The following is a 101574-nucleotide window of genomic DNA, read 5'->3' as shown; positions in this document are numbered from 1 at the left end:
ACCACCGAGTGCACCGCACCCAGCCGCGCCGAGGCGAGCATCGCGATCGCGGCCTCGGGCACCATCGGCATGTAGATCACGACGCGGTCCCCGGGCCCGACGCCCAGCTCGCGCAGCACCCCGGCGAAGACGGCGACCTCGTCGCGCAGCTGGGAGTAGGTGTAGGTGCGCTGCGTGCCGGTCACCGGCGAGTCGTAGATCAACGCAGCCTGCTCGCCCCGGCCGGCGTCGACGTGGCGGTCCAGCGCGTTGTGCGCCACGTTGATCTCCCCGTCGGGGAACCAGCAGTAGAAGGGCGGATCCGAGTCGTCGAGCGCCCGCGTGGGCGCCTGCTCCCACTCCAGGGCCTGCGCTGCCTCCAGCCAGAACCCCTCCCGGTCATCCACGCTCGCCCGATAGAGATCGCCAAACGTTCCCATTCAGCCACTCCTCACGCAGTCGATTCCTCCCCAGCTCCACAGGCTGGGAGGGCATGCGCGACTGGATCGCACATGCCCTCCCGAACGCAGAAGTCCCTGGCCGCCCTGGGCGACACCTCCTGTCACCGGGACCGCTACGGTTGCGGTGACAGCCCGCTGTCCCGGCCTCGTCCTTCGGACGCGAGGAGTCCTAGTGCCCGGCGCAGTCGATCAGGCGAGGCAGAACCCCGCATCGATCTTCATCTCCAGACCTGTGACGTACCGCGCCTCGTCGGAGGCGAGGAAGAGCACCGCATTGCTGACGTCGTTCGAGTCGATCCACGGCGTCGGCATGGGATTCAAGGTCGCGAAGACCGCGGATGCCTCGTCCCGGCTCGGGTTCTCGGCTCCTGGCAGGAACATGGAGTTCGTCGCGGGGTTGTGGATCATCGGGCTGTCGACGATGCTGGGGTTGATCGTGTTCACCCGGATCTTCTCGGGAGCGAGCTCCAGCGCCATCGACCGCATCAGCCCGATCACCCCGGCCTTCGCCGCGACGTAGTGCGGCAGGTAGGCCATCGCGCGGATGCCGAGGGCCGAACTGGTCAGGATGATCGCGCCACCTGCTCCACCTGCTCCACCGGCCCGCAGGTGCGGGACCGCGGCGCGCGCGGTGTAGTAGGCACCGCTCAGACTGACGTCGATCATGTCGCGCCAGGCGCTCTCGGCGAGCTGGTCGGTCGGTCCCGCCGACAGGATCCCCGCGTTGGCCACGACGATGTCCAACCGGCCGAGCTCCCCGACCCCGACGTCGAGCGCGGTGCGCACCGCGCCCGGATCGCGCACGTCGGCCTGGGCGGTGACGACCCGCCGGTCGAGCGCCTCGACCTGCCGGGCGGTCTCCTTCAGGTCCGCCTCGCTCCCCAGGCGGTAGTCCACCGAGTCGATCCCCTGGCAGAGATCGACCGCTATGATGTCCGCGCCCTCCTGCGCCAGACGCAGCGCGTGCGCCCGGCCCTGCCCCCGGGCGGCACCGGTCACGAATGCGACCTTGCCCTGTACCCGACCACTCATGTCGTCCTCCTCCTGGACTGCCGAGAGATCATCCCTGCGCCTCAGACCTTGTTGACGAAACCGGCGTCGACCGTGAGGGTTGTGCCGGTGATGTAGCGGCCCTCGTCCGAGCAGAGGTACAGCACCGCATTGCTGACGTCCTGCACGTCGAGCAGATCGACTGGCATCGGGTTCGCGATGTGCGAGCCCAGGTGGGGGTTGTGCTCCAGGAACGCGGCCATCGAGGCCGCAGTGATCATCGGGGTCTCCACGCCGGTCGGGTGGATGGAGTTGACACGGATGGAGTGCGCCGCGACCTCGTTCGCGTAGGACCGCATCAGCCCGACGAGCGCGTGCTTCGAAGCGACGTAGCCGAGCGCGGCGCGGGAGGTCCCGAGGATCCCCCGCAGGCCCGCCGTGGAGCTGATCAGGACGACCGAGCCTCCCGCCCCGCGCTCGACCATCGCTGGGACCGTCGCCTGCAGGGTGTGGAACACTCCGGTCAGGTTGATGTCGATGGTGTCCTGCCAGGCGGAACGGGGCTCGTCGACGTTGAACAACGCCACCCCCGCGTTCGGGATGACGATGTCGATCGGCCCGATCTCGGCGATCCCCTGTCGGGCCGCCTCGGCGAGGGCGTCTTCATCCCTGACATCGGCCTGGAACGTCGCCGCTCGACGACCGAGGGCCTCGATCTGCTTGGCCGTATCGGCCAGATCGGACTGCGTGCTGAGCGGGTAGGGCGCGGATTCGACCTGCTGACACAGATCGACCGCGATGATGTCCGCCCCCTCCTCGGCCAGGCGTACCGCATGGTTGCGGCCCTGACCTCGAGCGGCGCCGGTGATGAAGGCGACCTTGCCTTCGACTCGTCCCATGAGGTGTTCTCCGTGTTCTCTGCGGCATTGCAAAGCAAGGTCGGCGCACGGCTTGTCGGCCGGTCGCCTTCGGTCTCGGCGCCGGGAGGTCCGAGACCGGGTCGAGTCACTGATGTCGGCGTTCGGGTGAGGCGGTGACGGCACGCCGCGGACCTGGCGGACCGCGGGGGCGCCGGGTGGATCAGGCGTGGGTCAGGAACCGCTCGATCTGCGCGGCGATGGTCTCGGGGTGCTGCTGGTGGGGGCCGTGACCGGCCTGGGGGTACATCGCGAGCTGCGCGTTCGGAAGCTCCCGGAACAGCAGCCACTGGTTCTTCGCCGGGAAGAAGTTGTCCTGGTCCCCGGACACGATCAGCACGGGGTGCTCGATCTCCTTGAGCCGCTCGAAGTGCTTGGTCTCCCCGGTGATGAACGAGACCGCGGCCTTCTGCAGCGCCTCGATGCCCTCAGGGGGGACGATCGGCTCTCGGTCCTTCCGCACGGCGACTCGATCGATGTACGCCTGCGTCTCCTCCTCCCGCCCCTCCGCGAAGAACAGGTAGCGGACGTCCTCGAAGGTGTACTCGGGGTGCAGGGCGATCGGGAAGACGATGTCGGTCGGTGGGTCCATCTCCGAGCTCCCACCCCCGGCGCTGCCGATCAGGACCACCTTCCGCACGAGGTCCGGCTCGGACAGAGCCATCTCTTGGCAGGAGAAACCGCCCATCGAGAAGCCGAGCACATCGACCGTGTCGAGACCCAGCGCCCGGACGAATGCGACCGCGTTGCGCGCCTTGTCCTCGACGTTGTCGGCGAACTCCCCGGTCGACGTCCCGATGCCCGCATCGCTGAACAGGATGACGTCCCGGGTCGCCGCCAGCGCGTCGACGAAGGCCGGGTCCCAGTCGTCGAGGGTTCCCCGGAACCGGTGCAGGAACAGCACCGGCGTGGGGTCGGCGGGCTGGTCGGGACCCAGACGTCGGTACGCGAAGCGCACTCCCCCGGTCTCGACGTACCGGGTCTTCACCTCGTCCGCCCGGAAGGGCCCGCTGACAGAAGAGCTCATGACACACCTCATCGAGTGAAGAACGGAACACAGGGGCGCAGCCCGACGCCGGCCGCGAACACCGCTCGACCGCGCGGGAAAGGCTCCTGATCTGTGCTGTTGGGTTCGGACAGAGCCTAGGCCCAGTGGCTACCGTCATGCAACCAACTACGACTGAATTCCATCATGGAAGCGACTCTTAAGGGGGTCGCTCGGGACACACGACTTCTCAGGACACCCGCGTGCGGCTCTGATCTTCCCTGCGGGCCAGCACGGCGCGCAGTTGGTCACTCGCCGTCGGCCCGGGCAGGAACGTCGTGTGCTCCTCGTCGAGCGGGTGGCCGGTCTTCCGGTCGATGTAGACCGGGTCCATCTCCTCCCCCGTCTCGTCCATCACCAGCCGCACGTTCGGTTGCTCGGGCGGACAGAACTGGCCGCCCCACTGGTAGAGCGCGATCAGGACCGGCCGGAACGCCCGGCCCGCCTCCGTCAGGACATACTCGTCACGCGGCGGCCGCTCGCTGTAGCGGCGCCGCTCCAGGAGCCCGGCGTGCACGAGCGCGCCCAGCCGCCGCGACAGTGAGTTGGGCGATATCCCCAGGCTCCGCTGGAACTCGTCGAACTTCGTGATCCCGTGAGTCGCATCGCGCAGGATGAGGATGCTCCACCACTCGCCGACGCGCTCGAGGGCCAACGCCACCGGGCAGTCCATGTCCTGGAAGCTTTTGCGCTCCATGGAACAGACGATACGTCGTCGTCGAGAATCCGGAGTCGACGCGATGCGCCGGTCAGGCGTTGACGTCCACCACGGTGCGTCCCCGCACCCGGCCCGCCAACACCTGCACCGCCGTCTCGGCCGCCCTCTCGAGCGGGACCGTCGTGGTCATCTCCTCGAGCAGTCCGGTGTCGAGCTGCTCGGCCAGCAGTGCCCACGCCGAGTCCCGCGCGTCGGCCGGAGCATTCACCGAGTCGATCCCCGCCAAGGTCACGCCCCGCAGGATGAACGGGGCCACCGACCCCGGCAGATCGAGCCCCTGCGCCAGCCCGCAGTTGGCGACCGTCCCACCGTAGGAGACCCGTCGCAGGACGTTCACCAAGGTGTGGCTGCCGACGGTGTCCGCTCCGCCCGCCCACCGCTCCGAACCCAACGCACCGGCCGCCGGCTCCGACAGCGTCGCACGATCGATCACCTCGGCCGCGCCGAGCTGACGGAGGTACTTCTCCTCCTCGAGTCTCCCGGTCGAGGCGTGGACCTCGAACCCGAGCGACGCCAGCAGGGCGATCGCCACCGAACCGACCCCACCCGCGGCGCCGGTCACGACGAGCGGCCCCTGCTCCGGGGACACTCCGTTGTACTGCAGAGCTCGCACACTCAGCGCGGCGGTGTAGCCGGCGGTGCCGATCGCCATCGCCTGCCAGGTCGAGAACCGCTCCGGGACGCGGGTGAGCCACCCGTGCGGGACCCGGGCTCGGGTGGCGAACCCGCCGTTGTGCGACGCGGCCAGGCCCCAACCGGTCACGACGACGCGGTCCCCCTCCGCATAGCCGGAGCCCGCCGCCGCCTCCGTCACCGAACCCGCCAGGTCGATGCCTCCGACCACCGGGAACGTCTCGATCACCGGAACGGCACCTGTGACCACCAGGCCGTCCTTGAAGTTCACGGCCGAGAAGTCCACGGCCACCGTGACGTCCCCCTCGCCCAGCTGATCCTCGGGAAGCTCGACGAGCTGTGCTCGCTGCCCGTCGTCGTCCTTGATGATCTGCACCGCTCGTACGGTCATACTACTACCTCCTCGACAGTCACTTCCACGACGATAGTGACAGGCACGAGGCGAATGCGCCCCGGGGTACCGCCGACATCTTCGGACGGCACCGATGGCGCCGCCGCGTGGGCGGTCGAGTACGCGTCATCGGGCCGCGAGGCGACCGCACAAGCGGGCGGAGCGACGCCTGCCCCACGGCAGGCGGCAGCCCAGGCGTCGAGCACGGCACCGTGACCGACTCCAACGGAGTAGCGGCAGCGGGTCTCGCGTTGAAGCTTGATCGGACCTTGATCAGATCACGTGGATGCAGGTGGACTCGTCGGAGGCAGGAACACCGGGAGGTGAGCGGCGTCCTCGAACTCCCCCGACCGCTTGAAGCAGCAGGGTCATTGCTGCTGCTCACACAGGCACGTCCGGCCAGCGGGACTGCCCAGGGCAGTCCCGTTCCTCTCCGACCCTCCAACATGCTGCCAAGATCAATTTCGGTCGCTTGGCGGCGGAGGACGAAATCGGCTGGGATCGGGGTGCGGCGGCCGTGCGTGGTACTCGCGGCAGCGGCGCAAATTCCAAGGTGGGCTCCTCGATCCGCAGCGGCGAGGTGCCGGTAGCCGTTGCCGGTCGCACACCACCTCGGTGGAGGCCACTGGGGCCGAGGGTGAGTGCGGACGAGCGATCGTATCCCTGACGCGATCCTGGCCCAGCTCCGTGCACGCTCGGCCGCTACGTGGCGCGATCTGCGACAACCTCTCGCCGTCTCCGGACGCCACCCTGGCACGCGACGACTGACGAGTGGAGGGCATGTGCAGGTACGGGGAGCGGTTGCGCTGGTGACCGGGGGTGTGTCCGGGCTCGGGCTCGCGACGGCCGAGAAACTGGTGGGCGAAGGAGCGCGGGTCGTGCTGGTCGACCTGCCGTCCTCGCCCGGCTCGGCGGTCGCCGAGAAGCTGGGACCGGAGGCGACGTTCGCCGCGGCGGACGTGCGTGATCCGGCAGCCGTCGGGGCGGCGGTCGACACGGCCCGGGAGCTCGGCCCGTTGCGGGTCGCGGTCAACTACGCCGGCATGGGCGCCCCGGCGCGCACGCTGGGTCGGACCGGGCCCCTGGAACTGGGGCGCTTCGCTCGCGTCGTGGAGATCAACCTGGTCGGTACGTTCAACGTCATCCGGCTGGCCGCGGAGGCGATGGCCGCAACCGAGGCCGAGGACGGCGAGCGGGGAGTCATCGTCAACACCGCGTCCGTCGCGGCCTACGACGGGCAGATCGGGCAGGCCTCCTACTCGGCCTCGAAGGGCGGCGTCGTCGGCATGACCCTGCCGATCGCACGTGATCTGGCCCGCGACCTGATCCGCGTGGTGACGGTGGCGCCGGGCATGTTCGCGACCCCGATCCTGCAGGGGCTGTCGGACGAGGCACGGGCCTCGTTGGAGGCGCAGGTGCCGCACCCGTCGAGGCTCGGTGAGCCGTCGGAGTACGCCGATCTGGTGGCACACATCGTCGCGAACCCCATGCTCAACGGCGAGACGATCCGGCTGGACGGCGCGATCCGGATGGCGCCCCGATGAGCCGCCGCACCGCACTCGTCACCGGGGCCTCCCGCGGCATCGGCGCCCTCATCGCCCAGCGCCTCGCCGCCGACGGCTGGGACCTCACCCTGTCCGCCCGCTCGGCCGGCCCGCTCGAGGCGCTCGGCGGCCGTCTGTCCGCCGAGCACGGCATCACCGCCCGGGCCGTACCCGCCGACATGGCGGCCGAGGACGACGTGGTCGCGCTCGCCGACGCGCACGGCCGGGCCAGTGACCGGCTCGACGCGCTCGTCCTCAACGCGGGCATGGGGTCGATCGGCCCGCTCGCGGAGTTCCCGGCCCGCCGGCTCGACAAGCTCTACACGGTGAACGTGCGGTCGGCCTACGTCCTGACGCAGCGTCTGCTCCCCGTGCTCCGCAAGACCGCCGGCGGCGACGTCGGGACGGCCAAGGTCATCGCGGTGTCCTCCCTCACCGGGGTCGCCGGGGAACCACTGAACTCCGCCTACGGAGCGAGCAAGGCCGCGCTGACCTCGCTCTGCGAGACGCTGAACACCGAGGAGTCCCACGGCGGCGTCACGGCGACGGCGGTGTGCGTACGAGCGCAGCTCCCCGCCTCCGCCATCGCTGAGCGACGAGCTCGGCCTCGGCCAACGCCGAGCGCACCGAGGCCGACCGCCGCCCGACGTGCCGGCGGGCCACAGCGCGCGCGGTCCGTTCGTCCTCACCGCCCCGATCTCCTCCGCCCGACACGCGTCGCCGGGCGCTCGCGAGCACGTTGTCGGCCTGACCCCTGCTCGGCGTGCCGACCCCACGTGCGACCCCGCCGGACCTCGCCGAGTACAACGAGGTGATCGCCTTCTCCGGCACCTACTACGCCGAGCTGCCGCGACTCGGGGCCATCCTCGGCACGTGGCATGATGCCGTCCCCCAACATCGTGGCCGCCGCACTCGCCCGGCGTACCGAGCGGTCGCAGATCCTGGTGCTGGGCAACGCGCTCCACGTCCGCGACGCCCTCGGAGTTCCCGGGCCGCCCGGGGCCCGACCTCGGCCCGGAAATGCGGAATGACCTCCTGGGCCCCTAGGGGAGATGCTCCAGCACCAGCTGACCAGCAGCACCGCAACCGTCTGCGTCGCGGACGCCGCATACGCCGAGCGGATCGTGCAGATCGCCCCCTCGGTCCCCCGGCTGGAGCACCTCTACGTCCGGGGGCGCCCGTCCCCGATCATCGGCCCGGCGTCCCGGGACTTCGCCGTGCTCCTGGCCGCGGACCTCGAGACCGATCCGGACCTCGACGTGGACCACGACAGCACCGCCGGGATCATCTTCACCTCGGGCACCACCGGCCCGTCGAAGGGTGTGCTGCTCAGCCACCATTATCTCGCCGCCTACGGGACGATGTACGCGGACATCAACGGTCTGCGCTCCGACGACGTCCTGCTCAACTTCCTGCCCTTCTTCCACGGCGGAGCGAAGTTCCTCACCATCGCCACCTTGGTCTGCGGCGGCCGGATGCGCCTGCTCCCCCGCCTGAGCATCAGCACCTTCCTCGACGAGGTCACCCACCACGGCGTCACGAACTTCGTGGCCGTTTGGTCTGCGACAACTACGCCACCCACAGGACGCCGGCGATCAAGACCTGGCTGGCCGCGCACCCGCGGTTCCACCTGCACTTCACCCCGACCTCGGCCAGCTGGCTCAACCTCGTGGAACGCTGGTTCGCGGAGTTGACCAACCGCAAACTGCGCCGCTCGGCCCACCGCAGCGTCACGGCCCTCGAAGACGACGTCGACGCCTGGATCGCCGCATGGAACACCGACCCGAGACCGTTCGTGTGGACCAAGACCGCCGACGAGATCTTCGACAGCCTCGCCCACTACTGCACTCGGATCAGTAAAACAACTAACGACTCAGGACACTAGTTGTTCACCTCCGGGTGCATGTCGATCACGCAGCCGTCCGCGAGCTCGACGACATACATCCCAGCGACCGGACGAACCTCGGTCCATCGCCCGGTCTGCGTGGCGAAGAAGCCGGTCAGATCGGCGAAGTACGAGAGGTCGTCCGCGGCCTGGCGCATCACCCCCAGCACGGGCTCGCGCTGCTCCCCCGGCGGTCGGCTGCCCCCTCGTCCGGAGGGCCGTCTGCCGAGCTCCGCCACGGAGCGGAAAGCCGTAGCGAGACGAGCCGGGTGCCCGGACGGTGCGCGACGGGTCCGGGAACGCCGGAGCCGACGAGCAGCAGGTCCCGCGACCGAGGGTCACCCCGGGCTCAGCGAGGTCGAGCCCGCCGGACACCACGAACACCAGGCCGGCGTCCGCCCGGAGGAGGTCCGCAGCGTCGTCCCCGTCGCCGAGCACCGCCGTGGCGATGCCCACGACCGGCAGCAGGTCCCGACCGACCGGCGGGTCCTCGCCCCGGGCCCGGCGGCGGTAGCCTTCACCACCGATGTAGGCTCCGAGCCTGCTGTGGGCACGTTGAGCGGCGCAGTGATTCCGCCGGCGACCCGGATGGCGCTCACCAGATCATCCGGCCGGCGTCGACCGGGATCAACGCGCCGGTGACGAACCGCGCCTCGTCCGAGACCAGCCACGCGACGGCGTCGGCGATGATCGACGGGGGCCGCTCGCGGGTCCCTCCGAGCACGATGCGGGGGCCCTCGCCGAAGACGTAGGGGTAGTACTCGATGGACTTCTCGATGTTCCCACCGTCGCGGATCGGGGTGTCCACCGAGCCAGGGTTCACCGTGTTCACCCGGATCTCGTGCGGGCCCAGTTCGTGAGCCAGCACCTTCATCAGCATCTGCATTCCGCTCTTGGCCGCGCAGTAGGCGACGGCGCCCGGTTGCGGCACAACGGCGTTGACCGAGGAGGTGAACACGACCGAGCCGCCCCGACGCCCCTCGATGATTTTGGGCACGAACGCCTTCTGGACCTTCCAGGCCCCGGTCAGCAACACGTCGAGGCTCTCCTGCCAGGACTCCTCCGGCAGCTCCCAGCTGTTGCGGTCCACGGTCCAGATGCCGTGGTTGACGACCAGCACGTCCACCCGGCCGAACTCGGCCATCGCGGTGTCGGCGAGCGCGGTCAACGCTGGGAGGTCCCGCGCGTCCACCTTCTCGATCAGACACCGGCGGTCCAGCGCCTCGACCTGCGCGGCGGTCTCCTCGAGCTCCGCCATCGTGGCCGCGGGGGCCCGCGTGTAGGTGAACCCGTCGCAGATGTCGAAGGCGACGATGTTCGCGCCCTCCTGGGCCAGCCGCACCGCGTGGGCGCGGCCCTGGCCGCGGGCGGCGCCGGACACCACAGCGACCTTGCAGTCGAGTCGTCCCACGAGGCGCTCAGCTCCCCTCGGCGGCGCGCTCGGCGCCGATGATCACGAACAGCACGAGCGCGGGCTCGTCGGACCGGTTCTCCCAGGCGTGCCGGGTGCCTCGCTGGACGACGAAGCTGCCGGGCTGCAGCAGGTCCTCCGCCCCGTCGTCGAGCTTGAGGTACAGCTCGCCTTCGACGACGAAGGCGTAGTCGACGGTGTCAGTGGTGTGAAAGGCGGGGTCCTCCGGGTCCGCGGCGTGTGCGTCGAACAGGCCGGGAAACTTCTCCTCCGCGTCCGCCCGCATAGCAGCCAGCACCTCGGGATCGGTCGCCCCTCCCGCCCCGGCACCCGCGGCCTGCCGGGGCGCGAACCGGACGGCGATCACGCGCGTCCCCCCGGGCTGCGGGAAGAAGGGCGTGTGCACCGGCGGCAGGTCGCCCCCAACCTGGGGCGTGCCGTCCGGGGTGCCCCAGACCAGCCAGTACGTGGCGCCGGGGTAGAGCTGGGCCTCGGTCGGCGGGACGATGCCGGTGTCGGTGAAGATCGACCGGCCCTTCCCGTCGTGGCCGGCCACGTGCCGGCGCATCTGCTCGATCATCGTCACTCCTCGACTGGCGGCGCTTCGGCGCGCCGCGGGATGGCGGAAAGGATCACCCCGCGGTCGCCGAACCCCTGGCGTCCATGGCCTCCGCGAAGAAGGGCTGGTGCGACAGCATCCCGCCGTCCACCGTGATCGTCTGGGCCGTGATGTAGCGCGCGGCGGGCGAGCCGAGGAAGCACACCAGCTCGGCGATGTCGTCCGGTGCGCCCGCGTAGGGCAGCAGCACGTGGCGCAGCAGCTTCGCGAGGCCGTCGCCGTCGGCGTGCAGGGCGGCGGACTGAGCGGTCTGGATCAGTCCCGGGCGGATCGCGTTGCAGCGCACGCCCTGCTTGCCGTAGGCCGTGGCGACGTAGCGGGTGAGCGCTTCGACGCCCGCCTTCGAGGCACCATAGGCCGCGAGGTCGAGCGCGCCGCCGACCGCGCGGGTGGACGACATGTTGACGATCGACCCGCCGCCGCCCGCGATCAGGTGGGGGACGGCGTACTTGCACCCCAGCATCACGCCGCGCAGGTTGAGCTCGAGGATCCGGTCCCAGTGGTCCGGCTCGATCTCCGCTGCCGCGGTGTCGCCCGCGTAGAGGTGCGTTCCCGCGGCGTTGTTGTGCACGATGTCCAGCCGGCCCCACTTGGCGACCGTGTCGGCGAACAGCGCTTCGAACGAGGCCGGCTCCCGCGCGTCGAACTGCGCGTAGCGGGCGGTGCCGCCCGCGGCCCGGATCACGTCGGAGACCCGCTCGCCCGCATCCACGGAGATGTCCGCGACGACCACGCGGGCCCCTCGCCCGGCCAGCATCTCGGCGGTGCGCGACCCGATTCCGCCACCCGCTCCCGTCACCACCGCGACGAGGCCCTGCACGACGCTCACCCATAGCCTCCTCGATGAAGCCACCTGTTTGTAGCCGAAACTGGCGCCAACCTTTCAGCCAGTCGAGCGCTTGTCAAGAAGCGCGAGCACGGCCCGGAGCTGCACGACCGGGTCCCCACCCGCGAACCGCAGCACGACGTGCCGGGCCCCCGCCTCGACGTAGCGGTCGAGGTGGGCGAGCACGTCCGCCGCAGTTCCCGCGCAATGGTCCTCCAGCGTGCGGATCGCCTCCCACGGCGCCCGGTAGTAATCCTCCTGCGCGGTCTGCAGGCGCTGGCCTGCCCGGGCCGGGTCGGCGTCGACGGCGACCGTCAGATAGACGGCGGGGACGGTGACGGCCGGCCCGCCCGCGCGGACCGTGGCCAACCCGGCGGCGTACTCCTCCGGCGAGCGGCCCACGGGCAGCCAGCCCTCGCCCGCCGCGCCGGCGAGGGCCAGTGCACGCGGACCGCGCACCCCCCACCAGATCGGTGGCCCCCCGGAACGGACCGGTTTCGGGTAGAGGTCGACGTTGCGGAACCGCCAGCGACCGTCCGACTCCACCGGCCCCTCGCCCCAGAGCTCCCGGCACAGCCCGACGATCTCGGCGAGCCTGCTCAGCCGGTCCTCCACGGGCACCCCGAGCGCGGCGAACTCCTTGCGCGCCAGCCCGTACCCCGGCCCCGGCCCGACACCGAGGACCAGCCGTCCCGCCGCGAGCCGGTCGACCGTCGCAACGACCCTGGCCAGCGGCAACGGGTGCCACATCGGCGCCAGCAGCACCGCCGTGCCGAGGGTGACCGTGCGCGTCGCCGTGGCCACCGCGGCGAGCAGCGCGAGCGGGTCGAACCTCGGACGGGCGAACAACGAGTCGCCCACTCAGACCGAGTCGACCCCCGCGCACTCCGCCTCGACCGCCGTCGCGACGACCCGTTCCACCTCGCCGGACGCCGCGTACTCGCGGGTGGGCAGGACCAGACCGAGGGAAAGCCGCGGGGTCACGCCCGGCTCGGCACCAGCGCGGCGGGCACCTCGACGACCTTGCTCGCCAGGTACTCCCCCAGGCCCTTCGCCTGCGGGTCGATCCGTGTGCAGGACGAGACGCCCTCCTCCAGGTAGCCGATCAGGAGGAAGTTCAGAGCGGCGAGGTTCGGCAGTTCGTGGCGCACGATGCGCAGACCGTCGGCCTCCGGCACCAGCTCGGCCAGCCGCTCGGCGGTGAGCTCGCTGCGCAGCCAGGCGTGCACCTCCGGGGTGCGCGCCCACACCCCGAGGTTGGCCACCCCGCCCTTGTCCCCGGACCGGGTCCCCACCAGCTCGCCCAACGGGACCTCGACGGTCGCCCCGGTGGGCACGGCGGGCAGCGACACGGCCACCGGCTCGGGCGGGGTGCCCGGCTCCCAGCCCTCCCAGGCCACCTCCAGCACCTCGCCGTCGACGACCACCCGCGGCTGGATGTGCTTCTTCTCGACCAGGCACGGCCACTGCACGCCGTAGAGGCGCTCCTTCTGCGGCGGGGTGGTCAGGTAGAAGCCCGGAACGTTGTTCGTGCCGAGCTGCACGATCCGGTCGGCGAAGCCCTTGCGGCCCACCTTGGCGCGGTCCGCGTCCCGCGCAGTGATGACGACCCACGCCGAGGCCTGCGACTGGTCACCGCCCACCTCGGCGACCGGGCCGACGACGGTCCACCGGAAGGCGTCGAACTCCTCCGGCGCACCGACGGCCCGCTCGACGGCCCGCTGCAGCCAGGCCAGCTTCTCCGCGACGTGCCGGCCGGTCAGGCCGACGGTGATGCTGTTGCGGTAGCCACCCTCGTAGGTCAGGGAGAGCTTCGTCAGCTCGTTCGGCGCCCGCCCTCGGGTGCCGAACACGGCGACCCGGTCCGTTCCCGCGTCCGCGATGTGGATGGACGCGAGGTCGACGGTGACGTCCGGGTTGAGGTACTCCCGGCCACCGACCTCGTAGAGCAGCTGCGCGGTCACGGTGTTCGTGTCGACCACCCCGCCCGTGCCCGCCGCCTTGGTGACGACGCACCCACCGTCCTCGGCGATCACGGCGATCGGCATGCCCGGCAGTCCCAGGTCCGGGTACTCGTCGAACAGGGCGAAGTTGCCGCCGGTGACCTGACCGCAGCACTCGATGAGGTGCCCGGCCACGACACCGCCCGCCAACCGGTCCCAGTCGTCCCGCGCCCAGCCGAAGCGCCAGGCCGCGGGGCCCACGATCAGCGACGCGTCGGTCATCCGGGGACACACGACGATGTCGGCACCCGCCTGCAGGGCGGCCACGATCGGCCAGGCGCCGAGGTAGGCGTTCGCCGTGAGGATCTCGTGGTCGGCGAGGACGAGGTCGTCCCCGGTGTCGACGTTGCGCAGGGTCGCGTCGGCGCCAAGCAGGGCACCGAGGTCCTCCCGGAGGTCGTCGCCGGTCACCGCGGCGACACCCAAGTCCACCCCCGCTCGCGCACAGGCCTCCCGCACGGCGGTGGCACACCCCTCCGGATCGAGGCCGCCTGCGTTCGTCACCACCTTGACCCCGCCCTCGGCGATGCGCGGGAGGTACCGTTCGAGCTGCTCGACGAAGGCGGCCGCGTATCCCTGGCCGCCGCGGAGCTGGTTCTTGCGCAACACCAGCATCGTCAGCTCGGCGAGGTAGTCACCGGTGAGGACGTCGACCCCGCTGTCGAGCAGCTCGCCCATCCCGTCGGGCCGATCCCCGTGGTACGCGGAGAACTGTCCCACCCGGATAGTATTGGCTGCAATATTGGCGCCCATGCTGCGACTGTCGCACCCGACGCCCCCTCCGTCAAGGCCGGAATTGTCTCCGAGATCGGCTCCACGGTGCTGACAGTCGCGGCCGGGACGTTTAGTCAGGAATCGAATCCGGGGCCGCAGCGAAGCGCCGCACACGGCGGTCGTGGCCGAGATCCGCGCCCACGGCCAGGTCCGCGGCGAGCACTCCGGTCGGACCCGGCTGGTGCTCACCGTGACCGGGAGGCGCACCGGACGCCCCGGGCGGTCCCGATGTCCTACCTGGTCGTGGACGGGCAGCTGGTCGTGGTCGCCTCGCGGGGCGGCGCGGACGAACACCCCCAGTGGTACCTGAACCTGCAGGCGCACCCGGAGGTGACGGTCGAGATGAACGGCCGGCGCTTCGCGGCGACCGCCGGCCGACCAGTGGGGCCGACCGCGCCGCGGTGTTCGCGGCGATCACACGGGTCGTCCCGCACTTCGCGCGCTACCAGGCGCGGACTTCCCGGGAGCTGCCCGTCGTCGAACTGGTCGGCGCCGTCCTCGACGCCGCCGAGCTCGCGACGTCGGTGCCCACGGCGCCTTGCTGCCGGCGGTGCGGCTTCCGTCGAGGGTCAGGGTGATCCGCTGACGAACCCCCAACTCGGGGCCGAGCACGAACACGATCGCCTTGGCGATGTCCACCGGGGTGGCCTTGCGCCTCATGCGTTCGCTGGACCCGGAACCCTTGCGCGGCCCGCGAGACGGCGGCCACCGCAGCGGCGCACCCGTTCCGCGATGTCGCCGCCGATCCCTTGGATCCGCCGGTCACCCAGCATGGTCACGTCTCCTCACCTGCTCCCAGAGCACACCCTTGATCTGGTGGCGCAGCGAAACTGCGGCGATGCGCCAGCCGTCCGGGGTGCGCCGGAACTCGTCCCCGCTACCACCCGAATCCGGTGGTCCCCCGGGCCGTCGAGGCGGCGTCCGCGACGCTGAAGCTGTGCAACGCCCAGTGCCCGACGGCGGTGTCCGCCGTGGGGAACTCGATGTCCTCGTTGTGTCCGTGGTGCACGGTGGCCCGGCCACCGATCCGTCCCGGATCGCCGCCACCACCACGACCGCGCCCTGATGTCGACCGATCTGCGGGTGGTCCAGCAGCACGTCCTCGGTGAACTGCGCACGCAACCTGGCCCAGTCCCGGGTGTCCATGGTGCGCAGGTAGCGGCTCTTGAGCCCCGACACCGCGACGCGATCCTCGAATCCTCCGGCGGTCATCGAGGCCCGAGGCCGTCGACGAAATCCCGGATGGCGGCGGTTACCTCGGCCGGATGGCTGAGGTTCGCCGCGTGCGGGGCGCCGTCGATCACGACGAGACCGCGGCAGTCCGGCACCCCCTCGGCGACAGCGCGGGCCCGCTCGAGCGGTGTGGACACGTCCGCCGACCCGTGGATGACGAGGACCGGCGGAACGATCTCGCCCAGCCGTGGAGTGAAGTCCTCGCGCGCCACGAGGGTGCGCACCGCCTCCCGGTACCCGACCGGATCGGCCTTACGCCACCGTGCCTTCCATGCCTCGTGGTCCACCCCGGGACCGAGGATGATGCCGGCGACGTAGGCGAGGGTCTCCTCGTCCGCGCCGTGCTCCACCCAGTCCTCGGCCAGCCGTGTGAAGCGTGCGGCGCCGTCTCCCGCCAACGTCCCGGCCTGGCTGTCGAGGAACACCAGGCCGCTGAAACGTTCGGGGGCGAGCACGGCCGCCCGCTGGCCGAGCAGCCCGCCCTGGCTCATCCCGACGTGCACCACTCGGTCCAGGCCGAGGTGGTCCAGCAGGGCCAGCAGGTCCCGCGCCGAGTCCCAGAAGTCGAACGGTCCGGACGACCTCGTCTCGCCGTGCCCACGTTCGTCCCACACGACGCAGCGGTGGTCCGCGGCCAACGCCTTCACCTGTGGCGCGAACATCTCCCGGTCCATGAACAGTCCGTGGCTGAACACGATCGCCGGTCCTCCCGAGCCCACGTCGTCATATGCGAGTCGGATGCCGCTGCCGAGCTCGACGACGCTCACGACCGCTCCTGACGAGCCGCCGACCCGAGGTCACAGCACACCGCGAGGTTCGGGCCGACCCCCGACCTGTGAGGCCACGAGTGACACCACGCAGGGTCGCAGGCGACGGGGATCAGCTCCATTGTCGGGTCCTCCAGTGGACGGGCCCCGCGACATGACGACGAGGCAAAGCCGCGTGAGCGAGACATGGAGACTATATTGGAGACGATCTCGCGGCAAGAGACGCTGGGGTTCCGCCGGAGAAGCCGGATCAGCGCAGGATCGGCAGCAGACGGTTGAGCGACACCTGACGGTGGGCGCGCCACAGATCGGCAAGCAGAGCACCGTCGCCGGCGCGGAGGGCATCGAGCATCGCGTCGTGCTCCTCAGCGAGCACGGCGCTGTCGCTGAGCACGCTCACCGACAGAGCCCGGTAGGCGATGGACATCCGCCAGATCCGGCTGATCTCCGCCACCAGCAGGCGCTGACCGGACAGGTCCAGGATCGCCGCGTGGAATCGATCGTTTTCGCGGATCATCCGGTCCACGTCCGCGCCGGCCCTGCGAATCGCCTCGTTGATCGCGACCAGCTCGGCCAGTTCGTCGTCGGTAGGCACCGACAGTTTGCTCAGGACCGCCGTCTCCAGCAAGTCCCTGGCCAAGTACAACTGGTTCATTTCGTCCGCGCTGAACTGCGTGACGAAGTACCCGCGGTTGCGCTCGTAGGCGACCACGCCGTCCGCCTGCAGGATCTGCAGAGCTTCCCGGATCGGGCCGCGGCTGATGCCGATCTGCTGCGCGAGGTCCTCCTGACGGACCTGCTGACCGGGCACGAGCCGGCGCTGCATGACCAGGTCCCGGACGGCGGCCGCCGCGCGCTGCACCGCACCCGCCTCGTCGGTGGCCGGCGCGCTCCCCCTGCTCGCAGTCATGACTGCGATGGTATCCGCAGGTGGTCACGCCATCATGGAAGGCCGCGCGGCCACCGCGGACCGCCTCCGCACGTGGTAGAGCCACGGCCTCGTCGAGCATCGCCTGAACCCCTTCAAGGTATGTCCCGCCTTGCGGCAGGATGCTCTCCCGTTCGACCACCGGGCCTCGCTCGCGATTGCGGTCGAGCGAGTCGGTGGGCGCGGTCAGGGTCGGGGCTCGGAGCAGATCAGCTCGGCTGCAGTGGAGACCCCACCCGAGAAGCCGGCGCCCGCGGGCGGGCCCCATGAGGCAGCCGCCGCCCTGCAGCATCACGACAAACCCGTGCTCCGCGTCGGCGCCGAGGCCCCCGGCCCCGATCGTCCGCACACTCGCGCTCGTGCCCTCGTCCGCCCGCATTCCCTCCGCGATGGGGAGACACGGGCGAGCAGTCGCTCGTAGCCGGCCCGCTTGTCCGCGATCGTCGGCCGCGAGACCGTCGCCATGCTGGTGAACAGGGCGAGCGCCCACGCAAGCGGATCGATCCCCGCAGTCGTCACGACACTGTGAAGGTGTTGAAGTAGCCGGCGGTGAGTCCGCCGTCGACCGGCAGCACCGCGCCGGAGATGTAGCTCGCGGCATCGGAGAGCAGGAACAACACCGCGCTCGCCTGATCCTCCGGGGTGGCCAGCCGCGGCATCGGGATCTTCCCGAGGAAGTTGCGGGCGATGGAGTCGTCGTCGTGGATCGTGCGCAGCAGCGCGGTGTCGACGACCCCGGGGGCGACGACATTCGCCCGCACGCCCCCGGGCCCCCACTCGAGAGCCAACGACTTCACCAGGCCGACGACGCCGTGCTTGGAGGCGACGTAGTGGGTCCGGTCGACGTGGCCGCCGAGGGAGTCGGTGGAACCGATCGCGACGAACGAACCCCGCCCCCGCTCCAGCATCACCGCACCAGTGGCCGCGGCAGTCGTGAACATCCCGACCAGGTTGACGTCGATGACGTCCGCGAACTCGCGGGAGGTCATGGAGACGGCCCGTTTGGGCCGGGAGATCCCGGCCGCGGCGACGACGCCGTGGATCGGGCCGAGCTCCTCCTCCACCCGGGCCACGACCGCGACGATCTCCTTCTCCTCGCAGACATCCACGGGGTACCCCGCGGCGATCGCGCCCCCCGCCTGCAGCTCGTCGATGGTGCGGGCGACTGCGTCCGCGTCGGCGTCGAGAACGGCGACGCAAGCCCCGCCCGCCGCGGCCAACCTCACCGTGGCCCGGCCGATTCCCGAGGCTCCGCCCGTCACCAGCACCGTGCGGCCGTCCAGGCCGAAGTTCACCATCCGTCGTCTCTCCGTCCTCGTGCCGAGCCGGGTGAGCGGCCGCCGGGCGACCGCTGATCGGCGCCAAACCTGGAGCCGATCGTTGGACGCTAGGTGGGGACCCAGAGCCTGTCAACGCGTCGGCTCGGGTGGGACGATTCAGCGAGCGCCCGTCGGCACCCCGAGGTCACGGTGCGGATCGGTCGCCCGGAGCTTCGGCAGCACCTGGTCCACATAGGTGTCCAGCGACCGCTGGGCCACCTCGTGGGGCATGCCGCCGAAGCAGAAGAGGTTCACCACGCCGCCGGCGTCGAGGGCGCGGACCCGCTCGACTGTCTGTTCCACGAGCTCGAACAGCGGCAACGGCCGGGCGTCGACGCCGCGCTGTGCGGGATCCTGGCCGGTGTCCTGGTGCCGGACTTCGGCTGGCGGTCGATCTTCCTGGTCGGGGCCGTGCTGTCGGTGTCCCGGGTGGCCAACGCGGAAGCGACGACGAACGACGTCGTCACGTCGAGGGTGAAGCATCCCGACCGCTCCGCGACCGGGTCCGGAGCGTCATGGGCCGGGCCCGGCTCCGGCCGGTGGTAGAGGACGGTCATCCACTGGGTACCGACCCGTCGCAGCCCGTCGGCGCGATAGGTCTCGGCGAACCGCACGAAACGCCCGGGGCCCACCGCTGTGCGCCGCAGCTCGGAGACGTACTCCACGACGCTCTCGGCGTGCAGGGACTCCCCCACCGTGACCGACCGGTCGTACTCCTGGACGAGGTCGGTCGCGAGAATGCCGGTCAATCCGTCCGCGGCGCGCAGCCGCCCGAGCTCCCCGCCCGCACCGTCCCATCGGCTGGCTGTCGCCGTGGCCGCGTAGCCAGGCATGGTCCACACGGGGAGCATGGCCCGCGGCGCGAACGGGCGGGGGTCCGGACCGCCGACGACGTCGAGCCAGTCCTCGATCCTCGCCTCGGCCACCCCTGCGGGCGAGCGCAGCCGCCCGGCAGGGCCGGTCCGGGAACCCACGAACTCGCGCCAGGGATCGGTGCGGGTTCCAGGGTGGGACGCGCCGTCCATCATCGGGCCACCTCTTCGTCGAGGACTCGGCCGCGCCATCATCGCGAGGACGTCGCGGCCACTCCATCGGACCGAACAGTCCGCTGCCGGCACGGCTGAACCTGCAGCTCAGCGCCGCGATGTCGTCAACGGAACATTGCCCGCCCGGTCAGCCGCTGGCGGCGCGCCCGGGACATCGAGGGCCATGATCACCTCTCGGGATCTGGCTGGTGCCCTCGTCGATGCGGAACAGTCGCGCGTCCCGGAAGGCACCCGGTCACGACGACCACACCCGATCGCCCTGCCTCGGCTCCGTTCTCAAACCGACAGTATGTTTCTAGACCAGGTGAGTTTCGCACCGAGGCGACGGGGCCTGAGTTCCTATGATGGCCGCGTGAACTCGGACGACACGGTGCAGCCCGGCGGGGGAAGGCCGCGACGAGAACGGTTCAAGTCGGCCCGCACTCGGGCCCGCATCCTCGAGGCCGCGGCGACGCTGCTGAGCGAACGCGGCTATGCGGCGACGCGGATCGGGGACGTGGCCGAACTCGCCGAGATGCAGGGCCCCGCGCTGTACTACTACTTCGCCTCCCGGGACGAACTCATCGAGGAGGTCATCGCGACGGGGCAACGCGGTGTGGTGGCGCATGTCACCGCGGCGCTCGACGGCGCGGCCCACGACCCACTGGACCGGATCCTCGCCGCGGTCGCGGCGCACCTCGAGTACGTCCTGACGACGTCGGCCTTCGCCTCGGCGTCGATCCGGAACTTCGCCCAGCTGCCGGAGGAGGTCCAGCAGCGGCAGGTGCGGTTCCGGCAGGCGTACGGCGACATCTGGCGCGCGCTGTTCCGCGAGGCCGAGCGGGTCGGCGATCTTGACCCGGTGCTCGACGTGCACGCCGCCCGGATGCTGGTCATCGGGGCTTTGAACTGGACCTGCGAGTGGTGGGATCCCGGGAAGGGCTCGCTCGACGATCTCGTGTCCGCGGCTCGCCGGTTCGTGCGGGACGCCCTGACCGGGCGGTCGGTGGCGGCGCCGGCGGCGCTCACCGGCGGCGATCGCGGACCCGACGAGCGGGAGGGGGAGACCGAGCGGAAGTCGGTGCGCAGCAGGCGTCGGATACTCGCCGCCGCCGCGCGGGTCCTCAGTGCCCGCGGGTACTCCGGCACCCGCCTGTCCGACGTCGCGGAGGCCGCGGACATGCAGGCGGCCAGCATCTACTACCACTTCGCCTCCCGGGACGAGCTGATCGAGGAGGTCGTCCGGGACGGTGTGCGCCGCACGGATGCGCACGTCCGCGCGGCTCTGGGCGCCATGCCGCCCGACGCCTCGCCGCTGGATCGGCTCGATCAGGCAGTTACCGCTCACCTGTCCTTCTGCCTGAGTTCCCCGGACGTCACGGTGGCCACCATCCGCAACGCCGGCCAACTACCCGCGGACATCGCCCGCAGGCAACGCGAAGCCGAGGCCGAGTACGGCGCGGTGTGGCGCGAGCTGATCGCAGGCGTGGTGAACGCGGGCGGGCCGGCTGCGGCCACGGATCCGCGGATCACCCGGATGCTGATACTCGGGGCGCTCAACCAGACCGCGGAATGGTCCGACCGCGACCGCAGTCCCGAGCCCATCGTGCGGACGGCGCGGGCGATGGTGCGCAACGCGCTGGGCCGGGGGACAGCCGCGGCGGCCCCCTTGGCACCGCTGTTCCGGTCCCCCGCCGCCGGCTGACGTCAGAAGACCTCCGGGATGGGGATGGCCACGTCGCGAAACGTGTCGACGGCCCGAAGCTTGGGCAGAACCTGCTCGGTGTACACGTCGGCGTTGCGCCGCGCCACGTCGGCGGGCATCCCACCGAAGCTCAGCACGTTGACCACGCCGCCGGCGTCCAACGCGCGTACCCGCTCGACCGTCTCCTCGACGAGTGCGTCGGGCGTGCCGCCCATCTGCAGGTCCGCGAGGAACCGGTTGAACTGTGTCAGGCCGTGCTTCTCGATGTTGCGGCGCAGGCCCGCGTAGTACTCGTAGCCGTTGACGTGCTCCAGCCGGGGGTTCGTGAACTCGTAGTGGTCGATGGTGGATCGGGCGTATGCCATGGCGTACTGCTCGTGGAGGTCACGGGCCCGTCCGGCGTCCGGGTCGACGGTGGTGAAGTTGACGAGGACCGGCTGGGGCGGCTCGTGTCCGTTGATCTCACGGAACAGCTCTCGGTAAGCCGCCGTCTCCTCCATCGTGGTCTTCCAGGGCTTCTGGGCGATCAGCATCAGGCCGTACCCCAACGTCGCCATGATCTTCGCCGACTCCGGCGAGACCGCAGACGCGTACGTCCGCCCGCGGAACGTCGTGACCGCGGGCGGGTGCAACTCCGCCCGGGGCTGCCTGTACAGGTCCCCGTCGAACTTGATCGCCCCCGTCTCCAGCGACTCCGAGATCGCCGTTGCGTACTCCACGAAACGCTGACGCGACTCCCCCATCTCCAGCCGGAAGTTGTCGAACTCGATGGAGCCCAGCCCGCGACCCAGGCCCATCACCACCCGGCCACCGGACACCGAGTCCAACCAGGCGATCTCCTCGGCCACCCGGACCGGGTCGTGCCAGGGCAGCACCATCACCATCGTGCCCAACCGGGCCCGCGTGGTGCGCCCGGCCATGTAGGTCAGGAACTGCGCCGGGTTCGGCATCATGTGATACCGCGTGAAGTGGTGCTCGGCCGTCCAGATGGACTCGAACCCGCGCTGCTCCGCCTCATCCGCGAGGGCGAGCTGGTCCCGGAGCACGGCGTGATCGTCGCGCCCCGGTTCCAGCCCCTGGAAGAACACACCCATTCCGACGTGCACGACGACCTCCCCAACCCGTTTCTATGTGGAATTTCTAGCACAGCATCGAAAAGAGGTCGACCCCGCGGTTCAGGACGAGGACTGCGCGGCGAGGTCCACCGCGGCCTGGTCGCCGGCGAAGTCGAACACGGCGTCGGCGCCCCGCCCGCGGGTCAGCTCGAGAACCGCGGCGGTCGTGTCCTCTCCGGCGAGCAGGGCGACATCCGCACCGTGCCGCTCCGCCGAGGCCAGCCGCTCCTTGCGGACGTCCACCGCGACGATGCGCGCCGCCGTCGTCGCCCGCAGGATCTGGACGGCGACGTGGCCGAGCCCGCCGACCCCGACCACGAGCGCGGTCGCGTCCGGTCGGAGGCGGTCGGCGGCGCTGCGGATCGCGTGCATCGGGGTCATCCCGGCGTCTGCCAGCGGCGCGGCGAGGACCGGGTCCAGGTCCCCGATGGGGACGACGTGCCGGGCCGGGACCCGCACGTACTCGGCCATCCCACCGTCGGGCCCGAGGCCCGGACACAGCGGCTGGGCGACCCGTCCCGAGGCTTCGCAGACGTTCTCCTCCCCCGCGACGCAGGAGCGGCAGGTGCCGCAGGACCAGCAGAGGTAGACGACGACCCCCGTCCCCTCCGCCGGCCCGGTGGCCGGGTCGACGGCGGCGCCGGTCTCGACGATCGTGCCTGCGATCTCGTGGCCCAGGGTCAGCGGCGTCGGGAACGGCAGCTCGGGCATGTGTGTGACGTGCACGTCCGAGTGGCAGATCCCCGCGCCGCCGACGCGCAGGAGCACGTCCTCGGGGCCGACTCGCGGCACCGGGACCTCCACGACCTCGACCCGTGTCGGCTCGACCAACCGGACCGCCCTCATCCCGACACCACCTTCCGGTAGGCGTCGACGACCGGGGCGAGCTCGTCCGGGGTCGCGCCGTGCATGAGGACGCCGGTGGCGCCCTGGTCCAGCTGGGCCCGGACGGCGCGGGCGCACTGCTCGGCGGTGCCGTACGCGGCCGTGCCCGTCCACTCGTCGGGCAGGATCGACGCGATGTGCTCTAGCTGGTCCGCCGTGGCGACCTGGTCGATCACCTCCCGCCCGAACGAGGCCACGACCGTGTCGGACCGGAACCGCGCCAGCACGGCCGGGTCCCATCCGTTGGCCTTCACCAGGCCCTCGCCGTAGCCGGGGAGCTGCAAGTAGGTGGCGAGGCGTGCGGTGACCTTCTTCAGCAGCGCGTCCGGCGCCACGTCGCCGCAGACGGTCGCGTAGACCGACCAGATCTCGATCGCGCCCGGATCGCGCCCGGCCTGCTCCGCCGCCCGGCGGATGTCCGCCGCACAGCGTTGGACGGCCTCGTCGGTGAAGAACGTGTGCAGCACGACCTGGTCGAACGCCCGACCGGCGAGCGCGCAGGTCTTCGGCCCCCAGGCCGTGAGCCCGAGCCTGACGTCCTCGTCGAACGAGGCGTCCAGCAGGCGCAGCACGTCGTAGCGGCCCGCGGGCCCGTCGTGCCCGACGATCGTCTCGCCGTGCCAGAGCCGACGCATGAGACCGGCGAAGTCCTCGAGCTGGGCGATGGTCGCGACCGGCAGGCCGAGCATGTCCATCAGCGGCTTGATCCCGCGCCCGAGCCCCAGGGTGAACCGGCCGCCGGTGAGCCGGTGCATGGTGGTGGCGTAGGAGCCGGTGATCACCGGGTGCCGGGTCGAGTGGTTCGTCGCCGCGGTGGCGATCGCGATCGACTCCGAGACCGCTCCGGCGGCGCCGGACAGGCTTGCCGCCTCCTTGACGTTCCAGCGCTCCCCGATGAACGCCGCCCCGAGCCCGATCTCCTCGGCCCGGCGGATCTCGTGCACGAGCTCCCGCGGCGACTCGGCGTGTCCGGCGAGGGTGTAGAACCCCAGCTCGGGGAGCTGCGGCTTGCTGCCGGGGGTGTCCATCAGCCCTCCAACAGCGCGAGTGCACCGCAGTCGTCGATGTGCGCCGCGTGGCGCGCCGCCATCGTGGTGAACATGGCGTCCGCCTCAGGCGAGCGCTCGGTACCGACCGACGCCACGACCGAGATGACGAACCCGGCGAGCGAGTTGACCTTGTACTCCGCGAGGCACTGCTCCCACGGGTAGTCGGAGACACCGCCGCGCACCAGCGCGTCGTGGTAGCCCTGCAGCAGGTCCTGCTCGTGCTCCCGGCGCAGCTCGGTGGTCAGGCTCGCGCCGATGAAGTAGCTCGCGTCGACCGGCCCGGAGGCCAGCGTCACGCTCTGCCAGTCGACGACCGCGACGGGAACCTGTCCACCGCCCGCGTCGAAGAGCAGGTTGTCCAGCCGGAAGTCGCTGTGCCATAGGCATCGCGGCTCGGCGAGGTGCTCCACCCACCGGCTCGCGGCACCCCCGGCGAGGCCCTCGGCCACCGCCCCGGTCGTGTCGTCGACAAGCTCGGCGTACCGCTCGCGGAACACCTGCTGGGCCTGTGGGAGCCCCGCACACATCTGTCGCCAGACCGTGACGCCGCTGGTCAACCATTCGTGGCCGGACAGCGCCGGATCACGCCAGGAGCCGGCGTGCAGCGCGGCCGCCTGCTCGAGAGCCGCGGCGGCCCGCTCGACGTCGCAGCCGGTGAGCTGCGAGGCCTCCGCCGCGGGGGTCAGGTCCTCCAGCAGCAGGCAGAACTCCTGCCCGTCCGCGGAGACGGAGGCGTGGTAGCACTCGGGCGTCCTGACCGGCAGGTCGCCCGCGATCTGTGAGTAGAAGGCCACCTCGCGGCTGTAGCAGCCGAGCGAGGCCGCGAAGGCGCGGCTCGCCTCGTCCACGGCGGGGACCTTGGCGACGATCCGGCGTGACACCTCGCTGCCACCGGTGTGCTCGACGTCCAGGAGGTAGGTGGCGCCGAGCTGACCGGAGCCGATCCGGGTCGCGGACACCGAGGTCACACAGTCGTCGCCCGCGAGCCGGTTCGAGGCGCGTAGGGCGTCGGTCAGCCAGGCCGGGGTGATGTCGTCGGGGCGGGCGACCTGCACGGAGGGGGCGGACATGGTTCTCCTTCGTCGGCGGTGACGGGGGACGGAGGGACTCAGGGTGCGGTGCTCGCGGCCGCCGGCCGGACGGCGAGGTGGCGCTGCAGGAACGCGAGCTGGTGGGCGACGGCCGCCTCGTGCCACGGCCTGCCGGGATAGATGTCGAAATGGTCGCAGGGGTAGTGCCGGACCTCGGACCGCTCCGCGCGTCCGGCCGCCGCCAGGGCGGGGGCAGGCGGGGCGCTCTGGTCGAGATCGGCGATCTGCACCAGCAGCGGCCCGGTGATCCGACGAGCCGCGCGGCCGGGGCGATAGGTGGGCAACCGGAGGAAGGCGCGCGCCGCGACCTCATTGCGCCAGGTCGGGCCGGCGATGGCCGTGTACCCGTCGTAGGCGCCCGGCGCGGTGAGGGCCGAGAGGGTGCCCGGCGCCCCTGCGAGCGGAACGGTGGAGGGAGGCTTCCCGACCGCGGAGCCCACGACGTCCCGCAGGCCGGCGACGGTGGTGCGCAGAGCCCCGGCGACTCCCTCTCGGCGGAGGATGGCCAGCGCCGCGGCGACGCCGTCGGTGAGCGGGGTGAGCGCGATCGTGGCCGCGATCCGCGGGTCCGCGGCGGCGATCTCGAACACGTGGCCGCCCGCGAACGACACCCCCCACACCACGATGCGGTCGGGGTCCACGCCCGCCAGCCCGCGGGCGGTGGCCACGGCGGCGCGGTAGTCGGCAAGCTGCGCAACGACGTCTGCCACCTGCCGGGGCTCCCCCGCGCTGGCACCGAAGCCGCGGTAGTCGAAGGCCAGGACGTCCAGGCCCGCGGCGGCGAGCCGCTCGGCGAAGCCCTCGAGCCCGGTGTCCCGGGTAGCACCGAAGCCGTGCGCCATCACCACGCACGGACAGCCCGAAGGGCCAGCGAAGGCGGGTCCCACGCCGGGGTAGTGCCAGGCCGCGCAGGCCACGCCCTGGGAGTCGAAGGTCAGGTCGCTGCGAGTCACGAGGTCGATCCCGTCGTCGGGCCGTAGAGCGCGGCGGTCCAGACGGCGACCAGCGCGTCGAGGGCGCTGGCGATCCGGGCCGGGCCCGCGCCGGTACGGCTGAGGCGTTCGAAGGTGCGTTCGTTGGCCGCGAGGAGGATCGCGACCAGGTCGGCGGCGGGTGGGCCGGGCGGGGCGAGGCCCGCCGCTCGGTGCGCGTCGACCCGGGTGGCGATCGGCGCGACGAACCGGTCGATCCAGGCGTCCCACAGCTCGCGGACGGCCGGGTCACCGCCACGGGCGTCGAGCATGGCCAGGATGAGTCCCTGGTGGTCCCGCCAGGACTCCCAGGCCGACCGCATGGCCTGTCGCACCCCGTCCGCCGGGTCGCCGGCCGCGTCGAGCAGGCCGACCGCGCCGCCCACCATCTCCGAGAACACGTCACCGAGCAGAGCGGTCACGACCGCGCCTTTGCTGGCGAAGTAGAAGTAGAAGCCGGAGCGGGCGACACCCGCCGCGGAGGCGATGTCCCCCACGGAGATCTCGGCGAGCGACCGCTCCCGGAGCAGGTCCTCGGTGGCGGCCAGGATGAGCAGCCTGCGCTCCTCCCCGACCGGCCGGCGCCTGCGGCGCTCGGGGAGCTGGGGCAAGGGGGTGACCTCACCCATCGGTCACACCGGCTGCGCGACGCGGGCGCGTCCGGCCAGCGCCACCGGGCCCTCGCGCCGCGCCCGCGCGAGGCCGGCCGCCAGCTCCTTCGTGCGCATCTCGTGGTCGTAGACGAAGTAGTCGACCTGCTGAGTGTGCCGCGGCCGGTCGGCGAAGTGGCCCGTGTACCTGCGCTCGTCCTCGGCGATGATCCGCTCCATGTCCGCGAGCGCGGGCGGACGGTACGTACCCGCGAAGTAGGCGGCCAGCAGGCGGGACTGGCACTCGACGAACGGGAACAGCGTCGGCAGCGCCTGGGCGAACCCGACGAAGGCCAGGTCGTCGATCCCCGGCCGGAGGATCCGCTTGTACAGCGACAACCGGTTGTCCGGGGCGCTGAGGAACTCCGGGTCGAAGAACGGGAAGGTGATGTTGTAGCCGGTTGCGTAGATGATCACGTCGAACGTGGCGGAGCTGCCGTCGACGAAGTGCACGCGCCGCCCGTCCAGCCGCTCGACGTTCGGCTTCACCGAGGCGTCCCCGGAGCCGAGACGCAGCAACAGCTCGCTCGACATCGTGGGGTGGGCCTCGAGGAAGTTGTGGTCGGGTCGGGGCAGCCCGTAGTGCTCCGGCTTGCCCGAGATCAGGATGGGCAGCTTACGGACGAGCGCGCGCTGGATCCCGCCGGGGATCTGCGGAATCGTGCGTGCCAGCCGGTCCCCCGGCATCCCGAACATGTACTTCGGGACCACCCAGGCGCCGGAGCGCGTGGACATCACCACCGTGTTGCGGTGCGAGCGCTGGGACAACTCGCTCACGACGTCCGCGGCCGAGTTGCCGATGCCCACCACCAGGATCCGCTTGTCGTGCAGGTCCAACGGATGGCTCGGATCGACGTAGTGGTGCGAGTGGATCGTCTCGCCGGTGAACTCACCGGGGAAGTCCGGGAAGCGCGGGTCCCAGTGGTGTCCATTGGCGACCACGAGGGCGTCGAACGGGCGCTGTTCGCCGTCCTCGGTGCGCAGCAGCCAGCCGCCACCCGGTAGCCGCTGCGCGTGCTCGACCCCGGTGCGGAAGTGGATCCGCTCCAGCAGGCCGAAGGCCTCGGCGTAGTCGTCGAGGTAGGACTTGATGTGGCTGTGGTGCGGGAAGTCCGGGTAGTGCGAGGGCATCGGGAAGTCCTTGAAGGAGAGACGCTCCTTCGAGGTGTCGATGTGCAGCGAGCGGTAGGCACTGGAATGCCCGTTGGGATTGCCGAACGCCCAGTTGCCGCCGATGCGGTCCGAGCTCTCGAAGCACTCGTACGGGACGCCGTAGTCGCCGAGCATCTTGCCGGCGGTGAGTCCGCTGATCCCGGCGCCGATGATCGCGACGCTCGGTGGGGTGTGGGTCATGAAGGCTCCGTGCCTCTTCGCGCGGTGTGTGACCTGCCTGACGAGTTGAAGAGAGATTAGAGAAGCCTTCGACAGGTGTCAACGCAAGTCGACAGGCGTCGATCCACCCGGGGCTCTCGTTGTCGACCGCTTCCGTTTAATCTAGGTTTGATTGTTACCCATCGCTGACATTGAGAGGTACCGATGGACGTTCAAGGACTGCGCTGCCTGGTCACGGGCACGGCCTCGGGGATCGGCGACGCGGTCGCCCGCCGGCTGATCGACGACGGCGCCGAGGTGATCAGCCTCGACCGCAACAAGCCCTCGGCGGACGTCGCGCAGCACGTGGAGGTCGATCTCTCCGACCCGGCCAGCATCGACTCAGCCCTCGCCCAGGTCGACGGCACGTTCGACGCGCTCGCCAACGTCGCCGGGATCCCCGGCACCGCCCCCGCCGACCTGGTCTTCAAGGTGAACTTCCTCGGCATGCGGCATCTGACCGAGGCCAGCCTGGAGCGCTTCAACCCGGGCGGCTCGATCGTCGTCGTGTCGTCCACGGCGGGCTTCCAGTGGGCCCAGCGACTCGAGGCGCTGCGGGAGGTCGTCGCCACCGAGTCGTTCGAGGAGGGTGCGGCGTGGTTCGCCGCCCATCCCCAGCAGGGGAACGCCTACAACTTCTCGAAGGAGGCGGCCACGGTCTACTCGATGGCGATGGGTGGCGCCGTCCGCGAGATGAACGAGCTGCGGATCAACGCCGTTCTCCCGGGGCCCGTCGAGACCCCGATCCTGGCCGACTTCGAGTCCAGCATGGGCAAGGAGACCCTCGACGGTGTCAAGGCGTTCCTCGGCAGGCACGCCGAGCCGGACGACATCGCCCGCGTGATCGTGTTCCTCGCCTCGCGTGACTCCCGGTGGGTCAACGGCACCACCCTCATCGCCGACGGCGGCATCAGCGGTGCCGTCCTCGCCGGGTTGGTGCCCGCACCCGAGATCTGATCCCGCGGCGACACTCCGTCGGGTGACACATCGACCGCGCCTCATCTTCGTGAGGAGAGAGGAATCGGCATGTTCACCCCCCGGAGGGGTCGACGGTCCTGGCCTAGGGGTCCCCGTCCACGTGAACCTGGAGCGGACGGCTCCGGTCGCCTACGACGAGATGCCGGACCTCGTCCGCCGCCACTTCGGCGGCTGAGAGACCCCGTCACGGGGTCCTGGGGGCAGGACTGGGGCCGTGACGGCAGTGGGGCCGGGGTGGTAGGTGCGGGGCGCGCCCACCACCCCGGCGTCGGAAGAGCTGCGGTGAGCACCGACGGATTGCGCCGGGAACGGCGGGGGCGAGCCGAATGGTTGCACCTCGACCGGCCTGCACCGGGCTGTGCGCCGAGATCGTCCCCGCGGGCGAGGTGGTCGCCGCGGTCGGTCGGCTCGCCGAACATCGGCCCGGCGCAGCCCGCTCACGCGGGCCGCGGTGAAAGGGTTGCTCGACCGCCGACCGGGACTCGACCGCGAGGCGGCGCCGCAGGCCGAACTGGACGCCACGCTCGCCCACACAGGGCCGGCCGACTGACGAGAAGGTGGGAACGCCTTCCTCGAACGCCGGTCCGGCTTCCCGGGACGCTGACCGGTCCTCAGGCCGAGCGCTCCCCCGCCTCCGCACGTTCGACGAACCGCAGGACCGTCGAGGCCACCAGAGCGGGATCGTCGGGCATCGGGACGTGCCCCACCCCGGGCAGTCGCACCACCTCGGCTCCCGCCAGTGACTCGAGCATCGGGAGCCCGTAGCGCTCGTACGGCAGCATGCGGTCGTGCTCGCCCCAGGCCAGCAGGACCGGACACGACGGCCGGAAGGGGGCGATCGCCCCGTGCTCCCGGGCACCCCCGAGCAGGGCGGGCAACACCGAGCACCCGAGAAGGTCGTCCACGAGATCGCCGACCTCTGCGGCCGGCAGCCGTTCGGGGTGTTCGGACACGAGCCGCAGGAGCACCCTCCGCAGTGGTGCGACCTCGAGGATCCGGCGGAGCCCGGGGAGTGAGCCGAGCAGACCCGCGGCGCGGAACGTCAGCAGGAGCCGGGTGAGGTCCCGAGGGGTCCGCCACGCTCCCGCCGGTGACAGACCGACCACGGATCGGGCGCGGCCTCGCCGAGCCAGCTCGAGTGCGACCCAGCCGCCCAGCGAGTTGCCCACCACATGCGCCGTCGGGCAGCCGAGCCGGTCCATGGCCTCCTCCACGCCGTCGACCAGCGCGGGGACCACCCGCTCGGGCGCGACCGCGAGCGCGGCGCCGCCGTGGTGCCCGGCCAAGGTGGGGGCCACGACCCGGTGGCGCGCCTCGAGCGAGGGAAGCACGGAGCGCCACGCCCGCCAGGATGATGTGGCCCCGTGCAGGAGGACGAGCGGCGCGCCCGTGCCGCCGACGTGGGTCTGCTCGGTCCTCTCGGTCATCCGGCCTGCCAGGGTGTGCGGTGCCTACCGGCGATCCGTGGGCCGGGACACACCTCCCTCATCGACCGTCCCCGCGCCACCACGGACAACGGCAATGCGCAGCCGAGCCCCAGGACGACGAGAGCGAGCAGGAGCATCCAGCCGCCGGGGACGCCGAGCCGGATCGACACCGCGAACCAGGCACAGGCCACCACGACGCCAAGGACACAGACCCCGAGCATCGCACGCTCCCGGAGGAGCTCCGCCTGCGTTGCCCGCCTGCGCGCCCTCACCGCTTCCTCCGGCCCGCCACGCTGCGGGCCAGCCCGCTCATGCCCTCGGCCCTCCCGCCACGTAGATGACCTGGCCCGACACGAACCCGGACCGCTCGTCGACGAGGAAGGAGACCGTGTGGGCAATGTCCTCCGGCTGCCCGGCCCGGGCGACCGGGACGGCCGCCGCCCGCTTCGCGACGTAGGAGTCCAAGTCCTCGCCGAGGCGTTCGGCGGTGGCCTTGGTCATGTCGCTGGCGATGAACCCCGGCGCGATGCAGTTCGCTGTGACACCGAACCTGCCCAGCTCGATCGCGTGTGTCTTCGTGAAGCCCTGCAGACCCGCCTTGGCCGTGGAGTAGTTCGCCTGCCCGCGGTTGCCCAGCGCGGACGTCGACGACAGGTTGACGATCCGACCCCACTTCGCGTCCACCATGTGCTTCTGTGCAGTCCTGGTCATGAGGAACGACCCCTTCAGGTGCACCCCCATGACGGCGTCCCAGTCGCCCTCGGTCATCTTGAACAGCAGGTTGTCCCGGGTGATCCCGGCGTTGTTCACCAGGACCGTGGGTGGACCCAGCTCCTGCACCACCCGTTCGACGGCGGGCTCGACCGCCGAGGGGTCCGAGACGTCCGCACCCACTCCGATCGCCGTGCCGCCGGCGGCGATGATCGCGTCCGCGCTGGCCTCGGCCGTCGGCTCCGCCAGGTCGATCACCGCGACCCGCAGGCCGTCCTCGGCCAGCCGCCGTGCGGTCGCCGCGCCGAGTCCGCGCGCGGCGCCGGTCAGGATCGCGACCCTGGTCCCGCTCATGTCGTCTCCTCCAGTTCGTCCTCGTACCGCACGCGGCTCTCAGACCGCTGCGACCACGCGTCGGTCGACCAGACCCGCGATCTCGGCCGCGGCCAGTCCGAGTACCTCGGCCAGCACCTGCTCGGTGTCCGCGCCCAGCCGGGGCGGGGCGCCCGCCGCACCGTGCTTGCCGTTCCACCGCAGCGGCGAGCGCCCGGTGATCAGGGAGCCCTGCCCTGGCATGTCAATGTCGGCGAGCACGGGGTGCGCGCCCGTCCGGTGTGCCGTGACGACATCCGTCATCCCCTGGTAGCGGCCCCACAACACGCGCGCGCCCTCCAGCTCGTCCCGCACCTGCTTGACGTCCCGGGCCGCGAACCACGGGCGCAGCACAGCGGCGATGGTCTCCCGCAGCCGGTACCGCTCGGCCTCCAGGTCGAGGTCGGCGTCCAGGGCCTGCTCCAGCGCCGCGAAGACCTCGCGGGTGCCGGTCACCGACGTCAGCGCCGCCCACTGCCCCTCGGTCAGCGCGACCACCATCACCCGCTCGCCGTCCGAGCAGGCGAAGTCCACCCCGAAGCTGCCGTAGACGTGGTTGCCGTGCCGGGGGCGTTCGTGTCCCCGGTCCGCCGCCTCCGCCAACCAGCCGAGGTTGGCCACCCCGGCGAGAGCCACATCGGACAGAGCCAGCTCGACGTAGGCGCCGCGACCGCTGCGGGCACGGTCGTGCAGCGCCGCGAGCACCGCCGTCGAGACGCTGAGCCCGGTGACGAGGTCCCAGGCGGGGAGCACGTGATTGACCGGCGCGCCCCCCTCCTCCGCTCCCGTGATCTGCGGGATGCCGACCTCGGCGTTCACGGTGTAGTCGACCGCGGGGCGGCCGTCCGGGTAACCCTGGACCCGCACGTGCACCAAATCCGGACGGCGCGCGGTGAGGACCTCGTTGGCCATCCACCGCCTGCCCACCACGTTGTCGATCAACACGCCGCGGTCCGGGCCGGGGGCGGCGATCAGCGCGGTGACGATCTCGCGCCCTTCGTCCGAGCGCAGGTCCACCGCCACCGAGCGCTTGCCCTTGTTCAGCGAGGCCCAGTAGAAGCTGTCCCCGTCCGGCGCCAACGGCCAGCGCAGGTGGTCCGAGCCACCGCCGACCGGGTCGATCCGGATGACGTCGGCACCGAGCTGTCCCAGGGTCATGCCACCGGTCGGGCCCGCGACGAAGCTCGCGCACTCGACGACGGTCAGCCCGGCGAGCGGGCGAGCGGCGCTCACGCGACCTTCTCGAACACGGCGGCCAGGCCCTGGCCACCGCCGATGCACATCGTCTCGACGCCGTAGCGGGCGTCCCGACGGACCATCTCGCGGCTCAGGGTGGCCAGGATCCGGCCGCCCGTCGCGCCGACGGGGTGGCCGAGGGAGATCCCGGAACCGTGCACCTTGAGCCGGTCGAAGTCCGAGGGCGTGAACCCCCACTCGCGGGTGCAGGCGAGCACCTGCGCGGCGAACGCCTCGTTCAGCTCCACGAGGTCGATGTCCTTCAGCGCGAGCTCGGCGTTGTCCAGAGCGCGTCCCACCGCCGGGACCGGCCCGATGCCCATGGTCCGGGGCGGCACCCCGCCGACCCCCCACGACACGAGCCGGACGAGGGGGCGCAGCCTCAGCTCGGCCGCCTTCTCCGCGCTGGTGACCACGCAGACCGCCGCGCCGTCGTTCTGGCCCGACGCGTTACCCGCGGTGACCGTGGCCTCGGGGTCGTCCTTGCCGAGCACCGGTCGCAGCCCGCCGAGCCTCTCGACCGACGAGTCCGGGCGGATGTGCTCGTCGGTGTCGACGACGACCTCGCCCTTCCGGGTCCGGACGGTGACCGGCACGATCTCCTCGGCGAACAGCCCCGCCTCGCGCGCGGCGGCCGCGCGCCGGTGGCTGCGCACCGCGTACTCGTCCTGCTCCTCGCGGGGGATCGAGTACTCGCGCCGGAGGTTCTCCGCGGTCTCGAGCATCCCGCCCGGCACGGGGTGGTGGTCCCCGCCTGCGCGCATTCGGCCGGTGGACAGCGAGTCGTGCAGCATCACCCCGGGGCCGGCCTTGGACCCCCAGCGCAGGGACGTCGAGTAGAACGGCGCGTTGCTCATCGACTCCGCCCCGCCCGCGAGCACGACCTGCGAGGCCCCGGCCTGGATCTGCATCGCTGCGTAGATGACGGCCTGCAGCCCGGAACCGCAGCGCCGGTCGATCTGCAGGCCCGACGCGGTGGCCGGGAGACCGGCGTCCAACGCCGCAACCCGACCCAGGGCCGGCGCATCCACGTCGGGTAGCAGTTCCCGAGCAGGACGTCGTCTACGGACTCGGGCGGCAACCCGGTCCACTCGACCAGGGCCGCGATCACGGTGGACGCGAGCCGGTGGGCGGGCACGTCCCGCAACGAGCCGCCGAAGCCTCCCACGGCGGTTCGGAGCGGTTCGCAGATCACGGCGTCGAGCACCGTGGGCCTCCTCGGTGTCGGGCCCGCGGGCGGGCCGGGCGGTGAGCCGCCCGCGGGTGTCGGTCAGAAGAAGCGCCGCAGCAGCTTCATCTTCGTGTCGGTGTAGGGCGGGTACAGGAGGGCCGGGTCCGGCTTCGCGGGCTTGGCCAGCACCGCCTTGCGGTGGCTGAGCGCCTGGAAGCCCCACTCGCCGTGGTAGGCGCCCATCCCGCTGGCGCCCACCCCGCCGAACGGGAGCTGCGGCACCAGGCAGTGGAACGCCAGGTGGTTGATCACGACGCCGCCGGAGCTGGTCTCGGCCAGAACCCGCTCCTTCGTGGCACCGGACCCGGTGAACAGGTACAGGCCCAGCGGCTTGGGCCGGGCATTGACGAACGCGAGCGCCGAGTCGAGCGAGTCGACCGTGAGCACCGGCAGGACGGGGCCGAAGATCTCCTCCCCCATCAGCGCCGATTCCGGGGACGGATCCAGCACGACGGTCGGCTCGATCGCGACGGCCTCGTCGTCCGAGCCGCCGCCGAGCACGACGGACCCGCCGTGGTCGCTCAGCAGGCCGGTCAGCCGCGCGAACTGGCGCGCGTTGACGATGCGCTGGGCGGCCGGCTCGCCGTTCTGGAACTCCTCGACCGTGCGTCGGATGCCGTCGACGAGCCGGTCCCTGACGGCCGCCTCGACGAGCACGTAGTCCGGTGCGATGCAGGTCTGGCCGGAGTTGAGCAGCTTGACCCACGCGATGCGCCGCGCCGCCACCTCCACGTCCGCGTCGGCGGTGACGATGACCGGGCTCTTCCCGCCGAGCTCGAGGACGACCGGCGTGAGGTGGGCCGCCGCAGCCTCCATCACCCGCTTGCCGATCTCCGTCCCGCCGGTGAAGAAGGCCAGGTCGATGCCCTGGGCGAGGACAGCCTGGGTCACCGCGGCATCGCCCTCCAGTACCGCGACCGCCTCCGGATCGAGGTACTGCGGGATCAGTTGGGCGAGCAGGGCCGAGGTTGCCGGGGCGTGCTCCGAGGGCTTCACCACGGCGGTGTTGCCCGCCGCGACGGCAGCGATCAGCGGGCCGATTGTGAGGTAGACCGGGTAGTTCCAGGGACCGATCACCAACACCGTGCCGAGGGGCTCGTACAGGTAGAACGCCTTGCCGGGCAGCATGCTCAGCGGCAACCCGGTCCGCCGCCTGCGCATCCAGCGCTTGAGGTGCTTGCGGGCGTACTCGGCCTCCGCGGTGGTCGAGGCGAAGTCGCCGAGCCAGGCGTAGTGCGCGGGCCTACCCAGGTCCGCCGACAGCGCCGCGGCCAGATCGGGCTCGCGCTCCCGCACGAGCCTGGTGATGCCCTCGAGCTGGCGCAGTCGCCACTGAAGCGACCGGGTCCGCCCCGAGGCGAACGTGCGCCGCAGCCGCGCCACGACACTCGCCGCATCGGTGGCGGCGGCGCTGTCGACCACCACAGGTTCCGGTGTCACTGACGTCATCTCGCCCACCCTTCCGACGGTCTCCTCGCCGAGACCTGGGTTAATCTAGATTAAAACCGTGACGCCCGGCAACCCGGGGGCAGAGGGGCAGGCCGAGCAGCTTCACCGCCGCGACAGCTCCGCCGACAGGCTGCACGAAGGTCAGCAGTGGGGTGCCGCCCTCCATCTGCACCACGTGCACCCGATCAGCCCGACGAACGGGAGGATCAGGCCCACGCGCACACCGCTTCGTCCTGCTCCCCATCACACACGCTCCGTCTAGCCGGCAGCGTTGGTGACCCGTAACAGGAATTGGTGTCGGGGCGGCTTCGGCGCTGAACGTGAGAACGCGAACCGCCCCCAGCCGAGTGGCCAGGGGCGGCGAGCGGTGGTTCTCGGGTGGTCGGCGATCAGCCGACCGGGTTGCTGCCAGGCACAGCCCCGTCGAGGTCGACGATCTCCGCCCAGCGGTCCCCCACCTGCTCGATCGTCGGCACCTCGGCGAACGCGACGCCCTTGCTCTGGAACTGGCGGACGCGGTGCACCTGCCCGCCACCGGCGACGAGGACCGAGCCGGTCTCGGTGCACTCGTCCGCCAACAGGTAGCCGACGACGGGGGCGACGTGGTCCGGCGTCAGCTTGGCCAGCATCTCCGGCGGCGCGATGTCCTCGGTCATCCGCGTGGCCGCCATTGGCGCGATCGCGTTGGCGAGGACGTTGTACTTCCTGCCCTCGATCGCCAGCGTGTTGATCAGGCCGATCAGCCCGCCCTTGGCCGCACCGTAGTTCGCCTGCCCGAAGTTGCCGTAGATCCCCGAGGTCGAGGTCGCGACCACGATGCGTCCGTGCCCCTGCTCGCGGAAGTGCGGCCAGGCGGCGTGAAGGACGTGGAAGCCGCCGTAGAGATGCACCTGCTGGACGGCGTTCCAGTCGTCCGCCGTCATCTTGTGGAACGCCTTGTCCCGCAGGATTCCGGCGTTCGACACGATGCCGTCGATCCGTCCGAAGGCGTCCAGCGCCGAACCGACGACGGCCTTGCCGCCCTCCTCCGTCGCGACGCTGTCGTAGTTCGCGACCGCCTCGCCGCCCGCATCCTTGATCTCCGCGACAACCGCGTCCGCAGCCGCCGATCCGCTGCCGCTCCCGTCCCGGGCGCCCCCGAGGTCGTTGACCACGACCTTGGCCCCGGCGGCGGCCAGCACCAGTGAGTACTGCCGGCCGAGACCGTTGCCGGCCCCGGTCACCGCGATGACGCGCCCCTCGACTCCAGCCATGCTCGTCCGAACTCCCTCTCCGTCGATCTCGATCAGTGACCCGTGAACCTCGGCGCGCGGCGCTCGAGGACGGCGGCAAGGCCCTCGCGGCTGTCCGCGGTGCCGGACAGCTCGGACACCGTCCTGGCCTCCTCCGGCAGCTGAGCCTCGACCCGGTTACCCAGACCCGACCACACCAGCCGCTTCACCGCGCCCAACGCCCGCGGCGCACCCGCGGCGATCGTGCGGGCGACCGCGGTGGCCTCCTCCTGCAGGACCTCGTCCGGGACGACGCGGGTGATCAGCCCGATCTCCAGCGCCTCCGCGGCCGACAGTGTGGGGTTGAGCAGCAGGATCTCCAACGCCTTGCGCAGCCCGACGAGCTGCGGGAGCGTCGCCGACGACCCCGCGTCGGGCGCCATTCCCACGCGCGCGGCACCGGACATGAACTTCGCCGACTCCGCGGCAATCACGATGTCGCTGGCACACACCAGGCCGAGACCACCGCCACCGGCGGCGTAGCCGTGCACGGCGGTGATCACCGGAACCGGCAGGTTGAGCAGCGCCTGGGCGACGTTCTGCAGCCAGGCCGTGGCCTCCCGCAGGTAGTCCGGCAGCGCTTCGCCCTTGCTCGCGAACGTCTTGACGTCCCCACCCGCACAGAAGTTCGGTCCCTCACCGGTCAGCAACAGGGCGCGCAGGCCCGGCTGACCGGTGGCCGTCATGACGCCGTCGTAGAGCGCGCGCAGGAACGGGACGTTCATCCCGTTGCTCGCCTCCGGCCGGTTGAGCCGGAGGTGCCCGACCCCTTCGTCGTTTAGGTTGAGCAGGACCAAGCCGCTCTCGATCAGCTTCACGAACGTTCCCTCCCCGTGAACCGGCCGATGCCCGCGCCGGCACGCTCCCCGCCCAGATGGGCCAGGGTCGACTCGACCTCCATGGCGAGGCCGTCGGTCAGCGAGCCGCGCAGGCCCGCGCGGACGAGATGCTTGATCCTCGCCAGCGCGTCGCGGTCCTTGGCCGCCAGGTTGGCCACGACGTCCTCGACGGCGGTCTCGAACTCCTCCGGCGGTGCCGAGCGGTAGACCAAGCCCCAGTCGGCGGCCCGGGCACCGGTCAACCGGTCCCCGAGCAGGATGTGACCCATGGCTCGGGGTACGCCGAGAATGCGGGGCAGCCGCTGCGAGCCGCCTCCCCCGGGGATCATGCCGAAGTTGGCGTGGTTGTCCGCCAGGACCGCATCGTCCCGGACGATGGCGACGTCCACCGACTGGATCAGCTCGAACCCACCTGCCATCGCGTAGCCCTCGACCGCCGCCACCACCGGAACGGGGAGCTCGGCGATCAGCTCACAGGCACCGACGAACGTCTCGAAGAGCGGCCGCAGCGCCTCGGGGCCCTCCTCGCGCAACCGAGCCACCTCGTGGAAGTCCCCGCCGGTGCAGAAGTCGCCCCCGGCACCCCGGATGACGACGACCTCCGCGGTCTCGGCGGCCTCGGCGAGCCGGTCCCGCAACGCCGCCGCGAGCTCGATCGTGATCGCGTTGCGGGCCCCGGGCCGATTGAGCGTGACATGGGCGACCCGGCCACCGCCCGCCGTCGAGTAGGCCAGCAGCACCGGCTCGGTCACGTGTTGTCCTCCCGCCAGCGGTCCGCCGACGGATCGAGCAGCTTGGCCAGGTGCCCCTCGGGCAGCCAGACCAGTGTCTCCAGCTCCAGCGCGTCCAGGTAACGCACCCGCCCCGTCTTCAGGTCCTCCAGGCGCAGCCGCCTGCTGTTGGCCTCCTCGTCGATGCGCACGGAGACCTCGGCGAACTCGTTGCCCACGATGTCGGGCGGGATGTGCATCAGCTCGGACTCCGTCAACTCGCGGTCAGATCAGGAACGACAGCGTCGCTATCGCCCGGGCGTTGTCGACGAGCGAGACCTTCTTGTAGGACATGGCCAGCTCGCCGTCGACGACGCGGAGCCGGTAGGTGTAGCGGCCCGCCCACAGCTCCTTGCTCCGCTCGCGCGACTCCACCAGCACGAAGTTCGCGCCGACGACGGTGTCCCCGTTCTCCTCGGTGCCGAGTATCTCGACGTTGGAGATCACCCGGCGCAGCCGCGAGTGCGGCACCTGGGAGTGCCTGCGGCCGGTCAGGAACTGCCGGATGCGGGTGGCGATCCGGTTCCGGTTGTCGTGCACGATCGACATCTGGGTCATCCGGTCGGCGTCGTCGTCGTTCGCCGGAACCCAGTACAGGGCGTCCGGGGTCCACAGCGACTCCCAGTCCTCGTACCGGTGCTCGTCCGCGTAGCGCGCCTCGCGGTAGAGGAACTGCTCGACGTCCCGGATGTCGAGCGCGGACCCGCCGGCGGGCTGCTCACGCGCAGGACCGACGGTCTCCCCGTGCGGGCCCTCCGGGCCGGTCGTGGTGGTCGGCGTGATGGTGGGCGCCGGCTCCGTGGTGGATGAGGTCATCGGGACCGCCCCTCCGTCATGAGGTGCTTGTAGTGTTGCCAGAAACCGCGCATGCCCGTCTCGTCCGTGGCCGCGCCGATCGTCAGCCCGCGCTCGTCGACCTCCTCGCGACCGACACCGCGCCGGACGTCGAGCCACTCCGGGCGGAGCTCTGCCACGCCGGCCTGATTGCGCTCGTACATCTCGGTGTCGTCCGCGAGGAGCATCCCCGCGGGCCCGACGGACCCGATGCACTGCTGCAGCATGCGCTTGTTCATCTCGGGAGCGCCCTTGAACTGCACCGCCGTGACGTGCTGGACGGTGAGGTCGGCGGCCAGCGGCTGGATCGTGAAGAGCTGAATCTCCGCGATGAACAGGTTCGGGAAGATCATCACGTGCGGGGCGCCCTCGATGAGGATCTCCTCGGCCGCGCTCCCATAGCGCTCGCGCATCGCCCTGGCGTAGTTCGGCACCTTGTCCTCGGTGGTGCCGAACCAGCCCAGCGGGGCGCCGATCCTGCGGAACTCCGGCCGCAGGTCGTTCTCGCTGTGCCCGTTGCCCAGTGCCCGGGTGACGGCGATGGACTTCTCGCCGTACAGTGCACCGATGCCGCTCTCCGCCACGCTGAAGATCGACGCGTGCACGAACTGCGGGTGGTAGCCGTCCGTCTCGTTCTCGGCGAGCAACTTCCAGTTGGCTCGCGCCTTGTGCTTGAGGAAGCCCGCGGTGATCTCGACCTCGCCCTCGGGCGACAGCCGGACCAGGCGGTCGATCTCCCCCTTGGCCTCGCCGAGGTGCTCCTCGAGCGAGGGTCCGTCCTCAGCGAAGCTGCCGAACACGAACCCCTGGTACACGCCCACGCGCGGCACCCGGCCGAGGCCGAGGGACAGCTTGTTCCGGCCGCCGTAGCCCTGGTGGAACGGGTAGCCGAGCATGTCGCCGTTGTTGCGGTAGGTCCACCCGTGGTAGGGGCAGCGGAACGAGCTGGAGTTTCCCGCGGCCGCCTCGCAGACCAGGTTGCCCCGGTGCGCGCAACGGTTGAGGAGCAGGTGCACCTCGCCGTCGGCGGTCCGGGTCATGATCACGTCCTGCGGACCGATGCTCTTGCGCACGTAGTCGTTGGGCTGGGCCACCTCGCTGACATGGCCCACGTACACCCAGGTGCGGTACCAGATCTGCTCCAGCTCGTCGGCGAAGATCGCCGGTGAGGTGTACAGCGACCCGTGCACCCGCTGGGGCTGGATCAGCTGGTCGTACGGGGCCGCGGGTCCGCGGGCCCCGACCGCGCCGGGGGTGCCGGCGGAAAGGTCGGTCAGCGTCACGGTCGGCTCCTCTCGTCCGCCTGGTGGCACACCTCTGCGGCGACCACTGCTTAATTTCCATTAAATGGTACTTGGGGTCGAGGCCCGGGCAACCGCCCCGGGCGCGATCCCTCAGGCGTACAGCCTGCCGACGCTCTCGATCACACAGGCCGGCTTGTCGGACCCCTCGACCTCGAGCGTAGAGGTCACGATGCTCTCGACGAAGCCCTCGGTCTTGCGGACGTCCGTCAGCGTCGAGCTCAGCCGGACCCGCTTTCCCACCGGAACGGGCGCGGGGAAGCGGACCTTGTTGAGGCCGTAGTTGATGCCCACCTTCACGTTCTCGACCGTGTAGAGCTGCGCCTGCAGCGTGGGCAGCAGCGACAGCGTCAGGAATCCGTGGGCGATCGTCCCTCCGAAGGGACCGGACGCGGCCCGCTCCGGGTCCACGTGGATCCACTGGCGGTCACCGGTGGCCTCGGCGAACCGGTCCACCCGCTCCTGGTCGATCTGCACCCACTCGGTCGGACCGAAGGACTCGCCCTTGGCCTCGGCGAGCTCGTCGACGGACGCGAAGATCCTCGGCGTGGTCATTGTCGTTCTCTCCGTTCAGTCCTCGAGGCGCAGTGCCTCGGTCGGGCAGCTGCGCACGGCCTCCTCGAGCTCCGAGCGCCTGCCCTCGTCCGCCTCGGCCTGCAGCAGCTCGAGGGATCCGTCGTCCTGCACCTCGAAGAACTCGGGTGCGATGGACTCGCACAGACCGAGGCCGGTGCACTTGTCGTAGTCCACGACGACTCGCATGCCTTTCCTCCCTAGAGGTTGAGCGTGCACGGCATGGACTTCACGCCGTCCACGAAGTTGCCCACGAGCTGCACGGGCTCGCCGGCCTGGAGATCGGGGACGCGGTGCAGCAACTGGTCGAAGATTGCGCGCAACTGCGTCTTGGCCAGCACGTTGCCCATGCAGAAGTGCGGGCCTCCACCGCCGAAGCCGACGTGCTGGTTCGGAGTCCGCCGCACGTCGAAGGTCATCGGGTCGTCGAACACACGCTCGTCCCGGTTGCCCGAGGCGTAGTACATGACGACCCAGTCGCCCTCGCGGATCTGCTGTCCGTGCAGCTCGACGTCCCGGACGGCGGTCCGGCGGAACGTCATCACCGGGCTGGCCCAGCGCACGAACTCCTCGATCGCGACACCGATCGTGCCGTCGTAGTCCTCCTGCAGGATCTTGCGCTGGTCCGGGAACAGCGTGAGCGCCTGCATCGTCCGGGAGATGGTGTTGCGGGTGGTGTCGTTCCCCGCGACGGACAGCAGCACGAAGAAGGCGGCGATGTCCTCGTCCGTCAGCTTCTCGCCGTCGACCTCGGCCTGCACGAGGTTCGTCATGAGGTCCTCGCGTGGATTCGCCCGGCGATCCTCCGCCAGGTCGATCCCGATGTTGATCAACGTGATGAGCGAGTCGTTCAGCAGCTCGGCCGGCTCCTTGCCCGCGCGGACGTCCTCGTCCGACCAGGAGACCATGCCGTCCGCGGCGTGCGCCGCGGGCATCCTGTGCTCCACGGACAGCCCGCACATCTCGTAGATGGTCCACATGGGCAGCTTGCGGGACACCACGTCCACGAAGTCGCAGTCCCCGGTGTCGATCAGCTCGTCGACGATCCGCCGGGCCTGGTCCTTGATCTGCTCGTCGATGCGCTTGACCTGCTTGGGAGTGAAGGCGGCGCTGACCAGCTTGCGGAGCTTCGTGTGACGAGGAGCGTCCGTGGCGAGGAACGACGACGCCGCCTCGAGGATGTCGTCCGGGACGTCCTCGATCATCACTCCGCGGCCGGAGCAGAAGTCGGCAGGGTTCTTGCTCACCGCCTGAATGTCGGCGTGGCGGGTGACGGCCCAGAAACCGGACCCGTCCTCCTGAGGGAGCATCGAGCCCTCGGCGGGCCGCTGCCAGCTGACGGGACGCTCGTCCCGCAGGAGGCGCAGTCGCTCCTCCCGCTCGGCGGGGGTCAACGCCCAGAACTCGAGAGATCCCACGGACACCGGGTCGTACTCCGGCCGGGTGTGCACCATTGCTGCTCCCTGACGGCGGTGGACTTCAGGCAGTTTTTAACTTCAATTAAGAGAACATCACGACCGCCGCGCCCTGTCAAGCTCGGGTGAGGCAGCATCGGTAGCTTAATCCGGGATCGAAACTGAGGTTCCGCGAGGATCGCACGCAGAGGAGCGAGATGGATCTGGGACACACCGGCGCCCGCGTCGTCGTCACCGGAGCGGGTGCCAACATCGGGCGCGGTATTGCGCACGTCTTCGCACGCGAGGGGGCCCGGGTGCTCGTCGTGGACATCGACGGCGTGCAGGCGGACGCCGTGGCCCGGGAGGCCTCGGAGCTCGGCGCGAAGGACGCGCTCGCCCTGTCGATCGACCTGACGACCGACGGGGCCGGCCACCACGTCGTCGCGCGCACGCTCGAGGCCTGGGGTGGGATCGACGTGCTCGTCAACAACGCGGGCTGGAGCAGGCCCGGCTGGTTCACGGAGCAGACCGACCGGGCCCTCTGGCACCGGACGGTGGACCTGAACCTCCTGGCCGCCGTCGACTGCACCCAGGCCGCGTTGGTCCCGATGCAGGAGGCCCGGCGCGGAGCGGTCGTGTTCCTGTCGAGCGACGCCGCGTTCGGCGCCGTCCGGCAAGGCATCTACGGCAGTACGAAGGCCGCGCTGATCTCACTCGCCCGCACCGTGGCCCGCGAGAACGGCCGCTACGGCATACGGTCGAACGTGGTCGCGCCGGGCATCGTCCTCCCGCCCGACGACGCCGGAGTCGGCGAGCACAGCGTCTGGGCGGGCGGCAAGGACTCGCTCTACTCCCCCGACCAGGTCGACTCCATCGTGCGAACGCAGGCCTTGCGCAGGCTCACCACGCCCGAGGACATCGGCAACGCCGTGGCCTGGGTCGCCTCCGAGACGGCGGCCCGCCAGGTGACGGGCCAGGTCGTGGCGGTGGGAGGCGGCTCGTCCATGCCCTGACGGGAGGCCTCGCGTTGACGCACTCGACGGCATCTGCCTATTCTTGATTAGAAAAGAGAGGACGGTGCGTAGTGCAGCGAACCGTGACGACCTCCGCCGCCGACCTCGCGCGGCGGCTGTACTCGGCCCTGGCCGAGGGCGACCGGGCGGTGCTCGACGAGATCCTCGCCCCGGACTTCGTCGGCCGATTGGCGGACGGCATGCCCTTCGGGGTCGGCGGCGAGCACGAGGGGCCGGACGCGATGCGCCGCGAGGGCTGGGGCGGCATTGCCCGGCACTTCACGGCACGGGCCGAACCCGCAGCATTCGCGGACCTCGCGGACGGGCGCCTGCTGGTGACCGGCCGCTACACCGGCTTCGGCCGCGCGGGCGGCGGCCCCGTCGACGCTGCGTTCGCGCACGTGCTGACGGTGACCGACGGCCGGATCTCCGCTCTCGAGCAGTACACCGACACGGCGCGGTGGCAGGCCGCGGCGCCCCGGTACAGCACCCTGACCCTCGACGTCGCCGACGGTCTCGCGACGCTCCGGCTCGACCGGCCGAAGCAGAACAACGCCATCGACGCGGCGATGGGCCACGATCTCGCCGTCGCGTCCACCGCGCTCGCGGAGGATCCGACGGTCCGGGCCGTGCTCCTGGCGGGCAACGGGCCGATGTTCACCGCGGGTGGGGACATCGACGTGTTCACCGGCACCCCGGCCGCTGACCTGCCGGACACCCTGCGCCGGATGATCGACGACTACCACTTCGCGTTGGACCGGCTCACCTCCCTGGACGCCCCCGTCGTCGCGGCGGTCCACGGTGCCGCCGCGGGCGGTGGCCTGGGACTGGTCTGCGCGGCGGACATCGTCGTCGCGGCGGAGGACGCCGTGTTCGCCACCGGATACGGCGCCATCGGCATGACTTCGGACGGCGGCAACACGTGGTACCTGCCCCGGCTCATCGGGCTGCGCCGGACCCAGGAGCTGTTCCTCACCAACCGCAGGCTCACCGCCGCCGAGGCCCTGGACTGGGGTCTCGTCACGTCGGTGGTCCCCGCGGACGAGGTCGAGGACACCGCGACGCGCCTCGCCTCACGAGTCGCCGCGGGACCGACCCGCTCCTACGGCGCGGTTCGGCGGTTGCTTAGGCAGAGCTTCGACAGCGGCCTGCGGGACCAGCTCGCCGCCGAAAGGCAGAGCATCGTCGACGCGGCGCGCACCAGCGACACCCTCGAGGGCGTGATCGCCTTCACCGAACACCGCCGGCCCCGGTTCACCGGGAACTGACCGAACCCAGACGAGCAGGAGACCGAAGATGAACCCCTCGTCCATCGTCGCCGACACCGAGGAGCGCGCCGCGCTGCGCGACTCCGTGGCCAAGCTCGTCGGCAAGTACGGCCACGACTACTTCATGCGGAAGGCCAAGGCCCACGAGGAGCCGACCGAGCTCTGGAAGGAGCTCGGGGCCGCCGGCTTCCTCGGCGTCCACCTCTCGGAGGAGTACGGCGGGGGCGGCGGCACGATGTCGGACCTCGCCGTGGTCGTCGAGGAGTCGTCGTCGCAGGGCGTTCCGTTGCTCATGATGGTCATCTCCCCCGCCATCTGCGGGTCGATCATCGACAAGCACGGCAGCCATGAGCTCAAGCAACGCTGGCTGCCCGGCATCGCCGACGGCACGCTGAAGATGGCGTTCGCCATCACCGAGCCGGACGCGGGCTCGAACAGCCACGAGATCACCACCACCTCGCACAAGGACGGGGACGGGTGGCGGATCAGCGGCACCAAGTACTGGACCTCGGGCATCGACGAAGCCGATGCCGTCCTGGTGGTGACCCGCGGTGCCGAGCCCGGCCCGAAGGGCCGCCACCCCCTCTCGCTGTTCGTCGTCCCGACGAACTCGGAGGGACTGACCTGGCAGCACATCCCGGCCGCCCTGCAGCAGCCGGAACACCAGTTCACCGTGTTCTTCGACGACGTCCGGGTCGGCCCCGAAGCCATCATCGGGGACGAGGGCAACGGCCTGCGCCAGGTGTTCGCCGGGCTGAACCCGGAGCGCATCACGGCGGCCTGCATCAGCAACGGGATCGCCCGCTACGCGCTGGACAAGGCGGCGCGGTACGCGAAGGACCGCCAGGTCTGGAAGGTCCCGATCGGTACCCACCAGGGTGTCGCGCACCCGCTGGCCGAGGCCTACATCGGCACGCAGCTGTCGCGGCTGATGGCCTTCCGGGCCGCGGAGCTGTTCGACGAGGGCGCGGACGCGGCCGAGGCCTCGAACATCGCGAAGTTCGCCGCCGCGGACTCGTCGCTGCGAACGCTCGACCAGGCGATGCAGACCCATGGCGGCAACGGCATGGCGCTCGAGTACGGGCTGGCCGACCTGTGGTTCGTGGCCCGGATGCTCAAGACCGCGCCCGTCAGCCGCGAGATGGTGCTCAACTTCGTGGCGCAGCGCAGCCTCGGGCTCCCTGCGTCCTACTGAGCGACCCGACGATGACCGCTCGCCAGGGCCCGGGCCGGTGACGGCCCGGGCCACTGTCGGGGAGAGCGCCAAGTCCGCCCGGACCCGGCAACGCATTCTCGACGCCGCCGCGTCCGTCCTCGCCCGGCAGGGCTACGCCGGGACGAGGCTCGTCGACATCGCGGCCATCGCGGGAGTCCGCGCGCCCGCCGTCTACTACTACTTCGACTCGCGTGAACGGCTCGTCGAGGAGGTCGTCACGGCCGGAATGGTCCGCAACCTCGACCACGTGCGGGCCGCCATCGACGCTCTTCCCGCCGACACGTCCGCGATGGACCGGATCTGCACCGCCGTCGAGGCCCACCTCCACGTCGTGCTCCGCGTGTCGGACTACACCATCGCCGCCGTGCGCAACACCTCGCAGCTGCCGCCGGACCTGCGCGAGCGTCATCTCGCGGAGCAGCAGGGCTACACCGATCTCTGGCGTGCCCTGTTCGAGGCCGCCCGCGAGGTGGGCGAGATCCATCCCGCACTCGATCCTCGGGCCGCGCGCATGCTGGTACTCGGGGCACTGAACTGGGCCTGTGAGTGGTGGGACCCGGAGCAGGGCTCGCTCGGTTCCGTCGTGCGGACGGCCCGGACACTGGTTCGGCGAGGCCTGTCCGGCGCCGCCTGAGCGAGTATCAGCCCGCGAGCTCCCGCGCCTCGGCCAGCAGGACACGATCGACTGCTCCAGGTCGAGCCGGCGAGCCGACCCTCACTCGACCACGACGCTCGGCGGTGCGGAGAGACCTCCATCGACCGCGTCCGATATGGACCGGTACCTCCTGACGGCAATGCTCTGAGACCCGTGGACGGGTTGTGCCGCGGGTCGACCCCAGGCGGAGGGTGGAATCCGGATTAGAAATACTCCGCGCAGCGCGTTGACCCTGCCGTCCGATGCGTCTACTTTTGCTTCAACACGTGAGCGGCATCACTACTGGTCCCGGTCGGTGGGCGGGCCCCGGCTCCGTCATCCCTTCCCCCGGAGGAATCGCATGAGCACCCCCTCGACCGTCGCCAGGAAGACCACCGGGCCTCTGCAGCACAGCGAATGGCTGCCCTCGCCGCACGATCCCCCGGTCCTCGAGGACACCGTCGGCGGCCTGCTGCGCCGTCAGGCGGAGGCGAGGCCGGACGCAGTGGCGCTGGTTGCGACCCGCCACGACGGTGCCGCTGAGCGTTGGACGTACGCACAGCTGCTGAGCGAGGCGAACCGGGTGGCCGGTGGTCTGCTCGAGGTCGCCGGGCCAGGGGACCACGTCGCGATCTGGGCGCCCAACGTGGCCGAGTGGACCGTCGTGCAGTACGGCGCCGCGCTCGCCGGGGTGGTACTGGTGGCGCTCAACCCGGCGCTGCGACCCGGCGAGCTCGAGTACGCCCTGCGGCTCTCCCGGGCCACGGTGCTGATCCACGCCGATCAGGTTCGGGGCCACGACCTCACCGAGATCGTCGCCGAGGTGGTGCCGCGTGTCCCCGCGGTCCGCTCGGTGATCAGCCTCTCGGACCGCGCCCGGCTGTACGGGACCGAGCCGGAGCTCGTGGAGCGCAGCGATCCGGCGGCGCCCGCGATGATGCAGTTCACCTCGGGGACCACCGGGCGCCCGAAGGGGGTGTTGCTGGCCCACCGGTCGCTGGTCAACAACGCCCGGTTCACGATGCTCACCGCCGAGGCCCGGGAGGGCGCGGTGGCCATCGCCCCGTTGCCCACCTTCCACACCGCGGGCTGTGTGATCTCCACGCTCGGTCCTGCGTTCCTCGGTGGCACTATGGTGCTGATCGAGAAGTTCGAGCCCGGCCCGGTGCTCGAGGCCATGCGGCGCGAGGGTGCGTCGATCCTCATGAGCGTGCCGACCGTCCTCGGCGCGGTCCTGCACGCCGCGCAGGCCCAGGGCGGCCAGGCCCCCCAGCTCGAGACGGTGCTCGTCGGCGCCGCCACCGTCCCGGGTTCGATGATCGAGAAGGTCGCGCAGACGTTCGGCGCGCACGTCCACAACCTCTACGGGCAGACCGAGCTGTCGCCGGTGCTGAGCCTGACCCGGCGCTCCGACTCGCGAGAGGACCTCGTGACGAGCGTCGGGCGCCCCCTCCCCCAGGCCGCGGCGCGCATCGTGGATCCGGCGACCGGCCGGATCCAGCCGCTCGGCGAGGTCGGCGAGGTGTGCGCCCGGGGTTACAACCAGATGCTGGAGTACTACGACGACCCCGAGGCGACCGCTGCGACGGTGGACGCCGACGGGTTCGTGCACACCGGCGACCTCGGGTCGATGGACGCCCGCGGCATGATCACCCTGACCGGGCGGTTGAAGGAACTGATCATCCGGGGCGGCGAGAACATCTCGCCCGCCGAGATCGAGATCGCTCTGGCCGAGCACCCCGCGGTGGCCGAGTCGGCGGTCGTCGGACTGCCCGACCCGAAGTGGGGCGAGATCGTTGCCGCCGCGGTCCGCACCCACGAGACACCGACCGCGGGCCTGGAGCAGGAGCTGATCGAGCACTGCCTCGCCCGCCTGACCCCGTTCAAGGTGCCGGTGCGGTGGTTCTTCGTCGACGACCTCCCGCACACTGCCTCGGGAAAGGTGCAGAAGTTCGTCCTGCGGGACAGGCTCTCAGACTGAAGGAGCACGAAGGGACCCCGGGGCGAGACGGGAGGTTCTAGCCGCCGATGCCCCGGGGCCCCTTCAAGTCGGTTCAGCCGAGGATCTCGGCAGCCCGCTTCGACAGCTTGAACTTCTGCACCTTGCCGGTGGGCGTGGTGGGCAGCTCCTCGGCGGTGGTGAGGAGGATGTGCTTGGGCACCTTGAACCGCGCGAGCTTCTCCTTGCACACCGCGATCAGCTCGTCGGTGTCGACGTGCGCGCCCGGCTCCGGCACGATCCAGGCACAGCCCACCTCGCCCCACCGCTCGTCCGGCACTCCGACGGCATAGGCCTGGCTGACCCCCGGGTACTGCGTGAGCAGCTCCTCGACCTCCTTCGGCATCACCAGCTCGCCACCGCTCTTGTAGAGCTCCTTGCTGCGACCCGTGATCTGCACGTAGCCGTCGTCGCCGACACGACCGAGATCCCCGGAGAACACCCAGCCGTCCCGCAGTGCTGCGGCCGTCTCCACGGGCTTGTCCCAGAAGCCCAGCATGTGGGTCGGACCCGTGGAGGTCAGTTCCCCCTCGGCGCCTTGGGGCAGCTCCTCGGAGGTGATCGGGTCCACCGTCCGGTAGCGACAGATGTCGTGACCGTACTCGGCGACGCCGGCGACACCCGCAAGCTTGACCCGACCGACCGTGCCCGAGTGCCGATCCAGCGGGTCCTCCGGCAAGGACATGGTCATCGCCCCGCCGCACTCGGTCATCCCGTAACCGGTGGTGATCTCGGTGATCCCGAGTTCCTCCTGCACCTTCTGCCACAGCCAGACCGGTGCGGGAGCCGCCCCGGAGAGCACGGCGAACACCGACGAGAGATCACGGACCTTGCGGTCCGGGTGCTCGAGCAGTGCCACGGTCATCGTCGGCACACAGAGGATCTCCGTCGCCCGGTGCCGCTCGATCCCCGCGAAGTAGTCCGCAGGCGAGAACGCGGTCCGGGGGATGATCGCCCCGCCGACGAACATGGCGGCGAGCAGGCCCTCGACGTAGCCGAACATGTGGTAGCAGGGCAGGGAGAACAGGATCCGCCTGCCGTCCTCGAACGCCCGGGTCAGCGCGGAGGCGTACCCGGTGCGCTGGACCGCGTCGTGGGTGACCATCACCCCTTTCGGCGAGCCCGTGGTGCCCGAGGTGTAGAGGATGTCCCCGAGGTCGGTGGGGGCCGCCCCGTGCTCGGCGGCGGCACCCGCGTTCTCGACGCCGAGTGCGTCGAGCTCGTCCACCGTGCGCACGCCGTCCCTGACCCGGCCATCGGTGCTGAGTTGGACCACCGCCCGCAGGTGGGGGAGCTGCTCGGTCCCGCCCTGCTCCCAGCCCGGGGCGATCTCGTCCAGCATCGCCAGGTAGTCGAGGCCGGAGAAACCGGTCATCGTGATCAGTACGTTGCACTGCGACTGGCGGAGCACATAGGCGAGCTCGTCCCGCCGGTACAGGTAGTTGAACGGGATCGCCACGGCGCCGGCTCGCGCGATCGCGAACTTGAGCGGAGTGAACTCGAGGTAGTTCGCCATCAGCATCCCGACCCGGTCACCGCGCCGCACGCCGAGCGCGGCGAGCCCGTCCCCGAGGCGGGTCGCCCAGTCCGCCGTGTCGCGGTAGCTGATCGTCCGGTCGTCCGTGATGACCAGCGGACGATCCGGGAACTCGGCCGCGCAGTGGTCCAGCCTGCGGTCCAGGGTCATGGGCTCCCACGCGGGGAAGCGGGCCTCGAGAGCGGCGCGTCTCGCGGCGATCGTGTCCGACATCAGCGTCCTCCTCGACGTCACTTAATCGTGTGTAGATTAGTGACGGGTTTGGCACTCTTCAAGGCCGCAGGCCTGCCCGATTCACCCGATCACGCGCTGCGATGCGGAGCGCCGCCGAGCGTCACCGCGCTCGGCGGCGGCCTTCCTCAGGGCTCGACGGCGATCCCGGCCTCGAGCAGCTTTTCCACGTCCAGTCCGGCTTCGCAGAGCACGTCGCGGGTATCCCGCCCGGGGACGGGCGGCGCGGCGGGTGCGCCCGTCGGATGGGCGGAGAAGCGTGGAGCAGCCCCCGGTTGGAGCAGGCCGTCCGTCTCGGTGACACTCCCCCGCGCCGCGACGTGCGGGTGTGCCGCGGCCTCCCGCAGGCCGACCACCGGAGCCACGCATGCGTCCGTGCCGTCGAAGACCGCCGACCAGTCCGCGCGGGTCCTCGTGGCGAACGCCTCCGCCAGCACCTGCCGCAGCTCCGGCCAGGTCGAGCGGTCGTTCTGCGCCTCCGGCGCCGCACGCGACGGGTCGACCTCCAGCAGCCGCAGCAGCTCGGCGTAGAACTTGGGCTCGATGGCGCCGACCGCCATGTACTGCCCGTCCGCGGTGGCGTAGACGGAGTAGTAGGGCGCCCCGCCGTCGAGCATGTTCTCGCCGCGCCGGTCGGTCCACCGACCCGACCCGAGCAACGAGTGCACGACCGCCAGCAGGTGCGACGCGCCGTCGACGATCGCGGCGTCGACGACCTGCCCGCGCCCGGTCCGCTCCGCCTCCAGCAGTGCCGCGAGGATGCCGGTGACCAGGTACATCGACCCGCCGCCGAAGTCACCAATCAGGTTCAGCGGGATCTGGGGCGGCCCGCCGGCCGGGCCGATGGCCCCGAGCGCGCCGGTCACGGCGATGTAGCCGATGTCGTGTCCGGCGGTGTGCGCCAGGGGACCCTCCTGTCCCCACCCCGTCATGCGCCCGTAGACGAGCTTCGGGTTGCGTGACCACACTGCGTCCGGACCGACCCCGAGGCGCTCGGCCACTCCCGGCCGGTACCCCTCCACCAGCGCGTCCGCCCCTTCTGCCAGGGTGAGTACCGCCTCGACGGCCTCGGGCCTCTTGAGGTCCAGGACGATCGATCGCTTGCCGCGGTTCAGCACGTCTGCCTTGCCCGGGGCCGGCGCGACGCCGGAGCCGGACGGACGGTCGATCCGGATCACCTCGGCCCCCATGTCGGCGAGCAGCATGCACGCGAACGGGCCCGGCCCGATGCCGGCGAGCTCGAGGACGCGCCTGCCTGCGAGCGGGCCGCGGGTGGTCGGGTGCACCATGGACATCAGCTCCCTTTTTCTTATTGAGATTAGGGACTAGGGTAGGGGAATGACAGAGGCGCAGCGCTGGGTCCTGGTCGCGGGCGGTTCCGGCGGCATCGGGTCGGCCATCGGACAGGCGCTGGCCGAGGACGGCTGGGACGTCGTCCTGACCTACCGCTCCAATGCGGACGCGGCCAAGGCGGCGGCGGACCGGGTGGTCGCCGCGGGTCGCGAGGCCGCGGTCGTGCAGCTGGACCTGACGGACGCGGCGGCCACGGCCGAGGCCATCCGGTCCGCCGCACCGGAGACCCTGTCCGGGGTGGTCTACGCGTCGGGGCCACACATCCCCATGAAGTACATCTCGGCGATCTCGCCGGAGCGCTACCGGGAGCAGATCCTCGGCGACACCCTGCCCGCGTACAACCTGCTGCACGCGGCAATCGCACCGCTGCGCGAGACGCGGGGGGCGATGGTCGCCCTGGTCACTCCGGCGATCAGCCGGTACTCGAAGAAGGACATGCTGTCGTCGTCGCCCAAGGCCGCGGTGGCGGCGCTGGTGCGCGGGATCGCCTCGGAGGAGGGACGGTTCGGCGTGCGGGTGAACTGCGTCGGCGTCGGGCTGATCGAGGGCGACGGGATGTGGCAGGAGCTGATCGCCCGCGGCGACTACACCGAGGAGCTGTTGGCCACCGCTCGACGCAACCTGGCACTGCGCCACTTCGGCGAGGTGGCGGACATCGCCGAGGCCGTGCGCTTCCTGATGTCGCCCCGCGCGAAGTGGATCACCGGACAGACCTTGGACGTCGACGGCGGCTACGCGCTCTGAGCGCGCCACCGCGGAGGGAACCCGCCATGACCCGACGCATGTCTGCGCTCCCCACGGGCCGCGGGCCGACCAGCGCGCGGCGCAGCGCCTCGAAGTCGGCGCAGACCCGGGAACGCATCCTCGACGCGGCCGCGGTGGTCCTGAACCGCAACGGCTACGCCGGCACCAGGTTGTCCGACATTGCCGAGATCGCCCAGCTGCAGGCTCCGGCGATCTACTACTACTTCTCTTCGCGGGACGAGGTGATCCAGGAGGTGGTCCAGGTCGGCCTGCGTCGGACGATGAGCCACGTCCGCGAGTCGCTCGCTGCCCTGGGAGAGGACGCCTCCGCGATGGAGCGGATCCTGGCGGCGGTCCGCGCCCACCTGGAGATCGTCCTGCGGGACTCCGAGTACTCGGCCGCGGCGATCCGCAACGCCGCACAACTCCCCCCGGCGATCCGCGAGGTCCAGCTGCTGGACCAACGCCGCTACGGTGCGCTCTGGCGGGACCTGGTGGAGGCCGGCCTGCGGACCGGTGAGATCAGCGTCGAGCTCGACCCCCGGGCCGCGCGCATGCTCGTCATCGGGGCGCTGAACTGGGCGCCGGAATGGTGGCGTGAGGACCGCGGCTCCCTCGAGGACACCATCCGCACCGCAGTGCTCCTCGTGCGGAACGGGCTCGCGTCGACGGCACACTGAGCGACGGACCGGCCGGCCCCTTCTTGCCTCCGTACCGGGACCGGCGCGACGACGCGCTCCGAGCGAAGGACAGGCCTATCCGATGCGACGCACCCTCTACACCGACGACCACGAGCAGTACCGGGCCTCGGTCCGTGAGTTCCTGACCCGCGAGGTGCAGCCTCACCACCTCCGGTGGGAGGACCAGCGGGTGATCGACCGGCACGTCTTCCGTGCCGCCGCGGAACAGGGCATCTACGCCCTGGCCGTCCCCGAGGAGTACGGCGGGTCGGGCGAGCGGGACTACCGCTACCGGATGGTCGTCAACGAGGAGATCGCCCGCGTCGGCGCGACCTCGTTCGGCTTGACGCTGGGCCTGCAGGACGACCTCGTCCTGTCCTACCTGCTCGACCTGACCGACGACGAGCAGAAGAAGCGCTGGCTCACCCCCTTCGCCCGCGGCGAACTGCTCGGCGCGCTCGCCATGACCGAACCGGGCACCGGCAGCGACCTGCAGGGCATCCGGACGTCGGCCACGCGGGACGGCGACGCTCCGGACGCGGACTGGATCCTGAACGGCCAGAAGACCTTCATCTCCAGCGCGCACAGCGCGGACCTCGTCATCGTCGCGGTGCGAACGGATCCCGACGCGGGCTCGCGCGGTTTCAGCCTCCTCGTCGTCGAGCGCGGGATGCGGGGCTTCGAACGCGGCCGCAAGCTCGAGAAGGTCGGTCTTCACGGTCAGGACACGGGCGAGCTCTACTTCACGAATGTCCGCATCCCCGCGTCGAATCTCATCGGCACCGAGGGCCACGGCATGCAGCACCTGATGAGCCACCTGCCCCAGGAACGGCTCGGGATCATCGCCTCGGCCTACGCCTCCGCCCGCGCGGTGTACCGGGAGACCGCACGGTACTGCTTCGAGCGTCGCGCCTTCGGCCGAGCCGTCGGGGACTTCCAGAACACGCGATTCGTCCTGGCCGAGATCGAGACCGAGCTCGACGTCGCCGAAGCCTTCGTCGACAAGTGTGTGTCGGCGTTCAACGCGGGCGGCCTGTCCCCCACCGACGCCGCCAAGGGCAAGTGGTTCCTGTCCGAACTCCAGAAGCGGGTGGTCGACCGCTGTGTGCAGCTGCACGGCGGTTACGGCTACATGCTCGAGTACCCGGTCGCGCGAGCATTCGTGGACAGCCGTATCCAGACCATCTACGGCGGCACGACGGAGATCATGAAGGAGCTCGTCGGGCGGGAGATCGCGGCACGGCACAGGAACTGACTGACCTGACCCCCGTTGACGACCCTCCGCCTTTAATTTATTCTGTATTAAGAAGTCGATCGAAGGAGATGCCGTGACTTCCGTGCAACCCGACAGCTCGTTCGACGCTCTCGTGGTGGGCGCCGGTGCGGGGGGCCTCTTCGCGGCGGCCCGACTCGCCCACGCCGGCTACAGGACGCTGGTCGTCGAGCGACTCGACAAGGTCGGCGGGCGGGCCTCGACCACCGACATCGACGGATTCAAGGTCAACGACGGGGCGATCGTCATCGAGGTCGGTGGCATCACCGAGGAGACGTTCGCCGAGGTCGGTGCAGAGTTCGACGTCCGCACGCCGGAGGTACCGGTGCTCTACCGGGTCGGCAACAAGGACCTCGACGTGACCCGCGGTGGCTGGGGCCTGCTGCTGTCGAAACTCACCCGTCAGGGCGCGAAGCTCGTCAGCGGTATCGGTGCCGCCCGCAAGGACGACGACGCACTCCCCGGCAGCGAGCTCTCCACTGCGGAGTGGGTGGCGAAGTACTCGAGGAACGACGCGGTGCAGGGCGTGTTCCGCAACATGTGCGCCTCGGTCTTCGCGGTGGGTTCGGAGGAGCTTCCCGCCCGGGTCTTCCTCACCTACTTCACCCGCAAGTCCGCGTTCAAGCGCTTCGGCTTCTGCCCGGACGGCACGATCGGCGTGTGGGAGTCCCTGGCTTCCACCGTCACCGCCCGCGGCGGCGAGGTCTGGCTGTCCAGCGAGGTCGAGCGGTTGCACGTCGCGGACGGGAAGGTCACCGGCGCGACGATCCGCCGGGACGGAAGGACCTTGGAGGTCGGCTGTCGGGTGGCGGTCAGCAACACGGGACCGGCGGGCACGGTGTCACTGGTCGGCGAGGAGAACCTGCCGGAGGAGTACCGCGAGCAGGTCCGCATCAAGGACCGGCCGTGCTCGATGCTGGCCGTCAACTTCGCCAGCCAGGACCGGCTGATCGACGTGCCGGGCATGCTGCTGTTCTCCAAGAGCGAGCGGCTCTGCTACGTCGCCAACTTCACCGACTCCTGCCCCGAGATGGCCCCTCCCGGCTGGAACCTCTACGTCGGAGCGTCGGTGCCGAAGCCGAGCGTGGGCCCGTTCGACGAGGAGAAGGAGGTCGAGCTGCTCAAGCAGGACCTGCGCGAGCACGTCCCCGGCTTCGACGCCGCTCGTATCCTGTCGGTCGCGGTGATGAAGGACGGCTGGCCGCCGCAGCGCGCCGTCGCCGGCTACGACCTCCAGTCGGACACGCCGATCGCCAACCTCTGGAACGTCGGGGACGGTGTGAAGGAGTACGCGAACGGCGGGACCACCGCCTGCGCCGAGACCGCCAAGCTCGTCGTCGAGCAGATCAAGGCGGACCACCCGCTCTCCGCGGCCGTCTGACCCCTGATCCCCCGCCGCCGTCGGGCCCGAGCCGGACGGCGGCGGTGTCACGTCTCAGGAAGTTGAGTACCGGCGGACGCCGTTCACCTCGGCCCGTACGCCAGCCGCAGGGAGTCCAGGTAGCTGCGCAGCGGCGCGGGCTCCGGGGCGCGCTCGTACCCGATGGACGGCGTGATGTGGGGTAGCACGTGGTCGCCTGTGAACAGCACCCCCAGCGTCGCGTCGCGGGCGACGATGTGCCCGCGGGTGTGCCCCGGAGTGGCCCGGACCTCGAGCTCGCGGCCGCCCGCCGGAACCTGCTGCCCGTCGTCGAGCCAGATGTCGGGCTCGCCCCACGGAGCGTTGTCCGCCAGGTCCCCCTCCTTCGACCACACCGCCATCTCGGCTGCGAGCTCGGGCGCTCCTGCGACGACGAGCTGGTCCGACTGCGGTCCGCCCACCTCCTGGCGGCGTTTCATCGCCTCCACCGAGTGTTGCTCCCCGCGGCCCAGCAGAACCCGTGTGCCGTGGTCACGGCGGACGACGAGGGCCTGGGTGTAGTGGTCGTGGTGCGAGTGCGTCACGAGGATCGCCGCCACGTCCGCGAGGCCGTGGCCGAGTGCGCGCAGGCCGGCCTCGAGCACGCCACCGTCGGCACCCGCCCACCCCGAGTCGATCAGGACGGGACCCCCGGGACCCTCGATCACGTACACGTTCACCGCCCGCAGTCCGTTGAGGGGCAGCGGCAGCGGGATGCGGTGCACCCCCGGCAGCACCGGGTGCGCACCGGGCTCGGTCCAGTTCTCCGGCTGCTCCGCCAGCTCGACAGTCATGCGGGCTCCTCCTCGGTCGGATCTTTTCATCTACATTCGGCGTCCGGGCCCGCGGACCCGTGTGACCCACACAGTCCTTTTGAATATGGATTCGACACCGTAGGGTCGATGCCGTGACCACGACGACGTACGTCGACGTGCGCTACGGGGTCGACGACGCCGTCGCGCACATCGAGCTGCACCGCCCCGAATCACTGAACGCCTGGACGCCGGACATGGGCCGCGAACTGCTGGATGCGGTGCGCCGCGCCGCCGCGGACGACGACGTTCGGGCCGTCCTGGTCACGGGCGCGGGCCGGGCGTTCTGCGCGGGCGCGGACGTGAAAAGCCCCCGTGAGCTGACCCCGGAGGGCGCTCCCGATCTCTCCACCCGGCTGCGCGAGATCTACAACCCGATCGTCCAGCAGATCCGGGCGACCCCGAAGCCCTACGTCGCTGCCGTGCACGGAGCGTGTGCCGGTCTCGGAGTGTCGCTCGCCCTGGCCTGCGACCTGCTGCTCGCCTCCGACGACGCCTACCTCATGCTGGCGTTCGTGCGGATCGGTGTGATGCCGGACGGCGGTGCGACGGCGTTTCTCACCGAGCGCGTCGGCCTCGCCCGAGCCGCCGAGCTGTGCATGCTCGGCGACAAGCTCCCGGCCGCGAAAGCCGAGCGCTGGGGCCTGGTGAACGCTGTGCATCCCGCTGCCGAGCTCCTCCCGGCGGCCGAGGCTCTGGCTTCCCGGCTCGCGCACGCTCCCACGGTTGCGCTCGGCAGCATGAAGCGCGCTCTCGGCCAGGCTGCTCAGCGCCACCTCGCCGAGCAACTCGAGTTGGAGGCGACCCTGCAGCAGAGCCACGCCACGACCGCCGACTACATCGAGGGGCGCACCGCCTTCGCCGAGAAGCGGGCACCGCAGTATCTCGGGCGCTGACGCGCCTCGCCGGCCCGGCTGGTTCGACCCAGCCGGGCCGCACGTACTAGAGACGCTCGATGATGGTGGCGTTCGCCATGCCCCCCGCCTCGCACATGGTCTGGAGGCCGTAGCGACCACCGGTCGCCTCGAGGTGGTTCAGCAGCGTGACGAGCAGCCGGGTGCCGGATGACCCCAGGGCGTGGCCCAACGCGATCGCCCCGCCGCGCGGGTTCAGCTTCTCGGGGTCGGCACCGAACTCGCGCGCCCACGCCAGCGGGACCGAGGCGAACGCCTCGTTCACCTCGTATACGTCGATGTCGTCCAGGCTCAGCCCGCTGCGAGCGAGGATCTTGTGCGTGGCCGGGATCGGGCCGGTCAGCATGAACAGCGGGTCGTCGCCGACCACGGAGAACGAGTGGAAGCGTGCCCGCGCCCGCAGTCCGAGCTCGTTAGCCCGTCGCTCGCTCATGATCAACACCGCGGACGCACCGTCCGTGAGCGGCGACGAGTTGCCGGGTGTGATCTTCCAGTCGATGTCCGGGAACCGCGCGACCATCTCGTCGGTCCGGAAGGACGCCCGTAGGTTGCCGAGCCCCTCGGCGGTCGTTCCCGGGCGCACCGTCTCGTCGGTGACGAGCTCCGGTGCCTCGGCGACCGGAACGACCTCGGCGTCGAAGCCGCCGTCCGCCCAGGTCTTCGCGGCGCGGCGGTGCGACTCGGCAGCGTAGGCGTCCAGATCCTCCCGCTCCAGCTTCCAGCGCTGGGCGACCAGTTCGGCCGACACGCCCTGGTTCACCAGCCCCTCCGGGTAACGGGCGTCCGCACGCTTGCCCATGCTGCTGGGGCGGGAGCTGCCGATCGGCACGACACTCATGGACTCGATGCCCGCCGCGATCACGATCTCGTGCGATCCCGCCAGGATCGACTGCGCGCCGAACGTCGCGGCCTGCTGACTCGACCCACACTGCCGGTTGAGCGTGGTGCTGGGCACCGACTCCGGGAAGCCCGCCCCGAGGACGGCGTTGCGGCCGATGTTGCCGGACTGCTCCCCCACCTGCTGTGCACAGCCGGTGATGACGTCCTCGACGAGCGCGGGATCGATGCCGGTTCGCTCGACGAGTGCCGCGAGCTGCCCGGCCAGCAGGTCCGACGGGTGCACCGCCGAGAGCCCTCCGCCGGACTTGCCCTTGCCGACCGGCGTTCTCACGGCATCGACGATGACGGCGTTCTCCACAGCGACTCCCCTACGAGCACGGAACTGTTTCTAATTCAGAGTAGAACACGCCGAGGGGCGGCGGGCAAACGCCGCGACGTGCGGCTTCTCATATCCTTGAGATCGTGCCCCGCAAGACGATCGCGCCCACCGACCAGGAGAGTGCCGACTCCAAGTCGGCCCGGACCCGCGCGCGCCTGCTCGACGCGACGGCGAAGGTACTGGCGCGCAAGGGTTTCAGTGGAACACGCCTCTCGGACATCGCCGAGGAGGCACACGTCCAAGCCCCCGCGATCTACTACTACTACCCGTCCCGCGAGGATCTGATCGAGGCGGTCCTCTTCGCCGGGGCGAAGGCGATGCACGAGTTCCTGACCGAGCGGCTCGCCGAGCTCCCGGCGACCACGTCACCGTCGGACAGGCTCGCGGCCGCGGTCGAGGCACACCTGCGGCATGAGCTCGAGCTGTCGGACTACGCGCGGGCGGTGATCCGCAATGCGAACCAGATGCCCGAGCAGTTCAGCCGCCGCGCGCTCGAGACGGTGGCGCAGTACAACGAGATCTGGCGAGGCCTGATCGAGGACCTGGCGGCAGCGGGTCTGCTGCGGTCCGACGTGGAGCCGTCCGTCGGGAGGATGCTGGTACTGGGCGCCTTGAACTGGTCCGTGGAGTGGTTCGACGCAAAGCGCGGATCCCTCGACGAGGTGATCGCCGTGGCGAAGTCGATGGTGCTCCACGCCCTGCGGCCCTGAGGTCTCTCGCCCGGGCCGCAGGAGGGAGAACTACGGCAGCCGGTGCTGAGGCCCGTCGGGGCGGACCCTCGGGATCTCCCTGGTCTCGGCCTCCGACGACGGCCGGCCGTACGGGGCGGCGCCGACGACGATCTGGGGGACGGGCGGTGAGGTCTGCTCCTGCTGGGAGCGGCGGATGGCCTCCTGCGCGGCGGGCGGCAGGGCGTGCATCATCTCCGCCACCCGCTGCTGCCGGCGGGCCACGGCCTTGCGCTCGGGCAGGCCCGCGGTGGCGTCGAGCTGGGGCTTGATCGGGGGCAGCCCGGACAGCTCGTCCACCTCGGCCATCTCCCGGGCCGCCTGGGCGGTGTCCTTCTCCTCCGACATGCCGATCGGGCCCTGCCGGCGGCCGTTGAGGAACTGCGCCACCACCGGGTCCTCGCTGGTGAGCAGCACCTCCCGCGGGCCGAACATCGCCAGGTGCTTGCGGTAGAGCATCCCGATGTTGTCCGGCACCGTCTGCGCGGTGTTGATGTCGTGGGTGACGATCAGGAACGTCGCGTCCGTCTGCGCGTTCAGGTCGATGATCAGCTGGTTCAGGTACGCCGTGCGCACCGGGTCCAGCCCGGAGTCCGGCTCGTCGAACAGGATGATCTCCGGATCGAGCACCAGCGCCCGGGCCAGCCCGGCACGCTTGCGCATGCCGCCGGAGATCTCGCCGGGCAGCTTCTTCTCGTCGCCCTTGAGCCCGACCATGTCCATCTTCTCCGCGACGATGTCGCGGATCTCCGACTCCGGCTTCTTGGTGTGCTCGCGCAGCGGGAAGGCGATGTTGTCGTAGAGGTTCATCGAGCCGAACAGCGCGCCGTCCTGGAACAGCACCCCGAACAGCTTCCGGATCTCGTAGAGCCGGTTCTCGCTGCACCGCACCAGGTCGGTGTCGTGGATGACGATCGAGCCCTTCTCCGGCTTGAGCAGCCCGATCAGCGACTTGAGGAACACCGACTTGCCGGTGCCGGAGGGGCCGAGCAGCACGCTGACCTCACCGGGCGGCAGCGTCAGCGTGACGTCCGACCAGATGTTCGCGCGCCCGAAGGACTTCGTCAGCCCCTCGACCGTGACTTCGACTCCTGGCATTCTTCGCCCCTAGATCGGCTTGAGGTCGGCGACGAGCCAGCGGCCGTCGACACGGTCCATGACGACGCGGACCCGGCTGCCGGATTGGGCGGGCGAGGCCGCCGCGGGCGCCTGGGTGGTCTGGTTGACGAACAACAGGGCCGTCACCTCGTCCGCCGCCTGCGAATCGAGCTCCACGGAACTGCTCGTGACCTCGGCCTTCGTCGTGATCTGCTGGCTCTTCGCAGCGGGCGCGACGACCTGCGTGATCAGGGTGCCGTAGTCCTGCCGGAATCCGTCGGTGAGGTCCGCCCCGAGCCGGTCCAGCATCCCGTCGACCGAGGCCGGCTCGTAGCTGAGCAGCTGCGGCACGGTCCGGACCGCGGTGGCACGGGCGGCGTCCCGGTCCGCAACGGCGGATAAGTCCTTGTGCAGGAGGAAGGCGCCGGTGCTCGCAAGGGCCAGCATGACGAGGGCGACGGCTCCCGCTGCGACGAGGACGGCGCGAGGGCGCCTGCGGAGCAGTGCCCGGTACCCCGACCACAGTCGGGCCGGCTGGGCGGCCGCCACGCGCAGCGGACGGGTCAGGGCCCCGAGCCGTGCGCCGAGCCCGGTGCGGGTCGACGCGGCGTTCCCGCCCTCACCCGTCAGGCCGTCCTCTCCCTCGGCGGCGACATCGGAGACGGTCCTGGTCTCCGTGGCGTCCGTGGTCTCCTTCCGGTCGTCGACGACTCCGTCGAGGAGATCGGTGTCCCGATCGTCGTGTCGAGTGGTCATGGTGTGGTCCCTCCCGCTCACGCGACGAACTCGACGGCCGACGCCAGCCAGCGGCCGTCCACGCGCTGCATGGTCATGGACAGTCGGTAGTCGCGGTTCTCGGGCTGGGTGGCGGCGCTGTTGGTCACCTGCGAGTGCACGGCGGCGAGGACGCGCGCGGTGTCGCCGTCGAGGCTGTCCAGCCCGACGGCGACGACCTGCCCCTCGGTGGAGACCTTTGCCTGCTGGACGATCTGCACGAACGGGTCGCGACGCTGGGCGAACTGATCCCGGAAGTCACCGGTGGAAGCGTCCAGCAGGCGCTGCAGGTCCGCGTCCGCGCTGTCCGCCTTGATGCTCGTCAGGTAGGTGGCGACCTGGCGGGCGGCGTCGGCCGCCGCCTGGCCGTCGGCAGCGTTGCGCTCGCCGTTCCAGGCCGCCACCCCGATCACCAGCGCGGCCACGGTCGCCAGCGCCGCGATGGCACTGACGATCGCTGCCGCGCGTGACCGGCTGCCGCGGGGGGCATTCCGCGGTCCCGCCTCGACCGCGTCGAGCCGAGTGGTGGGGCGGGCGTCGGCCTCGTGGTCGGCGTCGAGCACCGAGGTGCTCCCGTTCAGTTGCCGACCGGACGGAGCAGCAGGCTCTGCCATGTCATGTCCTCCTCGGGTGCGGTGGGGGCTCCGACGTTGCGGAGGTAGTACGGCGTGCCATCGGGGCCGATCGGGCGCCCCGCGAGCGGGTCCGGAGCGGCGGCCCCGCCGCCGAACACGGCAGCGAGTGCCGAGCCGGGCGGGAACGGTGGGTTGTCCGGGGCCACGACCGGCGCCCGGCCGCCGCGACAGTCGGCGACGGTGCCGGCGCGCGTCCCCGGGTTGTCCGCGCAGGGCGTGTTGCGGGCGCCGCGCACAGTGCTCGGGTCCTGGGACGGGAGCCGACAGAAGGCGCTCACCCAGGGGCCGGGCGAGGTGTCCGCAGGGTCGCGCCACTGGTCCGCGGGGACGAAACCCTGTGTGCAGGCGGGCGGGCTGTTCAGAGCGGCGTCGAGATCAACGTTCACCTTGTTGTCGGCCCCGTTCGGCAGGACCGCGGATTGCCCCCCGGCGACGAGTGCGGGATAGGCGACCAGGATCGTCTCCAGATTCGGCGAGTAGGTGTCCAGGACTCCGCCGACCGTGACCAGGTTCGCCAGCAGCACCGGCAGCGGCCCCCGCACGTCGTCGAGCAGGCCGTTCACCTCGTTCGCGAACGGCCGCCCGTTGGCGAGCAGGCCTCGGATGTCCGGGTCGCTCGCCCGGAGCTGGTCGGTCACGCCGGCCAGGTCCGCGGTCAGCGAGCGCAGCTCCGGCGAGATCTCGTTCACCGAGCCCAGCACCGGCTGCAGGTCGTCGAGCAGCTGGGCCGTCGCGGGGTAGTTCGCGTCCGCGGCCCGGACGAAGCGGCCACCATTGTCGATGATGCGCTGCAGGTCTCCTCCGCTGTTGCGGAACGCGGCGTAGGCCTCGTCGACGACCGTGTTCAGGTCGTCGGCGGGCAGCTTCGCGACGACGGCGTTGACCTGGTCGAGCACCGGGCCGATCTGGATCGGAACGGACGTCTGGGCCACGGGGATGACGTCCCCGGCGGCGAGGAACGGGCCCGCCGGGAACTCGGGGACCAGGTCGACGTACTGCTCGCCGACGGCCGAGAGACTGTGCACCTCGGCGCGCACGCTGCGCGGGACGTCGACGTCGGAGTCGATCTGGAGGTGGGCGGCCACGCCGGCGTCGGTCAGCCGCACGGCGGTGACCCGCCCGACGGCACTTCCCCGGTAGTTGACCTCGGCGCCCTCGTAGAGCCGGCCCGCGTCGGTGAACTCGGCGGTCAGGTCGTACTTGCCGATCCCGAGCGCCGCCGGAACCCGCAGGAAGACCGTGCCGAGCACGAGCGCGCCGACGATCGAGGCGACGGTGAGCGCGAGCAGCTGGCCGCGGACGAACCTGGTGAGAATCATCGTCCACCCCCGAGGAGCGAACCGAGCAGACCACCGGGCTGTTGCGGCTCCGGCTGCGGTGCTTCCTCCGCGGCCGGGACTGGTGCCGGCGGGGAGGCCGTGGCCTCGGGCTGTCCGGCTAGCTCTCCCAATGGGTTGCGCAGGGGATCGGCCGCATCCCCCGCCTGCCCCGGCGCGAGGCCGCCGAGCAGGTTCTGCACGCCGAAGAGGCTGCCCTGCAACGGCGTCCCCGTGAGCAGGTCGGCGTCGATCTTGCTCAGCTGCAGGTCGATGGTGAGGCCGAGGTTGCAGTAGTCGCCCCTGCACGCCATCGGGGTGGTGGCGGCCGGGAAGGGGAAGCTGAGCAGCAGGCCCAGCGACCCCACCAGGTGCTCCTGGGTATCGGCGAGCGTCTTCAGCACCGGCTGCAGGTCGCGCAGGTTTGCGGTGAGGTTCCCCCCGCTCTCGTGCACCACCTGCGTCCCGGTGGCGCTCAGTGCCCGCAGGCGGTCGAGTGCCCTGACCAGGTCGGCCTTCTCGTCGTTCAGGACGGCCAGCGCGGGTCCGAGCTGCTCGAGCGCGGCGGAGATGGTGCTGGTCTGCCCGGCGAGCTCACCGGAGAGCCGGTCGAGACCGTCCAGGGCGGTGGTGATGTCGTCACGCTGCGCGTCGAGTCCGGTCACCACGGTGTCCAACTGCGGGAGCAGCCGCCCTACCGCGCCGTCCTCGCCCCCGAGGGCCCGGTCCAGCTCGCGAGTCACCGTACTGAGCTGGTTGAGGCCGCTTCCGTTGAGCACCAACGAGGTGGCCGCGAGGACCTCTTCGGTGGTCGGGTACGCCTTCGTCCTCGCGAGCGGCACGACATCACCCGCGCGCAGCCGTCCGGTGGGAGCGGCGTCGACCGGCGGGCCCATCTCCAGATAGGACGCACCGAGCAGGCTGTTCTGCCCTACCGCGGCGACCGCGTTGGCGGGCAGCTCGACGCCCTCGCCGAGGCTGACCGTCGCGATCGCGTGCCAGTCCCGGGTGCTCAGACCCGTCACCGTGCCGACGGCGATGTCACCCACCTTGACCTGGGCGTTCGGCTTGAGCGTCCCGACGTCCGGCAGCTCCACGTCGACCGTGTAGGCGCTGGAGCCCGTGCCGACACCACCCGGCAGGGGCAACGAGCTCACGCCCTCGAACTGGCAGCCGGTCAGTGCCACCGAGAGGACCACCCCCACCGCGCCGGCGCCCAGTGCCCGCAGGTTCCTCATCGCTCTCCTCCTCGCGGGGCCAACAGCTCCGACAGCCCGCCCTGACCGGTTACCGGCGGAAGGATGTTCGACGGCTGCCCGTCGGCGGGTGCGGCGTCCCGCGGGCTCGCCGGCACGGGCACGCTGCCCTCACGGGTCACCGGGTCGAGCGCGACCGGCGGGTAGTTCATCGTCAGCAGGTCCAGCAGCGGCCCCAGGTAGGTCGCGCACTGCTTGGCGGCCTCCTGTGGGTCGAGGTTGCCCGCTGCGGCGATGCCCGAGCAGACGAACAGGGACGGGTTCTGCAGGTTCGCCACCGACAGCTGGCCGTGCAACGAGGCTGTGTGCGGGTGGTAGGCGTTGTAGAGGTCGACGATCGGGATCGGCGCCGCGTGCAGCACGCCGGCCAGGTCCTCCTGCTGGGCGGCGAGGATGCCGGTCACGCCGGCGAGCCGGTTCACCGAGGTGCCCAGCCGGTCGCGGTTGTCCTCGACGAACCGCCGGACCGTCACGACGGCCCCGCGCAGGTCGGACAACGCGTTGCCGAGCTGGTCCCGGCTGTCCTCCAAGATGGACGAGACGGACGCGAGCCTGCGGCCGAACTCCTCGATCTGCTGGTCGCTGGTGGCCAGGGCCGCCGTGAAGACCTGCAGGTTGTCGACGGTGCCGAAGAGGTCGTCGGAGCCGTTGGCGAGCGTGGTGGTCGCGGCGGCGAGGTTCTTGAGCGTCTCGTTGAGGCCCGCCCCCTGGCCGCCGAGCGTGTCCGCGCCGACCGACAGGGCCCGCGCGAGCGAGCCGTCGGGGTCGTCCGCGACCGGGCCCAGCGCAGTGGACAGCCGCGAGAGCTGGTCCTTGATCTGGTCCCACTCCACCGGCACGGCGGTGCGCTCCAGCGGGATGGTCGCTCCGTCGTCGAGTGTGGCGCCCCCGGTGTAGCGCGGGGCCAGCTGCAGATAGCGGGTCGTCACCAGACTCGGTGCGACGATCGCGGCCTGGGCGTCCGCGGGCACGTCCTGATCCGAGTCCCAGTGGAAGTCGACCTTGACCTGCCCACCCTCGGGGGTGATGGCGTCGATCTTGCCCACCGGAACACCGAGGATCCGGACCTCGTCGCCCGGGTAGAGGCCGGTGGTGGAGGTGAAGTAGGCGGTCGCGTGGCGCTGCCCGCCCACGCTGAGCACCACGACCATCCCCACCACGATGATCGCCACGACCGACGCGGCGAGGACCTTGAGGTCCAGGATGCGGGTCACCGGCCACCTCCCTGCGGCTGTGCGTCGAGCTTGGGCAGGTAGTCCGACAACGGGATGAGATTGCCCGGAATGAGGTTCTGCACGTAGGCGTTGAAGAACGGCCCGTTGCCGACCGCCTCGCCCACGCCCGTCGCGTAGCCGACGGCGCCCTTGAGGATCTTGGCGATGTTGTCCTCGTTCTGCTGGAGGATCTCGAGGGCCTCGTTGAGCCGGTCGAGGGCCGGGCCGATCTGCTCCCGGTTGTCCGCGACGAGCCCGTTCAGCTCGGCAGCGAGCGCCGAGGCGTTGGCCAGCAGCGCGCTGATGTCGCGCTGCCGCTGCTGGAGCTCGCCCAGCAGAAGGTTGCCGTCGGTGATCAGCAGCTTGACCTGGTCGGACCGCTCGGCCAGCACGCCGGTCACCTGCTGGGCGTGTCCGAGCAGCTCGCGCAGCTGGGCGTCCCGGGAGGCGATCGTCTGGGACAGCCTGCCGACGCCATCGACGGCCGTGCGGAGCTGCGGGCCCTTGCCGTCGAGGGTCTCGGAGACGGTGTCCAGTGCCGTGGACAGCCGGTCGACGTCGATGTCCTCTGACTTCGTGGTCAGGGTCGACAGCGCGTCGGGCAGGTCGTAGGGCGCCGCCGTCCGCGTGCGCGGTATCGGGTCAGCGCCGTCCAACTCGCCGTCGCCGGCCGGCGTGAGCTTGAGGAACTTGTCCCCCAGCACGGTGGCGACGGAGACCGCCGCGGACGTCTGTGACCCGAGGACGACCTCGGGGTCGGTGACCCGGAAGTCCACGCGGACGTCCGGGCCGTCGAGCTCGACGGCCGTCACCCGGCCTATGTCGAAGCCGCCCACCTTCACCGGATCGCCTTCCTTGAGGCCGCCGGCCTCGGAGAACAGGGCGCTGTGGCCAGTGCCACCGATGTTCAGCAGAGCGGTGGAGTTCAGCGCGAGGCCCAGCACGACCAGGATGGCGGCCAGGCCGACGGCGCCCACGACCACCGGGTTCTTGTCACGGAAGCGAATCATGGGAGTCGACACCTCGGGGTGTTCTGGCTGGACCCGAAGACGGGCGAGGTGATGGGCTGTCCTTCGGGGCCGGTCACCTTCACCTGGACGCTGCACAAGTAGAAGTTGAAGAATGAGCCGTAGGACCCGACGCGGTCCAGCGACTGGTAGGCGACCGGCAGCTGGGCCAGCACCGCGTTGAGCGAGTCCTTGTTGTCGGTGAGGACCGTGGCCGTACGGCCTACCTCGGCGATGGTGCCCTGGAGCGGCCCGCGCACCTCGCCGAGCAGCCCGGCGAGGTCACCTGCGAAGCCGTTGATCTCGCTGATCGAGGCGCCGATGGTCTCGCGGTCGCCAGCCAGCCCGGACACGAGCTGTTGCAGCTGGTCCAGCGTCTGGCTCAGCTGCTCGTCCCGCCCGTCCACGGTGCCGAGGACCTCGTTGAGGTTGGTCACGACCCGGCCGATGACGGCGTCACGGTCGGCGAGGGTCCCCGTCAGCGAGGCGGTGTGCCGCAGCAACGAGTCGACGGTCCCGCTCTGGCCCTGCAGCGTGCCGATGAGATCCGTCGCGAGGTCGTTGACCTGCTGCGGCTGCAGTCCCTGGAAGAGCGGCTTGAAGCCGTTGAGCAGGACGTCGAGGTCGAGCGCGGGCACGGTCCGCGTCGTGGGGATGACGACCTCGGGGTCCTGCGGAGCGGTGTCCCCCGCCCCGTCGGCCAGCTCCAGGTACCGGTCACCGATGAGGTTCTCGTAGCGCACGAGCACCTTGGTGCCGCCCAGGACGGGCTGGTCCTCCCGGACGTCGAAGCTCACCGCGACCTGGTTGTCCTTCGACATCGCGATGCCGGTGACCTGGCCGACGTCGACTCCGGCGACCTTCACCAGGTCGCCCTGCTGCACACCGCTGACGTCGGTGAAGTCGGCGGTGTAGGTCGAGGTGGAGACGCCCAGGGTCCCCCGCCCCAGCGTGACCCAGAGGAGGCCGCCGAAGAACACGCCGACGAGCAGGAAGGCGATGACCTTGATCAGCTCGCTACGGACCTTCATCGGTCGCCTCCGGCGGCGGTGGCGAGTGGTCCGAAGAGGATCCTCGCGAAGTCCTGTGTGCCGACCCGCAGGTCGTTGCCCGTGTTCGGGTTCGGGTCGGCCCCGGTGTCCGTGCGCAGATGTGGGCTCGGCCGCTCGTCGGGATCGAGGTACAGGAGACCGTGGCAGGCGGGACCGTTGCCGGCCGCGATCTCGGGGAGGTCGTCCGGCGCCGTGTAGGGCGCCTGACCGATGCTCAGCGTGGTGTTCAGCCGCACCTCCCCCGACTCCCCGCCGACGACGGGCTCCAGGAGCTTGCGTGTCTCGTCGAGGCCGGTGACGAAGCAACCGAGACCGGGGTTGTAGCGGTTCAGCAGCGCAGCCGGGCTGCGCAGCAGGTCGAGTGCTGTCACCAGGTGGGCACGATTCTGCGACAGCAGGTCGTTCGCGTTCCCCGCCAGCGCCGTGACGTCGAGGAGGAACCCGTCGAGCTGGTCCGCCTCGTCCACGATGGATCCGCCGGTCACGGTCAGGTTGTCCAGCACGCGTATGAAGTCCGGGCTGATGTCCGCGAACGTCTGCGTGGTGGTGGCGAGGTCCTGGAGGTCGCGCTGCAGGACGGGCAGCTTACGGTTGATCTTCGCCAGGTAGCCGTCCGCCGTGCTCGCGAATCCGGCGATGTCGTCACCTCTGCCGTCGAGCGCCTTCGACAGCTCGCCCAACGTCGCGTTGATCTTGCTGGGGTCGACCGTGCGCAAGACGACGGCGAGGTTGTCGAACACCGTGTTGACCTCGACCGTCACCTGGCGGTTGTCCAGGACGGCGCCGCTGCGCAGGGGAGTCGCGCTCGGGCTGTCCGGCAGCGCGAGCGCGACGTTCTTCGCCCCGAAGATCGTCGCGGGCTGGATCTCGGCGAGCACGTTGGCGGGGATCCGCTCGATCTCGTCCGGGTCGAGACCGAGGACGAGCTCGACACCGTCGCCGTCGGGACGGACGTCGGTGATCGTCCCGACCTGGACACCCCGCAGCGTGACGGAGTTGCCGGCGTCCATGACCAGGCCGGCCCTGTCCGCCTTCAGCGTGACGGGCACCCGGCTGACGAAGACCTGGGCGTAGAAGGCCGCGGCGAGCGCGAAGAGACCGACGAGGACGCCGATCATGGCGACGCCGACGACGCGGGTCCTGAGCGTGTCGTTCACGATCTCCTCACCCGGCCAGGTGGAAGGTGTTGAAGTTGGCGTACAGCGCCATCGCGACAAGGAGATTGACGATCATGACACCGGACAGGGACGAGCGCACCGACCGCCCCACGGCCTCCCCCACACCCGCCGGGCCGCCGTTGGCGGTGTAGCCGTAGTAGGTGTGGATCGACATCACCACGATCACCATCGCCACGACCTGGATGTACGCGAAGAGGATGTCGAGCGGGCTCAGGTAGAGGAAGAAGTAGTGGCTGAAGTTGCCCGCGCCCGTGTCGTAGAAGAAGACCAGGATCAGGTAGTCCGCCAGGAAGCCCGCGAGCGAGCCGAAGACGTAGAGCGGCGTGATGACGATCAGCCCGGCCAGCACGCGGGTGGTGACCAGGTACCGCATCGAGGGCACCGACATGACCTCGAGCGCGTCGATCTCCTCCGAGATCCGCATCGAGCCGATCTGCGAGGTCGTCGCCGCGCCGATCGTCACCGCGAGGGCGACGCCAGCCAGCAGGGGCGTGGACAGTCGCGCCGTGAAGTACGCCGCCAGCAGCGGCGACAGCGAGCCGACACCGATGTTGGACGACGACTCGAAGCCCTGCGCTGCGGCGACGGCGCCCGCGAAGAAGGTGATCGAGCCGACGATGACCGCCGACCCGCCGACCAGGGCGAGCGCGCCCGCCCCCATCCCCATCTCCGCGATGAGGCGCAGCAGCTCCTTCTTGTACCGCCGCAGCGTGGCGGGGACCGAGCCGACGACCTTCCCGTAGAACAGACCCTGCTCACCGAGGGTGTCCAGGACACGCAACGGGCTGCTCGCGACACGCCTCACCGTCACGCCCGCGTTCCGCATTGCCATTCCGTCTCCTACAGGACTGCGAACTGAACGATGGTGATGGTCAGGCTCACCGGGACCAGCACGGTGATCGTGATGACCACCGCCTGGTTGACGGCGTCGCCGACACCCTTGGACCCGCCGGAGACCGTGAGCCCCCGGTAGCACGCGATCAGCGCGGCGATGATCCCGAAGACCAGCGCCTTGATCATGCTGAAAAGCAGTTCGGCCGGCCCGGTGAACAGCGGGACGCTGTCGACGTAGGCGCCCGGGGTCGCCCCCTGCAGGTACACGCTGAAGAAGTAGCCGCCGATCAGCCCGCCGGCCCCGATGATGAAGTTCAGGACCTGCGCCACCACGACCATCGCCAGCATCCGGGGCACGACGAGCCGCTGGATGGGGTCGATGCCCAGGACCATCATCGCGTCGATCTCCTCGCGGATGGTCCGGGCGCCGAGGTCGGCGCAGATCGCGGTGCCACCGGCGCCCGCCACCACGACGACCGTGACGAACGGCCCGATCTGCTGGATGGACGCGATGCCGGCGATGCCGCCCGAGAGGTCGAGGGCTCCGAGGTCCTTCAGCAGCAGGTTGACCTCGAAGATCACGAGCAACGTGAAGCCGAGCATGACCAGCAGCGTCGGCACGATCGAGACGCGGATGATGAACCACATCTGGAGGATCGCCTCGCGCCACTGGAAGGGGCGCCGGAACATCGCCTGGAAGGTGTCCAGGGACATCGCGATCAAGCCGCCGAGCGGCTTCAGCGGTCTCGCGAGCGCCGAGGTCGGTCCCGTCGCCATCGTCGACACACTCTCCTGTCCTGCGGCCTCCGGTGGCCCGCGCTACGTCTTTAACGAGGGTTCGAAGAGCAAGTGACGGACAGAGTGTCCGAAAGTTCAGCGCCGCTCTCGGATCACTCTTTCGGTGGGTGCCACCGGCGGCGACGTCGGCCTGTTCCTGACAGGCGTCACGTCCGGGGGGTTCGCGCGTTGAATCAGTTGAATTCAAGAGTCGAATGTCGAACGAGAGGGGCCTCGGTGCCCGGTCCGGTGGCGAAACCCCTGGCGGAGCGACGCGCCCTCATGGCGGCGCGCCTGGCCCCCGCAGTCCTCGACCTGCTCGGGTCGGGTCTTCGCTACCGAGACCTGAGCGTCGAGCAGATCGCCAATGCCGCGGGCATGGCGCGCTCGACGTTCTACGCCCATTTCGACGACAAGAGCCATCTGCTGGCACTGCTTGCCCGCGACGTCGTCGACGAGGTCGTGGCCGCCGGGACCGACTGGACCGATCTACGCGGAGACGCCACTGAGGCAGACATGCGAGCCGCCTTCGCCGCGATCCTGGACACCTACCGACGGCACCGTGTGATGATGGAAGCGCTCACCGAGGAGTCCTCCCACGACCGTCGGGTCCGCTCGGAGTTCGAGCGCATGTACACGCTAGCGCGACAGCTCATCGCCGAGCACGTGGCGGAGGGCCAGGTCCGGGGGACGGTCGACCCGTGGATAGACGCGGAACCGACCGTCGCCTGGCTGGTCGCCATGTTGGACCGTGGCCTCTACCTGCACGCCCGCCGCGGCGAGCTCACCGACGAGCGGTCCGTGTCGGCGCTCGCAGCCGTCGTCTGGCGCACGCTCTACGCCGGAGCGCCACGCCGGGCACCCGCCCGGAACTGATGAGGGCTCCCCGCCGGTGAGACGGGGAGCCCTCGGGTCAGCGGTCGATCAGGCGGTCACGTATTTCTTCTTCAGGTCGCCCTTGACCAGCTTCCCGGTCTCCGTCCGGGGGAGGTCGTCGACGAACTGGACGCTCCGTGGCGCCTTGAAGTGCGCAATCTTGGACTTCACGAAGGCGATGATCTCCTGTTCCAGCTCGGGCGAGGTCTCCACGCCGGGCCGCGGCTGTACGAAGGCCTTGACCGACTCCCCCATCTCGGGGTCCGGGACACCGATTACCCCGACGTCGAGGATCGCCGGGTGCAGCGCGAGCACGTTCTCGATCTCCTGCGGGTAGATGTTGACCCCGCCCGAGATGATCGTGAAGGACTTGCGGTCGGTCAGGAAGAGGAAGCCTTCCTCGTCGACGTAGCCGATGTCCCCCAACGTCGTCCAGTTCGCGTGCTCGGGATGCTGTGCCTCGCGGGTCTTCTCCGGGTCGTTGTGGTAGAGGAACGGCGTGGTCTCGCGCTCCACGAAGACAGTGCCGACCTCGCCGGTCGCTGCCTCCTTGCCCTCGTCGTCACAGATGTGAAGGGTCCCGACGACCGCGCGTCCGACCGAGCCCGGCTTGGACAGCCAGGTCCTGCTGTCGATCATGGTCATGCCGTTGCCCTCGGTCCCCGCGTAGTACTCGACCAGGATCGGCCCCCACCAGTCGATCATCGCCTGCTTCACGTCGACCGGGCACGGCGCCGCGGCGTGCACGGCGACCCGCAGCGACGCCACGTCATAGCCGGCACGGACGTTCTCGGGCAGCTGGAGCATCCGGACGAACATGGTGGGCACGAACTGCCCGTGGGTGATCCGCTGGTCCTGGATCACCTGCAACGCGGCCTCGGAGTCGTACTTGCGCAGCATGACCACGGTGCCGCCATGGGCCATCACCGCGCCGCTCCAGCGCAGGGGCGCCGCGTGGTAGAGCGGGGCCGGAGTGAGATAGCGGGTGTCCGGACCGATGCCGAAGGCCTGGCCGACGAGCCCGACCAGCGGATCGCCGATCTGGTCCACCTGCACCGGCGGAAGCGGCGGTCGCACGCCCTTGGGGCGACCGGTCGTGCCGGAGGAGTACAACATCGGCGCGCCCTGGGGCTGGTCGTCGAACGGCTCCGCCGAGGCCTGCGCCAACGCGTCCTCGTAGGACGCGTACCCCTCGACCGGACCCCCGAACGCCAGCTTGAGCCGCGCACCCACTCCCGCACGGTCGACCGCCGTGGCGAGTTCGGCCTTGGCCTGCGAGACGACCAGCGCCGCGGCACCCGAGTCGTTGGCGATGTAGGTGACCTCGTCAGGTGCCAGGTTGTGGTTCACGGCCGTGACGTAGAGCCCCGACCGCATTGCGGCCCAGTAGACCTCGAAGGCCCGCAGGTTGTTCTCGGTCAGCAGCGCCACGACGTCGCCGGGGCGCAGACCGGCGTCGTGGAAGACGTGCGCGAGGCGGACCGACCGGTCCTCGAGGTCACCGTAGGTGAGCTCCTCCCCCGTGTCCGCCAAGAGAGCGGCAACCTTCTCCGGGGTCTCGGCGGCGTACTTGCCTGGGTACATGGCTCGGCCTCCACGTCGGTGTGTTGCAGGTCCGGACCGTCGCGCCGGGCAACGGTATTTAATCTGTCTTAAGTTTAGAGGCACGCCGCCGTCGCGTACAAGGTCGGTACGGACCCGCGACGGCCCGTCGGTGACAGGCGGTCTGCCACTGATCACCCACGGCCACGGCATCGTTGACTCGCGGATAGAAAAATGTCAGCCTGACCGGCAGGTCCGAGGCCGACGCGGTCCCGGCCTTCCCCCTTCCACCGGTCACGACAGGGAGAACTCCATGCCCGGCTTCGCCAATGAGGACGAGCTGTTCAAGTACGTCGGAGGCATCTTCGAGAAGGGCTTCGCCGACCCCGAGCTGGGAGAGAAGATGGCGTCGACCGGGATGGTGTTCGAGACCCGATGCACCGAGCCGGACTCCTCCGTCGTCGTCGATCTGGCGAACCACAAGGTCTACAAGGGCGGTGAGGGCGGCCCGACCCCGGACGCCGCACTGATCATGTCGACCGAGACGGCCAACGCCTACTGGCAGGGCAAGGTGAATCTTCCGTTCGCCATGGCCCGCAACAAGATCAAGGTCGAGGGAAACGTGGCCAAGCTGCTCGCGCTCTCGCCGCTCGGCAAGAAGCTCTTCCCCGTCTACGTCGAGGCGCTCAAGGCGGACGGCCGGGAGGACCTGCTCGTCTGACGCGGACGAACGTGGACGACGGAGGGGGTGGCTACCGCGGTGGCCACCCCCTCTGCATGCGTCGACCGAAGCCTCAGAGTCGCTCGATGATGGTGACGTTGGCCTGCCCACCGCCCTCGCACATCGTCTGCAACCCGTAGCGACCGCCCGTCCGCTCGAGCTCGTGCAGCATGGTGGTCATCAGCCGGGCGCCCGTGGCTCCCAGCGGGTGGCCGAGCGCGATGGCGCCGCCGTTGGGATTCACCTTCGCCGGGTCGGCTCCGGTCTCCTTGATCCACGCCTGGACCACGGACGCGAAGGCCTCGTTGATCTCGACCGTGTCGATGTCTCCGATGGAGAGGCCCGTCTTCTTCAGGGCGTACTCCGTCGCCGGGATCGGCGCGGTGAGCATCCAGACCGGGTCCGCCCCGCGGACCGACACGTGGTGGATACGGGCCCGCGGGGTCAACCCATGGGTCTTCACCGCGTTGTCCGAGGCGATGAGCAGGGCGGCGGCCCCGTCGGAGATCTGGCTGGACACCCCGGCGGTGAGCCTGCCGCCCTCGCTCAGGGTCTTCAGGCCTGCCAGCTTCTCCAGTGAGGTGTCCCGCCGGGGCCCCTCGTCCACAGCCACGTCGCCGACCGGGACGATCTCCCGCTGGAAGCGACCCTCGTCGATCGCCCGCAGCGCCCTGTGATGGCTCTCCAGCGCGAAGACCTCCATGTCCTCCCGGGAGAGCTCCCACTTCTCGGCGATCATCTCCGCGCTGCGGAACTGGGTGATCTCCTGGGTCCCGTACCGCTGCACCCACCCCGGGCTCGAGGTCCACGGGTCGGTCGCGCCGTACGGCTCGCCCGCGGCGAACGAGCTCAGGATCGGGTACTGGCTCATATTCTGTACGCCACCGGCCACCACCAGGTCCTGAGTGCCGGACATGACGGCCTGGGCGGCGAAGGACACCGCCTGCTGGCTCGACCCGCACTGCCGATCCACCGTCGTACCCGGCACGGTGTCCGGCAGTCCCGCGACCAGCGCACAGGTCCGCGCGATGTCACCCGCCTGGGCACCGATGGCGTCCAGGCAGCCGTAGATGACGTCGTCGATCGCCGCCGGATCGATGCCCGTCCGGTCCACGAGGTGCCGGATCGGGTACGCGCCGAGATCAGCCGGGTGCACCCCGGACAGTCCGCCCTTGCGGCGCCCGACCGGCGCCCGGACGGCGTCGACGATGTAGGCCTCGCCCATGAGTTCCACTTCCTCGGTGTGTTCGGCGACCGCGGGTCAGCCCGCGGCCTTGGCGGCCGCGGCCGCGTTCCGCTTCTCGGCGAACGCCAGTGCGTCCGCCCAGCTTGTGCGTCGTCCGATCTGGACCCGGTACTTCATCACATCCGCCCGCCGGTCGAGGGTGAGCGCGCCGGTCAGCCGGTCCCCGGTGCGGTAGAGGGCGACGAACTTCTGCTCCTCCACCGAGCCCGACACCACCTTGACCTCGTCGGCGTCGGGCACCCCCACGAACTGGATCCGGCTCGAGTACCAGTCCGACCAGAAGTAGGGGACGGTCTCGTAGGGCTTCGCGGAGGCCGGGTCGATCGCGTTGTGCGCGGCGGCTGCCCCCTGCTCCGCGGCACTCGTCCAGTGCTCGATGCGCATGAGGCCACCGGTCGGGCCGTCGTCGAACAGGGGGTTGCGCCACCGGACCACGTCTCCGGCGGCGTAGACCCCGGGCAGCGAGGTGGCGAGGTACTCGTCCGCCACGACGCCGTTGTCCAGCTTCAGTCCCGAGCCCTCGAGCCACTCGGTCTCCGGGATCGCACCGATACCGACGACGACCAGGTCCGCGGGCAGCACCGTGCCGTCGGCCAGCCGCACCCCGGTGACCCGGTCGGTACCCTCCAGCCCGTCGACCCCGACGCCGCAGCGCAGGTCCGTGCCCTGGGCCGCGTGCAGGGCCGACAACGCGGTGCCCATCTCCTCGCCGATGGCCCGCACGAGGGGTGTCCCCTGAGCCTCGACGATCGTCGCGGGCAGACCGCGTTTGCGTGCGCCGGACGCCACCTCGGACCCGATGAAGCCGGCGCCGACCACGACCGTCCGGGCGCCTGCGTCGAGCGCCGCGCGGACAGCCACGGCGTCGTCCAGGGTGCGCAGCGCGTGCACCCCGCCGAGGCCCTCGGTGCCCGGCAGCATCCGGGCTCGGGCACCGGTCGCGATCACCAGCCGGTCGTAGCCGACGCGCCGGTCGCCGACGACCACCTCGCCGGCATCCGGGTCGACCCCCGACGCGGGCTCCCCCAGGACCAGCTCGATCCCGAGGTCCTCGCGGAGGTGGTCCACCTCGCGGAAGTGCACCGCGGGCACCTCCGCCTCGTCCAGGTACGCCTTGGACAGCGGCGGGCGGTCGTAGGGCAGGTGCTGCTCGGCACCCACGAGGGCGATCGGTCCGCGATGCCCTGCGTGCCGCGCGGCTTCGGCGGCCCTCAGACCTGCGAGGGAGGCCCCCACGATCACGAGACGAAGGTCCTGGGGCGGCGTCATCGGTGGCACCTTCCGTCGGGAACTTTTGAATTGAGAATAAACTTTGCCGGAGGGTGCGTCAACGCGGCGGCGCCGGACGGACGGGGCCGGCACCGCAACGCGGACTACTTGACGACGCAGCCGGCGTCGATCGGCAACGGCACCCCGGTCACGTAGCGCCCCTCGTCGGAGGCCAGGAACAGCAGCGCGTTGCTGACGTCGACCGGCTCCACCCACGGGATCGGCAGGGCGTTCATCGACTGCGACGCCGGCGCGAAGTCCTCGCGGGTCGGGTTCTCCAGGTCTGGCCGAAAGAGCTTCCACGACGCCTCGTTCATGATCATCGGCGTGTCGACCTGCGTCGGGTGCAGGCTGTTCACGCGGATGCGCTGGGGGCCGAGCTCGACGGCGAGGGTCTTCATGAGTCCGACGACACCGTGTTTGGCCGAGACGTAGTGCCCGATGTTCGGGTAGGCCTGCAGGCCGGCCGCCGAGCTCGTCAACACAATGGCGCCGCCGCGGCCGCCGACGAGGATGTGCGGCACCGAGACCTTCACGGTGTGCCACACGCCGGTCAGGTTGATGTCGATCATCTGCTGCCAGGTCTCGTCCGACATCTCATGCGTGAGCTGGGGCGTCCCCCCGATGCCGGCGTTCGCGGACACGATGTCGAGCCTGCCCAGCTCGGCCACGGCCGCGTCGACACCGGCGGTGAGGGCGTCGAGGTTCCGCACGTCGACGTCGAGCGCGATGATCCTGCGGTCGAGCTTCTCGACCTCGGCCACCGTCTCCGCCATCTCCTCGGCGGTACCCGTCCGGTACGGCATGTTCTCGATCTGCGTCGTGACATCGACCGCGATGATGTCGGCGCCCTCCTCCGCGAGGCGGACCGCATGACTGCGCCCCTGTCCGCGTGCCGCTCCCGTGATGAGCGCGACCTTGCTCGCCACCCGTCCTGCCATGCTCCGACGACCTCCACTCCCGACCGGCCACCTGCCGGTCCGCGCTCGACCGGCCGCACCCGCTGGACCCCGACGGATTCGGCCGCGGGCCACCTTCGCGGGCGCCGCACGGTCGGCCTCACGGCGATCCTATGCCGAATCGAACACCGATTAGAATGCCAGTCGCCCCGGAGGGCGATCGACGCCGTCGGCAGGGCGTGTTTTCATTCACATTCGAAATCAGCAGGACTGAAGGGCGGTACGGATGCCACTGGTGCCCGCGACCGACGCCGTCTACCTCTGGGCGGAGTCCGGCACGAGCCCGAGCCACGTCGTCGCCCTCCAGATCTTCCGGCCGGGAGCCGACGCATCCTCGATGCTGCTGGACGATCTCTATGCACGGATGACCGACCCGGCCGGACTCAAACCCTCGTTCCGCCGCAGGCCCTACCGGTCCCTGCGGACGGCCGGACAGTTCGCGTGGGCCGAGGACGAGGACGTCGACCTGACACTCCACATCCGCCGCGTCGGCCTCCCGCATCCCGGGCGGATCCGCGAGTTGCTCGAGTACGTCGCGTCCTTTCACGAGACGCCGCTACCCAGGGATCGTCCGCTGTGGGAGGCACGGCTGGTCGAGGGTCTGACGGACGGCCGGTTCGCGATCTGCACCAAGATGCACCATGCGCAGTTCGACGGGGTGAACATGGGCAGGCACCTGCTCGGCGGCCTGTCACCCGATCCGTCGGCACGTGGCGCCACCGCCCCATGGATCCGACCTCGCGACGCCCAGCCACCGAAGGCGCGCGCCCTCGGCCGGACCCTCGACGTCGCGGCCGTGGTCGGCGAAGTCGCCCGCTCACTGCCGGGCTTCCTGCGCGCGACAGCCGACGTGCTCTCGCCCCGGGGGGCGCCGCCTCCCTTCGCCGCGCCCGCGACCCGCTTCAACGGTCCGGTCTCGGCGGCGCGGCGGTTCGCGGGGGACGCCTGGCCGAAGCAGCGCCTGCGGGACGTCGCCGCCCGGGCGGGGACCACTACGAACGACGTCGCCATCGCCATGTGCGCCGGGGCCTTGCGGACCTACCTGGCCGAGTTGGGCGAACTGCCTGATCGACCCCTGGTCGCGATGGTTCCGGTGGCGTTCGACCCGTACGGGTCGGACGCACGTGACGGCAACGGCTGGGCCGCAGTCCTGTGCGACCTCGCCACCGACACCGACGACCCGCGCGAGCGGCTGAGCCGGGTCCACGCCTGCACCAGCCACAGCAAGCGGGTCATGTCCGGGCTCGACCAGGTGTCGGCCACCGCGGTGGGCGCCATCGCGATGGGCGGTGCGGTGCTGAACCTGCTGCCGGGTGTGCCGGAGCTGCCCCGCCCGCCGTTCAACATCATCATCTCGTCCGTCCCCGCGGTGTCCCGGCGGCTGTACCTGGACGGGTGCGAGCTCACGGACAACTACCCGGTCTCCGTTGTCGTCGACGGGCAGGCGCTCAACATCACGATGGTCTCCTACGTCGACGATCTCGCCTTCGGCATCAGCGGGTGCCGCCGATCGGTCCCACGCCTGCAGCGGCTGCTGGGCCACCTCGAGGACGCACTCGTCGAACTGGAGAAGGAGTTCACCGAGACCCGCTGACTTTCCTGTTCACTTTTTCTCATGCGCGTTCTATTTTCGCTGGGTCCCGTCTCAGCGGCGAGGGGAAGTGGCATGGGCGAGAGGTTCACCGGCAGGATCGCGCTGGTCAGCGGCGCAGGTGCGGGAATAGGCCGAGAGGTCGCCCTCGCGCTCGCCACGGAGGGTGCCCGAGTGGTGGCCGGCGATGTCAACCCGGCGGCGCTCGAGAAGCTGGCGGCAGAGGCGCCGATCGTCACCGTGGCCGGTGACTCCTCCGGCGAGGACACCGCGGACCGTATGGTGGCCGCCGCCCTCGACCTGGGCGGCCGTGTCGACCTGGTGGTGAACAACGCTGGCGTGCACCGCAGCGTGCCCCCTGAGTCCATGTCCCCCGCCGACTGGCGGCGGGTGATCGACATCAATCTGAACGGCTACTTCTACCTCGCTCGTGCGGCGGGTGAGGTGATGATCCGCCAGCGCTGGGGCGTCATCCTCAACATCGCCTCCACCGCGGGCGTCGCGGCCTCGCTGAACAGTGCCGCCTACGTGGCCTCCAAGCACGGCGTGGTCGGGCTGACCAAGGCACTTGCCGTGGACTGGGCGCGCTACGGGATCCGGGTGAACGCCCTCGGCCCCGGCCTGACGTCCACGGACATGGTCCGGGGGTTCGCCGAGTCGGCCCCGGACCTCTACGCCGTGCGCGAACGCCGGGTGCCCCTCGGCCGCGCGGCGGCGCCGAGCGAACAGGCCGCGACCGCCCTGTTCCTGCTGTCGGACGACTCCGCGTACACCACCGGACAGACGCTGGTCGTGGACGGCGGTGGCGCCGCGCTGTACTCCGGCTACGAGGCCCCCGCCCGGGAGCGGTGATGTCGACCGGGACCTCGTATGCCACTGCGGACCTCGACGAGGCCCGCGCCCACGTCAGCCGGACCTTCTCCGAGCACGACCTGCGCCTGGTCGGCGGCGGGCTCGACTTCCGGCTCGATCTCGTGCCGTCGGCGCGCCTGACGGTCGGCCGTATGACCTACGGCGCCGACGCCACCCTGGCCGGCCCCGCCATGCGGACCTGCTACCACGTCAACCTGGCAACCTCCGGGGAGTCCCGGGTCTCCCAGCACGGCCGACGGGAGACGACCGGGGTCGGCGAGGCGGGCGTCGCCTTCCTTCCGGACGGCCCGCTCGAGGTGCAGTGGAGCCCGGACGCCGTGCAGTACGCGCTCAAGTTCCCCAAGGAGTTGCTCGAGTCGCACGCCGCGAAGCTCGCGGGCACGCCCCAAGGGGAACCGATCCACTTCGACCTGACCTTCGACATCTCCTCCCCGGGCGGTCGGGCCCTCGTGGCCACCGCGGCCTTCCTGCACGCGGAGCTCTCCCGGCCCGGCGGCCTGGCCGACATGCCCCTCGCCTGCCATGAGCTCGAGGCGGCACTGATGACGCAGCTGCTGATGGTGGTGCCCAGCCAGTTCACGGGTCGGTTACGCCGCCCGGGCGGCTCGTCGCGGCACCGGCGCATCCGCGCGGCCGTCGCGTACCTCGACGAGCACCCGGAGCGCGAGACGAGCACCGCCGACCTCGCCGAGCTCGCGGGCATCGGCCCGCGCGCCCTGCAGGCCGGGTTCCGGGACCTCGTCGGTATGTCGCCCCGCGCGTACCTGCGGGCCGTCCGGCTCGACCGGGTCCACGAGGAGCTCGCGCGCGGCGGCCGACCGGTGACCGAGGTGGCCGCTTCCTGGGGCTTCTACCAGCCCGGACACTTCGCCCGGAAGTACCGGGAGCGGTTCGGGGAGCTCCCCTCGCGCACCGCTGGGCGCTGACCTTCGTTCCCGGCACGTCCCCCCGCGCTCACGCCATGGTGACGACGGTCTCAGTCCTCCTAGTTTGATCGCGGAGCCGGCGCGAGGCCTGCGTCGACGCACGAGGAGGATACCGATGTCCGATCGACCGACCACCACGACGAGCCCCCCGCTCGTGTTGGAACGCGCGGCGGTCGAGGGCAGCTGTCCGCGATGCGGGGTGACCGAGCTGCGCCGCTATCCCGTCCTCTCGGAGGGCGGCTGGTTCCAGGTGGTGAAGTGCCAGGCGTGCCTGTTCTCGGTGAGCCGGGAGCGCTGGAACCTGCTCGGCCCCATCCAGCTGCTGTCGGACACGGTCTGAGGAGGGCGAGATGATCGCAGTCGACGTGGGCGGCACGTTCACCGACGTGGTGAGCCTGCAGGACGGCGTGGTGCGGACGGCGAAGGTCTCGACGAACGTCGCCGACGTGCACGAGCCGGTGCTGGCCGGCGCCGCGGAACTCGGCGTGGCGGGCTCGTTGGTCTTCAACCACGCCAGCACCCACGGGCTCAACGCCGTGATCACCCGGCGGCTCCCCAAGATCGGCTTCCTCACGACGGAGGGGCACCGCGACATTCTGGACATGGGCCGGGTCTGGCGGCCCGCCCACGCCATCATGGATCCCCGGTGGCGTCGCAGCTTCGGCGACGCCGCCCGCCCACTGGTCCCCCGCTACCTGCGCCGCGGGATCCGGGAGCGGATCACCGCCGACGGCGGCGTGTTGTTCGAGCTCGACGAGGCCCAGGCGCGCTCCGAGCTGGAGGTGCTGCGCCGCTGCGGCGTCACCGGCGTCGCCGTCTGCCTGCTGAACGCCTACGTGAACCGCCGGCACGAGGAGCGGCTGCGCGAGCTGGTGCAGGAGGTGCTCGACGACGTGCCCTGTTCGATCTCCAGCGAGGTCTCGCCGCTGGCGAAGGAGTACGCCCGGGCGTCGACCACCGTCGTCGACACCTTCATGAAGATCATCTACTCGGACTACACGGGGCGCCTGCAGAAGGGTCTGGCCGATCTGGGCTTCACCGGCAGGCTCAACTTCGCCGACTGCGCCGCCACCCTGGTCCCGGCCGAACGGGCGATGGAGCAGCCGTTCCGGATCGTGTTCAGCGGCCCCGCCGCAGGCACCGTCGCGTGTGCCCACTTCGGCGCGATGATCGACGAGCCGAACCTGCTCTGTGCGGACGTCGGCGGCACCTCCTGCGACATCAGCGTCGTGACCGACGGTGCCCCCTTCGTGGAGACGACGTTCGAGCTCGAGCACGACCTCGTGGTGAACGCGCTGGCCAACGACATCTCCAGCATCGGCGCGGGCGGTGGCAGCATCGTCTCGATCGGCCCGTCGGGTGAGATCGAGGTCGGGCCGGCCAGTGCGGGGGCCGACCCGGGTCCGGCCTGCTACGGACGCGGCGGCAGCCAGCCGACCACGACGGACACCTGCCTGATGATCGGCATCATCGACCCGGAGTCGTTCGCCGGGGGCAAGGTCGCGCTCGACCTCGACGCCTCCCGTCGGGCGTTCGAGTCGCTCGACACCGACTTCGACCTCGGCCGTCGGGTTCGCTACGCCTACGAGATGGGTGTGAACAACATCGCCCAGGGCGTGCTCAACGTGGCGATCAAGAACGGGGTGGACCCCCGCGACTACACCCTCGTCGCCTACGGGGCCGCCGGGCCGATGCTCCTTCCTGCGGTGCTCGACACGGTGCAGTGCAAGCAGGTGCTGGTGCCGCCGCACCCCGGGCTGTTCTCGGCGCTGGGCCTGCTCTCCACCGACCAGGTCTTCACCGCGGACCGCAGCCTCTACACCGTGCTCGGACCGGACGCTGCGCCGGCGATCGACGAGATCTACCAGGCCCTCGAGACGCGGCTGTGGGAGCGGCTCGACCCCGGCGCCCAGGTGAGCCTCCACCGCAGCTTCGACGCCCGGCTCGTCGGACAGAGCTGGGAGACTCCGTTCGTCCCCGCTCCGGGGGGCACGATCGACGCCGACGCGATCGGCACCATGATCGGGGCGTTCCACGAGACCTACGAGACCCGCTCGGGCAACCGCTTCGACACGGTCCCGGTGGAGGGCGTGACGTTCCGGGTGCGCGCGGTCGTCGACACGCCGAAGGTCTCCTATCCCGAGCTACCCGAGCGTGCCGCCGGCTCACCGCTGATCCCGACCAAGGTGATCGCCCTCCGCCACCTCGGGGACGGCGCGGACCAGGAGGCGGCGGTCTACGACCGGGAGGCCCTGCGCGCGGGCGACGAGATCTCGGGGCCGGCGGTCGTCGTGGAGAGCCTGTCCACGACCCATGTCGTGGCGGGCCAGCGGATGACCGTCGGTCGCCACGGCGAGCTGCTGATCCGGAAGGGCTGAACGATGACCGAGCACATGCGGCTGCGCGACATGCCCGAGGATGCCTTCGCCGAGACCTACCACTGCGACCGCTTCACCGCGTCGGTGATCACCAACCGGCTCCGGCACGCCGTGGAACACATGTCCACCGGGTTCCTGCGCGAGGCGTTCTCCCCGATCATCCGGGACTGGTACGACTTCGCCTGCACGATCTCCGGGCCGCCGGAGCAGGACTACCCGATGTCGGTGGTCAGCAACAGCCTCGTCGTCTTCCTCGGCACGATGGCCGACGCCGTGCGCAACAGCGTCGAGGAGTACGGGCCGGAGAACCTGCGCCCCGGGGACGTGCTGATCTGCAACGACCCCTACCGGGCCGGCACCCACGTCAACGACGTCTGCTTCATCCACCCCGTATTCGTCGACGACCGCCTGGTGTCCTTCGTGAACCTGCGGGCCCACCAGCTCGACATCGGCGGCACCGTGCCCGGCGGCTTCTCCGGCACCAAGACCAACGTCTACGAGAACGGCCTCGTCATCCCCCCGGTCCTGCTCTACTCGGGGGGCAGGCCGGTCCGGTCGACCTTCAGCCTGATCTTCGACAACTCTCGGTTCGGGGGGCTGTTGCTGCCGGACTTCAAGAGCATCCACCAGCAGCTGCAGCTCGGCGCCCGGCTGGTGCGAGACAACATCGACCGCTACGGGCTCGATGCCTACCTCGGCACCCTGCACTACGCCTGCGACACCTCGGCCGAGCGGATGCAGGACGCGATCGCCCGGATCCCGGACGGCGACTACGAGGGCACGGGGCTCATCGACGCGGACGGGCTCGACGACTCCGTCGACTACTCCGTGCATGTCACCCTGCGCAAACGCGGCCAGGACATCGAGGCGGACCTGTCCGGCACCTCCGCGCAGGCCCGGACCTGCATCAACGCCGGGATGCTGGACTCGAAGACCGCCGTTGCCGTCGGCCTGACGATGCTTCTCGATCCGCACACCCCGTTCACCTCGGGCACGTGGCGGTCCATCGACCTCGTCGCCCCGCCCGGGTCGCTGCTGTCCTCGCTGCCCCCGAGCGGTGGCATCTTCCTGTTCTGGGAGAGCACCGGAGCACTGGTGTCGGCGATCTTCGACGCGCTCAACCCGGTGCTGGGCACGGACGCGGTCGCCGGTGACTACGGGTCCACCAACACCCACAACGCCAATGGTCTGCTCCCTGACGGCACCCCCTGGGCGAACATCGCCCAGTGCGGTGGCGAGCACGGGCCCTGGGGCGCGACGAAGGAAGGCGACGGCGACAGCTATACGGTGCTGTTCACCCTCAACAACCTCGACCCGCCCACCGAGGCCATCGAGCACGACGCTCCGGTCGTGGTGCTCCGCAAGGAGCACGCGATCGACACCGGAGGGCCGGGCACGCACCGCGGCGGCGCGGCGAATCTCAAGGACACCCTCTGGCTGACCGACGCCGAGCACTACAGCTCGCCCTTCCACACGAAGGTCCCCAGCGGCGTCGGGGCGGCGGGTGGCGCGGCCGGCCCGTGCGGCGGGGTGTGGATCTTCCCGCCGGACGGGCGGGACCCGCGCGAAACCGGCCGGCTGATCGGTGTCGACCCCGGTGCGTACGGGGGCAGCGAGCCCGTCGCCGGGGTGCTCGACCCCGCGACGAAGACCCTCGACCCGAGCGCGGGCCGCTACCACTACTTCGCCAGCCGACCGGTGTGGCAGACGAAGGCGGGTGCCGTGTTCCGGTACCTGACCAACGGAGGCGGAGGCTGGGGCGCACCGTTCCGGCGGGACCCGCAGGCCGTGCTCCGCGACGTGCGGGACGAGTACGTCAGTATCGCCGGCGCTGCCCGCGACTACGGCGTCGTGGTGGTCGGCGACCCGCACCACGACCCGGAGGGACTGACCGTCGACGGGGAGGCGACCGCCGCGCTGCGGGCGGGCTAGCGTCCGCACCATGCAGATCGGCCTCTCCACCGGTGACCTCGCCTCCGCCGCCCACGACGCGCGGGCGGCGGAGGCCGCCGGTTTCGACTACCTCGCCTGCGGCGAGCACCTCTTCTTCCACGGCCCCACGCCGAACGCGTTCATCCACCTCGCCGCCGCCGCAGGGGCCACCAGCCGGATCCGGCTGGTCAGCACGATCACCCTCCTACCGCTCTACCCGGCGACACTGGCGGCGAAGCTGGCCTCGGCGCTGGACGTCGCGTCCGGCGGCCGGTTCGAGCTCGGCGTCGGTGCAGGTGGCGAGTTCCCGCCCGAGTTCGAGGCTGCGGGTGTCGACCCGGCCGACCGCTTCCGTCGGCTGGACGAGGGCCTGCGTGTGCTGCGCTCCCTGTTCTCCGGCGGACCGACGACCGTCGAGGGGGAGTTCACGACCGTGCGCGGGCTCGCGCTCCAGCCAGGCCCCGTCCAGTCCGGCGGCCCGCCGATCTGGCTCGGGGGCCGCAAGGAGGGGGCGATGCGCCGCGCAGGCCGGTACGCGGACGTGTGGATGCCGTACATGGTGGATCCGGAGCGGCTGCACCAGACGCTGCAGCGGGTCCGCGAGATGGCGGCCGACCACGACCGGGCACCGTCGGAGGTCGCCGGCGCGGTGTTCCTGTGGACATGCGCGGACCCGGACGGCGCGACCGCGCGGGAACGCGGGATCGCGGCGGTGAGCCGGACGTACGCCCAGGACTTCACGCCGCTCGCCGACCGCTACCTCGCTCTCGGCACCCCCCGCGAGGTGGCGGATCGCTTGCGGGAGTTCGCCGCCGCCGGCGCCGAGCGCATCATCCTGTCGCCCGCCTGCGCCCCGGCCGAGCGCGAGCGGCTGCTGCGCGTGCTGGCCGAGGAGGTGCTGCACGCGGCACGGAGCCGTCCTTGATCGATTCTTGATCGACTTCCGGTACCAGGCGCGGCATCGCCGGGCCCGGTCTCAGCGGCGCAGGTACGGATGCGCCTGGCTCGCGGACCGGGAGGACTCCACCTGCCACGCGGTCGGGAAACGTGGCGCATGGGCACCGACGATCTCGCCGTCGTGGACCCGCGGCTGCGACTGGACGGGATCGACGGACTCCGCGACGCCGACGGGTCCGTGATGCCCACCCTGACTCCGGGCAACACACACCGCCGACGATCATGATCGCGCACCGGCGGCCGATACGATCCTGCACCGCGGGTGACCGCGACGGCGCTAGCGGGCGGCGCCCGCGGGTGAGCCGATCATCGTGGCCAGCCTGCCGAGGACGATCTCCTCCGCGTCGCGGACGATCCGGGAGATCAGCTCGCCGCAGGTCGGGACGTCGCGGATGACGCCCTGCACCATCCCGGCCCACCAGATGCCGGCGTCCAGGTCCCCAGTCTCATAGACCTGAGCCCCGCGCGCCCCCGCGACCAGGTGCCGGATGTCCGGGAACTGCGCCCCCGCCCGCAGCTTCTCGACGACCTCCCGGGAGACCGCATTGTCCGCGACCCGCGCGGTGTTGCGCAGCTCTCGGAAGATGAGCTGGGTGTCCCGCTCCCCCGCTGCGGCTATCCGCTCCTTGACGTTCGAGTGGATCTCCGACTCCACCGTGCACATGAACCGGGTGCCCATGTTGACCCCGTCCGCCCCGAGGGCGAGGGCCGCGGCCAGCCCCCGCCCGTCGGCGATCCCCCCGGAGGCGATGAACGGGATCTCCAGCACGTCCGCTGCCGCGGGCAGCAGCACCAGGCCGGGGATGTCGTCCTCGCCGGGATGGCCTGCGCACTCGAACCCGTCGACCGACAGCGCGTCCACCCCCAGGTCCTGGGCCTTGACCGCGTGCCGCACCGAGGTGCACTTGTGGATCACCTTGATGCCCACGGAGTGGAAGTGCTCCAGGTGCTCCACCGGGTTGGCCCCGGCGGTCTCGACGAACGGCACGCCCTCGTCGATGATCACCTGGCGATACTCCGCGTAGGGCGGCGGGTTGATCGTGGGGAGGATGGTGAGGTTGACCCCGAACCCCTTGTCCGTGAGCTCCCGGGTCCGCCGGATCTCGTCCCGCAGGTCCTCCGGGGTGGGTTGGGTGAGCGCGCTGAGGAAGCCGAGCCCGCCCGCCTCCGCGACCGCGGCGGTCAGCCGCGCGCGGCCGACCCACTGCATTCCACCCTGAACGACAGGGTGCTCGACGCCGAACAGTTTTGTGAACCGGGTATGCACCGGCTCTCCTCTCTCCGTCTCGATGGGCCGCCTCCCCGGGCTCACCTCGTGGCGGCGGTCTCCTCCACCGGTGCCCCCAGGTAGGCGGACACGACTTTGGGGTCCTGCCGCACGTCCGCGGGCAGCCCGTCGGCGATGACGGCCCCGAAGTCGAGCACGACCACCCGGTCACAGATCGACATCACGAACTCGACGTCGTGCTCGATGACCAGGATGCCGATCCCCCACTCGTCCGCCAGCCGACGGACCAGGCGGGCCAGCTCCAGCGACTCCGACTCCGACAGACCCGCCGCACACTCGTCGAGCAGCAGCACGCTCGGCGAGGTCGCGACGGCACGGGCAGCGCCGAGCAACCTGCGCTCACCGTAGGACAGGGCCTGGACGGTGCGGTCGAGGGACGGGCCGAGCCGGAACTCGTGCACCGCCGCCAGGGCCGCTCCACTCAGCGGCGGCGTCCGCGGGAACACCAGGTCCGCTACGTTGGCGAGGGCATCCCGCGGCTCGGACGCCGCCTGGAGGTTCTCCCGCACCGTCAGGTCCTCGAACAGCTCGAGGGACTGGAACGATCGGGTGAGGCCTCGCCGGGCGCGGCCCGTGGCCGACACCCCCGTCACCTCCTCCCCGTCGAGCACGATCCGGCCTGCGGCGGGCCGGGTGAAACCGCTGATGGCGTCGATCAGCGTGGTCTTGCCCGCGCCGTTCGGCCCGATCAGCCCGACGACCTGGCCGGGCTGGATGTCGAGGGAGACGTCGTCGCACGCGACCACCGCGCCGTAGCGGACCGTCAGGTGCTCCACCACGAGCGGCTTCGGGGCGACCCGCCCGACCTCGACACCCTCGATGCCATCGACCGGCTCGGCCGGCTGTGCCTCGGCGGCAGGTTCCGGCGCGGCCTCGGTGCTGCGGCGGCGGAGCCTGGACGCCAGCCAGCGCCCCTGCTCCAGCTGCGCCTTGACCAGCCCGTCCGGTTCCTGGAGCAGCAGCAGGATCAGGATGAGCCCGGAGAGCGCCTGCAGCCAGGACGAGACGCCCTCCCCGAACAGCTCGTCGACCAGCAGGGAGACGACCGAACCCGCCGCGAGCGTCGCACCCACCACCGGGCCGATCAGGAACCCGACGCCGCCGATGACGGCGAGCCCGAGGTAGGTGATGGACAGGTCGTTCGTCAGCTCGGTGAAGACGATCGTCGGTGAGCGGAACAGCAGCATGATCCCGCCGGCCGCGGCGATCGCCGACGCGAGCCCGAACGCGTAGAGCTTTGCCGAGGCGACGTTGATCCCCAGCGACGCCGCGGCGCGCTCGTTGGCGCGGACGGCCACCAGGCGCCTGCCCGCCCGGCCCCTCCGGAGGTTGGCGACCGCGAGGGCACAGACCGTGAAGACGAGGACAGTGACGATGGCGTAGCGCTCGGGAGTGGCGGTGGCGCCGATCTCCAGCCCGAAGAGGGTCGGTGCGCCGACCTCCGCACCGTAGACGCCACCGGTGTACTCGGTGTTGGCGAAGATCATCGCCTCGAGGGCGCCGCCCATCCCGAGGGTGACGATCGCGAGGTTGATGCCCCGGGTGCGGACCGCGGGCAGCGCGAGCACCTGCCCCAACAGCACGCTGCTGAGCACTCCGACAACCGCGGCGGGCACGAACGACCAGCCGAACGAGAGGATGAACCGGCTGGCGACCCACGCGCCGAACGCGGCGACGGCGAACTGGACCAGCGAAATCTGACCCGCGTAGCCGGTCACCACCACCACCGACAGCAGGATGACCGCGATGGCTGCGGTGGTCGTCACCGCGTCGGCCCAGTCGTAGTCCGCGACGAGCAGTAGCCCTACCACCACGACGGACGCGATCACGAGCGGGAGCACCCGCACCCGCCCGGTGCCCAGGGCGGGCTGGCGCTGCAGGAAGTGGTCCCGCATCGGCAGCCCGCGACCTCGGACCACGAGGAACACGACGATGACGACCAGCGGCACGGCCGACGCGAGCCCGAAGGCCCACGTGCCCCACTGCGGCGCGTAGAAGCCGAGCAGGGACTGCGCGACGCCGATCCCCAGCGCACCCGCGAAAGTGACCCAGAAGGAGGTGAAGCCGCCCATGAGCGCTGCGGATACGGTGACGACCAGCAGCGCCGTCATCGCGCCCACGGTGAGGCCTGTGATGGGGACGAGCAGGATCGCAGCTACCGCCGCGAGCACGGAACCGATCGCCCAGTTCACCGCCGCGACGAGGTCCGTCGACCACCCCAGGGAGGCCGCCACCCGGGCGTTCTCCGCGACCGCGGTCGTCGCCACCCCGAAGGTGGTGAACCGATAGACCAGCCACAGCACCACGGTCACCGCCAACCCGCCGACCAGCAGCAGCACCCGGTCCGCGGTAACGGCGATGCCGTCGGACAACGCCCAGACGTCCGTCGGCAGGATATTCTCCGGCCGCTGGACCGACCCGCCGTAGATCTTGGTTCCGAGACCCTGCAGCAGGATCAGCAGGCCGAGGGTGGCAACCACCCGTACGAGCGGCGAGGCCGTGGCAAGGCGGCGCACCACCAGCAGGTGGAACAGCACACCTAGCAGACCCGACGCGAGCAGGGCGCTGAGCAGTGCCGGGACCAACGGCAGCCCCAGCGTCTGCCGGAGCTCGAAGAATGCGAAGGCCCCGACGACCCCGATCCCGCCGTGAGCGAGGTTGAGCACCCCGGACCCTCGGTAGATCAACACCATCCCCTGGGCGGCGAAGGCGTAGAGCGCACCGCTGCCGAGCCCGAGCAGGACGAACTGGACGAACGTCTCCATGCGGGGTCAGCCGCTCTGCGCGAGGTAGGCGGGCAGGACGTCGACGAAGCCGTCCTGGGACTGGACGTAGTGGCCGTCCCGCGCCTCGTACCAGACGAACGAGTTGTTGAACGAGCGGGCGATGGCGGGGTCGGACACCGGCTTGCAGAAGTCGAGCGTCGGCGACATCGAACCGACGTTGACCGAGCAGGCCTGGCCGAGAGCGGTGAGCAGGCTCTCGTTGGTCACCGGTCCACTCACGGTCTTCGCCACGATCTCGAACACCTTGTAGGCCAGGTAGGTGCGCAGCTCGCTGTTGTCGCCCAGCCTGCCCTCGACGCCGGTCAGGTTGCCCGCGGCCTTCATCTGGTTCAGGTAGTCGGTCCAGACCGGGTCCGACCCGGGCGGGAAGTATCCCAGGGACTTGATGCCCTCGGTCTCCTGAGGGAACTTCTTCAGCACGTCCTCGGTCAGCCCGCCGGGGGCAGAGGCGTAGATGCGCCCGCGGAAGTTCTCGGTCACCTGGAGCGACTTCATCGCGGGCAGAGCCTGCTGCGAACTCGACGGAGTGAGCACCATCAACAGGCAGTCGGGGTTGCCCTGGATCCACTGCTGAACGTAGGGGGCCATGTCCGTCGCACCCTCGGGGTACGTCACGGTCCGCACGGGCTGACGCTTGTAGTGCGCCGCGGCCTTCTCGACGTAGGACTGCGTGAAGGGCGCGCTCTGCTCACTGGTGAGCATGGCGATCGTGTTACAGCTGTCGTTCTCCGCAGGCCGGACGCCGTCGGCCATCTGCAGCATCGGCCCGCCGGCCGTAGGGAACGCCATCGGGCTCGTGCTGTCGATCGGCTTGGTCACTGTCCCGCCGATGTACGGGATCTTCGCCTGCTCGAGAATCGGGAAGATCCGGTTGGCCTCGAGGCTGAACCCACCGACCACAGCCGCGACCTTCTCGTCGGCGGCCTTCCGGGCGCAGCGCTCGGCTTCGTTCGGGTCCCCCTTGGTGTTGCAGGGGATGACCTCGACCTTCTGCCCGTTGATCCCGCCTGCCTGGTTGGCCGGCCCCGCGGCGTTCTCCACGATCGTCGGGAGGTGCTCGAAGTCGTAGGTCGCGTTGTCCCAGATGCTGATGGTCATCACCTTCAGGGCGGAGTCGTCCTGGGCCTGACCGGAACCGCACGCCGCCAGGGCCGCCGATGCGGCCAGGGCGAGCGCGGACTGCCGTAGTCCTTTGAGCTTCAACGGTTCTCCTCGTGAGGGGGGCACTCGGACGCCGAGGGCCCGGGGGATTTCAGGACGCCGCCACCTGCGGGCCGGCGAGGTACTCCGATTCGATCTCGTCGATCCGGTCGAGCAGGGCGGCCGCGGTGTCCTGCAGGACCACCCGCCCCTGGCGCAGCACGTAACCGCGGTCGGCGATCCGCAGGGCCTGGCGGACGTGCTGCTCGACGAGCAGCACGCCGCACCCGCGGTCCGCCGCGGCGCGGACGGCGTCGAGCAGCCTGCCGACGATCAGCGGCGCGAGCCCCAGCGAGAGCTCGTCCACCAACAGGACCTCGGGCCGACGGCCGAGCGCCCGCGCGAGGGTCAGCATCTGCTGCTCCCCGCCGGAGAGCAGGCCACCTCGCACCCGCAGGCGCTTGCGCAGGTCGGGGAACAGCTCGAGCGCCGCCTCGACGTCCACCCCGCCGACCCGCAGGTTGTCCTGCGTCGACAGCGAGGGGAACACCGAACGCTCCTCGGGGACGAAGGACAGCCCCTTGCGCGCCCGGACGTGCAGCGGCGCCCCCGTCCGCTCCCCACCCAGCTCGACCTCGCCCGCCATGGCGGGCAGCTCGCCCGCGAGAGTCAGCAGGGTGGTGGTCTTCCCCGCCCCGTTCGGGCCGAGCAGGGCCACGACCTCTCCGGGACGGACCTCGAGGTCGAGGTCGCTGATGGACGGCCTGCCGCCGTAGCCGGCGGTGAGCCCGGTGGCACGCAGTACCGCAGTGCGTACCTGTTCGTCCGTGGTCGTCACTGTCATGCTCCTGAGGTCGTCGTCGGCCCCGTCGGGCGGGTGGTGCACCCGCCTCCCGGACCGGAGGATCAGATGGCCCGGGTCTGCTCGGCCCAGTAGGGGTCGCGCAGCTTCCGCTTGAAGATCTTGCCGGTCTCCTCGCGGGGCAGTTGGTCGTGGAAGGTCACCAGCCGCGGGACCTTGTACCCGCTCATCCGGGACCGGATGTAGTCCTGGATCTCCTCCGCCGTCGCGGTGCGACCGGGTACGAGCTGGACCGCGGCGACGATCGACTCGCCGAAGTCCGGGTCCGGGATGCCGAAGACCGCGCAGTCGTACACCGCGTCGAAGCCGATCAGCGTCGCCTCGATCTCGGCGGGGTAGATGTTGACGCCACCGGAGATGATCATGTCGCGTTTGCGGTCGGTGAGGAAGAGGTATCCGTCGCTGTCCACGTAACCCATGTCCCCGAGCGTCACCAGGGCTCCGCGGGCGACCTCTTGACGCTGCTCGTCGCGGCCCAGGTAGGTGAAGTCGCCCGAGGTCGGGTTGTGGGCGTAGATCTCGCCGACCTCACCGGGTCGAACCGGCTCGCCCGCCTCGTCGACGATCTCGAACCTCAAGCCCGGCAACGGGCGCCCGGCGGTGCCCGGCCGCTGCAGCCACTCCTCGGCGCGGCAGAAGAATGCCACGCCCATCTCGGTGCCGCCGTAGACCTCGTTGATCACCGGTCCCCACCAGTCGATCATCTGTCGCTTGACGTCGATGGGGCACGGACCACCGGTGTGGGTCACCGACCGCAGCGACGAGACGTCGTACCGCGACCGGACCTCCTCCGGCAACCGCAGCAACCGGACGAACATCGTCGGGACCATGGCGATGTCGGTGATCCGGTACTCCTGGATCGCCGCGAGGACGCCCTCGGGGTCGAACCGGGACTGCATGACCAGGATGTCCGCCTCGGCCAGGGCCCGGCGGGCGCTGGAGTCCGGCGAGGAGTGGTAGAGCGGCCCGAGCACGAGGGCGCGGGAACCGGTCGTCATGCCGAAGATCATCCGCTGGCTGTCCATGAACCGGGCGAAGGTCTCGTCGTCCATGGCGTACTTGAAGACGCCCTTCGGCTTTCCCGTGGTGCCGGAGGTGTAGATGATCGCCCCGAGCCCGCCGTTGAACTCGCCATCCCATTCGGGGTGGGCGTCCACGGCCTCGGCCCAGGCGGTGGCACGGGGGATCTCGCGCAGGGCCTGCGCGGTGTCCGGGCAGCTCCGCACGTCCGTGCCCTCCCGGGGAACCACCAGGATCGGCACGTCCGGAAGTACCTCCCGCGCAGCCAACAGGAGGTCGGCGTGGCCGACGATCAGGCGGGGTGCGCTGTCGCCGAGGACGTACTCGAGCTCGTCCGGCTTGTTGTGCCAGTTGAGCGGCACGCTGTAGGCACCGCTGAGGCTCGCCCCGATCGTCGCCTCCAGGAAGGCGAAGTCGTTGCGGAGCAACAGGGCCACGGTCTGCGCCGGCGTGATGCCGTACGAGACGAACGCCGTCGCCGCGCGGGCGCCGCGGGCGCGGACGGAGCCACGCTCGCGCACGCGGCCGTCGATCACGACCGCATCGGTCAGGTTTGCAGGCGTCATCGCCCGCCTCCTCGTCGTCGGGGGTTATCCCGCGGTCGACCCGGGACAGCGGGGACCACGCGTCGAACGGAATCCAGAGTCAAAATGGCGCCTAAGTTGGCGGTAAGTATGGAGGACATCTTGGATCCAATCAAGGCCAGACGACGTCAGCGCCCGCGAAACAGGGGAGCCCTCCGTTCCCGGAACGCGGCGACCCCCTCCTCGTGGTCCGCCGACGCCGACAGGACCGGGACCGAGTCGATCTCCCGCTCCATGGCGGCGGCCAGCGCGGCACGCAGCGACTCGTCGACGGCGCGCTTGGTGTAACCGAAGGACAGCGTCGGCCCCTCGGCCAGCCTGCGGGCGATGCCGTCGACCTCGGCGTCGAACTCCTCGGCGGCGGCCACCCGGTTGACCAGCCCCCACTCCAGCGCATGGTCGGCTGGGACCCGCTCGCCGAGCAGCGCCATCTCCAGCGCGCGGGCCCGTCCGACCGCCGCGGGCAGGAGCGCGGTGATGCCGCCATCCGGCATGAGGCCCACGTCCCGGAAAGCCAGCAGGAAGAACGCCTCCTTCCGGGCCACCAACAGGTCGCAGGCAAGCGCGAACGCCGCCCCGACCCCGACCGCGGGTCCATTGACCGCCGCGACGACCGGCTTGCGCAGCCTGCGCAACGCCGTGACGACCCGGTGCGCCGCGGCGAGCGTCCCGGAGCGGCCGTCCTGATGCTCGATGTCCGCGCCGAGATCCGCCCCCGCGCAGAAGGCCCGTCCCTCCCCCGTCAGCACGACCGCTCTGACGTCGGGATCGGGGTTGGCCGCAAGCAGGTGGTCGACCAGGACGTCGAGCATCGGGGCGGTCACGGCGTTCAGCCGCTGGGGACGCGCGAGGGTCAGCCGCAGCACTCCGTCCTTCAGCTCGGTCGAGACGGTGCTCTCAGAGTTCTCAGGCATGGCTCTCCGTTCCGGTCGGGCCGGTGTCGAGCAGGAGCGAGGCGAGCCGTTCGCGGCTCGCGTCGGCGTCTCCCCACCACAAGGCGGACGCCGTGGCCCGCTTGAAGTAGAGGTGGACGTCCGACTCCCAGGTGTAGCCGATGCCGCCGTGCATCTGCAGGGTGTCGGAAGCGGCCGCCACATACGCGTCCGAGCACCAGGAGCGGGCCATCGCCGCGGCGGCTCCCCGGTCCGGCAGGTCCTCGTCGAAGGCCCGGGCGGCGTACATGACCACCGCGCGAGACGCCTCGACCCCGACGTACATGTCCGCACAAAGATGCTTGAGCGCCTGGAAACGGCCAATCGGGCCGCCGAACTGCTCCCGAGCCTTGAGGTACTCCACGCTGCGTTCGAGGCAGTTCGCGCTGCCCCCGAGCTGTTCGGCCGCGACGGCCACCGCGGCCCGGTCCAGCACCTCGGCGAGGACCGCGGTGCCCTCGCCGACGGCGCCGAGCAGCTCGCCCTCGGCCTCCTGGAGGCGCACCACGGCCAGCCCGCGGGTCTGGTCGAGGGCGGGCAGCGGCTCGGCCGCGACGCCTGCACCCGACCGGACGGCGAACACCGACGGCCCTACGGACGTGGCAGCGACGACGAGCAACAGCTCCGCGATCGAACCGTCCGGCACGTGCGACGCCGTCCCGGTCAGCGACCATCCCGCGGCGGTCCGGCTCGCGGCCACGTCGAGGCGCGACCACTCCCCCTCCGCCGAGGTGCCGACCACGGTCGCGAGCGTCTCCCCCGAGGCGATCCCGGGCAGGTGGCGGTCGCGGGCGGCGTCGTCGGACACCGCGAGCAGGGCGGCGGGCGCCAGCACCGCGCTCGACAGGTACGCGCCCCCGTACAGCGCCCGCCCCTGTTCCTCCAGCACGATCACCTGGTCGGCGAAAGAGGCGCTGAGGCCGCCCCAGCGCTCCGGGACCGCGAGCCCGACGAGCCCGAGGTCCTCGGCGAGGCGCTTCCACACCTCCGGGTCGTGCGGACTCTCCTGCAGCATGCGCTCACGGACCCGGGGCAGGTCCGCTGTGTCGGCGAGGAACCGCCGGACCGTGCTGCGCAGGTCGCGCTGCTCCGCGGTCTCCCGCAGTGGAGTCGCGGTGGCGAACGGGCTGTCCGGCGTCACGGCCACCTCCATGATGCTCATCGGGGCAGGCCGAGCACCCGCTCGGCGATGATGTTGCGCTGGATCTGGGACGTGCCCGCGAAGATCGTGCCGGACCTGGCCGCCAGGAACGAGTCCTGGGTCGTGGTGGTCGGGTAGCCCTCCCCAGCGGGCCGCACGAGGGCCGCGGGCCCTTCCGCGACGAGCTCGGTCTCGGTGGCGTGGCGGTGGAACTCGCTCCAGAAGAGCTTGGTCATCGAGACCATGTCGGCCGAGCCCTCGGGATCGGCCAGCATCCGCTGGGCGAACAGCCGCACGATCGCGGCCTCGGTGTAGGTCTTCGCGACGGCCTGCCGTACGCCGGGCCGGGCGCTCGCCGCTCGGTCGCGCAGCCGGTCCCGCATCCGGGCGTGCTCATGGAGGAACTCGAGCGAAATCGTGGGCAGATTGAAGTCGCGCTCGAAGCCCAGGGTGGTCATGGTGACCCGCCAGCCCTCGTTCAGCCCGCCGATCACGTTGGTGAGCGATGTGCGCGACTCGGTGAGGAACTCCTGCCCGAAGTCCGAGCCGCCGGTCATCTGCACGATCGGACTCAGCTCGACGCCGTTCTCCGGGCCGAAGGGCATCACCACGAACGACAGCCCCTTGTGCTTCGGGGCCGCCGGGTCGGTGCGGCACAGGAGGAACATCATGTTCGCCTCGAGGGCGTGCGAGGTCCACACCTTCTGGCCGGTGATGACCAGCTCGTCGCCCTCGACCACCCCGCGGGTGCGCAGCCCCGCCAGGTCCGAGCCGGCGTCGGGCTCGGAGAACCCCTGGCAGTAGCGGTGCTCACCGGCGATGATCGGCGGCAGCAGCCGGGCCTGCTGCTCCTCGGTGCCGCAGGCGACGATCGTCGGGCCGAGGAGGAACTCGCCCATCCCGCGGTCGATCCGCGGGACCCCGGCCCGGTGCAGCTCCTCCTCGAAGATCGCCTTGTGGACGCGTGTCCAGCCGCGGCCGCCGACCGACTCCGGCCACGACGGGCACACCAGGCCGGCCGCGACGCACCGCTCCTCCCAGAGCCGGTGCTCCGGGGTGTCCCGCGCGGCCTTGTTCGCCGCGATCCAGTTGCCCGCGACCTCGTGGCTGCGCCAGTCGAAGAGCTCCCGCAGGCCGTCCGGTGCGTTGCCCTCGATCCACTCCCGCTGCTCCCGGCGGAACGCGGCGGCCTCGGGCCCGCCGTAGGTCATCGTCGCCATGGTCAGCTGACCTCGAGGACGAACTGCGGAGCGCCGTCGAGCTCGTCGTCCCGAAAGACGACGGTCACCGCCGCACCGACGGCGACCTGCTCCGGCCTCGCGTCGGCGATCCGGGTGAGCAGGCCGGGACCCTCCTCCAGCGCGACGAAGGCCGGGATCGGCGGGCGCTCCTCACGACTCGTCCGCGACACGGTCCAGGAGACGATCCGGCCGCGGCCGGACGCCTCGACGAGGTCGGTCACCGTGCTGTGACAACGCGGGCAGATCGGCCGCGGATAGTGGTGCACCTCGTCGCAGGACCGACAGTGCCCCAGCAGGAGCCTGCCCGCCGGGGAGCGCCACAGGGCCGTGGTGGACGAGGTCTCGGGGAGGGGGATCGTCATGGTCACAGCCTCTCGAGCAGGACGGTCGCACTGGTGTGCCGGGTGCTCAGGTAGCCGCCGGTGCCGTGCACCAGGGCGATGCCGCAGTCGGGCACCTGGACCGCCGGGTGCGCCTCGCCGCGCAGCTGTCGGACCGCCTCGATCATCTTGGTCATCCCGCCGCGGTTGGCCGGGTGGTTGTTGCACAAACCGCCGCCGTCGGTGTTGATCGGCAGGGTGCCGACACCGGCGATGAGGTTGCCGTCCGCGACGAACGCGCCGCCCTTGCCCTTGTCGCAGAACCCGAGGTCCTCGAGCTGCACGACCACCGTGATGGTGAAGCTGTCGTACACCGAGGCGTACCGGACGTCCGCCGGGGTCAGGCGGGCGTCCTCGAACGCTGCCGGGCCCGAGACCGCACCCGCCGAGGTGACGAGGTCCAGCCTGCCGCCGTCGAGGTTCTTGGTGGCCACTCCGCTGCCACGCAGCGTGACCAGCGGCCTGCCGAGCTCCCGGGCGATCTCCGGCCGGGCCAGCACGAGCGCGCCGCCGCCGTCGCTCACCACACAGCAGTCCAGCCGGTGCAGCGGGTCGGCGATCATCGGCGACCCGACGACGTCCTCGACCGTCACGACGTCCCGCAGCATGGCGTTCGGGTTGTGCTGGGCGTGGTGGGAGGCCGCGACCTTCACCCAGGCCAGCTGCTCGGACGTGGTGCCGAACTCATGCATGTGCCGCGTCGCGGACAGCGCGTAGGCCTCGACCGTGCCGAGCGAGTACGGGAACTCGTACGGCACCTCCGGGGACTGCGGATCGGCGAGGTAGGCACCCTCGCCCGCGACCCACGCCTTGGTCCGGGGCTTGCCCGCCAGGGTGACCAGGGCGACGTCGCAGCGGCCGTCCGCGATCGCGCGCGCAGCCTGGGCCGCACCGATGATGTAGGACGAGCCGCCGGTGTCGACCGTGTCGACGTGTCGCGGGCGGATCCCCAGGTACTCCGCCATGGACGCCGGGCCGAGGCCCGGGCTGTCCCCGGAGGTGAAGAACCCGTCGACGTCCCCGAGGCCGAGACCGGCGTCGGCCAGGGCGCCGAGGGCGACGTCCGAGTGCAGTCGCGCGATGGTGTGGTCCGGTGCCTTGCGCATCGGGTGCTCGTAAGCGCCCACGATGAACGAGGTGGGCGTGCTCACGAGCCGGTCACCTCGTGGTCGAAGTACAGGAAGATGATCTCCGCGACCATCGCGGGCTTCGGCGCGCCGTCGATCTCGATCGTCACCTGCGAGGTGACCCGTAACCCGCCGGCCGCCTCGTCGGCGGACAGCACGGTCTCGCGCAGCCGCACCCGGGAGTCGACGGGAACGGGGCTGAGGTAGCGCAGCTTGTTGGAACCGACGTTGACGATTCGCGCGGCGTCCACCGAGTACACCGTGGGCTGCAGCGTGCCCATCAGCGAGAGGGTGAGCATGCCGTGGGCGATCGTGGTGCCGCCCGGGGCCTCGCGTGCCGCCCGCTCGGGGTCGACGTGGATCCACTGGTGGTCACCGGTGGCGTCCGCGAACTTGTCGATGATCTCCTGGGTGATGGTGAACCACTCCCCCGGGCCGAGCTCCTCTCCCTTGGTCTCGGCGAGCTCGCGGGCCGAGCCGAATGCGCGAGGGCTCACGGCTCCCACCGGCCGATCGAACGCAGCCGCTGCTCCGTGCGCCCCGCGATGCCGGGCTCGGTCGGTGTGGCCGTCGACAGGTCGCTGATCTCGTCGTAGCGGTCCGCGATCATCTCCGGGGTGAGCGGCTGCTGCGGGTCGAACTGCACGCCCTCGGTCTCGAAGTAGTGCACTCGGGAGTAGCCGCCCGCCATGGACTGCAGGATCTGCCCGCTGACCGTGCACTCCTCGCTGACCAGGTAGGCCACACCCGGAGAGACGAGCTCGCTGGTGAGGTAGCGGTCGACCGCGGGCGGGTTGAGGCCGTCGGTCATCCGGGTGGCGGCGCCCGGGGAGATCGCGTTGATCCGCACGTTGTTGCGTGCGCCCTCGATGGCCAGGCTGTTCACCAGCCCGACCATGCCCAGCTTGGCGGTCCCGTAGGCGCTCTGCCCGAGGTTGCCGGAGGTGCCTGCGAGGGAGGTGGTCACCACGATGCGCCCGTAGCCCGCCGCATTCATGATCGGCCACGCGGCGTGCGTGCAGTAGACGGTGCCGAGCAGGTGCACCTCCAGCACGGCGCGGAAGTCCGCGAGGTCGACCTTCTTGAAGGTCTTGTCTCGCAGGATGCCGGCGTTGTTGATCAGGATGTCGATGCCGCCGAAGGTGTCGACGGCGGTCTGGATGATCCGGCGGGCCCCCTCCGGGTCGGAGACGCTGTCGTAGTTCGCGACGGCCTCGCCGCCGGCCTCCTTGATCTCCGCGACCACCGTGTCAGCGGGCGAGGCGTCCCCGCCCTCGCCCCGGACACCGCCACCCAGGTCGTTGACCACGACCTTCGCCCCGCGGGAGGCGAGTAGGAGCGCGTGCGAGCGCCCGAGGCCACCTCCCGCACCCGTCACCACCGCGACGCGGCCGGTGAAGTCCATTGGTACACCCTTTCCTCGTTCGGTTCGGGCGATGTCCCCACCACCCGTCGTCCGGTTGTCCGCCGAGCAGTCGCTCCGCGTCGTGAATCCCCGTCAGGGGGAGAGTTCCTGCAGGAACGGCAGCAGGTGGGCGAGCACCGCCCTCGGCGCCTCCTGCTGGATCCAGTGCCCCGCTCCGTCGACGAGGTGCACTCCGCGCACGTCGGTCATGATGGGCAACGGATCCGCGAAGCGGTCCTGATCGCCCACCATGTACCGCGCCGGGTCCGCCGCGCCGCCGATGAACAGGCTCGGCACCTCGACCGTCCGGTCGGCGTAGGGGCGCAGTTGGTCGACGTCCAGCGACTGGGCCCGGTAGCGGTTGAGCGGGCCGCGCAGCCCGCCCTCCTGGAACCGGCTCGCCAGCCAGTGCAGCTCCGTGTCGTCGAACCAGGTGGGGACGCGGATTGGGTCGGGCAGGTCGTCGAGCAGGGTCGTGCGGTCCGCGGGGCCCCGCAGCGGGTTCGGCGTGCCCGGTGCGCGGTCCCCCGCCATCGCGTGCACGAAGCGGCGCAGGAACCGTGCCGGGTCGGCCTCCAGCTCCGCCTCCGCCCGCCCGGGCTCCGCGAAGTACGACATGTAGAAGAAGGCGTCGCCGTAGACCGAGGCGAAGCGCTCGAACGGGTCCGAGGTCGGCGGCCGGGACGCCGGTGCCGACAGCCCGACGACCGCGCGCACCTCGGCGGGGAAGATCAGTGCCGCACCGTATACCTGCGGTGCACCCCAGTCGTGGCCGACGAGCACCGCGGGCGACCCCCCGAACTCGTCGACGACGGCGAGGATGTCCGCGGCCAGCTCACGGATCGTGTAGGCGGAGACCGGCCACGGCTTGTCCGAGCCCCCGTAGCCGCGGACGTCCACCGCGACGGCCCGGTAGCCGGCTTGCGCGAGCGCGGGCAGGACGTACCGCCAGGACCGCCAGCTCTCCGGGAACACGTGCACGAGGACGACGAGCGGGCCCTTCCCCGCAGCGACCACGTGCAGCATGTTGTCCGCGGCACCGCGGACGTGGTGGTGCTCGAGCGGGAAGCCGCCCGTCCCCGGCCGCGTCGATTCCAGCGCGATCATCTCGCTCACGTCAGTCACCTCTCAGGACCGGGCGGAGGGCGTCGAGGACGTCCGCGCTCTCGATGGTGGAGGGGACCGGCTCGTCGAGGCCGTCGGCGATGCCGCGCATGGTCTTGCGCAGGATCTTCCCGCTGCGGGTCTTGGGCAGCGCCGGGACGACGGCGATCTCCTTGAGCGAGGCCACCGCGCCCACCTGGTCCCGCACCATCTGCACCAGCTCGGTGCGCAGCTGGTCGGGATCGGGGTCGACGCCTGCTTTGAGGACCACGAACCCGCGCGGGATCTGGCCCTTCATCTGGTCGGCCACGCCGATGACCGCGCACTCGGCCACGTCCGGGTGGGAGGCGAGGACCTCCTCCATCCCGCCGGTGGACAGCCGGTGCCCGGCGACGTTGATGACGTCGTCGGTGCGGCCCATCACGAACACGTAGCCGTC

Annotated in this window: 96 protein-coding genes and 5 pseudogenes; 28 read left to right on the top strand and 73 right to left on the bottom strand. The window is 70.8% G+C overall.

From position 1 onward, the window contains the following. From AB0B41_RS10810 to AB0B41_RS10785, 6 genes are all read right to left on the bottom strand, one after another. Nucleotides 1-419 (bottom strand): acetyl-coenzyme A synthetase N-terminal domain-containing protein (locus tag AB0B41_RS10810; protein ID WP_358201417.1); only part of this gene is annotated, 419 nt, incomplete at its 3' end. 210 nt (nucleotides 420-629) lie between these two features. Further along, the gene (locus AB0B41_RS10805; RefSeq protein WP_358201414.1) at nucleotides 630-1472 is read right to left on the bottom strand and encodes a mycofactocin-coupled SDR family oxidoreductase; all 843 of its coding nucleotides are present in this window, start codon (nucleotides 1470-1472) and stop codon (nucleotides 630-632) included. 41 nt (nucleotides 1473-1513) lie between these two features. Continuing rightward, nucleotides 1514-2473, bottom strand: a complete 960-nt coding sequence (locus AB0B41_RS10800; RefSeq protein ID WP_358201412.1) for a mycofactocin-coupled SDR family oxidoreductase — start codon at nucleotides 2471-2473, stop codon at nucleotides 1514-1516. Nucleotides 2474-2510: 37 nt separating this feature from the next. After that, nucleotides 2511-3374: an alpha/beta hydrolase gene (locus AB0B41_RS10795; protein WP_358201409.1), complete on the bottom strand. Its 864-nt coding sequence runs from the start codon at nucleotides 3372-3374 to the stop codon at nucleotides 2511-2513. 208 nt (nucleotides 3375-3582) lie between these two features. Continuing rightward, the gene (locus AB0B41_RS10790) at nucleotides 3583-4089 is read right to left on the bottom strand and encodes a helix-turn-helix domain-containing protein (protein ID WP_358201407.1); all 507 of its coding nucleotides are present in this window, start codon (nucleotides 4087-4089) and stop codon (nucleotides 3583-3585) included. Between the two features lie 52 nt (nucleotides 4090-4141). Further along, nucleotides 4142-5134 carry an MDR family oxidoreductase gene (locus tag AB0B41_RS10785; RefSeq protein ID WP_358201405.1) on the bottom strand — a complete coding sequence of 331 codons (993 nt, stop codon included), beginning with the start codon at nucleotides 5132-5134 and terminating at the stop codon, nucleotides 4142-4144. Nucleotides 5135-5916: 782 nt separating this feature from the next. Between AB0B41_RS10785 and AB0B41_RS10780 the strand changes: the two genes are divergently transcribed. From AB0B41_RS10780 to AB0B41_RS10765, 4 genes and pseudogenes are all read left to right on the top strand, one after another. After that, on the top strand, nucleotides 5917-6678 hold the full coding sequence (locus tag AB0B41_RS10780; RefSeq protein ID WP_358201403.1) for an SDR family NAD(P)-dependent oxidoreductase: 762 nt from the start codon (nucleotides 5917-5919) through the stop codon (nucleotides 6676-6678). After that, nucleotides 6675-7493: an SDR family NAD(P)-dependent oxidoreductase gene (locus AB0B41_RS10775; RefSeq protein ID WP_358201400.1), complete on the top strand. Its 819-nt coding sequence runs from the start codon at nucleotides 6675-6677 to the stop codon at nucleotides 7491-7493. Before AB0B41_RS10780 ends, AB0B41_RS10775 begins: the two co-directional genes overlap by 4 nt. A 237-nt stretch (nucleotides 7494-7730) precedes the next feature. Next, nucleotides 7731-8174, top strand: a pseudogene (locus AB0B41_RS10770) (AMP-binding protein); the annotation flags it as partial. Nucleotides 8175-8233: 59 nt separating this feature from the next. Then, nucleotides 8234-8563 (top strand): annotated as a pseudogene (locus AB0B41_RS10765) (transposase); the annotation flags it as partial. Here AB0B41_RS10765 and AB0B41_RS10760 read toward each other — a convergent pair. The 7 genes from AB0B41_RS10760 to AB0B41_RS10730 all read right to left on the bottom strand — a co-directional run bounded on the left by AB0B41_RS10760 (nucleotide 8560) and on the right by AB0B41_RS10730 (nucleotide 14142). Continuing rightward, on the bottom strand, nucleotides 8560-8733 hold the full coding sequence (locus AB0B41_RS10760; protein WP_358201398.1) for a hypothetical protein: 174 nt from the start codon (nucleotides 8731-8733) through the stop codon (nucleotides 8560-8562). The pseudogene AB0B41_RS10765 and the gene AB0B41_RS10760 overlap by 4 nt on opposite strands. A gap of 425 nt (nucleotides 8734-9158) precedes the next feature. Further along, nucleotides 9159-9974: a mycofactocin-coupled SDR family oxidoreductase gene (locus tag AB0B41_RS10755; RefSeq protein ID WP_358201396.1), complete on the bottom strand. Its 816-nt coding sequence runs from the start codon at nucleotides 9972-9974 to the stop codon at nucleotides 9159-9161. Nucleotides 9975-9981: 7 nt separating this feature from the next. After that, on the bottom strand, nucleotides 9982-10554 hold the full coding sequence (locus tag AB0B41_RS10750; RefSeq protein ID WP_358201393.1) for a cupin domain-containing protein: 573 nt from the start codon (nucleotides 10552-10554) through the stop codon (nucleotides 9982-9984). 52 nt (nucleotides 10555-10606) lie between these two features. Further along, complete coding sequence (locus tag AB0B41_RS10745) at nucleotides 10607-11422, bottom strand: SDR family NAD(P)-dependent oxidoreductase (protein WP_358201392.1); 816 nt, start codon at nucleotides 11420-11422, stop codon at nucleotides 10607-10609. A gap of 54 nt (nucleotides 11423-11476) precedes the next feature. Further along, the gene (locus tag AB0B41_RS10740; protein WP_358201389.1) at nucleotides 11477-12280 is read right to left on the bottom strand and encodes an LLM class flavin-dependent oxidoreductase; all 804 of its coding nucleotides are present in this window, start codon (nucleotides 12278-12280) and stop codon (nucleotides 11477-11479) included. Beyond that, nucleotides 12281-12403, bottom strand: a complete 123-nt coding sequence (locus AB0B41_RS10735) for a hypothetical protein (protein ID WP_358201388.1) — start codon at nucleotides 12401-12403, stop codon at nucleotides 12281-12283. It lies immediately after the preceding gene. Next, nucleotides 12400-14142, bottom strand: a complete 1743-nt coding sequence (locus AB0B41_RS10730) for an acyclic terpene utilization AtuA family protein (protein ID WP_358201386.1) — start codon at nucleotides 14140-14142, stop codon at nucleotides 12400-12402. The genes AB0B41_RS10735 and AB0B41_RS10730 overlap by 4 nt, the downstream gene beginning before the upstream one ends. Between AB0B41_RS10730 and AB0B41_RS10725 the strand changes: the two are divergent. Continuing rightward, nucleotides 14119-14565, top strand: a pseudogene (locus tag AB0B41_RS10725) (nitroreductase/quinone reductase family protein); the annotation flags it as partial. The gene AB0B41_RS10730 and the pseudogene AB0B41_RS10725 overlap by 24 nt on opposite strands. A 393-nt stretch (nucleotides 14566-14958) precedes the next feature. Here AB0B41_RS10725 and AB0B41_RS10720 read toward each other — a convergent pair. The 6 genes from AB0B41_RS10720 to AB0B41_RS10695 form a co-directional block, all read right to left on the bottom strand. Continuing rightward, the gene (locus AB0B41_RS10720) at nucleotides 14959-15342 is read right to left on the bottom strand and encodes a nuclear transport factor 2 family protein (protein ID WP_358201422.1); all 384 of its coding nucleotides are present in this window, start codon (nucleotides 15340-15342) and stop codon (nucleotides 14959-14961) included. Nucleotides 15343-15404: 62 nt separating this feature from the next. Further along, nucleotides 15405-16196 carry an alpha/beta hydrolase gene (locus AB0B41_RS10715; protein WP_358201383.1) on the bottom strand — a complete coding sequence of 264 codons (792 nt, stop codon included), beginning with the start codon at nucleotides 16194-16196 and terminating at the stop codon, nucleotides 15405-15407. A 250-nt stretch (nucleotides 16197-16446) separates the two neighbouring features. Beyond that, nucleotides 16447-17106: a GntR family transcriptional regulator gene (locus AB0B41_RS10710; RefSeq protein WP_358201381.1), complete on the bottom strand. Its 660-nt coding sequence runs from the start codon at nucleotides 17104-17106 to the stop codon at nucleotides 16447-16449. A gap of 533 nt (nucleotides 17107-17639) precedes the next feature. Then, nucleotides 17640-18422: an SDR family NAD(P)-dependent oxidoreductase gene (locus AB0B41_RS10705; RefSeq protein ID WP_358201379.1), complete on the bottom strand. Its 783-nt coding sequence runs from the start codon at nucleotides 18420-18422 to the stop codon at nucleotides 17640-17642. Nucleotides 18423-18560: 138 nt separating this feature from the next. Beyond that, on the bottom strand, nucleotides 18561-18746 hold the full coding sequence (locus tag AB0B41_RS10700) for a hypothetical protein (protein WP_358201376.1): 186 nt from the start codon (nucleotides 18744-18746) through the stop codon (nucleotides 18561-18563). After that, nucleotides 18695-19471 carry a hypothetical protein gene (locus tag AB0B41_RS10695; RefSeq protein ID WP_358201374.1) on the bottom strand — a complete coding sequence of 259 codons (777 nt, stop codon included), beginning with the start codon at nucleotides 19469-19471 and terminating at the stop codon, nucleotides 18695-18697. The genes AB0B41_RS10700 and AB0B41_RS10695 overlap by 52 nt, the downstream gene beginning before the upstream one ends. Before the next feature lie 370 nt (nucleotides 19472-19841). On the opposite strand from AB0B41_RS10695, the gene AB0B41_RS10690 reads away from it, so the two are divergent. Next, the gene (locus tag AB0B41_RS10690; protein ID WP_358201372.1) at nucleotides 19842-21173 is read left to right on the top strand and encodes a TetR family transcriptional regulator; all 1332 of its coding nucleotides are present in this window, start codon (nucleotides 19842-19844) and stop codon (nucleotides 21171-21173) included. Between the two features lie 2 nt (nucleotides 21174-21175). Here AB0B41_RS10690 and AB0B41_RS10685 read toward each other — a convergent pair whose 3' ends face one another. From AB0B41_RS10685 to AB0B41_RS10655, 7 genes are all read right to left on the bottom strand, one after another. Continuing rightward, nucleotides 21176-22279 (bottom strand): LLM class flavin-dependent oxidoreductase, encoded by a 1104-nt coding sequence (locus AB0B41_RS10685; RefSeq protein ID WP_358201369.1) that lies wholly within the window; start codon nucleotides 22277-22279, stop codon nucleotides 21176-21178. 69 nt (nucleotides 22280-22348) lie between these two features. Beyond that, nucleotides 22349-23134, bottom strand: coding sequence for an alcohol dehydrogenase catalytic domain-containing protein (locus tag AB0B41_RS10680; RefSeq protein WP_358201367.1), 786 nt, complete (start codon nucleotides 23132-23134; stop codon nucleotides 22349-22351). Beyond that, entirely contained in the window at nucleotides 23131-24201 is a 1071-nt protein-coding gene (locus AB0B41_RS10675; RefSeq protein WP_358201364.1) for a TIGR03857 family LLM class F420-dependent oxidoreductase, read from the bottom strand. The genes AB0B41_RS10680 and AB0B41_RS10675 overlap by 4 nt, the downstream gene beginning before the upstream one ends. Continuing rightward, nucleotides 24201-25292: a phosphotransferase gene (locus AB0B41_RS10670; RefSeq protein WP_358201362.1), complete on the bottom strand. Its 1092-nt coding sequence runs from the start codon at nucleotides 25290-25292 to the stop codon at nucleotides 24201-24203. The genes AB0B41_RS10675 and AB0B41_RS10670 overlap by 1 nt, the downstream gene beginning before the upstream one ends. 38 nt (nucleotides 25293-25330) lie before the next feature. After that, the gene (locus AB0B41_RS10665) at nucleotides 25331-26266 is read right to left on the bottom strand and encodes an alpha/beta hydrolase (protein ID WP_358201360.1); all 936 of its coding nucleotides are present in this window, start codon (nucleotides 26264-26266) and stop codon (nucleotides 25331-25333) included. After that, nucleotides 26263-26913, bottom strand: a complete 651-nt coding sequence (locus AB0B41_RS10660) for a TetR/AcrR family transcriptional regulator (RefSeq protein WP_358201357.1) — start codon at nucleotides 26911-26913, stop codon at nucleotides 26263-26265. The genes AB0B41_RS10665 and AB0B41_RS10660 overlap by 4 nt, the downstream gene beginning before the upstream one ends. A 3-nt stretch (nucleotides 26914-26916) precedes the next feature. Beyond that, a complete protein-coding gene (locus AB0B41_RS10655; protein WP_358201355.1) occupies nucleotides 26917-28287 on the bottom strand; it encodes an NAD(P)-binding domain-containing protein in 1371 nt (456 codons plus the stop codon). A 183-nt stretch (nucleotides 28288-28470) separates the two neighbouring features. Here AB0B41_RS10655 and AB0B41_RS10650 point away from each other — a divergent pair, with 183 nt between their 5' ends. After that, nucleotides 28471-29262, top strand: coding sequence for a coniferyl-alcohol dehydrogenase (locus tag AB0B41_RS10650; protein WP_358201353.1), 792 nt, complete (start codon nucleotides 28471-28473; stop codon nucleotides 29260-29262). Between the two features lie 632 nt (nucleotides 29263-29894). Here the strand turns inward: AB0B41_RS10650 and AB0B41_RS10645 are convergent. The 14 genes and pseudogenes from AB0B41_RS10645 to AB0B41_RS10580 all read right to left on the bottom strand — a co-directional run bounded on the left by AB0B41_RS10645 (nucleotide 29895) and on the right by AB0B41_RS10580 (nucleotide 42751). Continuing rightward, the gene (locus tag AB0B41_RS10645; protein ID WP_358201350.1) at nucleotides 29895-30710 is read right to left on the bottom strand and encodes an alpha/beta fold hydrolase; all 816 of its coding nucleotides are present in this window, start codon (nucleotides 30708-30710) and stop codon (nucleotides 29895-29897) included. 309 nt (nucleotides 30711-31019) lie between these two features. Next, nucleotides 31020-31775, bottom strand: a complete 756-nt coding sequence (fabG, locus tag AB0B41_RS10640) for a 3-oxoacyl-ACP reductase FabG (protein ID WP_358201348.1) — start codon at nucleotides 31773-31775, stop codon at nucleotides 31020-31022. Between the two features lie 39 nt (nucleotides 31776-31814). Next, nucleotides 31815-33026, bottom strand: a complete 1212-nt coding sequence (locus AB0B41_RS10635) for a CoA transferase (protein WP_358201346.1) — start codon at nucleotides 33024-33026, stop codon at nucleotides 31815-31817. After that, nucleotides 33023-34236 (bottom strand): annotated as a pseudogene (locus AB0B41_RS10630) (acetyl-CoA C-acetyltransferase). The gene AB0B41_RS10635 and the pseudogene AB0B41_RS10630 overlap by 4 nt, the downstream one beginning before the upstream one ends. A gap of 63 nt (nucleotides 34237-34299) precedes the next feature. Then, nucleotides 34300-35709: an aldehyde dehydrogenase family protein gene (locus tag AB0B41_RS10625; RefSeq protein ID WP_358201344.1), complete on the bottom strand. Its 1410-nt coding sequence runs from the start codon at nucleotides 35707-35709 to the stop codon at nucleotides 34300-34302. 389 nt (nucleotides 35710-36098) lie between these two features. Beyond that, entirely contained in the window at nucleotides 36099-36962 is an 864-nt protein-coding gene (locus AB0B41_RS10620) for an SDR family oxidoreductase (RefSeq protein WP_358201342.1), read from the bottom strand. Nucleotides 36963-36994: 32 nt separating this feature from the next. Further along, on the bottom strand, nucleotides 36995-37798 hold the full coding sequence (locus AB0B41_RS10615) for an enoyl-CoA hydratase-related protein (protein WP_358201340.1): 804 nt from the start codon (nucleotides 37796-37798) through the stop codon (nucleotides 36995-36997). Beyond that, nucleotides 37795-38571, bottom strand: coding sequence for an enoyl-CoA hydratase/isomerase family protein (locus AB0B41_RS10610; protein ID WP_358201338.1), 777 nt, complete (start codon nucleotides 38569-38571; stop codon nucleotides 37795-37797). The genes AB0B41_RS10615 and AB0B41_RS10610 overlap by 4 nt, the downstream gene beginning before the upstream one ends. Beyond that, nucleotides 38568-38789, bottom strand: coding sequence for a hypothetical protein (locus AB0B41_RS10605; protein WP_358201336.1), 222 nt, complete (start codon nucleotides 38787-38789; stop codon nucleotides 38568-38570). The genes AB0B41_RS10610 and AB0B41_RS10605 overlap by 4 nt, the downstream gene beginning before the upstream one ends. A gap of 25 nt (nucleotides 38790-38814) precedes the next feature. After that, a complete protein-coding gene (locus tag AB0B41_RS10600; protein WP_358201333.1) occupies nucleotides 38815-39405 on the bottom strand; it encodes an aromatic-ring-hydroxylating dioxygenase subunit beta in 591 nt (196 codons plus the stop codon). Beyond that, the gene (locus tag AB0B41_RS10595) at nucleotides 39402-40706 is read right to left on the bottom strand and encodes an aromatic ring-hydroxylating dioxygenase subunit alpha (RefSeq protein WP_358201331.1); all 1305 of its coding nucleotides are present in this window, start codon (nucleotides 40704-40706) and stop codon (nucleotides 39402-39404) included. The genes AB0B41_RS10600 and AB0B41_RS10595 overlap by 4 nt, the downstream gene beginning before the upstream one ends. A 111-nt stretch (nucleotides 40707-40817) precedes the next feature. After that, nucleotides 40818-41279, bottom strand: coding sequence for a MaoC family dehydratase (locus AB0B41_RS10590; RefSeq protein WP_358201329.1), 462 nt, complete (start codon nucleotides 41277-41279; stop codon nucleotides 40818-40820). Nucleotides 41280-41294: 15 nt separating this feature from the next. Then, entirely contained in the window at nucleotides 41295-41486 is a 192-nt protein-coding gene (locus AB0B41_RS10585) for a ferredoxin (RefSeq protein WP_358201327.1), read from the bottom strand. Nucleotides 41487-41497: 11 nt separating this feature from the next. After that, nucleotides 41498-42751, bottom strand: a complete 1254-nt coding sequence (locus AB0B41_RS10580) for a cytochrome P450 (protein WP_358201324.1) — start codon at nucleotides 42749-42751, stop codon at nucleotides 41498-41500. Nucleotides 42752-42909: 158 nt separating this feature from the next. Here AB0B41_RS10580 and AB0B41_RS10575 point away from each other — a divergent pair, with 158 nt between their 5' ends. From AB0B41_RS10575 to AB0B41_RS10555, 5 genes are all read left to right on the top strand, one after another. Beyond that, nucleotides 42910-43707, top strand: a complete 798-nt coding sequence (locus AB0B41_RS10575) for an SDR family oxidoreductase (RefSeq protein ID WP_358201323.1) — start codon at nucleotides 42910-42912, stop codon at nucleotides 43705-43707. A gap of 83 nt (nucleotides 43708-43790) precedes the next feature. Further along, nucleotides 43791-44975, top strand: coding sequence for an enoyl-CoA hydratase-related protein (locus AB0B41_RS10570; RefSeq protein WP_358201321.1), 1185 nt, complete (start codon nucleotides 43791-43793; stop codon nucleotides 44973-44975). 28 nt (nucleotides 44976-45003) lie between these two features. Then, the gene (locus tag AB0B41_RS10565; RefSeq protein ID WP_358201319.1) at nucleotides 45004-46170 is read left to right on the top strand and encodes an acyl-CoA dehydrogenase family protein; all 1167 of its coding nucleotides are present in this window, start codon (nucleotides 45004-45006) and stop codon (nucleotides 46168-46170) included. A gap of 37 nt (nucleotides 46171-46207) precedes the next feature. Continuing rightward, nucleotides 46208-46825: a TetR/AcrR family transcriptional regulator gene (locus AB0B41_RS10560; RefSeq protein ID WP_358201317.1), complete on the top strand. Its 618-nt coding sequence runs from the start codon at nucleotides 46208-46210 to the stop codon at nucleotides 46823-46825. A gap of 361 nt (nucleotides 46826-47186) precedes the next feature. Further along, nucleotides 47187-48806, top strand: coding sequence for an AMP-binding protein (locus AB0B41_RS10555; protein ID WP_358201316.1), 1620 nt, complete (start codon nucleotides 47187-47189; stop codon nucleotides 48804-48806). A 73-nt stretch (nucleotides 48807-48879) separates the two neighbouring features. Here AB0B41_RS10555 and AB0B41_RS10550 read toward each other — a convergent pair whose 3' ends face one another. Beyond that, nucleotides 48880-50574, bottom strand: coding sequence for an AMP-binding protein (locus AB0B41_RS10550; RefSeq protein WP_358201314.1), 1695 nt, complete (start codon nucleotides 50572-50574; stop codon nucleotides 48880-48882). Between the two features lie 146 nt (nucleotides 50575-50720). Then, nucleotides 50721-51881, bottom strand: coding sequence for a CaiB/BaiF CoA-transferase family protein (locus AB0B41_RS10545; protein WP_358201311.1), 1161 nt, complete (start codon nucleotides 51879-51881; stop codon nucleotides 50721-50723). Between the two features lie 49 nt (nucleotides 51882-51930). Here AB0B41_RS10545 and AB0B41_RS10540 point away from each other — a divergent pair, with 49 nt between their 5' ends. From AB0B41_RS10540 to AB0B41_RS10525, 4 genes are all read left to right on the top strand, one after another. Next, nucleotides 51931-52689, top strand: coding sequence for an SDR family oxidoreductase (locus AB0B41_RS10540; RefSeq protein ID WP_358201308.1), 759 nt, complete (start codon nucleotides 51931-51933; stop codon nucleotides 52687-52689). A gap of 38 nt (nucleotides 52690-52727) precedes the next feature. Then, nucleotides 52728-53369: a TetR/AcrR family transcriptional regulator gene (locus AB0B41_RS10535; RefSeq protein WP_358201306.1), complete on the top strand. Its 642-nt coding sequence runs from the start codon at nucleotides 52728-52730 to the stop codon at nucleotides 53367-53369. A gap of 82 nt (nucleotides 53370-53451) precedes the next feature. Beyond that, nucleotides 53452-54624 (top strand): acyl-CoA dehydrogenase family protein, encoded by a 1173-nt coding sequence (locus tag AB0B41_RS10530; RefSeq protein ID WP_358201304.1) that lies wholly within the window; start codon nucleotides 53452-53454, stop codon nucleotides 54622-54624. A gap of 73 nt (nucleotides 54625-54697) precedes the next feature. Then, nucleotides 54698-56023, top strand: coding sequence for an FAD-dependent oxidoreductase (locus tag AB0B41_RS10525; RefSeq protein ID WP_358201301.1), 1326 nt, complete (start codon nucleotides 54698-54700; stop codon nucleotides 56021-56023). 83 nt (nucleotides 56024-56106) lie between these two features. Here the strand turns inward: AB0B41_RS10525 and AB0B41_RS10520 are convergent, their stop codons facing one another. After that, a complete protein-coding gene (locus AB0B41_RS10520; protein ID WP_358201299.1) occupies nucleotides 56107-56835 on the bottom strand; it encodes an MBL fold metallo-hydrolase in 729 nt (242 codons plus the stop codon). Between the two features lie 113 nt (nucleotides 56836-56948). Here AB0B41_RS10520 and AB0B41_RS10515 point away from each other — a divergent pair, with 113 nt between their 5' ends. Further along, nucleotides 56949-57749 carry an enoyl-CoA hydratase-related protein gene (locus AB0B41_RS10515; RefSeq protein WP_358201297.1) on the top strand — a complete coding sequence of 267 codons (801 nt, stop codon included), beginning with the start codon at nucleotides 56949-56951 and terminating at the stop codon, nucleotides 57747-57749. Between the two features lie 46 nt (nucleotides 57750-57795). Here AB0B41_RS10515 and AB0B41_RS10510 read toward each other — a convergent pair whose 3' ends face one another. Continuing rightward, nucleotides 57796-58965 (bottom strand): thiolase family protein, encoded by a 1170-nt coding sequence (locus tag AB0B41_RS10510; protein ID WP_358201294.1) that lies wholly within the window; start codon nucleotides 58963-58965, stop codon nucleotides 57796-57798. A 104-nt stretch (nucleotides 58966-59069) separates the two neighbouring features. On the opposite strand from AB0B41_RS10510, the gene AB0B41_RS10505 reads away from it, so the two are divergent. Continuing rightward, the gene (locus AB0B41_RS10505; RefSeq protein WP_358201292.1) at nucleotides 59070-59696 is read left to right on the top strand and encodes a TetR/AcrR family transcriptional regulator; all 627 of its coding nucleotides are present in this window, start codon (nucleotides 59070-59072) and stop codon (nucleotides 59694-59696) included. A 30-nt stretch (nucleotides 59697-59726) separates the two neighbouring features. Here AB0B41_RS10505 and AB0B41_RS10500 read toward each other — a convergent pair whose 3' ends face one another. The 11 genes from AB0B41_RS10500 to AB0B41_RS10450 are packed head-to-tail and all read right to left on the bottom strand — an operon-like array spanning nucleotide 59727 to nucleotide 70855. Further along, nucleotides 59727-60812 carry an ATP-binding cassette domain-containing protein gene (locus tag AB0B41_RS10500; protein ID WP_358201290.1) on the bottom strand — a complete coding sequence of 362 codons (1086 nt, stop codon included), beginning with the start codon at nucleotides 60810-60812 and terminating at the stop codon, nucleotides 59727-59729. 9 nt (nucleotides 60813-60821) lie between these two features. Beyond that, nucleotides 60822-61568: a hypothetical protein gene (locus AB0B41_RS10495; RefSeq protein ID WP_358201288.1), complete on the bottom strand. Its 747-nt coding sequence runs from the start codon at nucleotides 61566-61568 to the stop codon at nucleotides 60822-60824. 17 nt (nucleotides 61569-61585) lie between these two features. Then, the gene (locus AB0B41_RS10490) at nucleotides 61586-62200 is read right to left on the bottom strand and encodes a hypothetical protein (protein ID WP_358201286.1); all 615 of its coding nucleotides are present in this window, start codon (nucleotides 62198-62200) and stop codon (nucleotides 61586-61588) included. Further along, nucleotides 62164-63540: an MlaD family protein gene (locus AB0B41_RS10485; protein WP_358201283.1), complete on the bottom strand. Its 1377-nt coding sequence runs from the start codon at nucleotides 63538-63540 to the stop codon at nucleotides 62164-62166. Before AB0B41_RS10485 ends, AB0B41_RS10490 begins: the two co-directional genes overlap by 37 nt. Further along, nucleotides 63537-64775 carry an MCE family protein gene (locus tag AB0B41_RS10480; RefSeq protein WP_358201281.1) on the bottom strand — a complete coding sequence of 413 codons (1239 nt, stop codon included), beginning with the start codon at nucleotides 64773-64775 and terminating at the stop codon, nucleotides 63537-63539. Before AB0B41_RS10480 ends, AB0B41_RS10485 begins: the two co-directional genes overlap by 4 nt. Then, nucleotides 64772-66007: an MCE family protein gene (locus AB0B41_RS10475; RefSeq protein ID WP_358201279.1), complete on the bottom strand. Its 1236-nt coding sequence runs from the start codon at nucleotides 66005-66007 to the stop codon at nucleotides 64772-64774. The genes AB0B41_RS10480 and AB0B41_RS10475 overlap by 4 nt, the downstream gene beginning before the upstream one ends. Further along, nucleotides 66004-67017, bottom strand: coding sequence for an MCE family protein (locus AB0B41_RS10470; protein WP_358201278.1), 1014 nt, complete (start codon nucleotides 67015-67017; stop codon nucleotides 66004-66006). Before AB0B41_RS10470 ends, AB0B41_RS10475 begins: the two co-directional genes overlap by 4 nt. Next, on the bottom strand, nucleotides 67014-68045 hold the full coding sequence (locus AB0B41_RS10465) for an MlaD family protein (protein WP_358201276.1): 1032 nt from the start codon (nucleotides 68043-68045) through the stop codon (nucleotides 67014-67016). The genes AB0B41_RS10470 and AB0B41_RS10465 overlap by 4 nt, the downstream gene beginning before the upstream one ends. Then, nucleotides 68042-69223 carry an MCE family protein gene (locus tag AB0B41_RS10460; protein ID WP_358201274.1) on the bottom strand — a complete coding sequence of 394 codons (1182 nt, stop codon included), beginning with the start codon at nucleotides 69221-69223 and terminating at the stop codon, nucleotides 68042-68044. The genes AB0B41_RS10465 and AB0B41_RS10460 overlap by 4 nt, the downstream gene beginning before the upstream one ends. 7 nt (nucleotides 69224-69230) lie before the next feature. Continuing rightward, complete coding sequence (locus tag AB0B41_RS10455; RefSeq protein ID WP_358201272.1) at nucleotides 69231-70076, bottom strand: ABC transporter permease; 846 nt, start codon at nucleotides 70074-70076, stop codon at nucleotides 69231-69233. An 8-nt stretch (nucleotides 70077-70084) separates the two neighbouring features. Continuing rightward, entirely contained in the window at nucleotides 70085-70855 is a 771-nt protein-coding gene (locus AB0B41_RS10450; RefSeq protein ID WP_358201270.1) for an ABC transporter permease, read from the bottom strand. Between the two features lie 249 nt (nucleotides 70856-71104). Between AB0B41_RS10450 and AB0B41_RS10445 the strand changes: the two genes are divergently transcribed. Then, a complete protein-coding gene (locus AB0B41_RS10445; protein ID WP_358201268.1) occupies nucleotides 71105-71731 on the top strand; it encodes a TetR/AcrR family transcriptional regulator in 627 nt (208 codons plus the stop codon). A 48-nt stretch (nucleotides 71732-71779) separates the two neighbouring features. Here AB0B41_RS10445 and AB0B41_RS10440 read toward each other — a convergent pair whose 3' ends face one another. Then, nucleotides 71780-73315 carry an acyl-CoA synthetase gene (locus AB0B41_RS10440; protein WP_358201266.1) on the bottom strand — a complete coding sequence of 512 codons (1536 nt, stop codon included), beginning with the start codon at nucleotides 73313-73315 and terminating at the stop codon, nucleotides 71780-71782. Nucleotides 73316-73586: 271 nt separating this feature from the next. Between AB0B41_RS10440 and AB0B41_RS10435 the strand changes: the two genes are divergently transcribed. Beyond that, nucleotides 73587-73994 (top strand): SCP2 sterol-binding domain-containing protein, encoded by a 408-nt coding sequence (locus AB0B41_RS10435; protein ID WP_358201263.1) that lies wholly within the window; start codon nucleotides 73587-73589, stop codon nucleotides 73992-73994. 73 nt (nucleotides 73995-74067) lie between these two features. Here the strand turns inward: AB0B41_RS10435 and AB0B41_RS10430 are convergent, their stop codons facing one another. The 3 genes from AB0B41_RS10430 to AB0B41_RS10420 form a co-directional block, all read right to left on the bottom strand. Continuing rightward, complete coding sequence (locus AB0B41_RS10430; RefSeq protein ID WP_358201260.1) at nucleotides 74068-75219, bottom strand: acetyl-CoA C-acetyltransferase; 1152 nt, start codon at nucleotides 75217-75219, stop codon at nucleotides 74068-74070. A 36-nt stretch (nucleotides 75220-75255) separates the two neighbouring features. Next, nucleotides 75256-76509: an FAD-dependent oxidoreductase gene (locus AB0B41_RS10425; protein WP_358201258.1), complete on the bottom strand. Its 1254-nt coding sequence runs from the start codon at nucleotides 76507-76509 to the stop codon at nucleotides 75256-75258. A gap of 104 nt (nucleotides 76510-76613) precedes the next feature. Next, entirely contained in the window at nucleotides 76614-77450 is an 837-nt protein-coding gene (locus AB0B41_RS10420; RefSeq protein WP_358201255.1) for a mycofactocin-coupled SDR family oxidoreductase, read from the bottom strand. Nucleotides 77451-77703: 253 nt separating this feature from the next. Here AB0B41_RS10420 and AB0B41_RS10415 point away from each other — a divergent pair, with 253 nt between their 5' ends. The 8 genes from AB0B41_RS10415 (at nucleotide 77704) to AB0B41_RS10380 (ending at nucleotide 86351) form a co-directional block, all read left to right on the top strand. Continuing rightward, entirely contained in the window at nucleotides 77704-79062 is a 1359-nt protein-coding gene (locus tag AB0B41_RS10415) for a wax ester/triacylglycerol synthase family O-acyltransferase (protein WP_358201253.1), read from the top strand. A gap of 72 nt (nucleotides 79063-79134) precedes the next feature. Next, complete coding sequence (locus tag AB0B41_RS10410) at nucleotides 79135-79911, top strand: SDR family NAD(P)-dependent oxidoreductase (protein WP_358201251.1); 777 nt, start codon at nucleotides 79135-79137, stop codon at nucleotides 79909-79911. Next, entirely contained in the window at nucleotides 79911-80858 is a 948-nt protein-coding gene (locus tag AB0B41_RS10405) for an AraC family transcriptional regulator (protein ID WP_358201249.1), read from the top strand. The genes AB0B41_RS10410 and AB0B41_RS10405 overlap by 1 nt, the downstream gene beginning before the upstream one ends. 115 nt (nucleotides 80859-80973) lie before the next feature. After that, nucleotides 80974-81198, top strand: coding sequence for a hypothetical protein (locus AB0B41_RS10400; RefSeq protein WP_358201247.1), 225 nt, complete (start codon nucleotides 80974-80976; stop codon nucleotides 81196-81198). Nucleotides 81199-81208: 10 nt separating this feature from the next. Then, nucleotides 81209-83236 carry a hydantoinase/oxoprolinase family protein gene (locus tag AB0B41_RS10395; protein ID WP_358201245.1) on the top strand — a complete coding sequence of 676 codons (2028 nt, stop codon included), beginning with the start codon at nucleotides 81209-81211 and terminating at the stop codon, nucleotides 83234-83236. Nucleotides 83237-83239: 3 nt separating this feature from the next. Then, on the top strand, nucleotides 83240-85168 hold the full coding sequence (locus AB0B41_RS10390) for a hydantoinase B/oxoprolinase family protein (RefSeq protein ID WP_358201243.1): 1929 nt from the start codon (nucleotides 83240-83242) through the stop codon (nucleotides 85166-85168). 10 nt (nucleotides 85169-85178) lie between these two features. Beyond that, on the top strand, nucleotides 85179-86093 hold the full coding sequence (locus AB0B41_RS10385; RefSeq protein ID WP_358201241.1) for an LLM class flavin-dependent oxidoreductase: 915 nt from the start codon (nucleotides 85179-85181) through the stop codon (nucleotides 86091-86093). A gap of 69 nt (nucleotides 86094-86162) precedes the next feature. Further along, nucleotides 86163-86351, top strand: a complete 189-nt coding sequence (locus AB0B41_RS10380; protein WP_358201239.1) for a GMC oxidoreductase — start codon at nucleotides 86163-86165, stop codon at nucleotides 86349-86351. Nucleotides 86352-86402: 51 nt separating this feature from the next. Here AB0B41_RS10380 and AB0B41_RS10375 read toward each other — a convergent pair whose 3' ends face one another. The 14 genes and pseudogenes from AB0B41_RS10375 to prpE form a co-directional block, all read right to left on the bottom strand. Beyond that, nucleotides 86403-87392 (bottom strand): nitronate monooxygenase family protein, encoded by a 990-nt coding sequence (locus AB0B41_RS10375; protein WP_358201237.1) that lies wholly within the window; start codon nucleotides 87390-87392, stop codon nucleotides 86403-86405. 41 nt (nucleotides 87393-87433) lie between these two features. Continuing rightward, on the bottom strand, nucleotides 87434-90178 hold the full coding sequence (locus AB0B41_RS10370) for a branched-chain amino acid ABC transporter permease/ATP-binding protein (RefSeq protein WP_358201235.1): 2745 nt from the start codon (nucleotides 90176-90178) through the stop codon (nucleotides 87434-87436). A gap of 6 nt (nucleotides 90179-90184) precedes the next feature. Beyond that, the gene (locus AB0B41_RS10365) at nucleotides 90185-91402 is read right to left on the bottom strand and encodes an ABC transporter substrate-binding protein (RefSeq protein ID WP_358201233.1); all 1218 of its coding nucleotides are present in this window, start codon (nucleotides 91400-91402) and stop codon (nucleotides 90185-90187) included. A gap of 49 nt (nucleotides 91403-91451) precedes the next feature. Further along, nucleotides 91452-92177 carry an ABC transporter ATP-binding protein gene (locus tag AB0B41_RS10360; protein ID WP_358201231.1) on the bottom strand — a complete coding sequence of 242 codons (726 nt, stop codon included), beginning with the start codon at nucleotides 92175-92177 and terminating at the stop codon, nucleotides 91452-91454. A 68-nt stretch (nucleotides 92178-92245) separates the two neighbouring features. Continuing rightward, nucleotides 92246-93787, bottom strand: coding sequence for an AMP-binding protein (locus tag AB0B41_RS10355; RefSeq protein WP_358201228.1), 1542 nt, complete (start codon nucleotides 93785-93787; stop codon nucleotides 92246-92248). Between the two features lie 146 nt (nucleotides 93788-93933). Beyond that, complete coding sequence (locus AB0B41_RS10350; protein WP_358201226.1) at nucleotides 93934-94719, bottom strand: enoyl-CoA hydratase; 786 nt, start codon at nucleotides 94717-94719, stop codon at nucleotides 93934-93936. Next, on the bottom strand, nucleotides 94712-95899 hold the full coding sequence (locus AB0B41_RS10345) for an acyl-CoA dehydrogenase family protein (RefSeq protein ID WP_358201224.1): 1188 nt from the start codon (nucleotides 95897-95899) through the stop codon (nucleotides 94712-94714). The genes AB0B41_RS10350 and AB0B41_RS10345 overlap by 8 nt, the downstream gene beginning before the upstream one ends. Next, nucleotides 95896-97098, bottom strand: a complete 1203-nt coding sequence (locus AB0B41_RS10340) for an acyl-CoA dehydrogenase family protein (RefSeq protein WP_358201222.1) — start codon at nucleotides 97096-97098, stop codon at nucleotides 95896-95898. Before AB0B41_RS10340 ends, AB0B41_RS10345 begins: the two co-directional genes overlap by 4 nt. A gap of 2 nt (nucleotides 97099-97100) precedes the next feature. Then, a complete protein-coding gene (locus AB0B41_RS10335; RefSeq protein WP_358201219.1) occupies nucleotides 97101-97481 on the bottom strand; it encodes an OB-fold domain-containing protein in 381 nt (126 codons plus the stop codon). 2 nt (nucleotides 97482-97483) lie between these two features. Further along, the gene (locus AB0B41_RS10330) at nucleotides 97484-98650 is read right to left on the bottom strand and encodes a thiolase domain-containing protein (RefSeq protein WP_358201217.1); all 1167 of its coding nucleotides are present in this window, start codon (nucleotides 98648-98650) and stop codon (nucleotides 97484-97486) included. After that, entirely contained in the window at nucleotides 98647-99123 is a 477-nt protein-coding gene (locus AB0B41_RS10325) for a MaoC family dehydratase (protein ID WP_358201215.1), read from the bottom strand. The genes AB0B41_RS10330 and AB0B41_RS10325 overlap by 4 nt, the downstream gene beginning before the upstream one ends. Continuing rightward, nucleotides 99120-100031, bottom strand: a complete 912-nt coding sequence (locus tag AB0B41_RS10320; RefSeq protein ID WP_358201212.1) for an SDR family NAD(P)-dependent oxidoreductase — start codon at nucleotides 100029-100031, stop codon at nucleotides 99120-99122. The genes AB0B41_RS10325 and AB0B41_RS10320 overlap by 4 nt, the downstream gene beginning before the upstream one ends. A 93-nt stretch (nucleotides 100032-100124) precedes the next feature. Next, on the bottom strand, nucleotides 100125-101138 hold the full coding sequence (locus tag AB0B41_RS10315; RefSeq protein ID WP_358201419.1) for an alpha/beta hydrolase: 1014 nt from the start codon (nucleotides 101136-101138) through the stop codon (nucleotides 100125-100127). 10 nt (nucleotides 101139-101148) lie between these two features. Then, nucleotides 101149-101574 (bottom strand): annotated as a pseudogene (gene prpE, locus AB0B41_RS10310) (propionyl-CoA synthetase); the annotation flags it as partial.

The sequence above is a fragment of the Pseudonocardia sp. NPDC049154 genome (genome assembly GCF_040648315.1).
Classification (GTDB): Bacteria; Actinomycetota; Actinomycetes; order Mycobacteriales; family Pseudonocardiaceae; genus Pseudonocardia.
Note: the sequence above shows the minus strand (reverse complement) of the source record. Positions and strands in the feature narration are given on the sequence as shown.

Excerpts from the sequence above, each read along its gene's own strand:
- AB0B41_RS10805 (WP_358201414.1), bottom strand. The coding sequence starts at position 1,472 with ATGAGTGGTCGGGTACAGGGCAAGGTCGCATTCGTGACCGGTGCCGCC.
- AB0B41_RS10795 (WP_358201409.1), bottom strand. The coding sequence starts at position 3,374 with ATGAGCTCTTCTGTCAGCGGGCCCTTCCGGGCGGACGAGGTGAAGACC.
- AB0B41_RS10790 (WP_358201407.1), bottom strand. The coding sequence starts at position 4,089 with ATGGAGCGCAAAAGCTTCCAGGACATGGACTGCCCGGTGGCGTTGGCC.
- AB0B41_RS10785 (WP_358201405.1), bottom strand. The coding sequence starts at position 5,134 with ATGACCGTACGAGCGGTGCAGATCATCAAGGACGACGACGGGCAGCGA.
- AB0B41_RS10775 (WP_358201400.1), top strand. The coding sequence starts at position 6,675 with ATGAGCCGCCGCACCGCACTCGTCACCGGGGCCTCCCGCGGCATCGGC.
- AB0B41_RS10750 (WP_358201393.1), bottom strand. The coding sequence starts at position 10,554 with ATGATCGAGCAGATGCGCCGGCACGTGGCCGGCCACGACGGGAAGGGC.
- AB0B41_RS10720 (WP_358201422.1), bottom strand. The coding sequence starts at position 15,342 with ATGGACACCCGGGACTGGGCCAGGTTGCGTGCGCAGTTCACCGAGGAC.
- AB0B41_RS10710 (WP_358201381.1), bottom strand. The coding sequence starts at position 17,106 with ATGACTGCGAGCAGGGGGAGCGCGCCGGCCACCGACGAGGCGGGTGCG.
- AB0B41_RS10705 (WP_358201379.1), bottom strand. The coding sequence starts at position 18,422 with ATGGTGAACTTCGGCCTGGACGGCCGCACGGTGCTGGTGACGGGCGGA.
- AB0B41_RS10695 (WP_358201374.1), bottom strand. The coding sequence starts at position 19,471 with ATGATGGACGGCGCGTCCCACCCTGGAACCCGCACCGATCCCTGGCGC.
- AB0B41_RS10680 (WP_358201367.1), bottom strand. The coding sequence starts at position 23,134 with ATGAGGGCGGTCCGGTTGGTCGAGCCGACACGGGTCGAGGTCGTGGAG.
- AB0B41_RS10675 (WP_358201364.1), bottom strand. The coding sequence starts at position 24,201 with ATGGACACCCCCGGCAGCAAGCCGCAGCTCCCCGAGCTGGGGTTCTAC.
- AB0B41_RS10670 (WP_358201362.1), bottom strand. The coding sequence starts at position 25,292 with ATGTCCGCCCCCTCCGTGCAGGTCGCCCGCCCCGACGACATCACCCCG.
- AB0B41_RS10660 (WP_358201357.1), bottom strand. The coding sequence starts at position 26,913 with ATGGGTGAGGTCACCCCCTTGCCCCAGCTCCCCGAGCGCCGCAGGCGC.
- AB0B41_RS10655 (WP_358201355.1), bottom strand. The coding sequence starts at position 28,287 with ATGACCCACACCCCACCGAGCGTCGCGATCATCGGCGCCGGGATCAGC.
- AB0B41_RS10650 (WP_358201353.1), top strand. The coding sequence starts at position 28,471 with ATGGACGTTCAAGGACTGCGCTGCCTGGTCACGGGCACGGCCTCGGGG.
- AB0B41_RS10645 (WP_358201350.1), bottom strand. The coding sequence starts at position 30,710 with ATGACCGAGAGGACCGAGCAGACCCACGTCGGCGGCACGGGCGCGCCG.
- fabG (WP_358201348.1), bottom strand. The coding sequence starts at position 31,775 with ATGAGCGGGACCAGGGTCGCGATCCTGACCGGCGCCGCGCGCGGACTC.
- AB0B41_RS10625 (WP_358201344.1), bottom strand. The coding sequence starts at position 35,709 with ATGACGTCAGTGACACCGGAACCTGTGGTGGTCGACAGCGCCGCCGCC.
- AB0B41_RS10620 (WP_358201342.1), bottom strand. The coding sequence starts at position 36,962 with ATGGCTGGAGTCGAGGGGCGCGTCATCGCGGTGACCGGGGCCGGCAAC.
- AB0B41_RS10605 (WP_358201336.1), bottom strand. The coding sequence starts at position 38,789 with ATGCACATCCCGCCCGACATCGTGGGCAACGAGTTCGCCGAGGTCTCC.
- AB0B41_RS10600 (WP_358201333.1), bottom strand. The coding sequence starts at position 39,405 with ATGACCTCATCCACCACGGAGCCGGCGCCCACCATCACGCCGACCACC.
- AB0B41_RS10590 (WP_358201329.1), bottom strand. The coding sequence starts at position 41,279 with ATGACCACGCCGAGGATCTTCGCGTCCGTCGACGAGCTCGCCGAGGCC.
- AB0B41_RS10585 (WP_358201327.1), bottom strand. The coding sequence starts at position 41,486 with ATGCGAGTCGTCGTGGACTACGACAAGTGCACCGGCCTCGGTCTGTGC.
- AB0B41_RS10580 (WP_358201324.1), bottom strand. The coding sequence starts at position 42,751 with ATGGTGCACACCCGGCCGGAGTACGACCCGGTGTCCGTGGGATCTCTC.
- AB0B41_RS10575 (WP_358201323.1), top strand. The coding sequence starts at position 42,910 with ATGGATCTGGGACACACCGGCGCCCGCGTCGTCGTCACCGGAGCGGGT.
- AB0B41_RS10565 (WP_358201319.1), top strand. The coding sequence starts at position 45,004 with ATGAACCCCTCGTCCATCGTCGCCGACACCGAGGAGCGCGCCGCGCTG.
- AB0B41_RS10555 (WP_358201316.1), top strand. The coding sequence starts at position 47,187 with ATGAGCACCCCCTCGACCGTCGCCAGGAAGACCACCGGGCCTCTGCAG.
- AB0B41_RS10550 (WP_358201314.1), bottom strand. The coding sequence starts at position 50,574 with ATGTCGGACACGATCGCCGCGAGACGCGCCGCTCTCGAGGCCCGCTTC.
- AB0B41_RS10545 (WP_358201311.1), bottom strand. The coding sequence starts at position 51,881 with ATGGTGCACCCGACCACCCGCGGCCCGCTCGCAGGCAGGCGCGTCCTC.
- AB0B41_RS10540 (WP_358201308.1), top strand. The coding sequence starts at position 51,931 with ATGACAGAGGCGCAGCGCTGGGTCCTGGTCGCGGGCGGTTCCGGCGGC.
- AB0B41_RS10535 (WP_358201306.1), top strand. The coding sequence starts at position 52,728 with ATGTCTGCGCTCCCCACGGGCCGCGGGCCGACCAGCGCGCGGCGCAGC.
- AB0B41_RS10530 (WP_358201304.1), top strand. The coding sequence starts at position 53,452 with ATGCGACGCACCCTCTACACCGACGACCACGAGCAGTACCGGGCCTCG.
- AB0B41_RS10520 (WP_358201299.1), bottom strand. The coding sequence starts at position 56,835 with ATGACTGTCGAGCTGGCGGAGCAGCCGGAGAACTGGACCGAGCCCGGT.
- AB0B41_RS10500 (WP_358201290.1), bottom strand. The coding sequence starts at position 60,812 with ATGCCAGGAGTCGAAGTCACGGTCGAGGGGCTGACGAAGTCCTTCGGG.
- AB0B41_RS10495 (WP_358201288.1), bottom strand. The coding sequence starts at position 61,568 with ATGACCACTCGACACGACGATCGGGACACCGATCTCCTCGACGGAGTC.
- AB0B41_RS10490 (WP_358201286.1), bottom strand. The coding sequence starts at position 62,200 with ATGGCAGAGCCTGCTGCTCCGTCCGGTCGGCAACTGAACGGGAGCACC.
- AB0B41_RS10485 (WP_358201283.1), bottom strand. The coding sequence starts at position 63,540 with ATGATTCTCACCAGGTTCGTCCGCGGCCAGCTGCTCGCGCTCACCGTC.
- AB0B41_RS10480 (WP_358201281.1), bottom strand. The coding sequence starts at position 64,775 with ATGAGGAACCTGCGGGCACTGGGCGCCGGCGCGGTGGGGGTGGTCCTC.
- AB0B41_RS10470 (WP_358201278.1), bottom strand. The coding sequence starts at position 67,017 with ATGATTCGCTTCCGTGACAAGAACCCGGTGGTCGTGGGCGCCGTCGGC.
- AB0B41_RS10465 (WP_358201276.1), bottom strand. The coding sequence starts at position 68,045 with ATGAAGGTCCGTAGCGAGCTGATCAAGGTCATCGCCTTCCTGCTCGTC.
- AB0B41_RS10455 (WP_358201272.1), bottom strand. The coding sequence starts at position 70,076 with ATGGCAATGCGGAACGCGGGCGTGACGGTGAGGCGTGTCGCGAGCAGC.
- AB0B41_RS10450 (WP_358201270.1), bottom strand. The coding sequence starts at position 70,855 with ATGGCGACGGGACCGACCTCGGCGCTCGCGAGACCGCTGAAGCCGCTC.
- AB0B41_RS10440 (WP_358201266.1), bottom strand. The coding sequence starts at position 73,315 with ATGTACCCAGGCAAGTACGCCGCCGAGACCCCGGAGAAGGTTGCCGCT.
- AB0B41_RS10435 (WP_358201263.1), top strand. The coding sequence starts at position 73,587 with ATGCCCGGCTTCGCCAATGAGGACGAGCTGTTCAAGTACGTCGGAGGC.
- AB0B41_RS10430 (WP_358201260.1), bottom strand. The coding sequence starts at position 75,219 with ATGGGCGAGGCCTACATCGTCGACGCCGTCCGGGCGCCGGTCGGGCGC.
- AB0B41_RS10425 (WP_358201258.1), bottom strand. The coding sequence starts at position 76,509 with ATGACGCCGCCCCAGGACCTTCGTCTCGTGATCGTGGGGGCCTCCCTC.
- AB0B41_RS10420 (WP_358201255.1), bottom strand. The coding sequence starts at position 77,450 with ATGGCAGGACGGGTGGCGAGCAAGGTCGCGCTCATCACGGGAGCGGCA.
- AB0B41_RS10410 (WP_358201251.1), top strand. The coding sequence starts at position 79,135 with ATGGGCGAGAGGTTCACCGGCAGGATCGCGCTGGTCAGCGGCGCAGGT.
- AB0B41_RS10405 (WP_358201249.1), top strand. The coding sequence starts at position 79,911 with ATGTCGACCGGGACCTCGTATGCCACTGCGGACCTCGACGAGGCCCGC.
- AB0B41_RS10400 (WP_358201247.1), top strand. The coding sequence starts at position 80,974 with ATGTCCGATCGACCGACCACCACGACGAGCCCCCCGCTCGTGTTGGAA.
- AB0B41_RS10395 (WP_358201245.1), top strand. The coding sequence starts at position 81,209 with ATGATCGCAGTCGACGTGGGCGGCACGTTCACCGACGTGGTGAGCCTG.
- AB0B41_RS10390 (WP_358201243.1), top strand. The coding sequence starts at position 83,240 with ATGACCGAGCACATGCGGCTGCGCGACATGCCCGAGGATGCCTTCGCC.
- AB0B41_RS10385 (WP_358201241.1), top strand. The coding sequence starts at position 85,179 with ATGCAGATCGGCCTCTCCACCGGTGACCTCGCCTCCGCCGCCCACGAC.
- AB0B41_RS10380 (WP_358201239.1), top strand. The coding sequence starts at position 86,163 with ATGCGCCTGGCTCGCGGACCGGGAGGACTCCACCTGCCACGCGGTCGG.
- AB0B41_RS10370 (WP_358201235.1), bottom strand. The coding sequence starts at position 90,178 with ATGGAGACGTTCGTCCAGTTCGTCCTGCTCGGGCTCGGCAGCGGTGCG.
- AB0B41_RS10355 (WP_358201228.1), bottom strand. The coding sequence starts at position 93,787 with ATGACGCCTGCAAACCTGACCGATGCGGTCGTGATCGACGGCCGCGTG.
- AB0B41_RS10350 (WP_358201226.1), bottom strand. The coding sequence starts at position 94,719 with ATGCCTGAGAACTCTGAGAGCACCGTCTCGACCGAGCTGAAGGACGGA.
- AB0B41_RS10345 (WP_358201224.1), bottom strand. The coding sequence starts at position 95,899 with ATGAGCATCATGGAGGTGGCCGTGACGCCGGACAGCCCGTTCGCCACC.
- AB0B41_RS10340 (WP_358201222.1), bottom strand. The coding sequence starts at position 97,098 with ATGGCGACGATGACCTACGGCGGGCCCGAGGCCGCCGCGTTCCGCCGG.
- AB0B41_RS10335 (WP_358201219.1), bottom strand. The coding sequence starts at position 97,481 with ATGACGATCCCCCTCCCCGAGACCTCGTCCACCACGGCCCTGTGGCGC.
- AB0B41_RS10320 (WP_358201212.1), bottom strand. The coding sequence starts at position 100,031 with ATGGACTTCACCGGCCGCGTCGCGGTGGTGACGGGTGCGGGAGGTGGC.
- AB0B41_RS10315 (WP_358201419.1), bottom strand. The coding sequence starts at position 101,138 with ATGATCGCGCTGGAATCGACGCGGCCGGGGACGGGCGGCTTCCCGCTC.